The sequence below is a fragment of the Labrys neptuniae genome (genome assembly GCF_040797145.1).
Taxonomy (GTDB): Bacteria; Pseudomonadota; Alphaproteobacteria; order Rhizobiales; family Labraceae; genus Labrys; species Labrys neptuniae.
In genome coordinates this window covers 1-115343 of sequence record NZ_JBFNQD010000008.1, presented here as the reverse complement: position 1 = coordinate 115343, position 115343 = coordinate 1, and the positions used below count along the sequence as shown (strand labels likewise).

At 64.0% G+C, this 115343-nt stretch carries 102 protein-coding genes; 47 read left to right on the top strand and 55 right to left on the bottom strand.

What is annotated here, in order from left to right; genetic code table 11:
• Positions 1–170 precede the first annotated feature (170 nt).
• The 4 genes from ABXS05_RS21930 to ABXS05_RS21915 all read left to right on the top strand — a co-directional run bounded on the left by ABXS05_RS21930 (position 171) and on the right by ABXS05_RS21915 (position 4201).
• Positions 171–941, top strand: a complete 771-nt coding sequence (locus tag ABXS05_RS21930) for a hypothetical protein (RefSeq protein ID WP_367625397.1) — start codon at positions 171–173, stop codon at positions 939–941.
• Positions 942–1085: 144 nt separating this feature from the next.
• Entirely contained in the window at positions 1086–1865 is a 780-nt protein-coding gene (locus ABXS05_RS21925) for a hypothetical protein (protein WP_311944447.1), read from the top strand.
• Between the two features lie 42 nt (positions 1866–1907).
• Complete coding sequence (locus ABXS05_RS21920; protein WP_367625396.1) at positions 1908–2771, top strand: FkbM family methyltransferase; 864 nt, start codon at positions 1908–1910, stop codon at positions 2769–2771.
• A gap of 59 nt (positions 2772–2830) precedes the next feature.
• The gene (locus ABXS05_RS21915) at positions 2831–4201 is read left to right on the top strand and encodes a glutamine synthetase family protein (RefSeq protein ID WP_367625395.1); all 1371 of its coding nucleotides are present in this window, start codon (positions 2831–2833) and stop codon (positions 4199–4201) included.
• Positions 4202–4497: 296 nt separating this feature from the next.
• On the opposite strand, the gene ABXS05_RS21910 is transcribed toward ABXS05_RS21915, so the two are convergent.
• Positions 4498–6333, bottom strand: a complete 1836-nt coding sequence (locus tag ABXS05_RS21910) for a chloride channel protein (RefSeq protein WP_367625394.1) — start codon at positions 6331–6333, stop codon at positions 4498–4500.
• A gap of 120 nt (positions 6334–6453) precedes the next feature.
• Here ABXS05_RS21910 and ABXS05_RS21905 point away from each other — a divergent pair, with 120 nt between their 5' ends.
• Together ABXS05_RS21905 and msrA are read left to right on the top strand one after the other, a co-directional pair.
• Positions 6454–6867, top strand: a complete 414-nt coding sequence (locus ABXS05_RS21905; RefSeq protein WP_367625393.1) for a MarR family winged helix-turn-helix transcriptional regulator — start codon at positions 6454–6456, stop codon at positions 6865–6867.
• Between the two features lie 111 nt (positions 6868–6978).
• A complete protein-coding gene (msrA, locus tag ABXS05_RS21900) occupies positions 6979–7677 on the top strand; it encodes a peptide-methionine (S)-S-oxide reductase MsrA (RefSeq protein WP_367625477.1) in 699 nt (232 codons plus the stop codon).
• Between the two features lie 7 nt (positions 7678–7684).
• On the opposite strand, the gene ABXS05_RS21895 is transcribed toward msrA, so the two are convergent.
• Entirely contained in the window at positions 7685–8143 is a 459-nt protein-coding gene (locus ABXS05_RS21895) for a GNAT family N-acetyltransferase (protein ID WP_367625392.1), read from the bottom strand.
• A 204-nt stretch (positions 8144–8347) separates the two neighbouring features.
• On the opposite strand from ABXS05_RS21895, the gene soxR reads away from it, so the two are divergent.
• On the top strand, positions 8348–8803 hold the full coding sequence (soxR, locus tag ABXS05_RS21890) for a redox-sensitive transcriptional activator SoxR (RefSeq protein WP_311944439.1): 456 nt from the start codon (positions 8348–8350) through the stop codon (positions 8801–8803).
• Positions 8804–9058: 255 nt separating this feature from the next.
• Positions 9059–9505, top strand: a complete 447-nt coding sequence (locus ABXS05_RS21885; RefSeq protein WP_311944437.1) for a DoxX family protein — start codon at positions 9059–9061, stop codon at positions 9503–9505.
• Here ABXS05_RS21885 and ABXS05_RS21880 read toward each other — a convergent pair.
• Entirely contained in the window at positions 9478–10110 is a 633-nt protein-coding gene (locus ABXS05_RS21880) for a TetR/AcrR family transcriptional regulator (RefSeq protein ID WP_367625391.1), read from the bottom strand. The genes ABXS05_RS21885 and ABXS05_RS21880 overlap by 28 nt on opposite strands.
• A gap of 93 nt (positions 10111–10203) precedes the next feature.
• Between ABXS05_RS21880 and ABXS05_RS21875 the strand changes: the two genes are divergently transcribed.
• Both ABXS05_RS21875 and ABXS05_RS21870 read left to right on the top strand, forming a co-directional pair.
• Positions 10204–10869: an O-methyltransferase gene (locus ABXS05_RS21875; protein WP_367625390.1), complete on the top strand. Its 666-nt coding sequence runs from the start codon at positions 10204–10206 to the stop codon at positions 10867–10869.
• 214 nt (positions 10870–11083) lie between these two features.
• Complete coding sequence (locus ABXS05_RS21870) at positions 11084–11533, top strand: group II truncated hemoglobin (protein WP_311944434.1); 450 nt, start codon at positions 11084–11086, stop codon at positions 11531–11533.
• 11 nt (positions 11534–11544) lie between these two features.
• On the opposite strand, the gene ABXS05_RS21865 is transcribed toward ABXS05_RS21870, so the two are convergent.
• From ABXS05_RS21865 to ABXS05_RS21850, 4 genes are all read right to left on the bottom strand, one after another.
• Entirely contained in the window at positions 11545–12207 is a 663-nt protein-coding gene (locus ABXS05_RS21865) for a GNAT family N-acetyltransferase (protein ID WP_367625389.1), read from the bottom strand.
• Between the two features lie 37 nt (positions 12208–12244).
• Positions 12245–12946: a DUF2865 domain-containing protein gene (locus ABXS05_RS21860; protein ID WP_311944431.1), complete on the bottom strand. Its 702-nt coding sequence runs from the start codon at positions 12944–12946 to the stop codon at positions 12245–12247.
• A gap of 99 nt (positions 12947–13045) precedes the next feature.
• On the bottom strand, positions 13046–14848 hold the full coding sequence (locus tag ABXS05_RS21855) for an IlvD/Edd family dehydratase (RefSeq protein ID WP_367625388.1): 1803 nt from the start codon (positions 14846–14848) through the stop codon (positions 13046–13048).
• A 317-nt stretch (positions 14849–15165) separates the two neighbouring features.
• Complete coding sequence (locus ABXS05_RS21850; protein WP_311944427.1) at positions 15166–16275, bottom strand: acyltransferase family protein; 1110 nt, start codon at positions 16273–16275, stop codon at positions 15166–15168.
• A 291-nt stretch (positions 16276–16566) separates the two neighbouring features.
• Here ABXS05_RS21850 and ABXS05_RS21845 point away from each other — a divergent pair, with 291 nt between their 5' ends.
• The 6 genes from ABXS05_RS21845 to ABXS05_RS21820 all read left to right on the top strand — a co-directional run bounded on the left by ABXS05_RS21845 (position 16567) and on the right by ABXS05_RS21820 (position 25423).
• Positions 16567–17769, top strand: coding sequence for a pyridoxal phosphate-dependent aminotransferase (locus ABXS05_RS21845; protein WP_367625387.1), 1203 nt, complete (start codon positions 16567–16569; stop codon positions 17767–17769).
• A 281-nt stretch (positions 17770–18050) separates the two neighbouring features.
• Positions 18051–18962, top strand: coding sequence for a sugar kinase (locus ABXS05_RS21840; RefSeq protein ID WP_367625386.1), 912 nt, complete (start codon positions 18051–18053; stop codon positions 18960–18962).
• A gap of 200 nt (positions 18963–19162) precedes the next feature.
• Complete coding sequence (mprF, locus tag ABXS05_RS21835) at positions 19163–21832, top strand: bifunctional lysylphosphatidylglycerol flippase/synthetase MprF (protein ID WP_367625385.1); 2670 nt, start codon at positions 19163–19165, stop codon at positions 21830–21832.
• Complete coding sequence (locus ABXS05_RS21830; protein WP_311944422.1) at positions 21832–23181, top strand: virulence factor family protein; 1350 nt, start codon at positions 21832–21834, stop codon at positions 23179–23181. Before mprF ends, ABXS05_RS21830 begins: the two co-directional genes overlap by 1 nt.
• 326 nt (positions 23182–23507) lie before the next feature.
• Positions 23508–24224, top strand: a complete 717-nt coding sequence (locus ABXS05_RS21825) for a hypothetical protein (RefSeq protein ID WP_367625384.1) — start codon at positions 23508–23510, stop codon at positions 24222–24224.
• Between the two features lie 56 nt (positions 24225–24280).
• Positions 24281–25423 carry a helix-turn-helix domain-containing protein gene (locus tag ABXS05_RS21820; protein ID WP_367625383.1) on the top strand — a complete coding sequence of 381 codons (1143 nt, stop codon included), beginning with the start codon at positions 24281–24283 and terminating at the stop codon, positions 25421–25423.
• Between the two features lie 191 nt (positions 25424–25614).
• On the opposite strand, the gene ABXS05_RS21815 is transcribed toward ABXS05_RS21820, so the two are convergent.
• Positions 25615–27159, bottom strand: a complete 1545-nt coding sequence (locus tag ABXS05_RS21815; protein ID WP_367625382.1) for an anti-phage dCTP deaminase — start codon at positions 27157–27159, stop codon at positions 25615–25617.
• 199 nt (positions 27160–27358) lie between these two features.
• Here ABXS05_RS21815 and ABXS05_RS21810 point away from each other — a divergent pair, with 199 nt between their 5' ends.
• Positions 27359–27790, top strand: coding sequence for a hypothetical protein (locus ABXS05_RS21810; RefSeq protein ID WP_367625381.1), 432 nt, complete (start codon positions 27359–27361; stop codon positions 27788–27790).
• 181 nt (positions 27791–27971) lie between these two features.
• Positions 27972–29507: a bifunctional metallophosphatase/5'-nucleotidase gene (locus ABXS05_RS21805; RefSeq protein WP_367625380.1), complete on the top strand. Its 1536-nt coding sequence runs from the start codon at positions 27972–27974 to the stop codon at positions 29505–29507.
• A 234-nt stretch (positions 29508–29741) separates the two neighbouring features.
• Here ABXS05_RS21805 and ABXS05_RS21800 read toward each other — a convergent pair whose 3' ends face one another.
• Positions 29742–31064, bottom strand: a complete 1323-nt coding sequence (locus tag ABXS05_RS21800) for an alpha/beta fold hydrolase (protein ID WP_367625379.1) — start codon at positions 31062–31064, stop codon at positions 29742–29744.
• A gap of 156 nt (positions 31065–31220) precedes the next feature.
• The gene (locus ABXS05_RS21795) at positions 31221–32138 is read right to left on the bottom strand and encodes a DMT family transporter (protein WP_367625378.1); all 918 of its coding nucleotides are present in this window, start codon (positions 32136–32138) and stop codon (positions 31221–31223) included.
• 208 nt (positions 32139–32346) lie between these two features.
• Between ABXS05_RS21795 and ABXS05_RS21790 the strand changes: the two genes are divergently transcribed.
• Positions 32347–33213: a LysR substrate-binding domain-containing protein gene (locus ABXS05_RS21790; RefSeq protein WP_149252110.1), complete on the top strand. Its 867-nt coding sequence runs from the start codon at positions 32347–32349 to the stop codon at positions 33211–33213.
• 120 nt (positions 33214–33333) lie between these two features.
• Here the strand turns inward: ABXS05_RS21790 and ABXS05_RS21785 are convergent, their stop codons facing one another.
• From ABXS05_RS21785 to ABXS05_RS21775, 3 genes are all read right to left on the bottom strand, one after another.
• Positions 33334–33666, bottom strand: a complete 333-nt coding sequence (locus ABXS05_RS21785) for a hypothetical protein (RefSeq protein WP_367625377.1) — start codon at positions 33664–33666, stop codon at positions 33334–33336.
• A gap of 310 nt (positions 33667–33976) precedes the next feature.
• Positions 33977–34588 (bottom strand): SDR family NAD(P)-dependent oxidoreductase, encoded by a 612-nt coding sequence (locus ABXS05_RS21780; RefSeq protein ID WP_367625376.1) that lies wholly within the window; start codon positions 34586–34588, stop codon positions 33977–33979.
• A 106-nt stretch (positions 34589–34694) separates the two neighbouring features.
• Positions 34695–35909, bottom strand: coding sequence for a ubiquinone biosynthesis hydroxylase (locus ABXS05_RS21775; protein ID WP_437178687.1), 1215 nt, complete (start codon positions 35907–35909; stop codon positions 34695–34697).
• 165 nt (positions 35910–36074) lie between these two features.
• Here ABXS05_RS21775 and tesB point away from each other — a divergent pair, with 165 nt between their 5' ends.
• A complete protein-coding gene (gene tesB, locus ABXS05_RS21770; RefSeq protein ID WP_367625374.1) occupies positions 36075–36947 on the top strand; it encodes an acyl-CoA thioesterase II in 873 nt (290 codons plus the stop codon).
• Between the two features lie 34 nt (positions 36948–36981).
• On the opposite strand, the gene ABXS05_RS21765 is transcribed toward tesB, so the two are convergent.
• From ABXS05_RS21765 to ABXS05_RS21755, 3 genes are all read right to left on the bottom strand, one after another.
• Positions 36982–37314, bottom strand: coding sequence for a hypothetical protein (locus ABXS05_RS21765; protein WP_311933044.1), 333 nt, complete (start codon positions 37312–37314; stop codon positions 36982–36984).
• Between the two features lie 72 nt (positions 37315–37386).
• Entirely contained in the window at positions 37387–37656 is a 270-nt protein-coding gene (locus tag ABXS05_RS21760) for a DUF167 family protein (protein WP_437178690.1), read from the bottom strand.
• A gap of 56 nt (positions 37657–37712) precedes the next feature.
• The gene (locus tag ABXS05_RS21755; protein WP_068293246.1) at positions 37713–38003 is read right to left on the bottom strand and encodes a YggT family protein; all 291 of its coding nucleotides are present in this window, start codon (positions 38001–38003) and stop codon (positions 37713–37715) included.
• Positions 38004–38225: 222 nt separating this feature from the next.
• Between ABXS05_RS21755 and nthA the strand changes: the two genes are divergently transcribed.
• Positions 38226–38864, top strand: coding sequence for a nitrile hydratase subunit alpha (gene nthA / locus ABXS05_RS21750; RefSeq protein ID WP_367625372.1), 639 nt, complete (start codon positions 38226–38228; stop codon positions 38862–38864).
• Positions 38865–38987: 123 nt separating this feature from the next.
• Positions 38988–39803 (top strand): phosphate/phosphite/phosphonate ABC transporter substrate-binding protein, encoded by an 816-nt coding sequence (locus tag ABXS05_RS21745; protein ID WP_367625371.1) that lies wholly within the window; start codon positions 38988–38990, stop codon positions 39801–39803.
• A 116-nt stretch (positions 39804–39919) separates the two neighbouring features.
• Here the strand turns inward: ABXS05_RS21745 and ABXS05_RS34870 are convergent, their stop codons facing one another.
• Positions 39920–41008, bottom strand: a complete 1089-nt coding sequence (locus tag ABXS05_RS34870; protein ID WP_376717606.1) for a cell wall hydrolase — start codon at positions 41006–41008, stop codon at positions 39920–39922.
• Between the two features lie 184 nt (positions 41009–41192).
• Entirely contained in the window at positions 41193–42176 is a 984-nt protein-coding gene (locus tag ABXS05_RS21735) for a LysR substrate-binding domain-containing protein (protein WP_367625370.1), read from the bottom strand.
• 322 nt (positions 42177–42498) lie between these two features.
• Here ABXS05_RS21735 and gabT point away from each other — a divergent pair, with 322 nt between their 5' ends.
• Positions 42499–43818 (top strand): 4-aminobutyrate--2-oxoglutarate transaminase, encoded by a 1320-nt coding sequence (gabT, locus tag ABXS05_RS21730; RefSeq protein ID WP_311933036.1) that lies wholly within the window; start codon positions 42499–42501, stop codon positions 43816–43818.
• A gap of 10 nt (positions 43819–43828) precedes the next feature.
• Positions 43829–44113, top strand: a complete 285-nt coding sequence (locus ABXS05_RS21725) for a hypothetical protein (protein ID WP_367625369.1) — start codon at positions 43829–43831, stop codon at positions 44111–44113.
• Between the two features lie 49 nt (positions 44114–44162).
• Here ABXS05_RS21725 and ABXS05_RS21720 read toward each other — a convergent pair whose 3' ends face one another.
• Together ABXS05_RS21720 and ABXS05_RS21715 are read right to left on the bottom strand one after the other, a co-directional pair.
• Positions 44163–44675 carry a hypothetical protein gene (locus tag ABXS05_RS21720; RefSeq protein ID WP_367625368.1) on the bottom strand — a complete coding sequence of 171 codons (513 nt, stop codon included), beginning with the start codon at positions 44673–44675 and terminating at the stop codon, positions 44163–44165.
• 153 nt (positions 44676–44828) lie between these two features.
• Entirely contained in the window at positions 44829–45827 is a 999-nt protein-coding gene (locus tag ABXS05_RS21715; RefSeq protein WP_367625367.1) for a Gfo/Idh/MocA family protein, read from the bottom strand.
• A 203-nt stretch (positions 45828–46030) separates the two neighbouring features.
• Between ABXS05_RS21715 and ABXS05_RS21710 the strand changes: the two genes are divergently transcribed.
• Positions 46031–46270, top strand: coding sequence for a BrnA antitoxin family protein (locus ABXS05_RS21710; RefSeq protein WP_367625366.1), 240 nt, complete (start codon positions 46031–46033; stop codon positions 46268–46270).
• Positions 46271–46426: 156 nt separating this feature from the next.
• On the opposite strand, the gene ABXS05_RS21705 is transcribed toward ABXS05_RS21710, so the two are convergent.
• The 5 genes from ABXS05_RS21705 to ABXS05_RS21685 form a co-directional block, all read right to left on the bottom strand.
• Complete coding sequence (locus ABXS05_RS21705; RefSeq protein WP_068293269.1) at positions 46427–46837, bottom strand: carboxymuconolactone decarboxylase family protein; 411 nt, start codon at positions 46835–46837, stop codon at positions 46427–46429.
• Between the two features lie 222 nt (positions 46838–47059).
• Positions 47060–48109 (bottom strand): ABC transporter ATP-binding protein, encoded by a 1050-nt coding sequence (locus ABXS05_RS21700; protein WP_367625365.1) that lies wholly within the window; start codon positions 48107–48109, stop codon positions 47060–47062.
• Between the two features lie 2 nt (positions 48110–48111).
• Positions 48112–49164 (bottom strand): carbohydrate ABC transporter permease, encoded by a 1053-nt coding sequence (locus ABXS05_RS21695; RefSeq protein ID WP_367625364.1) that lies wholly within the window; start codon positions 49162–49164, stop codon positions 48112–48114.
• Positions 49161–50297 carry a carbohydrate ABC transporter permease gene (locus tag ABXS05_RS21690; protein WP_367625363.1) on the bottom strand — a complete coding sequence of 379 codons (1137 nt, stop codon included), beginning with the start codon at positions 50295–50297 and terminating at the stop codon, positions 49161–49163. The genes ABXS05_RS21695 and ABXS05_RS21690 overlap by 4 nt, the downstream gene beginning before the upstream one ends.
• 243 nt (positions 50298–50540) lie before the next feature.
• Positions 50541–52010 (bottom strand): ABC transporter substrate-binding protein, encoded by a 1470-nt coding sequence (locus ABXS05_RS21685; protein ID WP_311933024.1) that lies wholly within the window; start codon positions 52008–52010, stop codon positions 50541–50543.
• 415 nt (positions 52011–52425) lie between these two features.
• On the opposite strand from ABXS05_RS21685, the gene ABXS05_RS21680 reads away from it, so the two are divergent.
• The 5 genes from ABXS05_RS21680 (at position 52426) to ABXS05_RS21660 (ending at position 62691) form a co-directional block, all read left to right on the top strand.
• Entirely contained in the window at positions 52426–54663 is a 2238-nt protein-coding gene (locus ABXS05_RS21680) for a glycosyltransferase family 2 protein (protein WP_367625362.1), read from the top strand.
• A 43-nt stretch (positions 54664–54706) separates the two neighbouring features.
• The gene (locus tag ABXS05_RS21675; protein WP_367625361.1) at positions 54707–56611 is read left to right on the top strand and encodes a glycosyltransferase family 2 protein; all 1905 of its coding nucleotides are present in this window, start codon (positions 54707–54709) and stop codon (positions 56609–56611) included.
• Between the two features lie 271 nt (positions 56612–56882).
• Positions 56883–57623, top strand: coding sequence for a class I SAM-dependent methyltransferase (locus tag ABXS05_RS21670; RefSeq protein WP_367625360.1), 741 nt, complete (start codon positions 56883–56885; stop codon positions 57621–57623).
• 90 nt (positions 57624–57713) lie between these two features.
• Positions 57714–59024, top strand: coding sequence for a KpsE/RkpR family capsule polysaccharide export protein (locus ABXS05_RS21665; RefSeq protein WP_311933016.1), 1311 nt, complete (start codon positions 57714–57716; stop codon positions 59022–59024).
• Positions 59025–59076: 52 nt separating this feature from the next.
• Positions 59077–62691, top strand: coding sequence for a glycosyltransferase (locus tag ABXS05_RS21660; RefSeq protein ID WP_367625359.1), 3615 nt, complete (start codon positions 59077–59079; stop codon positions 62689–62691).
• Between the two features lie 20 nt (positions 62692–62711).
• Here the strand turns inward: ABXS05_RS21660 and ABXS05_RS21655 are convergent, their stop codons facing one another.
• The 17 genes from ABXS05_RS21655 to ABXS05_RS21575 form a co-directional block, all read right to left on the bottom strand.
• Positions 62712–63968: a KpsE/RkpR family capsule polysaccharide export protein gene (locus ABXS05_RS21655; RefSeq protein ID WP_311933012.1), complete on the bottom strand. Its 1257-nt coding sequence runs from the start codon at positions 63966–63968 to the stop codon at positions 62712–62714.
• Between the two features lie 7 nt (positions 63969–63975).
• Positions 63976–64629 carry an ABC transporter ATP-binding protein gene (locus ABXS05_RS21650; RefSeq protein ID WP_311933010.1) on the bottom strand — a complete coding sequence of 218 codons (654 nt, stop codon included), beginning with the start codon at positions 64627–64629 and terminating at the stop codon, positions 63976–63978.
• Positions 64630–64735: 106 nt separating this feature from the next.
• Complete coding sequence (locus tag ABXS05_RS21645; protein ID WP_367625476.1) at positions 64736–67711, bottom strand: glycosyltransferase; 2976 nt, start codon at positions 67709–67711, stop codon at positions 64736–64738.
• A 140-nt stretch (positions 67712–67851) separates the two neighbouring features.
• On the bottom strand, positions 67852–71727 hold the full coding sequence (locus ABXS05_RS21640; protein WP_367625358.1) for a glycosyltransferase: 3876 nt from the start codon (positions 71725–71727) through the stop codon (positions 67852–67854).
• Between the two features lie 547 nt (positions 71728–72274).
• On the bottom strand, positions 72275–72775 hold the full coding sequence (locus ABXS05_RS21635) for a hypothetical protein (RefSeq protein WP_367625357.1): 501 nt from the start codon (positions 72773–72775) through the stop codon (positions 72275–72277).
• Positions 72776–73148: 373 nt separating this feature from the next.
• A complete protein-coding gene (locus ABXS05_RS21630) occupies positions 73149–73739 on the bottom strand; it encodes a helix-turn-helix domain-containing protein (protein WP_311933004.1) in 591 nt (196 codons plus the stop codon).
• A 48-nt stretch (positions 73740–73787) separates the two neighbouring features.
• A complete protein-coding gene (locus ABXS05_RS21625) occupies positions 73788–75620 on the bottom strand; it encodes a Hint domain-containing protein (RefSeq protein ID WP_367625356.1) in 1833 nt (610 codons plus the stop codon).
• A 175-nt stretch (positions 75621–75795) separates the two neighbouring features.
• The gene (locus ABXS05_RS21620) at positions 75796–76830 is read right to left on the bottom strand and encodes a hypothetical protein (protein ID WP_367625355.1); all 1035 of its coding nucleotides are present in this window, start codon (positions 76828–76830) and stop codon (positions 75796–75798) included.
• 43 nt (positions 76831–76873) lie between these two features.
• Positions 76874–77755: a glucose-1-phosphate thymidylyltransferase RfbA gene (rfbA, locus tag ABXS05_RS21615; RefSeq protein ID WP_311932997.1), complete on the bottom strand. Its 882-nt coding sequence runs from the start codon at positions 77753–77755 to the stop codon at positions 76874–76876.
• A gap of 53 nt (positions 77756–77808) precedes the next feature.
• Positions 77809–78744 (bottom strand): dTDP-4-dehydrorhamnose reductase, encoded by a 936-nt coding sequence (gene rfbD / locus ABXS05_RS21610; protein ID WP_367625354.1) that lies wholly within the window; start codon positions 78742–78744, stop codon positions 77809–77811.
• 34 nt (positions 78745–78778) lie between these two features.
• Positions 78779–79831: a dTDP-glucose 4,6-dehydratase gene (gene rfbB / locus ABXS05_RS21605; protein ID WP_311933049.1), complete on the bottom strand. Its 1053-nt coding sequence runs from the start codon at positions 79829–79831 to the stop codon at positions 78779–78781.
• Positions 79831–80412, bottom strand: coding sequence for a dTDP-4-dehydrorhamnose 3,5-epimerase (gene rfbC, locus ABXS05_RS21600; protein WP_311933048.1), 582 nt, complete (start codon positions 80410–80412; stop codon positions 79831–79833). Before rfbC ends, rfbB begins: the two co-directional genes overlap by 1 nt.
• A gap of 842 nt (positions 80413–81254) precedes the next feature.
• A complete protein-coding gene (locus ABXS05_RS21595; RefSeq protein ID WP_367625353.1) occupies positions 81255–82193 on the bottom strand; it encodes a site-specific tyrosine recombinase XerD in 939 nt (312 codons plus the stop codon).
• Positions 82194–82252: 59 nt separating this feature from the next.
• On the bottom strand, positions 82253–82948 hold the full coding sequence (locus tag ABXS05_RS21590; protein WP_367625352.1) for an acid phosphatase: 696 nt from the start codon (positions 82946–82948) through the stop codon (positions 82253–82255).
• Between the two features lie 77 nt (positions 82949–83025).
• Positions 83026–85083 carry an FUSC family protein gene (locus tag ABXS05_RS21585; protein WP_367625351.1) on the bottom strand — a complete coding sequence of 686 codons (2058 nt, stop codon included), beginning with the start codon at positions 85081–85083 and terminating at the stop codon, positions 83026–83028.
• Between the two features lie 136 nt (positions 85084–85219).
• Positions 85220–85891, bottom strand: coding sequence for a methyltransferase family protein (locus ABXS05_RS21580; RefSeq protein ID WP_311932988.1), 672 nt, complete (start codon positions 85889–85891; stop codon positions 85220–85222).
• Positions 85892–86011: 120 nt separating this feature from the next.
• On the bottom strand, positions 86012–86176 hold the full coding sequence (locus tag ABXS05_RS21575) for a histidine kinase (RefSeq protein WP_311932986.1): 165 nt from the start codon (positions 86174–86176) through the stop codon (positions 86012–86014).
• A gap of 133 nt (positions 86177–86309) precedes the next feature.
• On the opposite strand from ABXS05_RS21575, the gene ABXS05_RS21570 reads away from it, so the two are divergent.
• The 3 genes from ABXS05_RS21570 to ABXS05_RS21560 all read left to right on the top strand — a co-directional run bounded on the left by ABXS05_RS21570 (position 86310) and on the right by ABXS05_RS21560 (position 89466).
• Positions 86310–86927 (top strand): shikimate kinase, encoded by a 618-nt coding sequence (locus ABXS05_RS21570; protein WP_311932983.1) that lies wholly within the window; start codon positions 86310–86312, stop codon positions 86925–86927.
• Complete coding sequence (aroB, locus tag ABXS05_RS21565; protein ID WP_311932981.1) at positions 86924–88057, top strand: 3-dehydroquinate synthase; 1134 nt, start codon at positions 86924–86926, stop codon at positions 88055–88057. Before ABXS05_RS21570 ends, aroB begins: the two co-directional genes overlap by 4 nt.
• Positions 88058–88182: 125 nt before the next feature.
• Positions 88183–89466 carry an HlyC/CorC family transporter gene (locus ABXS05_RS21560; RefSeq protein WP_367625350.1) on the top strand — a complete coding sequence of 428 codons (1284 nt, stop codon included), beginning with the start codon at positions 88183–88185 and terminating at the stop codon, positions 89464–89466.
• Between the two features lie 51 nt (positions 89467–89517).
• Here ABXS05_RS21560 and ABXS05_RS21555 read toward each other — a convergent pair whose 3' ends face one another.
• A complete protein-coding gene (locus ABXS05_RS21555; protein WP_367625349.1) occupies positions 89518–90057 on the bottom strand; it encodes a cytochrome b in 540 nt (179 codons plus the stop codon).
• Complete coding sequence (locus ABXS05_RS21550) at positions 90054–91106, bottom strand: catalase family peroxidase (protein WP_367625348.1); 1053 nt, start codon at positions 91104–91106, stop codon at positions 90054–90056. Before ABXS05_RS21550 ends, ABXS05_RS21555 begins: the two co-directional genes overlap by 4 nt.
• A 657-nt stretch (positions 91107–91763) precedes the next feature.
• On the opposite strand from ABXS05_RS21550, the gene ABXS05_RS21545 reads away from it, so the two are divergent.
• The 5 genes from ABXS05_RS21545 to ABXS05_RS21525 all read left to right on the top strand — a co-directional run bounded on the left by ABXS05_RS21545 (position 91764) and on the right by ABXS05_RS21525 (position 98670).
• Positions 91764–92843 (top strand): coiled-coil domain-containing protein, encoded by a 1080-nt coding sequence (locus ABXS05_RS21545; RefSeq protein ID WP_367625347.1) that lies wholly within the window; start codon positions 91764–91766, stop codon positions 92841–92843.
• 178 nt (positions 92844–93021) lie between these two features.
• On the top strand, positions 93022–94182 hold the full coding sequence (locus tag ABXS05_RS21540) for a hypothetical protein (protein ID WP_311932972.1): 1161 nt from the start codon (positions 93022–93024) through the stop codon (positions 94180–94182).
• Between the two features lie 216 nt (positions 94183–94398).
• Positions 94399–96348 carry an AAA family ATPase gene (locus ABXS05_RS21535; RefSeq protein ID WP_367625346.1) on the top strand — a complete coding sequence of 650 codons (1950 nt, stop codon included), beginning with the start codon at positions 94399–94401 and terminating at the stop codon, positions 96346–96348.
• 181 nt (positions 96349–96529) lie between these two features.
• The gene (locus ABXS05_RS21530; protein ID WP_367625345.1) at positions 96530–97864 is read left to right on the top strand and encodes a DUF6638 family protein; all 1335 of its coding nucleotides are present in this window, start codon (positions 96530–96532) and stop codon (positions 97862–97864) included.
• Between the two features lie 119 nt (positions 97865–97983).
• A complete protein-coding gene (locus ABXS05_RS21525) occupies positions 97984–98670 on the top strand; it encodes a DUF1523 family protein (RefSeq protein ID WP_311932969.1) in 687 nt (228 codons plus the stop codon).
• A gap of 41 nt (positions 98671–98711) precedes the next feature.
• Here the strand turns inward: ABXS05_RS21525 and ABXS05_RS21520 are convergent, their stop codons facing one another.
• The 5 genes from ABXS05_RS21520 to ABXS05_RS21500 all read right to left on the bottom strand — a co-directional run bounded on the left by ABXS05_RS21520 (position 98712) and on the right by ABXS05_RS21500 (position 102810).
• Complete coding sequence (locus tag ABXS05_RS21520) at positions 98712–99299, bottom strand: GNAT family N-acetyltransferase (RefSeq protein WP_367625344.1); 588 nt, start codon at positions 99297–99299, stop codon at positions 98712–98714.
• Between the two features lie 189 nt (positions 99300–99488).
• Positions 99489–100265 carry an anti-sigma factor family protein gene (locus ABXS05_RS21515; protein ID WP_367625343.1) on the bottom strand — a complete coding sequence of 259 codons (777 nt, stop codon included), beginning with the start codon at positions 100263–100265 and terminating at the stop codon, positions 99489–99491.
• Positions 100262–100789, bottom strand: coding sequence for an RNA polymerase sigma factor (locus ABXS05_RS21510; RefSeq protein ID WP_311932966.1), 528 nt, complete (start codon positions 100787–100789; stop codon positions 100262–100264). The genes ABXS05_RS21515 and ABXS05_RS21510 overlap by 4 nt, the downstream gene beginning before the upstream one ends.
• A 66-nt stretch (positions 100790–100855) precedes the next feature.
• The gene (locus ABXS05_RS21505; RefSeq protein ID WP_367625342.1) at positions 100856–102310 is read right to left on the bottom strand and encodes a YncE family protein; all 1455 of its coding nucleotides are present in this window, start codon (positions 102308–102310) and stop codon (positions 100856–100858) included.
• Positions 102311–102321: 11 nt separating this feature from the next.
• Positions 102322–102810 carry a DUF305 domain-containing protein gene (locus ABXS05_RS21500; protein ID WP_311932962.1) on the bottom strand — a complete coding sequence of 163 codons (489 nt, stop codon included), beginning with the start codon at positions 102808–102810 and terminating at the stop codon, positions 102322–102324.
• A 188-nt stretch (positions 102811–102998) separates the two neighbouring features.
• Between ABXS05_RS21500 and ABXS05_RS21495 the strand changes: the two genes are divergently transcribed.
• The 5 genes from ABXS05_RS21495 (at position 102999) to ABXS05_RS21475 (ending at position 108186) form a co-directional block, all read left to right on the top strand.
• Positions 102999–103631 carry a DUF2239 family protein gene (locus ABXS05_RS21495; protein WP_367625341.1) on the top strand — a complete coding sequence of 211 codons (633 nt, stop codon included), beginning with the start codon at positions 102999–103001 and terminating at the stop codon, positions 103629–103631.
• Between the two features lie 670 nt (positions 103632–104301).
• Positions 104302–105432, top strand: a complete 1131-nt coding sequence (locus ABXS05_RS21490; protein ID WP_311932958.1) for a type III PLP-dependent enzyme — start codon at positions 104302–104304, stop codon at positions 105430–105432.
• 168 nt (positions 105433–105600) lie between these two features.
• Positions 105601–106167 (top strand): GNAT family N-acetyltransferase, encoded by a 567-nt coding sequence (locus tag ABXS05_RS21485; protein ID WP_311932956.1) that lies wholly within the window; start codon positions 105601–105603, stop codon positions 106165–106167.
• Between the two features lie 134 nt (positions 106168–106301).
• Entirely contained in the window at positions 106302–107738 is a 1437-nt protein-coding gene (locus ABXS05_RS21480; protein ID WP_367625340.1) for a homospermidine synthase, read from the top strand.
• Positions 107739–107844: 106 nt separating this feature from the next.
• Positions 107845–108186 (top strand): endonuclease domain-containing protein, encoded by a 342-nt coding sequence (locus ABXS05_RS21475; RefSeq protein WP_367625339.1) that lies wholly within the window; start codon positions 107845–107847, stop codon positions 108184–108186.
• A 66-nt stretch (positions 108187–108252) separates the two neighbouring features.
• On the opposite strand, the gene ABXS05_RS21470 is transcribed toward ABXS05_RS21475, so the two are convergent.
• The 6 genes from ABXS05_RS21470 to ABXS05_RS21445 all read right to left on the bottom strand — a co-directional run bounded on the left by ABXS05_RS21470 (position 108253) and on the right by ABXS05_RS21445 (position 112061).
• Entirely contained in the window at positions 108253–108882 is a 630-nt protein-coding gene (locus ABXS05_RS21470; RefSeq protein WP_367625338.1) for a DUF1287 domain-containing protein, read from the bottom strand.
• The gene (locus ABXS05_RS21465) at positions 108879–109127 is read right to left on the bottom strand and encodes a nitrile hydratase accessory protein (RefSeq protein ID WP_376717605.1); all 249 of its coding nucleotides are present in this window, start codon (positions 109125–109127) and stop codon (positions 108879–108881) included. Before ABXS05_RS21465 ends, ABXS05_RS21470 begins: the two co-directional genes overlap by 4 nt.
• Positions 109114–109773 (bottom strand): nitrile hydratase subunit beta, encoded by a 660-nt coding sequence (gene nthB / locus ABXS05_RS21460; RefSeq protein WP_367625337.1) that lies wholly within the window; start codon positions 109771–109773, stop codon positions 109114–109116. Before nthB ends, ABXS05_RS21465 begins: the two co-directional genes overlap by 14 nt.
• A gap of 76 nt (positions 109774–109849) precedes the next feature.
• Complete coding sequence (locus ABXS05_RS21455; protein ID WP_367625336.1) at positions 109850–110410, bottom strand: cytochrome b; 561 nt, start codon at positions 110408–110410, stop codon at positions 109850–109852.
• Between the two features lie 14 nt (positions 110411–110424).
• Positions 110425–111030: a YceI family protein gene (locus ABXS05_RS21450; protein ID WP_311932948.1), complete on the bottom strand. Its 606-nt coding sequence runs from the start codon at positions 111028–111030 to the stop codon at positions 110425–110427.
• A 119-nt stretch (positions 111031–111149) separates the two neighbouring features.
• On the bottom strand, positions 111150–112061 hold the full coding sequence (locus ABXS05_RS21445; RefSeq protein WP_367625335.1) for a LysR substrate-binding domain-containing protein: 912 nt from the start codon (positions 112059–112061) through the stop codon (positions 111150–111152).
• A gap of 133 nt (positions 112062–112194) precedes the next feature.
• Between ABXS05_RS21445 and ABXS05_RS21440 the strand changes: the two genes are divergently transcribed.
• From ABXS05_RS21440 to ABXS05_RS21425, 4 genes are all read left to right on the top strand, one after another.
• On the top strand, positions 112195–113034 hold the full coding sequence (locus ABXS05_RS21440; protein WP_367625334.1) for an ABC transporter substrate-binding protein: 840 nt from the start codon (positions 112195–112197) through the stop codon (positions 113032–113034).
• 9 nt (positions 113035–113043) lie between these two features.
• Positions 113044–113721 carry an amino acid ABC transporter permease gene (locus ABXS05_RS21435; RefSeq protein ID WP_367625333.1) on the top strand — a complete coding sequence of 226 codons (678 nt, stop codon included), beginning with the start codon at positions 113044–113046 and terminating at the stop codon, positions 113719–113721.
• A gap of 76 nt (positions 113722–113797) precedes the next feature.
• Positions 113798–114529, top strand: a complete 732-nt coding sequence (locus ABXS05_RS21430) for an MBL fold metallo-hydrolase (protein ID WP_367625332.1) — start codon at positions 113798–113800, stop codon at positions 114527–114529.
• A 97-nt stretch (positions 114530–114626) separates the two neighbouring features.
• On the top strand, positions 114627–115169 hold the full coding sequence (locus tag ABXS05_RS21425; protein WP_367625331.1) for a P-loop NTPase family protein: 543 nt from the start codon (positions 114627–114629) through the stop codon (positions 115167–115169).
• The last annotated feature ends 174 nt before the right edge of the window (positions 115170–115343 follow it).

Sequence of the window (115343 nt, the reverse complement as noted above, 5' to 3'; positions counted from 1 at the left end):
TTGGGTTTGGCGCGATGCCCGAGGTTTCACAGATTTATACCCGTCTGTCACCTTGCAAGTTCCAATCTATCCTCGCCTGTGTAGACTCGATACATGCGATCTCGACAGATCGATAAGCATCATAACACCACCGCCGCGTATTTCGGTGCGACAACGTTACGGAATAAAGAATGGACATTCGTGCCGTTTGCCTTCTCCTCACCCTTACCGCTGGCGGTTTGGGGACGATTTCACCGATTGCAGCCCTGGCGCAGGATCAGCCGGCCGCAAAGCCCGCCCGCAAGAGCAAACCGCTGGCAAGGCAGCCGGCCAAGCCTGCTCCCGCTCCCCGGGCTCCGGTGATATTGCCGGAACCACCCCTGCCCGTCCGGCAGGTCAACCAGCTCGGCCTGACCCAATGCGCGGGCCTCGTCGACCAGATGTCACGCGGTGCCCTCAATGCCAGATATGACGTCCAGTCGGGCTGGAACCGCCAGGCTCCGACGCAGCACGTCTTCCAGAGCGTCGCCGTCATCGATCGCCCGGAGGTGACGCCGGCCAACGGCTTGGCTGCCATCATCGCCACGCCGACGCCGTCGGGCAGCTGCGACGGGGTAACCGTACAGGTCTTCCCGCTCGCCAGCGATTGCGCCACGGCGCAGACCTATATGCGCTCCTCCGGTGCCAGCCCGATCCCGATCCTCAACACCCAGATCATGATCGACCGCGACGGCAAGCGCATCTTCCTGCTGCCGGGCGTGAACAAGACCTGCATCGCCGTCTCCGTCGATTCCAGCTTCGGTCCGGGGCCGGTCGTTCAGGCCCCGGCATCACCCGTGCTCGGACCGGCATCGCCGCCGCCCTCGGCGCCCTCGCCGATCCCCGATTCTATCGTGCCGCATGCCGCCCCGGCCATGCCGCCGAGCTCGGAAATCCTGCCGACGGCCCAGCCGCCGAAATGAACCCGGGAACGCAAGAAGACGTCCAGCGGGCCGGCTGTGCATGACGGAAGGGAATGGCTTGATTCGCCTTTCCAACCTGCTCTAATCGCCGGCGTGGCGATCCCCCGTCCGGCGCCCCGCCAGGCCTCAATCGAAAAGCAGGTCATGCTCGATATTTCAGCCCTCCAGTCGATGAAGGTGTTGTTCGCAACGCCCTGCTATATCTCTGCCGTCAGCATGAATTATGTGGTCAGCATGTATTCGCTGGCCTGCGATGCCACGCAGCTCGGCCTGAAAACCGTGCTGCACATGCATTCGGAAAGCCTGATCACGCGCGGACGCAACATGGTCGTGCTGAAGTTCATGCAGGACGAATCCTATACGCATCTGTTCTGGATCGACTCCGACATTTCCTTCACCACCCAGCAGGTCATCCGCCTGCTGCTCGCCGATCGCGACGTGGCCGGCGGGGTCTATCCGATCAAGTCGCTGGCCTGGCCCGAGCCCCTGCCGGCCGGCCTGACCAAGGACGAGATGGAAATCCGCTTCGCCCGTTATGCCTTCAATCCCGTCGACCACGGCAAGACGCCGATCGGCCAGCATGTCGATGATGAAGGCTTCATCGAGGTCTCGGAGGCGCCCACCGGCTTCATGGTGATCAAGCGCCATGTCTTCCCCAAGCTGATGCAGGCCTATCCCCATCTCAACTACACGCCGGACGGACCGCCGAACAACCCGCTCAAGCCGCTGCACTGGCTGTTCTTTGACTGCATGGTCGATCCCGATTCCGGGCGCTATCTGTCGGAAGACTATGCCTTCTGCCGGCGCTGGCGCGACATCGGCGGCAAGGTCTGGATCGATTCCCAGTCCAAACTGCAGCATCTGGGCCAGTACAATTATGTCGGCGATGTCGAGACCAGCCTGAAGCAGCAAGGGCACTGGTAGGGCCGGCTCGAAGCGGCGGGGAGGCGAATGTCGGAGCAGGCCATGACGACACCCCTGGTCGAGCTCCTCGGCCCGGCGCGCCGCACCCATATCGTCGACATCGGCGCCAATCCCATCGACGGCGACCCGCCCTATAAATCCATGCTGGCGGCGGGCCTCGCCCGGCTTACCGGCTTCGAGCCGCAGGCCGAGGCGCTGGCGAGGCTCGAGGCGGCCAAGGGGCCGAACGAGAGCTATCTGCCCCACGCCATCGGCGATGGCGGCGAGGCCTATCTCAATCTCTGCGCCTATTCGGGCTGGAGCAGCCTGCTCACCCCGCGCCAGGACGCGCTGGAGGTGTTTTCCTATTTCAAGCCCAATGCACAGGTGATCGGTCGCATCCCGGTACGCACCACCCGCCTCGACGACCTGACGGTGCTTCCGGAGATCGACATGCTCAAGATCGACGTACAGGGCGCCGAGCTCGCCGTGTTTCGGAATGCCCGCGAGAAACTGCGCTCGGCCGTGGCCATCCAGACCGAGATCTCCTTCGTCGCGCTCTACGAGAACCAGCCGGGTTTCGGAGAGATCGACATCGAGCTGCGCGCGCAAGGCTTCGTGCCGCATTGCTTCAAGGCGGTGAAGTTCAGCCCGATGGCGCCCTATGCCAGGCCGGAGAGCTGGACGCCGGCCACAAACCAGCTCCTGGAAGCCGACATCGTCTATGTCCGGGACTTCGTCGACCCCGACGCCATGAGCGACGAGCAGCTCAAGCATCTGTGCCTCATCGCCCAATATCTGTATGGCAGCATCGAGCTGTGCGGACGCTGCATCGATCTGCTGCAACGGCGCGGCGCCCTGCAGCCGGATACGCTGGCCAGGTACACCGCCCTGCTGGAGACGGCGCGGCCGTCGACCGCAAGCTGAGGGGGCTTGACGACGCAGCGGCAGGCGCGTTCTGTGGAGCCCCATCGAGACCCCTCCCCATGTCCGCCGACACCAGCGCTTCCCGTCACCCCGAAGTCGCCGCCTATCTTGCCGCCCATCCCGATACCCGTTTCATCGAAGCCTTTACCCCCGATTTGACCGGCTATGGCTTCGGCAAGCGCTTGCCGATCGAGGAGATCGACAGCCTCTATCGCTCCGGCATGGGCTTTTCCGCCGCTCCCTATGTGCTCGATGCCCGGCATGACGGTTACGGCTCCGGCGGCATCGGCTGGGACGATGGCGATCCCGATGCCAAGGGCGTGCCGATCCCGGGCACCCTGAAGCCGATGCCTTGGGCGGCCGTGCCGACGGCGCAGGTCATGCTCGACATCACCTATGCGGTATCGGGCGAACCGCTGTGGACGGATCCGCGCCATTTGCTCAAGACCATCCTGGCCCGCCTCGCCGCCGACGGGCTCCATCCCACCGTCGCCTGCGAATACGAATTCTTCCTCACCGACGGGACGCGCGAGGCCGATGGCCGCATCCGCCCGCCGATCCTCAAGCGCACCGGCCGCCCGCTCGGCCCGCCCACCAATCTCTCTGTGCTGACGCTGGAGGAAGTGGCGCTGTGGTCGGCCCGGGCCGACGACGCGGCGCGCTCACAGAATGTGCCGATGGGCAGCATCATCGCCGAGATGGGCGTCGGCCAGTTCGAGACCAACCTGCATCATACGCCCGACGCCGTGCTCGCCGGCGATCACGCCGTGCTGCTCAAGCGCCTGATCCGCGGCACCGCCCGTGCCGAGGGCTGGGACGCCACCTTCATGGCCAAGCCCTATGAGGACGAGGCCGGGTCGGGCCTGCACGTGCATGTCAGCCTGTGCGATGCCGACGGCCGCAATCTCTTCGCCGATCCGGCAACCGGCGAGCAGCTGATCCGTCACGCTATCGCCGGCATGCAGCGCCTGATGCCGGAATCGCTCGCCTTCTTCGCACCCAACCACAATTCCTTCCGCCGCTTCGGCGGGCTGTTCGCGCCGGTCAACCGCAAATGGGGCGAGGACAACCGCACCGTCGCCCTGCGCATCCCCACCGACAAGGGCGCGGGGCGGCGCATCGAGCATCGCGTCGCCGGAGCCGACGCCAATCCCTATCTGGTGCTGGCCGCCATCCTCGCCGCCGCGCATTACGGCATCACGCGAAAGCTGGAGCCGGATGCGCCCGTGGTCGGCAAGCATGCCGGCTTCACGCGCGATCCCGGCCTGCCGGGCGACGTGTTCGAGGCCGCCCGCCGGCTGGCGCGGGCGAGCCTGTTGAAGGACTATTTCTCCAAGCGCTATCTGGAGACCTACGCCCATCTGGTCCATGGCCAGCACGAGGATTTCCTCTCGGTGCTCAGCCCGCGGGAGTATGACCTGTTCTTCTGAAACCGACCTATCTGGGATGCCCATAGGCGCTGACTTAAGGGGAGAAGCACGACACCAGCCAACCCTTCGCCCCGTTCTTACGGAGCGTCGTCAACTCTCATGAGTTGACGACAGGTAAGGATGAGGGGCGGCGCGGACCTGGAAAAGCCGAGCGCGCATAGCCCCTCACCTCTATCCTCTCCCCGCAAGAACGGGGCGAGGGGGCTCACATGTGGAGCCATACCTTCAACTCCATCATCTCGCCTACCCCTTAAGTTAGCGCATATGGGCAGGGATGCCTGCGATCCCATGAAGGATCAGATCCCGCGCGCGCCCCGGGCCCGCAGCCTTATCATCACGCCGCGATCGTGCTCCTCGGCGCGCCTGTGCGCCCTGACCTGCAGCAGGTCCTTGCGGGCGATCAGGCCGACCAGGCTGCCGCTCTGGCGATCGAGCACCGGCACGCGGCCGATATCGGCGATGGCCATGCGATCGGCGAGCGCGCCGGCCAGTTCGTCGGCAAAGCCGATCTCGAGATCCTGCCCCTCCAATATCTCCTGCAGCGACAGGGACTGGATGTCGTCATCCTCCGAGGCATGCATCGACCAGTCGAGGATATGGGCGCGCGAGACCATGCCGACCACGCGCCGCTCGGCATCGACGACCGGATAGCTCTTATGGCAGGGCTCCCCGCTGGTGAAGAAGGCGACGGCCCGCGCCACCGTCATCGCCGCCGGCAGCGTGTCGACCTCGCGCACCATCAGATCGGCCACCCGGGCAAGATCGAAGGGATCGGTGTGGTATTCGCCCGAGATGTGATGGCCTCGACGAGCGATCTTCTCGGTGAGGATGGAACGCTTCATGGTCAGCACGGTGGTGGCATAGGCCATGCCGCAGGCGGTCAGCAGCGGCAGGAGCACGCCGAGATTGCCGGTGAGCTCCACGGCAAAGAGCGTCGCCGTCAGGGGCGCACGCATGGTGCCGCCCATCATCGCCGCCATGCCGAGCAGGGCCCAGAAGCCGGGATCGGCCTGCGGCAGGACGAGGCCCGCCAGGGTGCCGAGCGCGCCGCCCAGCATCATCAGCGGCGCCAACACGCCACCGGAGGTGCCCGAGCCGAGCGAAATCGACCAGATCAGGGATTTGACCACCAGGAGCAGGATCACCGCCTTCACGGCCATCTCGCCTGAGAGGAGGTGGCGGATATTGTCGTAGCCCACCCCGAGCGCGCTCGGATCGAACAGGCCACCGATGCCGATCGCCAAGCCCCCGAACAGAGGCCACCACATCCAATGCAGCGGCAGGCGGTGGAAGAAATCCTCGCTGGCATAGACCATGGCCGTGAGGATCCCGGAGCCCAGCCCGGCGACGATGCCCATCAACACCCAGCCGAGGAAACCCGGGAAGGTCAGCGCCATCTGCCCGGTGAAGCCGAACAGAGGCGTGGGATCGAGCAGCAGGCCGCGCTCGGCCGCCGCCACCGACGCCGCGACCACCACCGGCAGGAAGCTGCGCGGCTTCCATTCGAACAGCAGGAGCTCGATCGCCAGCAGCACGGCGGCGATCGGGGTGCCGAAGACGGCCGTCATGCCCGCGGCAGCACCGGCGACCAGCAGGGCCTTGCGCTCATTGGCGCTGAGATGGATCATTTGCGCGACGAGCGAGCCGATGGCACCGCCGGTCATGATGATCGGGCCTTCGGCGCCGAAGGGACCGCCCGAACCGATCGAGATCGCCGAGGAGAGCGGCTTCAGCACGGCCACCTTGGGATTGATCCGGCTCTTGCCGATCAGGATCGCCTCCATCGCCTCGGGAATGCCATGGCCGCGGATCTTCTCCGAACCGAAGCGGGCCATAAGGCCGATGATCAGGCAGCCGATCACAGGTACGAACACGGCGGTCCAGCCGAGCGGCGTACCGGAGATCGACAGGTTCTCGAGCGAGAACCGGCCGTAATAGGCGATGTTGGTGCACAGGGTGATCAGGCGTAGCAGCACGAAGGCCGCCCCCACGCCGGCCGTGCCGACGAAAACGGCGATCGCCATCAGCAGGATCACCCGCCGATCGGTTGTGAAATCGCCCAGGCGCGCCGGCAATTCGCGGGTTCCCGCCTCGGCATCCTGCCCGGGCGTGCCCAGAGTCGAAGTCGTCATGTCGCTGATATCCATCTGTCGGGGCTAGCCCCGGCTGAATTTTGTATCGCAATACGATATATTTTGCGCAAGTCAATGGATTTTCGTAGAGATGGCGGCAGACAGGAGAATCGCAGAACCATGGACCCCAAGCGGCAGCAAGATCCTGATTACGCCGCCCTGGCGCGATTCCGGCATGCCTTGCGCAAATTCCTGGTCTTCAGCGAAGCGGCGGCCGGCGCGGCGGGACTGACGGCCCAGCAGCATCAGGTCCTGCTCGCCATCGCGGGCCTGTCGCAGGACGGCGCCCTTTCGATCGGCGAGCTGGCCGAGATCCTGATCCTGCGCCACCACAGCGTGGTCGAGCTGGTCGACCGGCTCAGCAAGCTCGGCCTGGTCGAACGCATGGCCGATCCGGCGGATGGCCGGCGTGTGCTGGTGCGGCTGAGCGAAGCCGGCAGGCAGAAGCTGCAGACCCTGTCGGAAACCCACCTGAAGGAACTGGCGGCCATCGGGCCGGCGCTTTCCGCGCTCCTGCAGGCTTTCCGGGGCTGATCACGTCGCCGGCATTGGCCCCCGGGGCCGGCCTCAAATCGGCGTGAGGCGTAACGAAGCCTCCCCATCCGCTCGTATAATCACAGGCAATCCGACGGATGGAGGACGATGATGAAACGGCGTGGCATTCTGTTCATGGCGGCGGGCCTGGCGGCCAGCCTCGGCACCGGCCTGTGGTTTTCAGCCTCGAGCGCCGAGGAAGCGCCGCGCCTGGTAGCGCCCCCCACCCTCGATAGCCGCCCGAGCGCGGCGTCGGAGACGGCAGTGCTGGCAGGCGGCTGCTTCTGGGGCGTGCAGGGTGTGTTCCAGCACGTGAAGGGCGTCACCTCGGCGGTTTCGGGCTATGCCGGCGGCACGGCCGACACCGCCAGATATGAAACCGTCTCGACCGGATCCACCGGTCATGCCGAGGCGGTGCGCATCCGCTTCGACCCGCGCCTCATCTCCTACGGGCGGATCCTGCAGATCTATTTCTCGGTGGCGCATGATCCCACCCAGCTCAACCGCCAGGGCCCCGACAGCGGCACGCAATATCGCTCGCAGATCTTCACCACCAGCGCGGAGCAGGCCCGGATCGCCGCCGCCTATGTCAGCCAGCTCGACGGCGCCAAAACCTTCGCCCGCCCGATCGCGACGCGCATCGCGCCGTTGCGGGGCTTCTTTTCCGCAGAGGCCTATCATCAGGATTACCTGACCCGCCATCCGACCCAGCCCTATATCGCTATCAACGACCTGCCCAAGGTAGCCGCGCTGCAGCAGCTCTTCCCGACTGTCTATCGCAGTGATCCAGTCCTAGTGGCCGGCCGCTGAGGCCGAACTACGAAGCAGGAACCGTGACGTTGCGGCTGAAATGCACGATGCGGCGATCGGGGCGTTCCTCGATCCGCTCGATCGCATAGCCGCGCCGCTGGTACCAGGCGACGTTCTCGGTGAAACGCTCATTGGTATAGAGCCGCACCAGGCCATGCCCGTCGTGTCGCGCCCGGTCCTCGGCGAAGTCCAGCAGGACCGAGCCGAGGCGCCGGCCCTTGAGCGCGGGCACCACGGCCAGGCTCCAGATCAGCAGGTGATCGGATTTCGGCTCGATGATGAGGGCCGTCTCCAGCGCCTCGGATGGACCAGACACCCAGATCTCCATCGTCTCGAACAGGGCCGCGAAATCGGCGTCATGCGGCGGCAGGGCCATGCCGATGCGCTGCTTCAGGGGAGCATAGGCTGCCTGCTGCAGGGTGGTGACAGCAGGGATCTCGGTTCTGGTGGCGCGGCGGAGAGACATACAGGACTCGTGGCATGAGACGATGATTCGGGAACATTGGCTTGATCGGCTCCGATCGGCAAACCTCCCTGGAACGCGAACATCTCAGCAATGTGCCTTCATGTCGCGACGTCCGCCTCGGGAAGCGCCGCACGCCAGGGAGAGGCTCTATCGCACGCCAACGGATCTCGCTACACCCTCAACTATAATTGAGGTTCTTGAATCATGGCAGAAGTCACCGTCAAGCAGCCCCTCGGCGTGGGCGATGTTGCCAAACGTAGCGGCATCGCCGTCTCTACCATCCATTTCTACGAGACCAAGGGCCTGATCGAGGGTTGGCGCAGCGCCGGCAATCAGCGGCGCTATCATCGCGCCGTGCTGCGCCGCATCGCCATCATCCGCATTGCCCAGCGCGCCGGTATCCCGCTGGCGGTGATTCGCGAGGCGCTGGCGGATCTGCCGCACGACCATGTCCCCAATGCACGTGACTGGCAGCGTTTCACCGATGCCTGGAAAGGCATGCTCGAGGAGAGGATCATTGGCCTCACCCAGTTGCGCGACCAGATCGCCAGTTGCATCGGCTGCGGCTGCCTGTCGTTGGAGGAATGCCCGCTGCGCAATCCCGACGACGAACTCTCCAGGCAAGGATCCGGGCCCAGATGCTTGACATCCAAGCGATAAAGCCGATCGGGAGCGACGAAACGCCGCTCCCGATTCTAGCCGCGCAACGCCTCTTGATCTCAACCATGATTGAGGTTCTATAAATCCTGTCGGCAAGCGACCGCGGTCGCATCAGGAGAGCCGACAGTGCACGACACCATCGATGACAAGACCCAGCCGCCGGGCCGCTGCGAACTGCCCAGCGGTTGCAACAGGCTTCATGCCCCCAGCATCGCATCGGGCAGGATCTGCCTCGCCCGCGGGAAAGCCTGAGCCATGTCGCATGTCATTGCCGCGATCCTCGGCTCGACCGCCTTCCTGGTATTTGCCCGCATCCTGCTGACCTTCGTGTTCTGGTCCAGCGGGCTCGCCAAGCTGATCGACTTCAGCGCCAATGCGGCCATCATGGAGAGCTTCGGCCTCAGGCCGGGCTGGCTGGTCAATGCTGCCACCCTCGTCCTGCAGCTCGGCGCCTCGGCGGCGATCATCCTCAACCGCGGTGCCTGGCTGGCGGCAGGCGCCCTCGCCGTCTTCACCTTGCTCACCATCCCGCTGGTCCATCCCTTCTGGACCAAGACGGGTGAAGAGGCCTTGCGCGACCTCACGGTGGCGCTCGAACACCTCTCCCTCATCGGCGGCCTGGCTCTGGCCGCCATCCTCGCGCGCCGAACGCCGTCGACCGTTCCGGCTTCGGCTCAGCCCGCGCCGAGGCGCTCGAGATAGACGCACAACATGTCAGCCATGGCATCTGAGTAGGCTTCGATCTCGGCTAGCGTTCGAGGGCTTTCCGAAAACTGCTTGCCCACTGCACTCAATGTCGCCGTGATGAGGTCGCCGGCCAGGGTTCGTGTCGTTTCAGCAGCCTTGGGCAGCGCCTCCCGCATGAAGGCCTCGACGACGCCGTCCCCCGCCGCCCTGGCCGCCTCCGCTTCGGGTGCGTCGCGATAGAGCGGCGCGGCATCGTCGAGCGCCACCCGCACCGCAGCCTCGTCGCATTCGGAGCGGATGAAGGCATGGACGACAATACGCAGCCTTTCGAGAGGCGGCTTGGCGCCATCCTGCAGGATGGCGCGCAGCAGCTCGCTCGTCTGCCGCCATTCGTCACTCTGGAGCCGGAAGAGGATCGCCGCCTTGTTGGGGAAATATTGATAGAGCGAGCCGACGCTGACGCCAGCCTTTTCGGCCACCCGCGCAGTGGTGAAGCGCTGCGCGCCTTCCTGGCGCAAAACCTGAATGGCAGCCTCCAATATCGCGGCGACCAGCTCGGTCGAGCGGGTCTGCCGAGGCTGTTTTCGTGAGGAAACGCAAGAGTTTCGACGATCGGTCATCGGGATAGGCGCCAATGCGAATAGTGAATGCGACGAATTAGTCGTATTTCTAGTCCGGCGCAAGAATGCGTTTTCCCCAAACCGGAGCCTACCATGACCACCCTGACCAGCGCCCCGCTTGCGCTCCTGCTGGACCGCCTGTTCGAAGAGGCCGATGCCGCCTCGCCGACAACGATCCCCGCCGTGGCCGAACTCTCCCGCCCGGAACGGGAGCGCCTGATGCGCAGCAAGACCGAATATCTCGACCTCTATGGCCGCCTGAAGGACCTGCCGCTCGCCGTCTCGCGCGAAACCGGCCTGCTGCTCTATATGCTGGCCCGAAGCTGCCGGGCCCGCACGATCATCGAATTCGGAACCTCGTTCGGCATCTCGACCCTGCATCTGGCGGCAGCGCTGCGGGACAATGGCGGCGGGCACCTGATCACCAGCGAGTTCGAGCCCTCCAAGCTGGAACGGGCTCGGCAGAACCTCGCCGCCGGCGGCGTGCTCGATCTCGTCGAGATCCGGGAGGGAGATGCACTGCGCACGCTGGGCACCGACCTGCCCGAGTCGATCGATCTCGTCCTGCTCGACGGCGCCAAGGCCCTCTATCCTGAGATCCTCGATCTGGTGGAGAGCCGGCTCAAGCCCGGCGCCCTCATCGTCGCCGACAATGCCGACTACAGCCCCGACTATCTCGCCCGCGTACGTTCGCCGGCCCGGGGCTATCTGTCGACCCCCTTCGGCGAGGACGTCGAGCTCTCGATGCGGATCGGCTAAGCTCGCGGGCCATACGGCAAGGCATCGGAATGCCCCAAGGGGCTGGGGGCGAACCTCCGGCCCCTCCAGCGCTTCCTGTCGCAAGCGGCAGCACATCGGGCCGCCCACCGCCCCGCCCGGTCGGGCCAGCCGCGACGTGATGGCAGATTGCCGAGCCGGCAAATTGCAAGCACGATACCGATACAACCGGTGCAGCGCTCGACAGGTCGAAACGATGCAACAGCAGCTTCCCTCCGTTTACCAGCAATTGGGCGGCGAAGACGGTATCTCTCGCCTTGTCGATTTGTTCTACGACATCGTCGAGCAGGATCCGGCGGCGGCGGCCCTCCATGTGCTGCATCTCGACGGCCATGGCGTCGCCCATTCCCGGGTCGAGCAGACCCGCTTCCTGATGGGCTTCTTCGGCGGGCCGCGCCTCTATGTCGAATTCCACGGACATTCGGACGTCCGCGCCATCCATGCCCATGTGCCGATTACCGCGGAGACCCGCGACATCTGGATCCGCAGCATGGACAAGGCCTTCGACCAGGCCGGTTTGCCGCCTGAGGTCAAGAACAGGGCCATGAAGGCGCTGACCACCGCCGCCCGCCTGGTGCACGACGTCAATCCGCTGCGCAATCGCAGCGACGGAACTGCCGATCGAGCGGGTTCAAACCCGTCCTAGAGCGAGCCTTTTCAATCGAAGCTCAGCTTGCTCTTCTGCCGGCCGTCCGCCTCGAAATTGGCGGGGTCGAGCCAAGCTTCATAGCCCGCCTTCAGGCGCGGCCATTCGCCGTCGATGATCGAGAACCAGGCGGTGTCGCGGTTCTGGCCCTTGGCCACCATGTGCTGGCGGAAGACACCCTCGAAGGTAAAGCCGAACCGGGTCGCAGCCCGCTTGGACGGCTCGTTGAGATTGTGGCACTTCCATTCGAAACGCCGATAGCCGAGCGTCTCGAAAGCGTAGCGGGCAAAGAGATAGAGCGCCTCCGTCGCCACCCTGGTGCGGGCGATCGCCGGGCCCCAGAGAATGCTGCCGATCTCGATGACGCCATGCACGGGGTCGATCCGCATCAGGGCCTGGCGGCCTTCGGCCTTGCCGCTCGCCTTGTCGATCACCGCGAAGAACATCGGATCGGCGGTCGAGGACGCCTTGTCGAGCCAGGCCGAGAAGTCGGCGGCACTCCCCGGCACGCCCTCGAACAGATAGCGGAAACGCCCATCGGCCCCGGGCTCCTGGGCCGAATGCAGTAGATCGGCGCCATGGCGTGCCGGATCGAGCGGCTCCAGGTGGGCATAGCGTCCATCGAGCACGACGCGCTCCGGCCGCGGTACGCCGTTCCAGGTCGAGAGATCCATCGAATGTCCTTCGCGCAGATGCGATCAGATGATCACATTATTGCGGCGTGGCGATGCGTTGTTCAAGCGAAAGCACCTGCTGGCGCACCACGCCGGACAGGGCCTTGGAGGAGGCGACTGAGGTGAAATCCGTATCGGGATGCGGCACATTGCCGGCACCGCGGAACACCTTCAGGCCATCCGGCATCACCACGATGTCGCCATTGCGCAAGGTGGGATCGACCGAGATCGGGATCTGCGGCAGGCCGCGTGCATTGGACTGGCAGGTACAGGCCGGATTCTCGCTGTCGCGGAAGGCATAGGCGGTGGGCAGGGCGGTGTAGAGGGCGCCGGCCTTGTCGACGGCCGACTCGATCGCCGGCTTGGTGTTGCCATTGCTGCCATCGTTGGAGCCGCTGGCTTTGTACAGCACCATCTGGCCGCCGGAGCAGGAGGCTTCGCACATCGAGGTCTGCATGTCCTCGTCGCGCTGGGAGCGGATGAAGCCGGTGGCGAAATAATAGCCGTCGCAGGTGCGCACGCAGTAGCCGCGCGCCTTGGGCGTGCTCACCACCGGGGCCGGAGCCGGGCGCGAACGCTGCTGCTGCGGCTGCTGTTGCGGCACGGGTGCCGGCGCCGGCCGCGATTCCTGGCGCGGCCTGAACAGGAAGTCGAACAGGCCGGCCTGAGCGCTGCCACCCACGGCGACCGTCAGGAGCAATCCGGCGGCGAGAGGAAAAGCAAAGCGTTTCAAAGTCATGGCGCGGGTCCCGGCAGAGCGTGAAGGGCCGGCAATGGCCGGCCCCGCCTTCTATGCAAGCATCCCGTCAAAATCATGTCGGTGACATCTTGTCACCAACTAGTGATTGTCGCGGGGCACCCCATAGGTCTGAGCGACCTTCTGATACTTGACCGCGGGCTTGAGCACCATACCGTCGCCGAGCTGGTCCACCATGGCGCGCTGGATTTCCTGCCAGGGCGTCTGGCTCGGCGCATAGTGGAAGCCGCCGGCCGCGGCGAGATCGGCCCGGCGCTTGGCCAGTTCCTCGTCGGAGATCAGGATGTTGGCCTCGCCCTTGTTGAGGTCGATGCGCACCGTGTCGCCCGTCCGCAGGATGGCGAGGCCGCCGCCCGCTGCCGCTTCCGGCGAAGCGTTGAGGATGGAAGGCGAGCCCGAGGTGCCCGACTGGCGCCCGTCGCCGATGCAGGGCAGCGAAGTGATACCGCGCTTGATCAGGGCGGCCGGCGGCTGCATGTTCACCACTTCCGCCGCGCCGGGATAGCCGATCGGCCCGGTGCCGCGGATGAACAGCATGCAGTGCTCGTCGATGCCGAGCGAAGGATCCTCGATGCGATGGTGGTAGTCCTCGGGGCCCTCGAACACGATGGCCCGGCCCTCGAAGGCACCGGGGTTCTTGGGATCTGCGAGATAGCGATCGTGGAACTCCTTCGAGATCACGCTGGTCTTCATGATCGCCGAATCGAACAGATTGCCCGAGAGCACGATGAAGCCGGCATCCTGCACCAAAGCGGTGTCGAAGCTGCGGATCACGTCGGGCAGCTCGATCTTGGCGTCCTTGCAGTTCTCGCCGATCGACTTGCCGTTCACGGTGAGCGCATTCTCGTGGATGAGCTTGTGCTTCATCAGTTCGTTGACCACCGCCGGCACGCCACCGGCATGCTGGTAGTCCTCGCCGAGATATTTGCCGGCCGGCTGCAGGTTCACCAGCAGCGGCACCTTGTGGCCGATGGTCTGCCAGTCGCGGATGTCGAGCTCGACCCCGATATGGCGGGCGATGGCGTTGATGTGGATCGGCGCATTGGTGGAACCGCCAATGGCCGAATTGACCACGATGACGTTTTCGAAGGCCTCGCGCGTCATGATGTCGGAGGGCTTGAGGTCCTCATGCACCATGTCGACGATGCGCTTGCCGGTCTCGTAGGAAATCTGCTGGCGTTCGCGATAGGGCGCGGGAATGGCGGCCGACCCCGGCAGCTGCATGCCGAGCGCCTCTGCCAGCGAGTTCATGGTGGTGGCGGTGCCCATGGTGTTGCAATAGCCGGTCGAGGGGGCCGACGAAGCCACCATCTCCATGAAGTTCTCGTAGTCGATCTCGCCGGTGGCGAGCATCTCGCGCGCCTTCCAGACGACCGTGCCCGAACCGGTGCGCTCGCCATGCCACCAGCCGTTGAGCATCGGGCCGACCGACAGGGCAATGGCCGGAATGTTCACGGTGGCCGCCGCCATCAGGCAGGCAGGCGTGGTCTTGTCGCAGCCGATGGTCAGCACCACGCCGTCGATCGGATAGCCATAGAGCAGCTCGACCAGGCCGAGATAGGCGAGGTTGCGGTCGAGCGCCGCGCCGGGGCGCTTGCCGGTCTCCTGGATCGGATGCACCGGAAATTCGAAGGCGATGCCGCCCGCCTCGCGGATGCCTTCGCGCACGCGCTGGGCCAGCACGAGATGGTGTCGGTTGCAGGGGGAAAGATCCGAGCCGGTCTGGGCGATGCCGATGATCGGCTTGCCCGACTGCAATTCCTTGCGGGTCAGGCCGAAATTGAGCTGACGTTCGATATAGAGCGCGGTCATGCCCGGATTGTCCGGGTTGTCGTACCAGGCCTGCGACCGCAATCTTTTCGTCTTGTTCTTGGTGTCAGCCATGGCAAGCCTCCCTGTCTTCGTGCCCCGCCTGCGTCGTCGGCAGGTGGCAGTCTTCCTGCAACCAGACGACTTAACACTTTTGTCAGACTATTCGCAACGCCTAAGCGACGAATAGCGGGACGATGCCTTGGGCGGCGTTTCAGGGCGAGATCGGAGGACGAGGCGCTTCGCGATCCGGCGGCATCGTCGCGAATCGCAAAGATGCGCAGCCATCCTCGATAAGCTTTTGTTTTTACGCATTTTCTCAATCGAAAAGTCCAGCGGCTTTTCGGGAAAATGCGCCAAGGATGGTCGTGAAGGATGGTCGTTGGCGGGGCTCACGCGCCGGCGGATGATGCCGGCCGGTAGGTCCAGCGGCGCACGCCCTCCGCCAGGGCCCGCCGCAGCGGTTCGTCATAGAGCTTGAGCAGGACGAAACTCGCCACGCAGACGATGACGATCACGGCCGGCCCTTCGATGCCGGCGTTCTGCTCGCCGAAACGCAGGCGATAGAGGCCGTTGATCCAGCAGAACAGCGGATAGTGCAGGCAATAGACCGGATAGGACAGGTCGCCGCTGAGGGAAGACCAGGTGGCAATCCGTCCCTGCAGGGCCGTGCGCGCGCCGGCCAGGATCAGCAGGGGCGCCAGCAGCGCGATCCAGACGAGCTGCATCCAGAGCGGCACCTCGAAGGGAAGATAGAACAGCACTGCCATCCCCGCCGCCAGCGTCCAGAACAGGCGCGGGCCTCCCAGCCAGCCCGGCAGGCGGTCGAGCAGATGGAAAACGGCGACGCCGGCGAAGAAGGAAGCTCCCACCCGCGGAAATCCGCGCCAGAGCGTATCTGTGGTATCTCCGCCCAGGCCGGTGAAGGGCAGGATCGCCAGGCAGCCGAGGAAGAGCGCGATCGCGAGCGGGAGTTGGCTCACCCGCCGGGTCGCCCACCAGAACGCATTGACGACCAGTTCCAGGAACAGCGAATATTGCGGGCCGTTCAGCGGGAAGACCTGGGGCCCGCCGATGGCGCCGGGCGCATCGAGATAGGGCAGGTTGACCAGGCCGAGCAGCAGAGCCAGCGTCAGAGCGGCAAAGGGCACCTCGCCCTCCAGGTGCCCGGAACGCAGCCCGACATAGAGCGCGCTGACCACCAGCCCCAACACGATCAGCGGCATAAGCCGGATCAGCCTGGCGCGCATGAAGCCGGAAAACGACAGGGACTGCCGGCGCTTGCAATAGGCCAGGCTCAGCACGAAACCGCTCAGGCAGAAGAACAGGTCCACCGCAAGGCTGGCATTGGAAGCCAGGCCCGGGATGCCGAACCAGTGGCCGAGATGGAAGATCAGCACGGACAGGGCGGCAAAGCCACGCAAGCCGTCCAGGGATGCCAAATGCTGCGGCGAGCGGCCAGCCTCCTGCTCCCCAGAGCAAAGCGCTTGAGGCTTCGTCACGGCCATCGCCAGTAACCTTCAGTCGTCGATCTTGTTCAAGATCAACCTGAGCCAGATCGCGCCTGTTTCGTCAATTCAGCCACATGGTAGCGTCTGCCTACGCCGACTAGACTTCGGAAGGAGGCAATCATGCCTGGCCTGCTCGCCTCTCCGGCTTTCGGATGAAGTCGAAATCCTCCTTGACACGCGCCCTACTGCGATTTGCAAAGACAGGAGGATGCGCCCGCATTAAATCTTGCCTTGCTCGCGATTCCCGCCACAGCCCTCGCACCGCCAGGACATGCCATCCCGATGACCTCCCCCAGCGCGCCACATCTCGTTCCGGCCTTCTCGCGCATCGGCGAGGAGAATGCCTTCGCCGTGCTCGCCAGAGCGACCGACCTTGCACGCGAGGGGCGCGACATCATCAATCTGGGCATCGGCCAGCCCGATTTCCCCACGCCCGACCATATCGTCGAAGCCGGCATCAAGGCGCTGCGCGACGGCCATCACGGCTATACGCCGGCCACCGGCATCCTGCCCCTGCGCGAAGCGGTGGCCGAGGACGTCGAGCGCCGCACCGGCGTTGCCGTCTCGCCCGACGAGGTCATCGTGGTGCCCGGCGGCAAGGTCACCATGTTCATGGCCATCCTGATGTTCGGGGAGCCCGGCGCGGAGATCCTCTATCCCGATCCCGGCTTTCCGATCTACCGCTCGATGATCGAGTTCACCGGCGCCACGCCGGTACCGGTGCCGATCCGCGAGGAGAACGGCTTTGCCTTCTCCGCCGCCGAGACGCTGGCGCTGATCACGCCGAAGACCCGCCTTCTCATCCTCAACTCGCCGGCCAACCCCACGGGCGGCGTCACGCCCAAGGCCGAGATCGACGCGCTGGTGCAGGGGCTGGAAGCGCACCCGCATGTCGCCATCCTCTCCGACGAGATCTACAGCCAGATGAGCTATGACGGGCTCCAGCATGTCTCGCTGCTGTCCTATCCCTCCATCCGCGACCGCCTGATCCTGCTCGACGGCTGGTCCAAGACCTATGCCATGACCGGCTGGCGCATGGGCTTCTCGCTCTGGCCGAAAGCCTGGGGCGATGCCGCCCGCAAGCTGGCGGTCAATTCCTATTCCTGCGTCAATGCCAGCGCGCAATGGGCCGGGCTTGCCGCCCTCACCGGCCCGCAGGACGCGGTGCATGCCATGGTCGCCGAGTTCGACCGGCGCCGGAAGATCGTGGTCGACGGCCTCAACCAATTGCCCGGCGTCAGCTCCGTGGTGCCGAAGGGCGCCTTCTATGCCTTCCCCAACATCCGGGCGACCGGCTGGAAGGCCAAGCCGCTTGCCTCCGCCCTCCTCGAAAAGGCCGGCGTCGCCACCATCGGCGGCCCCGATTTCGGCGTCTATGGCGAAGGCTATGTCCGCCTGTCCTACGCCAATTCCGCCGAGAACATCCGGCGGGCACTGGTGCGCATGGGCGAATTCCTCAGCGCCAATCCGGGAACGCAGGCGTAGGAGATGGACGTCGTGATCCGCGTTGGACAAGGTGGGACGAAGCAAGCCGAGGCGCAACGCCGATGTCCCCCTCGCCCCGCGAGCGGGGAGAGGTCCGCACTTGTTTTGCAAGTGCGAGGGGTGAGGGGCACCTCAATACTCACCCAACCCCTTGCGCCGCCCCTCATCCTCACCTTCTCCCCGTAAGAACGGGGCGAAGGAGCGGCCAGCGTCGCGCCACCATCATGCTGGCATAGTGCCCCACGCTTCCACTTCGATCTGAATTCGCAAGGAACAACGACATGACCGATCTCGTCTCCATCGGCGAATGCATGGTGGAATTGTCGCGCCGCGGGGACGGCATGTCGCTGGGCTATGGCGGCGACACCTTCAACACCGCCGTCTATGCGGCCCGCCTCGGGCTCGACGTCGCCTATGCCACGGCGCTGGGGGACGACCCCTATTCCCAGGCGATCGCGGACCTTGCCGCCGGCGAGAAGGTCGGCATGGCCGGCGTGCCGCGCCTCGCCGGCCGGGTGCCCGGCCTCTATGTCATCGAGACCGATGCCAAGGGCGAGCGGCGCTTCTATTACTGGCGCGACAGCGCGCCGGCCCGCAGCCTGTTCGAGCTCGCCGAGGCCGAGGCGCTGATCGCCCGCATCGAGAGCGCGGGAATCGTCTATTTCTCGGGGATCACGCTGTCGCTCTATGCGCCGGCGGGCCTGGAGCGCTTCGCTGAGGTGCTGGCCCAGGCCAAGGCCACCGGCGCCGCGATCGCCTTCGACGGCAATTACCGCCCGCGCGGCTGGGGCGGCGATCCCGCCCGCGCCCGCCAGGTCTTCGGCCGCTTCCTGCCGCTGGTCGACATCATCATGCCGACCTTCGACGACGAGCAGGCCCTGTGGGGCGATGCCACGCCGCAGGACACCATCGCCCGCCTGGCCGGCCACGGCATCGGCGAGATCGCGGTGAAGGACGGCACCAACGGCGCCTTCCTGCGCCGGGGCGGCGTCGATGGCCATGTGCCGGTGCCCGAGGCCGTCTCGCCCGTCGACACCACCGCCGCCGGCGACAGCTTCAACGCCGGCTACCTTGCCGCCCGCCGGCGCGATCGCAGCAATGCGGAAGCCGCCCTGCAGGGTCACCGCCTTGCCGCGCGCGTGATCACCCATCGCGGCGCCATCATCCCTTCCGAGGCGATGGCGGGATTGTGACTCACAATTCACGCGGCTGCCGTTGGAATGCCATGTTCTGTCAGCATGAACGGCCCGTCTCCTGATCCTGGACTGAACAATTCAGGAGTGGATACCGGGCACGGTGGCCACTTCGAACCCGTTCTACTGCTGACAGGAGGCTCTGATCGTATAGAAACGATTCAGCAGCTGGGATAGTCGCATTGAAACGGGAACAGGGCATGGCTGAAGTGGTGGGCTCGCTCGACCGCGCCGTGGCGCGCGACGACGGTCCCAAGGTCCCGGCGGCCGCCATCCCGACGGCCGAGCGCCCGAAAACCGGGCTGCTCCGGCGCATCGACTGGAGCAAGGCCGGCCTCCTGGTCGGTCTCGCCATCTTCACCATCGCCGCCGCCGCGCTCTACCAGATCTTTTCCGGCATCACCTGGTCCGAGGTGAACAATGCGCTGTCGCGCATCGCCTGGGGCCAGGTGGCGCTCGCCTTCCTCGCCACCGCCCTCTCCTACAGCGCCCTGATCGGCTACGACCTGCTCGCCTTGCGCCATGTCGGGGCGCGGCAGGTGCCGCTGCCGATCATCGCCTTCACCTCCTTCATCAGCCACGCCTTCACCTACACGCTCGGCTTCGGCGTGCTCACCGGCGGCGCCGTGCGCTGGCGCATCTACCAGTCGCACGGCGTGAAGCCGAGCCTGATCCTGGCCGTGGGCGCCCTGACCACCCTCACCTTCTGGCTCGGCATCGCCACGGTCGCGGCGATCTGCCTGTTGTTCCAGCCCTCCGTGCTGGCTCCGCTGGACGGGCTCGCCCCCGGCCTCAACCTCGCCATCGGCCTTGCCGTGCTCGGCGGGGTCGCGATCTGGGTGATCGTCTCGGCCCTGCGCCCGCGCACGATCAGGGTCGGCGAGCACGCCATGCCCCTGCCCGGCCCGGGGGCGACGCTCGGGGCCATCCTGGTCGGCCTGCTCGACACGGTGGCGGCCGCCGGCGCGCTCTGGTTGATCATGCCGGCGGGCCCCGATGCCGGCTTCATGAGCTTCCTGGCGGTGTTCGCCGTCGCCACGGTGCTCGGCGTCATCAGCCATGTGCCGGGCGGCGTCGGCGTGTTCGAGACCACCCTGATCCTGGCCCAGCCGCAGATCCCGGCGGCGGACATGCTGGTCTCGCTGATCCTGTTCCGCCTGGTCTACTACGTCATTCCCTTCGCCATCGCCTGCCTGATGTTCGGCGGCTACGAGATCCGCCAGCGCCGGCAATCGGTGGGCCGGATCGCCAGGACCATCCACGAGATCGCCCGGCCGATCATCCCGCGAGCCGCCAGCATCGCGGTGTTCATCGGCGGCGTCATCCTGTTGTTCTCCAGCGCCACGCCCGAGGAACATTACCGCATCGCCATCCTGCGCGGCGTGATCCCGCTGCCCTTCGTCGAGGTCTCGCAGCTGGCCGGCAGCATTTCGGGCCTGGTCCTGCTGGTGATCTCCTACGGCCTGGTCCGGCGCATGGCCAACGCCCAGCGCATCGCGGTGCTGCTGCTGGTCGCCGGCGCCGTCTTCGCGCTATTCAAGGGCCTCGACATCGAGGAGGCCATCATCTGCTCGATCGTCGCCGGCCTGCTCGTGCTCTACAAGGACGAGTTCTACCGCCAGGCCGACCTGTTCTCGGTCAGGCCCTCCTTCGAGTGGATCCTGGCCTGCGTCGTCGCCATCGGCGCCACGATCTGGCTCGGCTTCTTCGCCTATGCCAATGTCGACTACCAGCACAAGCTGTGGTGGGATTTCGCCTATAATGCGGACGCCCCGCGCTTCCTGCGCGCCACGCTGGCCATGGCCGTGGTCGCCATCGGCATCGCCGCCTATATCCTGATGCATCCCAGCCGCGCCGCCTTCGATCCGGCCACGCCCGAGGAACTCGAAACGCTGGTGCCGCTGATCAGCGATTCCACCCGCTCGGATGCGCATCTCGCCCTGCTCGGCGACAAGCGCTTCCTGCTCTCGGCCAGCGGCAAGGGCTTTACCATGTATGGCGTGCAGGGGCGCAGCTGGATCGCCATGGGCGACCCGGTGGCGCCCGAGGACGAGGTCGACGCCATGGTCTGGCGCTTCAAGGAGCTGGTGGACCGCAATGGCGGCACGCCGGTGTTCTACCAGGTCACCACCGGCCACCTGCCCGCCTATCTCGACGCCGGCTTTTCGCTCGCCAAGCTCGGCGAGGAGGCCTGGGTCGACCTGAACAAGTTCACGCTGGAAGGCAGCGAGGGCCGGCGCCTGCGCCAGGCCCGCGCCAAGGCCGAGCGCTCCGGCGCCTCCTTCGAGATCGTGCCGGCGACCGAGGTCGAGGCCATCCTCCCCGAGCTGCAGGCCGTCTCGGACGCCTGGCTCGACGAGAAGGGCAACAAGGAGAAGGGCTTTTCGCTCGGCTTCTGGTCGCCCGACTATATCCGCCGCTACGACCAGGCCGTCATCCGCCAGGACGGCCGCATCGTCGCCTTCGCCAATATCTGGCGCGGCGCCGACCGCCAAGAATATACGGTCGACCTGATGCGCTATCTGCCGCAGGGCCCGGCCGGCATGATGGACCTCCTCTTCATCGGCCTGCTGGCCCAGGCCAAGAGCGAGGGCTTCGCCTGGTTCAATCTCGGCATGGCGCCGCTCTCCGGCCTGCCGCGCCACCGTCTCGCCTCGCTGTGGAGCCGCGTCGGCTCCTTCGTCTACAAGCGCGGCGACCGCTTCTACAATTTCGAGGGCCTCAGGGCCTACAAGGACAAGTTCAAGCCGGATTGGCGCCCGAAATATCTTGCCTTTCCGGGTGGCCTGGCCCTACCGCAGATTCTCATGGATGTTACCGGCTTGATCGCTTCGAGCCCGAGACGCGCTTTGCCCGAGGAGGCCAGTTGATGCGCCGCATCGCCTTGTTCTGTTTCGCCCTGCTGGCCTCGACGGCATCGGCCCTGGCGGCCCCGCGCGAAGTGAAGGTGCAGGAGGAGATCCTCGGCACCGTCACCGTGCTCGCCCCCGAGGAGGAGCCCACCAAATTCGTCGCTTTGCTCTCCGACAAGGACGGGCTCACGCCGGCCTACCGGGCCGTGGCCGACAAGCTGGTCGACCAGGGCGCCGCCGTGATGCTGATCGACAGCCAGGCCTTCATCGACGGCCTCGCCAAGGGCGACGAGGAGGATTGCCACTACGCCTTCGGCGACATCGAGGATTCGGCCCGCGAGGCGCAGCGCCAACTGGGCATGCAGACCTGGCGCTGGCCGGTGGTGATGGGGCTGGGCACGCTGGGCGGTACCTTCGCCTATATCAATCTTGCCCAGGCGCCCGAGAACACCGCCGCCGGCGCCGTCTCCACCGGCTTTTCCGACGAGATGGCCTCGAAGCTCCGCATGTGCGAGGGCGCGCCCGTCTCCAAGGCGGCCGACGGCAAATGGCAGTACAAGCCCCTCGCCAAGGTGCCCGGACGCTGGACCTATGTCGGCGCCGCCGCCCCTGACGCGACCACCCAGGCCTTCGTCGCCGGCACCAAGGATGCCCAGTCCGTCGTCGCCGATGGCGGGCCGGACGCCCTCGTCGATGCCGCGGTGAAGGCCGCCGTCGAGATGGGCGCGCCGCCCAACCAGGAGCTCGGCGACCTGCCCCTGGTGGAACTGCCGGCCTCGGGCCCGCCCACCGGCCTCGCCATCTTCATCTCCGGCGACGGCGGCTGGCGCGACATCGACAAGACCATCGGCGAGATCCTGCAGAAGGAAGGCGTCGCCGTGGTGGGCGTCGACTCGCTGCGCTATTTCTGGAGCACCAAGGAGCCTGATGTCATCGCCGGCGACCTCACCCGCATCATCGGCTACTACACCAAGCTGTGGGGCGCCAAGCGCGTCGCCGTGATCGGCTATTCCCTGGGCGCCGACGTGATCCCCTTCGTCTGGCAGAAGCTGCCGCCGCCCATGCAGAAGAAGATCAACCTCCTCGCCATGCTGGGCCTGGAGCCGACCGCCGATTTCGAGATCTCCGTCTCCGGTTGGCTCGGCGTCGCCTCCTCCTCGGACGTCGACCTCAAGCCCTATCTGCCCGGCCTGCCCTTCGAGAAGACCATGTGCTTCTACGGCAAGGAGGAAGTGGTGGAGAACGGCACGGCCTGCGTCTTCCCCGAAATGAGCAAGGCCACGCTGGTGGAGAGGCCGGGCGGGCACCATTTCGACGGGAATTACGAGCCGGTGGCGCGGGCGATCTTGGAGCGGTTGAAGAAGTAGGGGGGTGGGGGGTGGGGTGGCGCGGGGAGCGGGGCCTGGAATCCGCCCATTAGCGGGAGGCTTTCGGCAAGGAGCAAGCCGCTTTCGAGCCTGCCGAACGGTGGCGCACCAACTACACGCTTGAACGTAGGTGCTCACCTGAAATTAAGCGCCGATAGATTTGCGCGACAGCATAGGCTCCAAGTCGATTATGGTCATTGAGACGCCACACCACCGTAGTGGGGAAAAGAGCGACGGTGAGCGCTACGACGATTGCAAAGTGCAAAATTTCGTGACACAAATCCACCAGAATGCAAATTCTGGTTTTACTGTTCACGGAGATACCGATGGTAGATGACGAACAGCAGGCATACATCTTGGAGGGTATCCGGCGTGACGTACCCCGTGCGCTGTTTGTTGACGTTCAGCAGCAATTCCCGATTGCAGCCCAGCAGGCCGAGGAATCCATCTTGGCGTCGAAGGAAAAAACGACCAGCGGGGTCTTGTTGTCCCGCAAGCGGCAGTCAAAAGCTGTGGGTCTGGTCAGGCATCAGTTCCTGGACCAAATGTTTGAGGACGCCATTATACGAAACGGCGGCGAGTTCATCAGCCGGGTGCCGGTCGAGTTCGGAAAGGGCAAAATACGGGAACTTCCCGTCTATCTGACGACCGCCCGCTTCAACGGTACGTTAGTAGGCTTTGCGTCGCACCGGGACGCATATGACGCTCCCGTGAAGAATGCCACGCGGTCGGCGCTTTGCAGCCAGAATAAGGGCCTGGATGACGATCTGTTTCGTTCGAGAGAGAGCTTCACGGATCGTGAACGCTTTGTTCTCATAATGGTTCAAAGAGATCCCTTCGCCATTGGAAAGCTCGCCTCGATCTCAGTGGGCGTGGCAAATACCAAGGTCGAGCAATTCATCGTGCTGGAGAAGATCGAAGAGTTTCTCGCAGGCTACGGAGCATCGCGGAAGAAACCGAAGCACGGCGTCAAGCTGCGGCGGGTCACCAAGAGCTTCAAGGACACGATTGCTGGGACGGATTCCGACCAGACTGAGGGCTGAGTATATTGCGTAGCGGTGTGCAAGGATTTGATGGGCGAAAGCTCACAGAGGCAAGGTTGGCGCGAGGAATTACCTCTCGCAAGGCCCTCGCCGACATGCTTGCGCGCGCACCCAGCACGGTCATTCGCTGGGAGGACGGAGAAACGGCTCCAGAGGGTCCGGCGCTGGAAGAATTGTCAAAAGCACTGGCAGTCCCCGTCGACTTCTTTCTATCGCCGCGCATTGATGGTGGGACGACCTTCTTCCGCTCCCTTGTCAGCGCACTGAAGGCTCACCGTTTGATCCAGCTAACCCGACTGTCCTGGCTGGAGGACATCACCGCCGTTGCCGCTCATTACGCATTCCTTCCCGAAGTCGATTTGCCGGACTTTCTAAACGGGGTGAGCTATCGGAGCCTGCGGAACGAGGATCTTGAAACGGTTGCTCAGGCAGCGAGAGACCATTGGGGCATCGGCCTACGGCCGATTCCCAACATCGTGACGCTACTAGAGCAAGTTGGCGTGGTGGTGGCCAGCGAGACGATGGAGACCTCGCAGTTGGACGGCCTGAGTAGATGGGGCTCCGACGGTCGCCCATATGTCATGCTCGCCACTGACAAGCAGTCCTTCGCGCGACGACAGTTCGATGCAGCGCACGAACTGGGTCATCTACTGCTGCATCGTGCGGTGTCGCAAGACGAGCTAAGCGAGAACTTCAAGCTTATTGAGGACCAGGCTCATCGGTTCGCCTCGGCCTTGCTACTGCCTGCTAGCCAGTTCTCGGCAGAGGTCACCAACGCCACGATATGGGAGCTGGAACGTTTGAAGGTACGGTGGCGGGTGTCCATCAAAGCGCAGATCATGCGGCTCCAACGTCTCGACATCATCGACGGGGAAAAGGCTACGCGCCTGTATAAGAGCTACAGCGCCAAGGGCTATTCCGGATCTGAGCCATACGACGACGTTTGGCCGCTTCAGGAGCCGACACTGCTCGCCGATGTATTCCGGGCCGTAGTAGAGGATGGCGGGTTATCGAAGGAAGAGCTGCGGAGGGATCTACCTCTATTTGCACACGATGTTGAAAGCCTGACGGGTCTTCCGTCCGGATGGCTGTTGCAGGAGCCAGCTCGCGTCGTGAAGTTGAAGCCGGCGCCATCACCTCATGGAGATGGGACATCCGGCAAGCTCGGTGAGATCATACCACTGCCGCGGCGGAAGTAAGCCATGAAACAGAGAACGGCTTTTAACCTACAAGCGGAGCCTACTTGTGACTGATCGCCTTTGTAAGGCCCTTTTTCCGCAGAGACTCGACAACTTTCTCGTATGTTAACGATCTTGGTGTCTTTTTCGGCGCAGGGGCAACGGTCACACACTTGCCCGAGATGGGGAGGAGCATTTCCATCTGTATGCCACTAGGCTTCTTGGCCATCAGATATCTCCTTCAATAGGCGCACAAGCTCCATTTCCTCCCGGGCGACTAACGAGTCCACGGGCGGTGCTGCAAACGGCATAGCCGTCTTTCGCGATCGTTGAACAAAGCCACCTTCTCGTTTTCTAACAGGATTCGGTTTAAAAATCCTAGAGAAGCTGCGCGGCGCAGCTCCTTGGTATTGCAAGAACACGACCTTCTTGCCTTCATCATTCTCATTCGTCGATATGGCATCATTGTGCAGGTTGAGCGCTAGACTCTTCGGATAAGGCTCGATGTAGATGACCTTGCGGATACCCGCTGCGACTATGTGCCTAGCGCAATTGTGACACGGAAACGTCGTCGTGAAGAGTGTCGCACCACGCACCTGCCCTAGGCCGTCTCGTGCAGCGGATACAATGGCTGCCATTTCCGCATGGACCGCGCGAGAAAATTCGATAAGCCCCTTTACACGCGATTTTCGAACCTTCTTGAGAAACTCTTTCACGTCGTCTTCCGAGCTCTCCTTGAATGTCTCCCGCGCAAATTTGGCAATCTGATCGAAGATTGCATCCTTTTCGGCATCGTTGTGACAGATTCTATTTTTCCAGTTGTAACAGCGATGGTCCAATGCCGGCAGGAGATTGGAGGAATAAAGCCCGCCATCAAACTTCGGGACATCATTCGCACCTTGTCCAACGAGATCGCCATGCTGGTTCTGGATAACCGCACCTACTTGACGAGACAGACAGGCAGATTGCATCGCGACGCTCGCCGCTGAAAACATAGCGGTTTCGTCCGTATTGGGAGTGCTAACCCCTACTTCAAATATCCGGTCGAGAAAGGCCTCAAGCGCTGCTTGAAGCTGCACCTTGTTCGGCGCGTCATTGCGGATGAACATGTCGGCTAAGCTCATTGTATCTTTGACCGACTGGCCGTGTCCCGTCCCCTCGTCGTAATCTTGATCGCTGATAAGCTGAATGTAGGCGCTATTTGGCGTAGCCGCCTTCAGTCGTGATATGCGCACTTCTTCAGGCGCGAAAACTCCGACCAGCCAGAAAAGGTCGCCGTAAACTGTCCGAAGCCGGTCAACCTCGCCTGGGTTCTTCAGAGAGTCGATAATGGTGCAGTAACGCCGAACCTTTGCCGTATCTTCCTCGTCTCGGCCCGAATGAATATGCTCGATGCAAAAGTTTGCAAGCACATCCTCCCCAAAGCGTCGGCGGAGCGCCGACCCTGCTTGCTGAAGTTTATGTATCCGCTCGGGGTCATCCGCCGGTACAACCTTGTGCTCAACGAGTCCGACCTTCTCATTGATGATGTTGCTGACCTTGACGGTATCAACCGAGTATCCAAACTCGCCTTCAAGTAATTCAGCTAGCGCGGTAGCGGTTGTGGAGACACCTGATCCCACTGCGCCTACCAGCGCTACGACGAGCTCTGACGTACGCCGTTCTTCATTTGTAGCCGGGATTTCGATGGTCGATGTAGCATTGTCGTTCTTTGCCATCCGTGACGGCCTGGCAATTTTAATCGTCTGTATCGCCATTTATTATTCCTCCCACTCGCAAGAAACATCAAGCAATGGTAGCGAATCGTCAATTGTCGGAATCGCATCAGTAGAACGGCGGCTTCCAGCTCGCCGCGATGATCCAGGTTACGGCGACAGTGCATTCAACTAAGGAAAATAAATATAAATAATTTTTAATTTACTATTATTTATCTCAAATTAAGTATATTGAGGAACCATGAAATTCGAGAAAGTTCATACGATCGGTGACATTTATGATGGCATTCGATCCGGCACAGCCGATCTGGACGGTGTCCCACACCACTTCGAGTCAGTGTTTAATGATGACATAGTCGAGTATACGCACGACTTTCGACTCTGCCCTGTGACGGCCGAGTTCATGGAACGAGAACTTCGGGCCTGGGCAATTTATAGGGATTGGGAGGCTAGATATCACCTAGGCATCGAACCTGTTGAGACGCACCCCGGTCATGGCGGCATTGTCCCGGAATACGATGCATTAAGCGAATGGCTGAAGGCGCAGATTAAGGCGCTGGTACCCCTGCCTTCATTCTACACGGCAACGTTCAGAGTGCTTCCTGGGCAGGAGGCGCTGCCAAGTGGCATTCTGCGTACACTTGAGGTCTCGTGGGAGCGTAAATCCACGTAAGTTTGGTACGATCTTCCGCGCCATTTTTTTGAATGCCCATTTCATGGCGTCGAACCAACGCCTGCAACCAGTGCTTCACGGCCTCACCATAGCCGGCTGCCCCCAATCTCTCCCTCCCGACTTGCCCCCGTCACATCCCTGTGGAACTTTCCCCCTTCCACCGCCTTTCGGGATGCCCGCCATGCCTCGTCTCAATCGCCGCCAGACGCTGGGCCTCGGCCTTGCCGCCGGCTTTTCCGTCACCATGCTGTCGGGCGCGACCGAGACCGCCGAGGCGGCGCCTGCCGGCACCACCTTCTCGCTGCTGCTCGTCAACGACATCTACAAGGCCGGCGACACCAAGGGCCGCGGCGGCTTTGCCAAGCTCGCGGCCGTGGTCAAGGCCGAGCGCGCCCGCGGCGTGCCGATGCTGTTCTGCCATGCGGGGGATTGCTTCTCGCCCTCGCTGATGTCGGGCTTCGACCAGGGCGAGCACATTGTCGCCCTCACCAACATGATCCGGCCCGACATCTTCGTGCCCGGCAATCACGAGTTCGACTTCGGCACCGAGGTCTATTTCAAGCGCATGGGGGAAGCGAACTTTCCCTTCTACGCCGCCAATATGCGCCGGGCCGATGGCAGCCCGGTCCCCGGCATGAAGGACAATTCGATCCACGAGCTCGGCGGCATCCAGGTCGGCGTCACCAGCCTGGCCCTGGCGGCGACGCCCCAGATGTCGCAGAGCGGCGACCTCATTTTCGCGCCCGAGCTGGAGACGCTGAAGCGCGAGGTGGAGATCCTGCGCAGGCAGGGCGCCGAATTCATCGTCTGCGTCGCCCATACCGATCGCGCCATGGACAATGAGATCGTGCGCTCGCGGCTGGTCGACGTGCTGCTGTCAGGCCACGACCATGACCTCGCCATCAGCTATGACGGCCGCACGGTGATGGTGGAATCCAACGAGGAGGGCAATTTCGTCACCGCCATCGATTTCGTGGCGACGGCGAGCGGCGAGGGCAAGAGCCGCAAGATCGCCTGGCTGCCGAGCTTTCGCGTGCATGACAGCCTGTCGGTCGAGGCGGACCCCGAGGTGCAGGCCGCCGTCGACAAGCTCGAGGCCGAGCTCTCGCGCGAGCTCGATGTGGTGATCGCCACCACCGCCGTCGAGCTCGACAGCCGCACCGCCAGCGTGCGCTCCCAGGAAACCGCCATGGGCGATCTCATCGCCGATGCCATCCGCGCCCGCACCGGCGCCGATTGCGCCATCATCAATGGCGGCGGCATCCGCGCCAACAAGCTCTATCCGGCCGGGGCCCGGCTGACCCGGCGCGACATCCTCTCCGAACTCCCCTTCGGCAACACCAGCGTGCTGGTCGAGCTCAAGGGCGCCGATATCAAGGCCGCGCTCGAAAACGGCGTCTCGCAGCTGGAGAATTATGCCGGCCGCTTCCCGCAGGTCTCGGGCCTGGCCATCGTGGTGGACGCCAAGGCGCCGGTGGGCACGCGCATCGCCTCGGTCAGCGTCAACGGCGAGGCGCTCGATCCGCAGAAGCGCTACAAGGTCGCCTCCAACAATTTCATGCTGGCGGGCGGCGACGGCTATGACGCCATCGGCCGCGGGCGGGTGCTGATCGGGGCGACCGACGGCAAGCTGCTCGCCAATGAGGTGATGGTCTATCTGCGCGAGAAGGGCACCCTCACCACCGGCGTCGGCGGGCGGATCAGGGTGGAAAGCTGAGGTGGGGGCGAGATGAGGCATTTGGAGATAAAGCTCGACATATGAGCCCCCTCGCCCCGTTTACGGGGAGAGGATAGAGGTGAGGGGCTCCGCCGAGCGTGCCATTTATGAGGTCGCGCAGCCCCTCATCCTTACCTTCTCCCCGTAAACGGGGCGAAGGGGTGGCGGGTGTCGAGCCTTCCATCCCTTGATCAGCGCCCGTGGACGAGGACATCCGCGCGCTACACCCCGCTCTCAATGCCCGTGATTAGCGCCGATGCCGGCCCTCGCCTGGCGCGGCACCGGATCGGCGGAGAGCAGGGGCGCGACGATGATGTCGGCCAGCCTTTCGGCATCGCCGCTGAAACCGTGGCCGCCGGCCTCGCGCAGGATGGCGAAATCCGGCCGGGCCTTGGCCAGGGCCGGGCAGGCCAAGGCGGCCATGCGGTCCTCCTGGCCGTAGATGCACTGGACATTGGGCGCATCGATGCGCGCCGCCTCGGGCAGGAGCGCGATCTCGTTGGGATAGTCGTCGTCGCTCAGTTCCACCCGCATGTCGGTCGCCGGCGCGATCGATAAGAGAGAGACCACCGCGACGATGCTCTTGATACGCTTGGGCAGGCGGTTATAGACCAGCGGCAGCGCGTCGCCCCCGAAGGAATAGCCGACCAGGGCCACCCGATCGACGGGCCAGGCGGCGCGGTAATGCTTGATGATGCGCTTGAGATCGGTGGCGACCTCGCCCGGATCGCGCTTGGCCCAGAAATAGCGCCTGGAATCGATGGTGACCACGCCGACCCCGCGCCGGGTCAGCGCCGTGGCGAGGTCGACGTTGAGCTGGCCCATGCCGCCATCCCCCGTCAGCACCACCGCGAGCCGATGCGCCGGCTCGGCGGGCTCGGAGACATAGAGCGGCAGGTCGGAGAGATCCCCCGGGCCATGCGGGCCGGCATCCTTGCCGAGGGCCTCGGCCGCCTCCTCGGCGGCGCTCTCGTCGCCATCCTCGATTTCCCGCAGGGCCATGAAACTGGCGGTGGTCGCCGCCGAGACGTCGGCGCTGGCCAGCGCCGCCTTGTCGATGGCGCAGGCCGAGATCGTATCGGGCCTCATCGTGGTGGTGTGGACGGCAATCACCCCGGCGATGCGATGGCTGTCGGCCTGCAGGGCCAGGGACCGCGCGGCATCGCGGCCGAGGCCGGCCCCGGCCAGCACGGGCGTGACATAGGGCGCGATCGCCTGCTCGCGCTCGATGCGCAGCGTGGTGTCCTCGATATGGCCGGCGAGTTCGGGGCAGGTCATGCGGCGGCGGCCGCCGGCGGTGCGCCGCGCGGTCGGCCAGTTGAGGCCGATCACCAGGTCGCCGCGCTGGCGGAATTCGCTGGCGAGGGTGTCCTCGTCGCGGCCGAAGCCGTCGGCGTCGGACAGCAGCACGATGACATTGGCCGGCTTGTCGGCGGGCCGGTAGAGTTTGACATCGTCGAAGATGGGGTCCTCGACGTCCTGCGGGGCGGCGGCCTGCGCGGCGGCCGGCAGTTGCGCGAGGATCATCAGGGCGGACAGGGCTAGGAACAAACGCATGCATCACCTAACAGCATGCAACGGCCCACCGCTTCGCATGCCTCAGGCCGCACCGTCGCTCATGGACCGGATTGCAATCCATGAGCGTCGACGCGACCTAAGGTAAGGTATGCCCGGCTCGATGTGCTGTCGAGTCCGCGATTGGGCGTAGGCCCATCACTTCATGTTGATGCGCGTCATCATCACGGCGGCCAGGATCAGCACGCCGCCGACGAGCTGGTCGAGGCTCAGGGCTTCGCCGAAGACGAAATAGGCGATGATGGCCGACAGCACCGGATGCGAGAGCAGGATGATCGCCACCACGCCGGCGGGCAGCCGGCCGATGCCGACCGCGCTCAGCCCCTGGCCGAGCACCTGGCAGATCAGGCCGAGGCCGATGACCACGGCCCAGCCCTGCGGCGACTGCGGCAGGAAGGTGCCGCCCTCGACCAGCACGATGGCGATGAGGCCGATGGACGCGACCACGGTGGAAACCAGCGAGGCATCGGCGGCCAGGCGCGTGTTGCGCGCCACCCTGAGGGCGACGAGATAGAAGGCATAGGCGAGCGCCGCGCCGAGGGCCAGCAGATCGCCCCTGCCCATGGTCAGGCCGGTGCGATGGGCGCCGCTGGTGATGGCGACGCCGACCAGGGCGATGGCGAGAGCCCCCAGCACCGCCGGCCGGATGCGGTCGCGCAGCAGCACGAAGCCGGCGACCACAGAGGCCACCGGCGCTAGGTTCGAGATGAAGCTGGCATTGGCCACCGAGGTCAGCGGCAAGGCGGCATGGTAGAAGGCGAGATCGGCGGCAAAGGCCACGCCGGCAAGGCTGGCCGCGACCAGGCCCGGCCGGGTCACCAGGGATGCCATGCTGCCACGCCCGGCCCGCCGCCTCTCGGCCTCGGCCCAGACGAACAGCACCGGCAGCGAGAACACCAGCCGCCAGAAGGCGGCAGCGGCCGGCGCGACATCGGCGAAGCGGATCAGGATGGGCGACCAGGCGATCGCCAGGACGGAGGCGATCATGGCGCCCAGGCCGACGGAATCGAGGGCGGGCAGGCTGGCCGGACGCGGGGCGGAAGCGATGTCGCTCATGGCAGGCTCGGGGGCTGGTACTCGTACTTGGACTCGTCGACGGACAAACGGATCGAACTGGCTCGACCTTTGTCATTGCCGGACATGACAAAGGCGGTGTTTCAATTGTTTCCGGATCGTCACTTGCTGCCAGGATAAGCCGCGCTTCACATAAGCGAAAACGAATGTATCTTATGGCAGGATTTCATTTCCTTATGGATCTATCCCGATGCGGCATTTCGATACGGACAGCCTGGAAACGCTGGTCACCATCATCGACCGTGGCGGCTTCACCGCGGCGGGCGACGCCCTCGGCAAGACGCAGGCGGCCGTCAGCGTCATCGTCTCGCGCATGGAAGCGCGTATCGGCAAGCGCCTGCTGGAGCGCTCGCGCAAGGGCGTCACGCCGACCTTCGCCGGCGAGATCCTGATCGGCTATGCCCGCCGCATCCTCAGCCTGGAGGACGAGGCGCTCGCCGCCATCGGCGGCGACGAGGCCGCCGGCCGGGTGCGCCTGGCCGTGCCCGACGACTTCGTCGACATGATGGTGTCGCCGCTGATCGGCGCCTTCTCCCGCCGCTTCCCGCGCGTGCAGCTGGAAATGCGCTGCGACCTCTCCTTCCGCCTCGAGCCCATGCTGGAGCGCGGCGAGGTGGATCTGGCCATCATCACCCAGGATCCCGCCCGCCCGCTCGGCGAAGTGCTGCGCCGCGAGCCGCGCGCCTGGTGCGCGGCACGCGACCACCGGCCCGAACTGATCGATCCCCTGCCGCTCGCGATGTTTCCCGAAGGCTGCCGCTGCCGGCCGGACGCGCTCGCCGCCCTCGACGCCATGGGCAAGCCCTGGCGCATCGCCTACACGTCCAGCCACATGCCGGGCATCCATTCGGCCGTGAATGCCGGCATGGCCATCACCATTCTCGGCATTTCCTCCATTCCCAAGGAATGGCGCCGCCTGGGCGAGGAGGAAGGCTTTCCGGAGCTGCCGCATCTCGACATCGCCCTGGTCGTGCCCGCCAATGCCAGCGTCGCCACCAAGCGCTTCGCCACCTTCCTGCGCGAAACCGTGCTGCAGCAGGAGGCGCTGGCGGCCTAGGCAGGCCCCTCTTGATCGAGCCACGGGCCCGATCAAGAGGAATCTGCAAGATAGCAAACACTTGCAGAATTTCCCCGCGAGACCCATCCGTGGGTTTCGCGGGGAAATTCTGCATAAGCGTCAGTCTGCCAGGACGCGATCGTCGCGGCAGACATTCACATTCGTGAAGGTGGCCTCATAGCCGTCGCTGAACCGGACCTTGATGTCGAAGAAGCAGTTGGACCCGCTCATGTTCAGCACCTTCGAGCTCTGCGGCGCGACGGGAGACGCCAGGTCGGCAGGCTGCCAGGGATCACTTTCGCCAGCATTGGCAAAGAAGACTTCCTGGATGGAACGGCCCGAATTACGATTGACCACCGTCACCGTCCCATCTGCAAAAGCCGATGTAGAGAGCGTCAGGCCTATCAACACAACTGATCCAAAAGCATAAATCTTCGTATTTATATTTTTCATTTCTTTTACCGCAGCATTGATAGGCGATTTTAATATAAAATCCGATCCGTCATTATCGAATAGGCATTCAGATTAAGTTCGACATGACAATGAATCGAAGTTTTCTGCCCCCATTCATTCCCGCTACGGTTACTCCTGCCCCAGAATCATTGTCAAGGCGTCCTGATGCACTGAAGCAAAGATGTGTTTAGGCGGGAACACACCCGGCTCCAATTCTTCGTTTCGCTACGTTTTCGTGCGTCCCGGCGACGCCATCGGCCTGCCGGTCGGGCGGTCATAATGGGCCCGCTGTGGCAGAGCCCTTGCCGCCTCAAATCCCCAGCACGGCGCCGTCGATCGCAACGGCGCGGGCAGACAGCAGAAAAGCGACACTATCGGCGAGGGCTGTGCTGTCCCTGCCGATCAGATTGATACGGCCGGCCGCCTTGCCGCTGAAATGGTGAATGATGGCTCCCAGCCCTCCGCGGCATGCCGCCCCCGGCCAGTCATCCCCCGATTTCGGCGCCACGAGAACGATACTGCCCGGTGCGGCCAGCACCGGCAACGCCGCCTGGAGGGCCTCGACCGCATGGCCGAGATTGAGCGCCAGCCCCGCCTGCCAGGCCTCCCGTTCCTGCCCCTCGCGCTCCTGCCCCGCAGCCATGGTCGCGTTGCAGACCAGACCGTCGAGGCGCCCGAAGATCTCGATCACGGCAGCGATGAAGGCGGCCGCCTCGCCCGGCACGGAAAGGTCGCAGGCATAGGCCAGGCAGCGCCCGCCATGGCCTTCGATCACGGCATGGGCCTCGGCCAGTTCCTGCGCCGACCGCGCCGCGATCGCCACCGCCGCGCCCTCCGCCGCCAGGCGCTCGGCGATGGCCCGCCCGACACCCCGCGAAGCACCCGTCAGCGCGATGACCTTGCCGGCGAATTCCAGATCCATGCGGGCCTCATTCACGCTCGAAGCGCGACAGTGTCAGAGTGGCGTGTGGAGCGCGGACATCTTGTCCGCTCTTGCAAGGGCGGACAAGATGTCCGCGCTCCATCCCTCACCGCATCAGGCGCGGCACCGTGCCGGTCAGGCCGGTGGCTTCCCGGATGAACAGCCGCTTGGCCGCCGGAAAGCGCTCGACCAGGCCGAGGCCGACATCGCGCACCAGGCGGATGGCGTCGTGGTCGTTGGAGAACAGGCGGTTGAGGCCATCGGTGGCGAGGCCCATCGAGACGGTGTCGAAGCGCCGCCAGCGCTGATAGCGCTCCAGCACGTCCGGGCTGCCGATATCCAGCCCGAGAGCCGCCGCATCCACCACGCATTCGGCCAGAGCGGCCGCATCGCGGATGCCCATATTGAGGCCCTGTCCGGCGATGGGATGGATGATGTGGGCGGCATCGCCGACCAGCGCCAGCCGGTCAGCGATGAAACTGCGGGCGATGCGCATCGACAGCGGGAAGGCGGCGCGTGGCCCGATCACCTTGAGCTCGCCGAGCTTGAGGCCGAAGCGGCGCTCCAATTCGGCATGGAAGCCGGCATCGTCGAGGCCGAGGATGCGGGTCGCCTCCTCGGTCTTCTCGGTCCAGACCAGGGAGGAGCGCCGGCCGGTCAGCGGCAGGATGGCGAAGGGGCCGGCGGGGAGGAAATGCTCTTCCGCCCGCCCTTCATGGTCGAGCTCATGCTCGACGGTGGTGACGATGCCGGATTGGCCATAGTCCCAGCCATGCATGGCGATGCCGGCCTGCTCGCGCAGGCGCGAGCGCCCGCCATCGGCCGCCGCCAGCAATTGCGTGGCGATGTCGTCGCCCGAGGGCAGTTCGGCGGTGATGCCGTCCTCGGTCAGCTTGTAGCGGCTGACGGAAGCCCCCTGCCCGCGCAATTCGATGCCAAGGGCCCCGGCCCGCGCCACCAGGGCATCGAGCAGCAGCCGGTTCTCCACCATATGGCCGAAGGGCTCGCCCGGCTCGACATCGCCGGCGAAGGACAGGAAGCTCGGCCGGATCGGATCGTCGAGCTTGGAATCGGTGATCACCATGTCGAGGATCGGCTGGGCCTCATCGGCCACCGCCTCCCAGACGCCGAGCTTTTCCAGGAAGCGCCGGGCACCCGTGGCAATCGAGGAGGAACGCGGATCGCGCGAGGGGCCCTTGCCGAGCATGGGATCGACGATGACGACCGAAAAGCCCGCACCGAGTTCGGTCTTCAGCGCCAAGGCGAGACCGAGGCCGGCAAACCCGCCTCCGGCGATGACAAGATCGGCTTTGCTGGCCATGTCCGAACCCCGCGCTTGACTTTCCAAAGCGTTTTGCGATTTGACGGAATCACCTCGAATCGCAAAGACGCATCCAACCAAAGAGCTAGAGCAAAGGGCGTTTCTACCAAAACACGCTTTGCTCTAGGAAGGATCGCTGCTCTGCCTTCCATCAAGGAAAGCCTCATGTCCGATCCCTTTGCGAATCTCATCTCGATACTCGATCTCGAACAGCTCGAACACAATCTTTACCGCGGCACGAGCCCGCAGGGCGGCTGGCAGCGCGTTTTTGGCGGCCTGGTGATCAGCCAGGCCCTGGTGGCGGCAACCCGTACCGTCGAGCCCGACCGCCATGTCCATTCGCTGCATGGCTATTTCCTGAGGCCTGGCGATCCAGCCGTGCCGATCATCTACCAGGTCGACCGGCTGCGCGACGGCAAGAGCTTCACCACCCGCCGTGCCATCGCCATCCAGCATGGCCAGCCGATCTTCTCGCTTTCCTGTTCCTACCATCGCCCCGAGGAGGGCTGGCACCACCAGGCCACCATGCCCGACGTGCCCACCCCGGACCAATTGCCCTCGCTTGCCGAGCTCAAGGACCAGTTCCTCGGCCATCTGCCCAAGGTCGTCCGCGACTATTGGGAGCGCGAGCGCCCGATCGAGCTCAGGCCGGTGGACATGAAGCGCTACACCGCCCGCACGCCCCGCGAACCCCGGCAATATATCTGGATCCGCGCTGCCCGCAGGCTGCCCGACGACCGGGCCCTGCACGAGGCCGTGCTGGCCTATACCACCGACATGACCCTGCTCGACACCACGCTCGTCGCTCATGGCAAGAGCGTGTTCGATCCCGACGTGCAGCCGGCGTCGATCGATCATGCCATGTGGTTCCATGCCCCGTTCAAGATGGACGAGTGGCTGCTCTACGCCCAGGAGAGCCCCTTCACCGGCGGAGCCCGCGGCTTTGCCCGCGGCGAGATCTGGCAGGAGGGCCGCCTGATCGCTTCGGTGGCCCAGGAAGGCCTGATCCGCAAGCGCTGGGACAAGCCGCCGGCCTGAGGTGTCGCGCCGGGAAGCGCTTGGGCGCGTGTCGCTATTTCGCCGTGAAGAAGGTCAGGAGCACCTTGCCCTTCTCGCCGATCAGACAGACGAAGCGGTCGGGCCGGCCCGTCTCCTTGGCCCGCTTGATATAGGCCTCGCCGAGCACGACGGCCTTGACCGGTACGTCTCCGACCTTGGTATCCGCCGCCGAGACCGCAATGCTCTCCTGATCGATGACGAGATCGGCGACGTCAGGCGATTTCTGCTGGAGCGCCAGCAGGCCGCTTGCCTTGCAGGCCGCGACTTCGGGGGCCTCGGCCGCCCGGGCGTCAAGCGCCAGCATCATCCCGCCTGCGGCCAGAAGTGAACGCAAAATCATCGCCATATGGCCAGTTCCCCACTCTTGCTCCAGCAAAATTGCCCTGGTTAACGCAAGGTGAGGACGTTTGTTCCGCGGCTACCGGCCCATCACGGCGAGAATGGATCGTTCCAGTACGGCCCCCTCGCCCTCCACCAGCACCATCTTGATCCGGCTGGTCGCCCCCTGCCTGATCGATACACGGCTCGCGGATACCCCCAGGGCCTTGGCCACCAGCTTCACCAGGGCCTGGTTGGCCTCGCCGTCGGCAGGCACGGCGCGTACCTTCGCCGTCAGCACGGCACGGCCATCCGCCAGGGTCTCCACGCTGCCGAGCGCATCCCTGCCGCCGCGCGGCGTCAGGCGCATCGCGACGAGCAGCCCGTCCGGCGTGATTCGCCAGGGGGCGCCAGGATCTGAAGCGCTCAAGGCACGTAGGGATAGATGTAGTAGGCGATGATCCGTTCGATGAAGATCGCGATCAAGATCGCCACGAAGGGCGAGAAGTCGATGCTGCCGAAATCGGGCAGGCGGCGCCGGATCGGCGCGAACACCGGTTCCGTCAGGCGATAGAGGGCATCGCCGATCGCCGCCACCGTGGGATTGCGCCGGCTGACCACGTTGAATGCCACCAGGTATGAAAACACCACGGAAGCCAGCACGATATAGATATAGAGCTGCAGCAGGATGAGGATGATGTCGAGGATCGCGCGCATCGGGTCTCCAAGCCTTCCGGGCCATTCACACCTGCCCTGATCTAGCGACCGGGACGGTGCACCGCAAGTGTGGGGGATCCAGAAGAGGCGGACGAGACGTCCGCGGCCCAGCCGCGGCGTCACCCCCGCAAGCCTGACCGGGTTCGCGTCGGGAGCGCAACCGGCTGGGACCGCGGACATCGCGCCATTGCCTCTCACCGCGATCTCTGCGACACATTCGCCATGAGCACGCATGATCACGACCACGACCATGACGACGACCATCATCATGGCGCGCCGCCCTCCCCCATGGCCGAGCGGGTGAAGAAGCTCGAAACCGTGCTGGTCGAGAAGGGCTATGTCGACCCGGCGGCCCTCGACGTCTTCATCGATACCTATGAGAACAAGGTCGGCCCCCGCAACGGCGCCCATGTCGTCGCCCATGCCTGGCGGGACGAGGAATTCCGAGCCTGGCTGCTGGAGGACGCCACTGCGGCGATCGCCTCGCTCGGCTATTCGGGCCGGCAGGGCGAACATATGAAGGTGGTCGAGAACAAGCCGGGCGTTCACAACCTCATCGTCTGCACCCTGTGCTCCTGCTATCCCTGGTCCGTGCTCGGCCTGCCGCCGGTCTGGTACAAATCCGCGCCCTATCGCTCGCGCGCCGTGATCGATCCGCGCGGGGTGCTCGCCGAGTTCGGCGTCACCCTGCCGCCCGATACCGAAATCCAGGTCTGGGACTCGACCGCGGAGTTGCGCTATCTTGTGCTGCCCCAGCGGCCCGACGGCACCAAGGGCTGGAGCGAAATGGCGCTGGCGCAGCTCGTCACCCGCGATGCCATGATCGGCACCGGCCTCGCCATCCAGCCGGGCGGGCTGTGAGAGCCGTCAACACGCACCTTGTCATCCCCGACCGAGCCACTCGCCAGCATAGCGAGAGAGCGCGAGGGGAAGGGGCCTCGCCGGGGATGACAATCCATCCGTTTTCGAAAGATCTCAAAGCCCATGACCCGCTTCATCGCCAATGCCCGCATGTATTCCGTCACGCCGGAAGTCGAGGAGCATTGGAAGGTCCTGCTCGGCCATGTCATGGCGAGCGCCGGCGTGGCCTTCGACTATGAGCCCTATCCGGCCCCGCAGCCCCTGGAAGTGCTGTGGGAGCGCGACGACCTCGGCTGCGTCTTCATGTGCGGCTATCCGATCGCCTTCCAGCTCTCGGAGGTGATCCCGATCGCGGCGCCCATTCCGGCCGCCGCATGGGCGGGCGGCAAGCCGCTCTACCGCTCCGACCTGATCGTGAAGGCCGACAGTCCCTTCCAGCGCCTCGAGGATACGTTCGGCCATCGCATCGGCTGGACCGTCGAGCATTCCCACTCCGGCTTCAACGCATTGCGCCATCACCTGCTGCCGCATCGCTCCCCCGATCGCCCGGCACTCTACCGGGAGGTCGTCGGCAATCTCGTCACCGCGCGCGGCATTCTCGACAAGGTGCTGGCCGGCGAGATCGATGTCGGCCCGCTGGACGGCTATTGGCATGAACTGATCCGCGCCTATCGCCCCGACCTCACCGAGGGCATCCGCGTGATCGGCTCGACCGGCCTGGCGCCGATCCCCTCCTTCGTGGCGGCTCCCGGCCTGCCCGCAGAGACGATCGTGCGGCTCAAGGCCGCCTTCGCCGCCGCCCATCACCAGCCCTGGTTCGCCCCACTCGGCGCAGCGCTTCGGCTCAACGGCTTCGCGCCGGTGGAGCAGGCCGATTTCGACAGGACGCTGGCCTGGGACCGCGAAGCCCGCGAACAGGGCTACACCACCATCGCCTGAGCGCTGGCCCCCTTCACCCGAATCCAGGCAAAGAAAAAGGGCGGAGAGACCCCCTCATCCGCCCTTCGAATGCCCTCCCTTAAATCCGGAAGGGCGTCATCTCTGATGCAAGCCGATCAGTACAGTGGTTCCGGCTCCAGGCTCGAACGCCTCTTGTTGGTCCTGGGCTGGGGTGCCGGCTCAGGCATGCCGCCCATATCCGCCTGTACGGTCTCGGGCTGGATACGGACCGTGGGTACGGTGCGCGACTGGGCGACCATGGGCCGCCGCGGCTTGGCCACAGGCGCCGATGCCTCGACACCGGACGGTCCCTGCTGGAAGTTGAACTGCGGCTGCGCGTTGCCACGGGCCGGCGGCAAAGCGATGTGGGAACCATCCTGCTGGGCTGCGCCCAGATGCACCTTGCCGACGGAACCGCGCGGACGCACCGGCGGCAATGCCTCCGGCACCATGCCGGCATCCGGATCATTCTGGGCAACCTGCACGTCAGGCACGGCGCGGCGCTTGGCCGGGCTCAAACGGGGACGGGTCGGAGGCAGGATGTCGATGACCGGATCGGCCTGCGGAGCGGCATCCTGATAGGCCACGGTCGGTAGAGGCCGGGTGGCAGGCCGCGAATATCTGCGCGGCTGCGGCGAGGGCATCGGCTCGGCAGCGGCCACCGTCGTCGGCAGCGGCGGCATCTCGGCCTGGGCCACCATCACCGGCGGAGCGGAAGGCGCATCGCCACCGCGGCGGCGCTTCTCGTAGAAGGCATTGCCGCCGGCAACGGCCACATAATGCATGTTGTTGTAGGGATAGGTGTAGCCGGCCGTATGGAAGAAATGCACGTTCTTCGACATGCCGGGATAGCGCTTGCCGCTGATCACCGCATCGGCGATGCGGAAGGCGCGCTCGCGGCCGGAATCGTTCATCTTCTTGGTCAGCACGCCCGGGGCGAACTGCACACGCTGGCCAACCGTGCCGCAGATCGAGCGCGGATATTTGCCGGACTCGACGCGGTTCATCACCACCGTGCCGACGGCGAGCATGCCGTCGTCGCTGGATCGGTTGGATTCGAAATACATGGCACGTGCCAGACACTCACGCTCATTCGTGGTGCTGGCCACACGCGAGGTCGAAAAGAGGGCGCAGCCGCCAAGAGCCGAGGTGACCGCCGCAATCGCGAGGAAACGCAGGGCAGATGTGAGGGTTCGTGTCTTCATGCGCTCGTTGTGCGTTGAGAAAGTTAACGACCGGTAATCATTTTTGTGGCGGAATTGCAACGAGCCTGCAAAACTTCTCCATACGGGTGTCTTTTTAACGGGATGGTTACCCGAATCTTGCCAGCCGTGCCCGATTTGCAACACTTTTGGGGGGGGGGGCGGAAGCGCCCTTTGGTTAACGGGCTCAAGCAGTGGGGGTCCGCTCGCCGATTTCCTGGCGCAGCCATTTGAGCAGGGTCGATATGGTGCGATGGCGCCAGCGCGCTTCGGGCGCGATCAGCCAATAGCTGCCCAGCGAGACGTCGGTGTCGAGGAGTTCGACCAGCCGTCCCGCTGCGATGTCCCCGTCCGCCTGCAGGCTGGTCGACAGCGCCACACCCTGGCCCGCCAGGGCGGCGTCATGGGTCGACGAGGCCGACCACAGCCACGGCCCCTTCAGCGTGGCGGCCCGGTAGCCAGCGAGACGGAAGAAGCGATGCCATTGGCTGGCATTGTCTTCATGAATGAGCTTCTGGCCGGCAAGATCGGCGAGGCTCGCAATCGGCGCCTGCGTCGCCAGCCAGGCCGGGCTGGCGACGGGAAAGATGCGCACGCGCTGGAGCAGCGCAGCCGTCACAGGCGATGCCGGCGCCTCCTCGGCGAAGATGATGGCGGCATCCGCTTCATGCCGGGCGAAATCGGGCTGGTCCGAAGTCGCGCGTACCACGATGATCGTATCCCGCAGCACGGCCTGCAGGGCATCGAGCCGCGGCGTGAGCCAGCGGGCCGCCAGGCCCGGCGCACACCACAGCCGCAACTGGCCGCGCAGGCGCTGGGCCGGCCGCAGCTCCATGGTGACTTCGGCGAGTTGACCGAAAGCCGCAGTCGTCACTTCGAACAGCCGGGCACCGGCCTTGGTCAGCCTGACGCCACGCGCCCCGGAGGTGACAAGCTGAAGATCGAACCAGGCTTCCAGGTGGCGCACATGCCGGGACACCACGGTATGGCTGACACCGAGCGCTTCGCCGGCCTTGCGCATGGATGAAAAGCGCCCGACCGCCTCGAAGGCCCGGAGCATGGACAAAGGCGGCAGCCGGCCGCCGAAGGCCGACCCGGCGCCATCGCCGGCATCCGCCTCCTTGGTGCCGGATGCAGCTTCGCTCGAAGGCCTGTTGCCTGGACCCGTCACCGCGCCACGCCCTTTCGATGCCCGATCCTGCCCCGCAGCCCCGACTGCGGCCATGCGCCGGGTGACTGGTGCCTCAAGGTTTCAGTGGTTACAAATCCGCACCACCGCGGCAGGCATAAAGCACCTGCCGCCTTGCGGCAAGACGTGGCAGGATTCGCCTCAAGCGCCTGATCAGCCGCAATCCAAGAGCGTCGTCACGGAAAGGCTCCGAACCGATCGGACAACAGCCCGTCGATGGTCCCGCACGGAGATTGACGAGCCGATCGCACAGCGCCATAGCATGCGCCCACAGCGCATTGATCAAGCAATCGGAGTTCGATCCATGAATGCACCCGCCACCAAGGCGCATGGCGCCAACCGCACCCAGACGGAGGACCTTCTGGAAAGGCGCGCCAGCGTCTTCACGCGCGGCATGAGCGCGGGCCAGCCGGTCTTCGCCGCCAAGGCCAAGAACTCCGAGATCTGGGATGTGGAAGGCCGCCGCTTCATCGATTTCGGCGGCGGCATCGCCGTGCTCAACACCGGCCACCGCCACCCGACCGTGATGAAGCGGGTGCAGGAGCAGCTCGAGCGCTACACCCATACCTGCCTGATGGTCACGCCCTATGAGCCGGCCGTGCAGGTCGCAGAAAAGCTCATCGAGATCGCACCGATCTCCGGCCCCAAGAAGGTGATGCTGGTCACCACCGGCGCCGAGGCGGTCGAGAACGCCATCAAGATCGCGCGCGCCCATACCGGCCGCTCCGACGTCGTGGTGTTCAACGGCGCCTTCCATGGCCGCACTTTGCTGGCGATGGCGATGACCGGCAAGGTCGTGCCCTACAAGACCAAGTTCGGCCCCTTCCCCGGCGGCGTCTGGCGCGTGCCCTATCCGATCGAGCACAAGGGCATTTCGGTCGAGGACACCTTCGAATCGCTGAAGTGGCTGTTCAAGACGGATGTCGATCCCAAGAACGTCGCCGCCATCGTGATCGAGCCGGTGCAGGGTGAAGGCGGCTTCTACATCGCCTCGCCGGAATTCCTCAAGCGCCTGCGCGCTTTGTGCGACGAGCACGGCATCCTCCTGGTCGCCGACGAGATCCAGACCGGCTTCGGCCGTACCGGCAAGTGGTTCGCGATGGAGCATTCCGGCGTCGAGCCCGACCTGATCACCACTGCCAAGAGCCTGGCCGGCGGTTTCCCGTTGGCCGGCATCGTCGGCAAGGCCGATATCATGGATGCACCGGAGCCCGGCGGCCTCGGCGGCACCTATGCCGGCAACCCGGTGGCCTGCGCCGCCGCGCTTGGCGTGTTCGAAGCCTTCGAGGCCGAGGACCTGCTGGACAAGTCGGCCAAGCAGGGCGAGCTCATCCTCAAGCGCCTGAAGGCGATCAAGCGCAAGAAGACCGGGCGCCCGATCGGCGATATCAGAGGCCTGGGCGGCATGACGGCTTTCGAGCTCGTCACCAGCCATGGCGGCAACGAGCCCGATCCCGCGGCGGCCAAGGCTCTCGCCGCCGAATGCCTCGAGCGCGGCCTGATGATCCTCACCTGCGGCGTCTATGGCGAAACGGTGCGCCTGCTCGCCCCGCTCACCATCCAGCCCAAGGTGCTCAAGGAAGGCCTCGACATCCTCGAAGCCGCTTTGCTCGGCACCAAGTAAGCCTGTCGCGATGGGCCGTTTCCGGCTCCTCGCCGTCACCATCCTGCTGGCGCTCCTCAGCGCCGGCGGGACTGCTCTTGCCGAAGTCCGCTTCGGCAGGAACGTCTTCATCGGCGGCCATGATTTCTCCAACCGCCGCTACGGATCGGTGCATATCGAGACGACGACGCGGCGCCCGCCCTGGTATGGCTGCCGCTGGTACCGGCCCGGCTCGCGCTATCAGGGCCGCCCGATCCGCACGCGCACGCAGATCTGCAATCTCAAGCAGATTCCCTATTCAAAAAGGCGGCGGTAGCGTGGTGGGCCGGTCTTCAGACCGGCTCTTGAGAGAGGCCCACGCCTGCTCAGCAACTCTGACGATAGATATTCTCCCTGCCATTTGTTGGCGGCGACTCATCCATCAGAATATCCATGCACTCATCGGCTTCGCCAGCGGGTGAAAACTGCAACTTTCGCTGCAATCGCAGGAACGTCCCAAGATATTTCCAATCCTTCGAGGGCGTATCGTCCTTCATCGTTAATGGATCGGCGGAAATCCTGAACGTGCCACCAAAGTCCATAACGGCAATGGCCTTTGAATCAACGCGGTATAGATTCGCTCTCAAATCCGGACCCCAATCCCACATGAGCTTTTGATCCAACGCGTTTCCGTCATTGTCGACGACCGCGATAGATCGATCTTCACCATGTTGGATAACTGTCACAGTAATACCAAGATCTATTATTGTTCTACTAACTTCTTGATATTTTAAAGAAAATACATCGGGCACATAAAATCCAATTAAGATACCCAATGTCAGCAAAAACACGCTGCACCAAAACCGACATTTGTGACCTGTATTTTCTCTTTTCTTCATAACAAGCAATTGAACGTCTTGTCATGAAGACATGTCGGCTCTCGCGACACAATTCCATGCAAAATTCGTGGATTATCAAAAGAAGGCCACCGACCGTCCCGGACCGACGCAGTCCCAGTGCCGGTCTGAAGACCGGCACACCAGGAAGCCCCCTCACACCGCCTCCCACGCGCCGCTCTTTTCCGAGCGGAACAATGCATCGATGATCTTCATGTTCTGCACGGCGTCGGCCGGACCGTAGGGCAGCGTGATCTCGCCGCGGATGGCGGCAGAGAAGGCATCGACCTCCTCGGCATATTGGTCGACCGGGGCGATGGTCTGTGCGACCGCCGAGGCGTCGCCGAGCCTGGAGCCGTCGTCGGTATAGACGGTCACGGCCTCGGCCTGCGGTGCGTTGAAGGGGATGGTGATCTCGAAGCGCTTCCTGGTGCCGACGATGTCGACCCGCTGCAGCGGGGTGAGCTGCGTCGACACCGTGAACTCGGCGCGACGCCCCTCGCCGAAATCGAGGATGGCCGAGGCGAGGCGGTCGACGCCCGTCGCCGGATCGCGATCGACCAGGGCGACCACCCGCCTTGGCTCGGCCTCGAAGATGAAGCGGCCCGCGACGATCGGATAGCAGCCGATATCGAGGATGCCGCCGCCGCCGATGTCGAGCTGGTTGCGGACATTGGCGGGATCGACATTGTAATAGGAGAAGAAGGCCTGCACGGCCCTGACCTCGCCGAGTTCGCCCGAGCGCGCGGCCTCCCTCGCCCGCAGCCATTGCGGATGGAAGCGCACCATGAAGGCTTCCATCACCAGCCGGTCGCGCGGCAGCACCAGGAGCTGCGCCGCATCCTGGGCCGTCAGGCCGATCGGCTTCTCGCACAGCACATGCTTGCCCGCCGCCACGGCCTGCAGGGTGAGAGGCACATGGAGGTGGTTGGGCAGCGGATTGTAGATGGCATCGATATCGGGATCGGCCAGCAGGGCTTCATAGGACCCATAGGCCTTGGGAATACCGAGCTCCTTGGCGACGGCCTCGGCACGGGCCAGGTCGCGCGAAGCGATGGCGACCGCTTCCGCGCCCTTCGCCCGCTGGATGCCTGGAATGACCTTGCCCGTGCCGATCTTTGCCGTTGAAAGGATGCCCCAGCGCGTCTTGGCCATCGCGATTCGCTCCCGAGAATAAGTCCGACATATGGATTCGACTCATTCTTGGCATGGCCAGGGACGGGAGGAAAGACCTGCCGTTGCAGGTGGCGCCGCCCCATCGGTGCCAGCTATGGACTCGACCTGCGAATTGGCGGCAGATAGACAGATCCGATCCTTCGGCAACAGAAATAGTTTCAGCCCAAGAAATAGTTTTAGCCATGAGCAACAACCGAACACGCCGCCCGGGCGATCCTTGGAAGAATGCCGAGGCCGTCTTCAAGCCCGCAGCACCCAAGGCACCGGCGGCGGCCGCGCCACGACCGGCCCTGCCCAATGCCAAGGAACTGGTTTCGCTGCGGATCGACCGCGACGTGCTGGAGCACTTCCAGGCTGATGGACCCGGGTGGCAGGACCGCATCAATGCGATCCTGCGGGAGGCTTCCGGCGTGGATCACTAGAGCAAAACGCGTTTTCACGAAAACGCTTTTTTACTCTAACTCTTTGGTTCGACGCGTCTTTGCGATTCCAGGTGACTCGGTCAAATCGCAAAACGCTTTAGCCCGGTCTTCGGCCGGACGAGCTGAATGCTGAGAACGACGGCTGAAAACGCGATCTCAGCCCGTCACCAGAAACTCGGGATCGGCCGGAATCTGCATGGCCGTGACCAGATGATTGGTCTTGCCGGCCAGGCCGATGATGGCGAGCAGTTCGCCATATTGCGCGTCATCCATCCCCTTGGCCCGCGCGGCCGCCGTATGGGAATGTACGCAATATTGGCAGGAATTGGCGGTGGAGACCGCGATATAGATCAGCTCGCGCGTGAGGGGATCGAGCGCGCCCTCGCCCACCATCACCGCCTTGACCTCTTCCCAGGTGCGTTTCAGCAGCACCGGATCATTGGCGAGGCCGCGCCAGAAATTATTGACGAAATCGGATTTGCGCGTCGCCCTGATGTCGTCGAACACCGCCTTCGCGGCCGGGTTGGCAGCGACCTCGTCGTCGCTGAGAAGTCTTACGGTGGCCATCTTGTACTCCTGTGTAGGTTGTGCGCGTAGCGTAACTATACAAACCCTAGCGCGACATTTGTCATTGCCGGGCTTGACCCGGCAACCCAGTCTCTTTTCAGCACAGTGAGCCCTCGGCACCTGGATGCCCGGGTCAAGCCCGGGCATGACAAAAGGTAGCGTTTCAATCGCGATATCAGATAGTTACACTCGCGCGCTCCAACCGCTCCAATCATCCACGACCTACCCCAGCCTCTCCCCGCTCTCGCCATCGAAGAGGTGGAGGGCCCTGTCGTCGAAGCCGATGCCGACCTTTTCGCCGATCTCGCGCTGGAACTCCTTGTCGACCTTCACCGTCACGCTGGCCGCCCCGCAGCGGCAGGTGACCAGCGAATGATCGCCGATCAGCTCGATGGCGAAGACCTCGCCGGCGAACTTGCCGAGATCCGGCTCGGTCACCCGGCAATCCTCGGGCCGGATGCCGGCAACCGCACGCGCCGCCGCGGTGGTGTTGGTGGTGCTGAAACCGCCGGCCTCGGAGGAAAAGCGTCCTTCCTTCAGCTCTCCCTCCAGGAAGTTCATCGGCGGCGAGCCGATGAAGCCGGCAACGAAGAGGTTGGCGGGCCGGTTGTAGATGTTGGCCGGCGTATCCAGTTGCTGCAGCACGCCCTTGTCGAGCAGCGCCACGCGATGGGCCAGCGTCATCGCCTCCACCTGGTCATGGGTGACATAGATGGTGGTGATGCCGAGCTCGTGCTGCATGTGCTTGAGTTCAGCGCGCATATGGCCACGCAGCTTGGCATCGAGATTGGACAGGGGCTCGTCCATCAGGAAGGCGGCGGGCCGGCGGATGATGGCCCTTGCGAGCGCCACGCGCTGGCGCTGGCCGCCGGAGAGCTGGCGCGGCAGGCGGTCGAGCAGATGGTCGAGCTGCACCTGGCGCGCCACATCCTTCACCGCCGCCTCGATCTCGGCCTTGGGGCGTTTGCGCACCGTCAGGGGATAGGCGATGTTGGCGAACACCGTCTTGTGCGGATAGAGCGCATAGGACTGGAACACCATGGCGATGTCGCGATATTTCGGCAGGACATGGGTGACGTCGCGCTCGCCGATCCGCACCGAGCCGGAGGTCACCGTCTCCAGCCCCGCAATCATGCGCAGGGCCGTGGTCTTGCCGGAACCGGAGGCGCCCAGCAGCACCAGGAACTCGCCATCCCTGACTTCGAGGTCGAGCCCCTTGACCACGTCGACGGCGCCGAAGGATTTGTGGACGTTGTTGAGCGTGACTTGCATCTTCAACCCTTGACGGCGCCGACCATCAGGCCTCGCGCGATATGCTTCTGCAGGAATGCGGCGATCACGATGACGGGCACGATCATGATGACGATCAGCACCGACATGTACCACCATTGCGGGCCGCGCGTGGTGTTCTGGGCCGAGACCAGCACCGGCATGGTCTGCGCATTGGCGTTGGAGAGGAACAGGGCCAGGAGATATTCGTTCCAGGCCAGGATCAGCACCAGCATGAAGGTGGCAGCCAGCCCCGAGCGCACCAGCGGCAAGGCGATGGTGAAGAACACGCGCAGCTTGGAAGCGCCGTCGATCTCGGCGCTCTCTTCCAGGTCCAGCGGAATGCCGGCGAAGAAATCGCGCGTCAGCCAGACCACGATCGGCAGGTTGACGGCGGTATAGGTCGAGATCAGCGCGATCTGGGTGTCGAGCAGCTTGAGGTTCTGGAACATCACATAGATCGGCAGCACGGCCACGATCGGCGGCATGATGCGGTTGGAGATCATCCAGAACTCGATGTCGTTGTTGCCGAGCGCCGCCTTGAAGCGCCGGCCGATGGTGCCGAGGATCATGAAGAACAGCACCAGGGCCGCCACCACCGCTGCCGGCCAGGGCACGGCAAACACGGAGACGGCGACGATGACGCCGGCGGCCAGGACGATGAAGGCGATGATCGCCGCGAGCTTGACCTGGAAGCGGATGCGCACCAGGGCATAGGCGGCGAGCGAGCCGATGATCAGGGCCAGGACGGTACTCACCAGCGCCACGATGATCGAGTTCACATAGGGCCAGAGCGTGTTGTTCTGGAACAGCATGAAGTTCCAGGCGTCCAGCGTCGGCTGGAAGTCGACGAAGGGCAGGTAATAGGGGCCGGCATCGACCTGGATCTGCACCTTGAGCGAGGTGACCAGCACCCAATAGAGCGGGAAGAGCACCACGAAGGTCCAGCCCATGAGCGCGGCATAGGTCAGCGCCTTCGGGATCGGGGCCAGTTCCTCCAGGCTGCGGCGCTCGAACAGGCGGCGCAGCAAGGGACGATCATCAGGAGTTGCACTCATCCCTGATACCTCCGGCTGGGTCGCACCACGAAATTGAAGAAGGAGACGCAGGTGATCGTCGACACGAACAGGAGCAGGTAGCCGACCGCCGCCGAGCCGCCGAAATCCTGGGTCCGCCAGGCGATGAAGGAATGCAGGGTCAGCGATTCCGTCGCCAGGCCCGGGCCGCCGGCGGTGAGCACGTTCGGCATGTCGATGATCTTGAAGGCTTCGATCAGGCGGATCAGCACCACCGTGGCCGCCACCGGCGCGATTGCCGGCCAGGTGATGTCCTTGAAGATCTGCCAGGGGCCGGCGCCATCGAGATGGGCCGCCTCGAGCTGGTCGCGCGGCTGGTTCTCGATCGCCGCCAAGAGCACGATGAACATGAAGGGCGTCCACTGCCAGGTATCGCCGACCAGCACCATCAGCCGCGCCGACCAGGCTTCCGTGGCCCAGGACCATTGGCTGACACCGAAGAGCTGGCTGAGCGGGGCGAAGGGTCCCTTCTGCATGTCGGCCAGCATGCGGAAGATGTAGGCGACGCCCACCGGCGTCACCATCACCGGAATGAAGAAGATCACGCGGAACCAGCTGCGGGCCCGGATCGGCTGGGCGCAGAGCAGCGCCAGGCCGAGACCGATCAGGAACTGGACTGAGACCCCCACCACGACATAGAGCAGCGTGTTCAGGAGCGTGCCGGGAATGCCGCCGGCCACCGTGGTGGCGAGCACGACATAGACGATGCCGGCGACCAGGCCGGCGGTGATCAGCCGCCCGAGGAAACCGAAGAGCGTGAAGCCGTCGCGGGCAAAACGCACCAGCCACAGCGCGAGCAAAGCGAGAGCCGCAGCAAAGAGCAGCCATTCCAGAAGGCCGAAGACCTTGAGCGTACCGAGGAAGTGATATTGCTGGGCCCCGAGGAACAGGCGCAGATAATTGTAGAAGCCGATGAAGGTGAGCGTGAAGCTGCCGCCGGCGAGCTTGAAGCGCGACAGCGACAGATAGGCCGAGGCGACCAGCGGAAAGATGGCGAAAGCCAAGAGGATGAGCACCGCCGGCAGCACCATGATGCGGCCGGAATGGCGATCGACCCATTGAGAGAGACGCTCCCGCCGGTCGGTTTCATCGGGGATGGAGAGGTTGACGGCCATATTTTTCTCAACGCGTCGTTTTGAGATTCAACCGGTTTTGAGATGGCGCCGCTCTTTACCCTCCCCTGGAGGGATCGGCCATTCCTCTTGAATGGCCTGGGGTCGACGCGCAGCGTCGGGGTGGGGTGACTTTTTCGCGGCAAAGGGCGTTCTGCAGCCTCGCTCGTCTTGCCAGAACGAAGCGCCTCTTCACGCCACCCCGGACTTCGTTCGCCCCTCCCCCTCCAGGAGGAAGGTAGCCCCCTATTTCGCGCCCAGCGTGTTCTTGTAGAACTTCAGCTGGTCCTCGGTGCCGATCTGGTCGTTGAGGTCCTTCCAGCCATCGGCGACCGCCTTGACGGTGGCTTCCTCGTCGATCTCGCCGGCCAGGAAGCGGGCGATCGCCTCATCCAGCACCACCTGCTGATATTTCTGGTTCTGCGGGATGCGCAGGTCCAGGATCATGTTCGGGCTGTTGAGGCTGTCCTTGATGGCACCGAGATAGGAGGCCGCCGCCTTCTCGCTCATGCCGGCCTTCTTCCAGCCGTCGTTGTAGCTGAGCTGGGAGGTGCGATAGGCGTTGAAGCCGGTCTTGCCGATGGTGACGTCGACATTCGACTGGGCCGGCGCGCTCATATAGGAGAAGAAGGCATAGGCCGCATCCTTGACCTTGTCCTTGGCCTTGACGTTGATGCCGCCGCTCCAGCCGCCGAAGGCGGCATAGGGCGCATGGTTCACACCGTCGATGGCATTCGGGCAGGTCTCCTTGGAGCAGGCTTCGAGCTTGCCGGTGTCCCAGTTCAGCACCTGCTTGGCCCCCGGCATGATGGTGGCGCCCGTCTTGTCGATCACCTTGGAGGTCGCGGGATCGATGGCGAGCACGCCGACATCACCCCAGTCGAGGTTGAGGGCGCATTTGCCGGAAGTGAACAGCGGGCGGGTGTCCGACACGTCCATGTTCAATTCGTCCGGCGGGCCATACTTGCCGGATTCCTTGAGGAAGGTCAGCGCCTTGCGGAAAGCCTCGTTATCGACGAGCGGCGTCATGTCCTTGGTGTTGAAGAAGGTGCCCTGTGACGTGCCCTTCGACTGGGTCATCGAGCCAACCACGTCGGTGACGAACCAATAGCTCTGGGCGTTGCGCTTCTTGGCGATGCAGGAGCCATAGACCTTCTGGCCGTCGACCTCCATGCCGTTCAGCTTCTTGGCCGCTTCCAGATATTCGTCCCAGGTCGTCGGCGGTTTCAGCCCTGCCTTGTCGAAGATATCGGTGCGGTAATAGAGCATGTGAAAATCGCCATCGAACGGCACCAGATAAGTCTTGCCGCCATAGCTCGACGAAAAGTCGCGGAAGAAAGGGGCGATATCGTCCCAGGCGATCGCCTTGTCCTTGGCGACCCGGCCGCCGATGTCCTCGAGATAGCCACCGGCGACATAGTCCACCATCCATTGCGGCGCGAACACGGCCGCATCCACGGAATTGGTGCCGCTCGCCCAATCGGTCAGCACCTTCTGGTAGAGATCGGAGAAGGGCACCGCGATCACGTTGATCTTGGCGCCCGTCAGCTTTTCAAATTCCGGCGCGCGCCGCTGCAGCGGCTCCTGGATGGCGCCCGTCTGCGTCATGATGTTGACGGTGACGCCATCGAATTCGCCCGCCTTGGCCGGCAGCGCCGCTCCCGCGAGCGCCGCAGCCATCAACGCGGCGCCAACAACTCCGCCTTTCGAAGCCATTCATCCCTCCCAAATGTCGTTTTTGTGTTTTTATGCCGATGTCAGGCGCTGCATTCACGCCAGTACATCCCTGCAGCCGGACATCGCGAGCCGATTATGGCACCGGCGCTGAGAAAACGTCAAATGTCGGATCATTGACTGGAAGATCGCTTTTATTCCAGAATCAGCTATAGGATCGGCGATGAGTTCTTGAACGCTATACCGTCGATGAAAGCATTGTTTACCTGCCCGTCAAGTTCACCTCTCCGGCTCCTTGCCGCAAGGGACAGTACAGTTTATCTTTCAATATTCTCGCGTTATTTCCTCTACTGTAATCTCCCGGTTTAGTCGCGGATGACCGCAAGAGCCTAAAGACCAACGACGACATGTCTCCCCGGTTCATGATGAATGACTGGCCATGTGAGGAAGCGGCATCGTGTTTGCGCCCTTGATGAAAGGCCATAAGGGGCTGGTTCGCGTCGGAGCGTCGCAATGGAGCGTATGCGAGGTCGATCCTCACTTCGTCTTCAAGCTCGGCCCCTGGCCCGCCAGATATGTCGCCATCGAAGTCATTTCGAACGGCCCAGAGCTCGAACCACACCTTTACATCGATACCGGCTATGGTTTTCGGCCCGAACAGGTACTGCCGCTGCCAGCGGCGCGTCACGGCGTCTATGCCTTCCGGACCAGCGGCATCAAAGGCTTCCGTCGCGTGCGCTTCGACCCCTGCGAGGACTATCCGGGGGCGAACGGGGAGCAGGGCAGCTTCACCCTGAACATCCGCACGGCCCGCTCCCTGGCCTCGCTCCGCCGGCAGCTCGGCACCGCCGCCGACCACTTGCATCTGCTCGAGCTCGACGAATTGGCCAAGGCGCCGCCACCTCCGCGCCAGCTCCCGCCGGAGGAGCATTTCCGGGCCGTCCTGCATCTTGCCGAGGCCGGTCTTCGGCAGATGGAGCCATCCGAGGAAAGACCGCCGGCACCGCTGCTGTCCTTCGTGGTTCCGCTTCGCGATACGCCGACCGCCTTTCTCGATACCCTCCTGAACTCGCTGCGCGGCCAGCGCGCCGGCAACTGGGAACTGCTCCTGTGTGACGATGCATCCAGCAACAGGGCTACCCTCGCCTGGCTCGAACGCCTGGAGGGACAGCCTCGGATCCGCATCCTGCGCAATCCGCGCAATCAGGGCATTGCCGACACCACCAATCTTGGCCTCGCCGCGGCGCAGGGGGAATGGGTCGGCCTCATCGACCATGACGACGCCCTCGCGCCGCTGGCCCTCGACTATCTCAACGAGACCATCCGCCGCCATCCCGACGCACAGTTCATCTATACCGATGAAACCATCACCGACGCCAAACTGAAACCGACGGGCTATTTCTTCAAGCCCGCCTATGACCCCGTGCTGTTGTCGGGGGTCAACTACATCAATCACCTCTCGCTCTATCGGCGCCAGCGTCTGCAGGCGCTGGGCGGCCTGAGCGCCGGCTTCGACGGTTCGCAGGATTATGAACTCCTGCTGCGCTATCTCTCGGGACTGCCGGCCGAGACCATCGTCCACCTGCCCTACCCCGCTTATCTGTGGCGGCGGCACCGGACGTCCTTTTCCAACGCCAACCTGGCCACGGCGGTCGGCCACGCCCGCCGGGCCCTAGCCGCGCATTATGCCAGCGACGGCATCGCCGCGCCGGTTGGTCCGGCACTGGTACCCGATCTTCACCGTGTCGAACTTGCGCCCGATCGCCACCAGTGGCCCTCCGTCAGTATCGTCATTCCCAATCGCGACAGTCCCGCTTTGATCGGCCGCCTGCTGGCCGACCTCTATGAACGCACCGACTATGCCGATTTCGAGATCATCATCGTCGACAATGGCAGCACGAACGCACAGACGCTGTCTCTCTACGAGACCATGGGCGGCCAGCACGACAACTTCCGGACGGTGATGACAACCGAGCCCTTCAATTTCTCGCGCCAGGTCAACCGGGGCATGCGGGAAGCAAGGGGGCAGGCGATCCTGCTGCTCAACAACGACATCGAGATCGCCGCCGCCGGCTGGCTCAAGGAAATGGTGAGCTGCCTCGACTATCCGCAAACCGGCATCGTCGGTGCCCGCCTGCTCTATCCCACCGGCAGGCTGCAGCATGCGGGTGTCATCGTCGGGCTCGGCGGTCTGGCCGGCCATTGGTACGCCAACGCAGCGCAGGACTCGTCGGGACCGATGAACCGTCTCAAGGTACGCCAGACGCTCAGTGCCGTCACCGGCGCCTGCATGCTGATCTCGCGCCAATGCTACGCCCAGGTCGGCGAGTTCGACGAGACGGCTTTTGCCATCGCCTATAACGATGTCGATTATTGCCTGCGTGCAGCCGCCGCCGGCATGCGGACCGTGTGGACGCCCTTCGCCACCCTCACCCATCATGAATCCGCCTCACGGGGCAGTGACGAGACCAAGGCGAACAAGGAACGCTTCCAACGCGAAAAGGAGGCCTTACGCCAAAAATATCATACGTATGCCTTCGAGGATCCAGCTTACAGCCCCTGGTACTCCAGGCATTTGGCCACCCCCCGAGAAATTCTGCCGCCAACCCTGCCATCGCCGCGCTCCTGGACGACAATCCCGACTGGTTCCGGCGAAACCGACATGTCCCTCCTGTTCAAGGCCGACCAAGCATGACCGTCATCACCGGGCACCAATCCCGCAAGGCACGGCCGCCGGCATGAAGCTTACGCCGCTCGTCGATGTCGTCCTGCGGGACGGCCGGACCATCTCGCAAAGTGGCCTGCCCTGGCTCAGGATCGAAGCGCCGGCGCGGCTGTGGGCCGGGCGTTGGGTCCGCCTCGTCTTCGAGGCCAGCCTGCTCGACCCCCTGACCCGGCCGATCCTGCGCATCGTCCGCCCAGGCGGCGAGGAGGATGTGATGCTGCCCGCTCCGTCCTTTGGTCGCGGAAGCTGGATCGGCTTCCTGCCGTCCGATACGACCGAGCTGCACCTGTCGCCGGTCGATTGGGCCGGCCCGTTCGCGTTCCGGCTGGTGAGCCTTGGCCGCGTCGGCCCATTCCGGCGGTTGGCGAGAGGCGCACGGCGCCACCCCAAGGCGGTCATGAGCGCGCTGTGGGCCGGCATGCGCGGCAATCGGCAGGTGGAGCAAACCCGGCTCAGGCGCGCGCTGGGCGCGACGCCCCTCACCATGTACGAGGCCTGGCGCCTCGAGCGCAGCCGCGCCATCGAGTGGACGGGACTCGACATGCCAGCGCCGGCTGCCCTCGGCATAGGTTTCAATCTCGTCATCATCGGGGATCCATCGAAGCATGCGGCGGCGTGGCACGACTTCCTCGCCTCCCAACCACTCAAGGGCATCGCCCTGTCATGGGCTTCCCCCCAAACCTCCCTTGCTCCCCTCCTGAACGGGATCGCGGAGGATGATCTGGTGATCGGCCTGCGGGCAGACGACCGGCTGACCGCTTTCGCCCTGGCCGCCGTTGCCCAGCGAGCCGTCGAAGACCCGGCAGCCCTCTATTATGGTGACGAGGAATGTGACGGCACGCCCCGCTTCAAGCCGGACTGGAGCCCCGTCCTCGCCCGCCATGCGGCGTTGCTCGGGCGGGCCTGGTTCGCTCGTGCCAATTGGCTGCGTCAGGCCATGCCCTCCGGCGCCACGGTCGAGGACCTGCTGTTTCGTCCGCCCGTCGACGCCCTCGTCCGGGCCGTGCATATTCGCCGCATTCTGCTCGCCACCTCGCATGCCAGCCCGGCCGTTCCTCTTCCTCCGCTCAGCCCGGCCGTCATGCTCGCCGGGGGACAGTCGCCGATGTCGACGATCATCATTCCGACCCGGGATCGGGCCGACCTGTTGTCGGCCTGCATCGGCAGCCTGCTCGACCGCACCCCGCAGGACCGTTTCGAGGTCGTCATCATCGACAATGGCAGCAGGGATCCGGATACCCTGGCCTATCTGGAGAACGTGACGAAGGACCCTCGCTTTTCCATCCTGCGCAGCCCCGGATCCTTCAATTTCGCAGCCATCTGCAACGAGGCAGCAGGGCGGGCCCGCGGTGACACGCTGGTCTTCCTGAACAACGACACCGAGATCCTGTCCGACGATTGGCTGTCCCGGCTGACGGGCTGGGCCCGGCAACCGGACATCGGGGCCGTCGGCGCGAAACTTCTCTACAAGGACGATACGCTGCAACATGGCGGCGTGGTGCTCGGCATGGGCGGGCGGGCCGCCCATTTCGAGCGGCGCCTGCCACGCACCGATACCGGCTTCTTCGGACGGCTCTCCCTGCCGCATGAATTGTCGGCGGTCACGGCCGCCTGCCTGGCGGTCTCGCGCGAGAAGTTTCACGACATCGGCGGCTTCGACCAGCACAATCTTCCGATCGACCTGAACGACATCGATCTGTGCCTGCGCCTCAACGAGCGCGGCTGGCGAACCTTGCTGGATCCGTGCGTGGTGCTGCACCATCACGAGTCCGCCTCGCGCAGCAACAAGATGCCGTCCGAGGTGCTGTACAGAAAAGAGATAGGATATTTCCGTTCGAAATGGCTCCACCTACTTAGGAACGACCCCTACTTCCATCCCGCGCTCTCGCTGGAGTGGTATAGGGCGGCCCTCGGTTGAGTGCAGTTTTTTGAGATTTTGTCTCGAGGTAGATTATTTGGACATAAATTTCGGGCTACATATTGCGGCGCAGCGATTTTAAGGTCTCATCCATGCTGAATTGCGCTATGAAGAGATGGGGGCTGGGCCATCATAGTGGCATATCGAGAAACACTGCCGACTGGAAAAGTAAATGCTATCGAGATGGCTTGGCAAGCTGCGGCGCCAATCGGTTCCCGCATTCCTATCCGAGCAGAAATCGCTAAAAGTATTTGATCGCTATGTAGTTTCGATGCCCAGCCATCAGAACGCCGTCGATGTCATCCCGGGTTGGAACAGTGGCTTTCCGCCGGAACTGGGTATTAGCGCCGGGCCGCTGGCGACCTATCTGGACCCGCGGATCGCCTGGATGATGAATCAGCACGGCCCGCTCGAGGGCAAGGTCGTCCTGGAGTTGGGACCGCTGGAGGCCGGCCATACCGTCATGCTCGAACGCGCCGGCGCCATGGTCGATGCCGTCGAGGCCAATCAGTCAGCTTTTCTGCGCTGTTTGATCACCAAGGAGATCTTCGGCCTGTCGCGGTCGCGCATCTGGCTCGGCGATTTCGTCAAATGGCTGGAGAACACCGAGAAAACCTACGATCTCATCGTCGCGTCCGGCGTTCTCTACCATGCCGACGATCCGCTGCATCTGATCGAACTGATCGCCGCGCGAACCGACGCGGTCTATTTCTGGACCCATTTCGTGGACGATGAACTCATGCCGCCATCGGATCCGAGACGAGCCGTCTTCGCCCGCCAGCCGCAGGTCCAGGATTTTCACGGCATCGCCGTGCGAACCTATCCGCGAACCTATCGCGGTGCCGCCAAACATGCCGAATTCTGCGGCGGTCCCATGGATCGGCATCGCTGGCTCAACCGCGACGATTTGCTGGCCGCCCTGCGGGCGGTCGGCTTTGCCCACATCACCTTGGAGGACGAGGATCCCGACCATCGCTACGGGCCGGCGATGTCGATCTATGCGCGGAAATAGAACGGTCGATCCCGAGATCCTCGAGCAGGCCAGCGCCCGCGGCAGGCTCGATCGGACAGGAATAACGGTGCGGATGAGCGCAATCTGGATATGAGAACGGATCTGAAGCAGCAAAAGGACGGCGAAGCCAAGGAGCTTCTGCCGCCCCCTGGCCCGGAGGAACGGCCCAGGCGGACCGGGCTTGCCTTGCGCCAGTTCGCCAATGCCACCAAGGTGTTCCGCGGGCGGAGCACAGACGTCACCGTCGTCGACGATACCCGTTCGCCCGAAGCCGTTCCCGACCTCGGTTCGCGCCAGTCCAGGCCTTATCTGTGGAGTTTCGTCCTGCTGGTGCTCATCCCGAGCATCGCCGCGTTCGTCTATTTCTTCGTCATCGCATCGGATCAGTTCCAGTCCGAAGCCCGTTTTACCGTGCGGGCCATGGAGCCGGAAATGTCGGACAAGGGCGGCGAATCGGAAACCGCGGCCACCCCGACGAGCGGCTCGATGATACCGGTAGCAACCGCCCAGAACGCGCATATCGTTGCCAACTACATCCGCAGCCGTGCCATCATCGATGACATCGGCGCGCAACTGAACATCCGCGAGATCTTCCAGCGTCCGGAAGTGGACCGCATCGCCCGCCTGTCCAATAAAGCTTCGATCGACGAACTCACCGACTATTGGCAGCGCAAGGTGGATGCCTATGTCGACCCCGTCTCCAACATCGTCACGGTGGATGTCACCGCCTTTCGCGCCGAGGATGCCCTGCGGCTGAACCAGGCCGTGCTGGCCGAAAGCGAGAAGTTGATCAATCGCATGTCGGAGCGGGCGCGGCGGGACGCGACCCAGGCCGCCGAGGCCGAAACGCGCCAGGTCTTCAAGCAGTTGCAGGACAGCCTCAAAGCGCTGCAGGACTTTCGCAACAAGGACGCGCTGATCGATCCGAGCCAACAGGGTACCCAGATCGCGACCTTGCTGATGCCCCTGATGACGGAACGGCTGAAGCTGAAGAATGACGAGGCGGTGATGGCGGCCGAGCTTCAGCCCGACGCCCCCAGCCTGCGCGTCCTGCGCAATCGCATCGCCTCCCTGGATGAGCAGATCGCGGCGTTGCGCGGACAATTGACCGGCAGCGACTCCCAGACCCTGGCCACCTCGCTTGCCAAATATGAAGAGCTCGACGTCGATCGCCTGCTCAACGAACGCAAATACGCCCGGGCACAGGCGGCGCTGGATCGCGCCGAGATCAGGGCACAGAGACAGGCCGTCTATCTGAGCATGTTCGTGCCGCCAAGCCTGCCCGAATTCGCCAAATATCCCTACCGCCTCGTCTATCCCCTGATGTTCTTCCTGTCCCTGCTGATCATCTGGGCGATCGGCGCCCTCACCTATGCGTCCGTGGAAGACCATCGGCTGTGAGCAGCGGCGACCAGCACTCCGGTTCGGCCATGCGGGTGGGAGGCCACGGTCGGTGAAACGGCTCAGGTCCCTGCTGAAATCGTTTCGTGAACGCCCGGCGATCGCAGCCGATTTCGACCCTGTCTTCTACGCCGCCCATCATCCCGATCTGCAGGGCCTGCCCAGTGCCGAGCGCCTGTGGGCCCATTATGTCGAGCATGGCCGGCGCGAAGGGCGTCCACGCAATCTCGGCGAGGCAATCGCGGAGTGGGAGCGGCGCTTTGGTCCGCTACCACCCGCCTTCGACGTCACGGCCTATCGCCTCCTCAATGAGGACCTTGCCCTCGCTTACGTGCACGACCACCAGTTCATCCGCCATTTTCTCGAGCATGGCAGGCAGGAAGGCCGCCCCTTCCTCCTCGACATGCCGACCGGCGGAACGAACGCCGTTCCCGGCGCCTGGCCAGCTCTGTTCCGCACGCCCGAATTCACGGCGATGGCCCAGGGTTGGCTGCCCTCGAGCGCCCTGTCGCGCGCCGAGGCGCTACGCATCTTCGTGGAGAGTGGCATCGAGCGCCTCGCTCCGATCAGCTTTAAGCACGGCTTCGACCCGCAGTTCTATCGCCAGACCTACGGCCAGGCCGAGGCAGCCGATGCGGCTGAGCTCTACCGGACCTGGCTCGCTGAAGGCGTTTCAGCCGGCCGCGCGCCCAACGAAACCGCATTCCTGGAGCCCTATCTCGGGGGGCGCTGCTATCCCGCGGATTTCGCCTGGCAGGCCTATCGGGCGGGGCTGCCGCCGGCTGAAAGCGCCGGGATAGCCAATCGTGCCGGGGCCTTGGCGCACCTGTTCGAACGAGGCTTCGAGACGAATGGGGACCTCGGCGACATCGCCGGTTTCGATCTCCTGGCGGCAATCGGAGACTTTCAGCTCAGGCGTGGCCGTCTCGCCCTGGCGGCCCGAGCCTATGACCAGGCCGAGGCACGCGATGCGGCCGGGTTCGACGGCTCGCTGCTCTATCGGCGCGGCAAGGCCCGACAGGCTCGATCCGCCGGCGAAGCCCTGTCCGATTTCCGCCTGGCAATCGCGCGAGACGACCATCCCTGGGATGCCGTGCAGGTAGCGATCGCCTTGTTGATCGGCGAAAACGCCTTCGAGCAGGCCCTGCACATCCTGCGCGAACAACAGGAACGCTGGAACGAGCGTGCCGACTTCCTCGCCTGCGTCCATCGCACCCTTCAGGCCTGGTTCGATCATGCGAAGGCCGGCGCGCTCGAGCTCTACGCCCTCGGGAGGCGCAAGGAAGCCGACAGCGTGATCGAGGCCGCCCTCGCCGGCATTGAGGCGGCACTCGTCGCGCTCGACCGCCTGCCGCCCGCACTGCCGCTCCCAGCCGAGGGCACCGTCATCATCCTGGCCAACCAGCAGTTGCGCCAATGCCGGCACTATCGGGTGGAGCAGAAACTGCGCCAGTTCGAACAGGCCGGCCTGCAGGCCGAGGCCTTTGACGAGACACAGGCCGAGGCGTTCATTGCCGCTCTTGCCGGCGCCAAGGCCGCACTGTTCTATCGGGTGACCGCAACGCCTGCCGTGCAACGAGCCATTCTGCATGCCCGCGCCCTCGGCTTGCCGACCTATTACGAAATCGATGATCTCCTGTTCGACGGCCGCTATTTCCCACCGGACCTGTCGACCTATGAGGGGCAGATCACGCCGCACGAGCACCTTCACCTCCAGCTCGGTGTGCCGCTCCATCGCTTCGCCATGAGGCTGTGCGACACGGCGATCGCCTCCACCTCCGCGCTCGCCGGGCACATGCAGCCGCTGGTTCGCCTGGGCAGGTCGCTGGTGCTGCCCAACGGGCTCGACGCGCGCAACGACGCCTTCCTCGCCCGCAGGCGCCAATTGCAGCCGTCCGACAAGCCGGTGACCTTGTTCTACGGATCAGGCACCAAGGCGCATAATCTCGATTTCACCCGGGAGCTTGCTCCCATTCTTCTCGACCTCCTGCGCGACTATCCGCAGTTGCGCCTGGTCGTCGCCGGTCATCTGCGGCTCGGGCCGGAATTCGCTGTTCATGCCGACCGGATCACCCGGGTCGGCTTCGTCGAGGATATCGACGAATATTGGAGTGTGCTGCAGGCCTGCGACATCAATCTCGCCGTGCTTTCGCCTGGAGAGAGCGCCGACTGCAAGAGCGAAATCAAATGGCTGGAGGCCGCCGCCTGCGCCATGCCATCCGTGGTCAGTGCCACCGCCACCTATCGCGAGGTGCTGTCGCACGGCGTCGACGGCTTTCTGGCCGAAAACGGGCAGGAATGGCGCGATTGCCTGAAGGCTCTGATCGACTCCCCCGAACTGCGGCTGGACATCGGGAACCGGGCCCGCGAGAAAGCCCGGCAGCGCTACGCACTCGACAGGGGCGCCGCCATTCTGGCCGAGACCTTCGCCCCCGCAGGACGCGCAAGCACCTCCCCGTCATCATCATCGCCTCTCAAGGTACTGGTCTGCAATGTCTTCTTCGCACCGCAAAGCCATGGCGGCGCTACCCGCGTGGTGGAGGACAATGTCGATCACCTCATCGATCATTGCCCGGATATCGAGGTCAGTATCTTCGCCAGCGACGAGGGACGCCTGCCCTATGAGAGCCTGAGCTGTGACAGCTACAGAGGCCGTCCGGTCTTCCGGGTTTCCGTCCCACCGGCCCCTCTGCGGGACTGGCAGCCCTTCAACCCGAACCACGGCAGGCAATTCCGTCGAGTGCTCGATCTCGTCCAGCCGGACATCGTGCATTTCCATTGCATCCAGCGCCTCAGCGCTTCCATCGTCGAAGCCGCGGAGCAGGCCGGGATCCCCTATCTCATCACGCTCCATGACGGCTGGTGGCTCAGCGATTCCCAGTTCTTCATCGATCGCGATGGTATCCTGCGGCTGCCGGGTGAGAACCCGTTCGACACCTGCGCCGTCGAGGGGGTCAGCCTGCCGCAGTCGGTCGCGCGTCGCCAGGCACTGGCCGCGCTCCTGGGTAAGGCCGCGGCAGTGCTCGCCGTGTCGCAGTCCTTTGCCGCCCTCCATCGCGATGCCGGCATCGTCACAGCGGAGGCGCTGGAAAATGGCGTGCCCGCGCTGGAGCTCCATCCGCGCCGCCGCAGAACGGACGGCCGTCTCGCCCTTGGGCATCTGGGTGGCCGCTCGATCCAGAAAGGCGCCACCCTTGTCGAGGCCGCTCTCCGCAAAGGCCGTTTCGAGCGCCTGGCCCTGACCATGATCGATCACACCCTCGCACCGGATGAACGCCTGCCCACCTGTTGGGGCGCCACGCCGGTTCTCCTGCGCGGCCCCTGCCCTCCGTCAAAGGTGGCGGCGCTCTATGCCGAGCTCGACACGGTGCTGGCGCCTTCGGTCTGGCCGGAGAGCTTCGGCCTGGTCGCCCGCGAAGCGGCCTCGCTGGGCCTGCGCGTGGTGGCCTCCGACAGGGGAGCGATCGGCGAATGCATCCGCCTGCCCGAGCAAGGCGTGGTCATCGATGTCTCCAGCGATGCGGCGCTCACCGAGATCCTGGGGGCGATGAACGCCAATCCCGAGGCATGGCGGGCCGGATCCCCTCCAGCACAAGGCCTCCTGCGCAGGGCTGCAGACCAGGGCCGCGAACTGGCGGATCTCTATCGTGCCATTGCGCTGCGCTGAACGCAGCGCAATGGCCCGTCTCAAGCCAGCCGGCGACGAATGACCCCGACCAGGCCGATACAGATGAACCAAGCCAGGATCGAGCCCAGCAGGACCACGCCGATACTGAGCCAGCGGCGCGGATAACGCGGTTCCTCGGCCTCGGCCGGCATTTCCACGGTATGCAGATAGAGCATTTTACGTTCGCTGTAGATGCGCGCCATGTTCAGACTGATCGAGGCCTGGGCATAGCGTTTTTCCGCGATCTTCTGCTCGAGATCGAGATTGGCGAAGAGGCTGAGCTTCTGGGACAGGGCGCCCTTGTCGCCCTGCTGCTGCATCGTGGTGATGCGGTTCTGCACGCCCTTCACCTGCTCCTTGAGCGAGGCGATCCGCTGGGCCGCCAAGCGCATCTGGGGCGCATCGGCGGCAACATAGGCCGAGCGGGTCGCATATTCCGACTGCATCGTCAGCAACTGGCCCTCGAGCTGGGTCAGGAGCGTGCCCAGATTCTTGCTCTCTTCCTTGATGTCGAAGATCCCTTCGGCGTTACGGGCCTTCTCATAGGCGACGCGCGTGGTCTTGAGAGCCTCCCCGGCCAGCTGCAGATCCCGCTCCGACGCCGAGACGGTGTCCTTGAACATGCGCTCGTTGAGCTGGTTGATCATTGCCTCGCATTGCTGGATCACTGCGGTCGCGATCGTCTTCGCATCCGCGGCGCTGAACGCCCGCACGCGGAGCGTGACGATACCGGACGGCATGGACACCGCAGCCGAGGAGCGCCGTGTCCAATAATTCGTGAATTTCTCGATCGGCAACGCCGCATTGAAGCGGGAGAAACGGTCGATCTTGTCCGAGCTGTAATATTTACGCAGATCGATGGAGTCTTGCAGCTTGGCCACCAGGGCCTGGCTTTCGGCATAGGACACCACGATCATCGTATCCTGCACGATCGCGATCGGCGGCAGGCCGGTAGCCGAGCCGAGATCGTCCATCTTGGGCAGGGCACCGCTGGAGACCGTGAATTTGGCGATCGATTCATACTGGTCGGAAGCGATGAAGCCGAAATAGGCTATCGACGCGATATTGGGCAGAACCACGACGAGAACGAGCAGAACCAGGCGGATAATGCGCTCGCGCGCCCGCCGGCGCAGGCCCTGTGCCCCATAGAAGGCCTGTTTCGACCGGCTGGAGAAACGGGCACGACGCGAGGCATCGGACAGTGCCTTCGAGACGGACCGCACGCGTTCGATCGACCTGCTTTGCCGATCGTCGATTTCAGTCTGGATATCGTTCATCGATCCGTCAGCGGTTCAAACGGTTGTACATGGCAATGGCGTCGGGCACGTTCGGGTACATGGTCAGCCGGCCATCCGCCAGGACGCCGCCTCGGTCGCAAAAGGTCGAGATCGTCCCCATCGAATGAGAGACCACGATGAGGCCGGCATTCTTGCGCCGCTCGTCGAAGGCCTGGCGGCAGCGCAGCTGGAACTTGGCATCGCCGACGGCGATGATCTCGTCGATGAGATAGACGTCGAACTCGATCGCCATCGACAGGGCGAAGGCAAGTCGGGCCGCCATGCCGGAAGAATAGGTCTTGATGGGCACGTCGAGATAGTCGCCGAGTTCGGAGAAATCCTCCACGAAGCGGGCTGCCTTGGCAATGTCGGCGCCATAGGCCCTGGCGACGAAATGCACGTTCTCGCGGCCCGACATGGCGGGATGAAAGCCGCCTCCAAATCCGATCGGCCAGGATATGCGGACGGAGCGGCGGATCTTGCCGCCATTGGGCATCTCCGTCCCCGCAATCAGCCGCAGCAGAGTGGATTTCCCCGCCCCGTTCACGCCCATGAGGCCGTAGGCGTAGGATGTATCGAAGATCATCGAGACACGGTCGAGGATCATCTTTCGATGTTTCTCGACCTTGTAGTACTTCGTCACATTGCTGAGTTGAATCATGTCGACCGAAGAACTGCCATCCAGGATTGACGCCCCGTCCCTCGCGGACGGTGACACCATATCAGCTTCACGCCCAATTCACTATTCAAATGGCCGGGCATCGGCATCACTGCGACCGATGGAGGGCAGGCAGGACCTGCGACAGGGCTTCCCTATACCTGTCCTCATTGTGCTCTGATTGGAGCCTGTCGCAGCAGCCTTGCCGGAGACGATGCCACAACTCTTCGGAACGGTAGAGCCGGACGATCGCAGCGGCGAACCCCTCCGTGTCATCGACTGATACGGACAACACTTCCCGCTCGTTGCTCCAGCCAAGCTGCCCGAGAAGCAGGTCGGTGATCACGGCGGGCACACCGAACGAGGCCGCTTCATAGACCTTGTAGGGCGTCCCGGCAGCAAAGCGCGTCGGCGCGATGGCAATGCGACAGCTATCGTAGATCGGAGCGAGATCGGCCACGGGCCCGTGCCAGGTGACCCGGCTATGCGACAGGAAACGGTCGAGGGCCAGGCCGGGGGCGACATGCCCGACCAGGTTGAGCCGGGTTTCCCAGCCGAGTTCCGCCTCGACGCGCGGCAGGATTTCCTCGATGAACCAGTTCAATGAATCGTAGTTGGGCGTGTTCTCGGCATAGAGGCTGCCGACGAAGAGGAGGCCGGCCCGATCCTGGAAGCTGCGAGGGGTCGGGGTGACGGGCCGGTAGGTTCCCACCACCCTGGCATGGGGGAAGCCGAATTTGTGCAGCACGGCGGCTTCGGACGGGCTGACGGTGACGATCTCCTGGCAGAAATGGCCGTGCTCGAATTCCCGCGCCATGGCCTCGCCGAGATCGAAGGGCCTGTTTTCACGCTTTGCCTGCAGTTCCTCCCGCAGCGAGAAGACCGCTTCCGTATCAAGGACGACGCTCGTCTTGTTCGGATTGAGATTGAGATCTTCAAGATATCTATAAAGAAAATTCAGATTGTGAGCGCGGCAAATCCAGATACAATCAAAATAATTCTTTCGATCATTAATGAATTTATTGAAGTCATGATGATTGAGATCGTGAATGATCTCGACGCTATCAGGAAAATCCGCATAGATTTCGGCAATCGGCGCTGCAGTCCCGTGGACCGGAAAGACCGTCACCTGATAGCCCATCCCCGCCATCACGCGGATGAGGTCGTTGCTGCGGACCGCACCGGCTCCCAGGCTGCGCAGCGGAATATAGTCCTCGACATAGAGGATCTTCGGCTGGGTCTTGCCGGCAAAACGCGCCTCCAGCAGGGCTTCCGGCGTGTTCGGAAAACGATGCTTCAATGCCTGCAAATGTTTGGCATGGAAAGCCTTCTGGTTCTTGTGCATCAGCCCGAAAGCGGCGCCCGAGTCACGCGAGCTGCCATATTCGTAATGGTAGACCACCACATTGGGATCGTAGACGACGCGGTAGCCTTCCTTCCACACCTGCAGGCAGAGGTCGGCGTCTTCGTAGTAGGCCGGGGCGAATTGCGGATCGAAGCCGCCGATCTGTGCAATCAGATCGGCGCGCGCCATCAGGAAGACCCCGGAGACGAAATCGACGTCGCGGACGAAATTCGCTTCCGGGCTGAGCGGCGCCCAGTCCCGCATATAGCCGTTGGTCTTGCCGTCCCGCCAGATGATGCAGCCGGCCTCCTGCAGCTTTTCATTGGTGCGGATCACCTTCGCGCCGACCACGCCGATCTGCGCATCGGCCTCCAGCCGCGCCAGGGCGGCGGCGATCGCCCCGGTGGAAAGCCTCACATCATTGTTCAGGAACAGGATGGCGGGGGCATTCGCATGCAGAAGCGCGCTGTTGCAGGCATGAATGAAGCCGATATTGGTCTCGAAGCGCAGATGGACCATGCCCCTGACATAGCGCTGGATCTGCTTGACCTCGTCCGTCGAACCCGAGTCGACCAGGATGAGCTGGATCCCGCCGGCGTAGTTGTCCCGTAGTGACGCCAGGGTCATCAAGGTCATGGCCAGGTGGTTGTGCACCACCACGATGACGCAGACATCGGCGCGGCCTTCGACGGTGAAGTCGATCGGCCGGCGCGCATGCTGGGGAGCCATGTTCTCGGCATGGCTGAGAAACAGGGCGCGGGCCTGCTTCTCCGGCACGTCGATCGGGGCGCCGGTCGGCGCGAAGGGCAGCCCCTTCAGGAGACCGACGGTGAGGAGATGGGCGAAGGGATCGGCGACTTTGGCCAGTTCTGCATTGACCACCACGCTGGAGCGGCGGGCCCAATAATATTGCAGATTGATATAGTTGGTCGGGTTGCGCAGCTCATGTTGGCCATAGCGCAGGAAATGCAGATAGGCATTGCGGAACCACTTGCCCCGGCCGATGACCTTCTCGATGTCGCTATAGCGTTCGATATAGAAACGCTCGCGGAAATATTCGAGCGGATCGAAAGACGATGGATCCGGGTTCGACAGATAGTGATGCAGAGCGCCTTTGAACTGCTGCTCCGCAACGGCCTGCTCGACCTCGGGATAGTGCAGACAATACCAGGCGGCATCGAAATAGGGCGAGGTGGGGACATCCCCCCTGCCCTCGTCGATCCAGGCCAGATAATGCTGGAATGCGCCCATGCCGCTCGGGACGGGCTGGCCGACAATGTCGGCCATGTGCCGGCGATAGATTTGCGGCGAGAACAGCAGATGGGCCTGCCGCCCTTCCTGGGCACCCCTTTTCAGATAGTGGTCGTAGAGATTGGCAAAGCCCCCCTTGATCAGGGCGGCATCGGTCAAATCCGCGTAGAGCTGGCGATAGAACCCCGGTTCGAACAGCCAGTGTGCGGAGCGCTCGTTGCGCCCGCTCTGGCAATAATGCTCGAAACCGCAGGTGATCCGCCCCTCGGCGATCGCCTGGGCCACCTGCTCATGCTCGGAAACGTAGAAAGCCTCGTCGAAATAACGATTGGGCGAGTGCCCGAGCTTCATGCCCTGGGTGAGATAGAACTCCAGGGGATCCGCCTCTTCGGCGGCAATGGGATAGGTTCGCCGATACCAGTCCGGGTCGAACCGGCCCCATAACGGCCCGCCTCCGCCGGCCGAACCCGTGAGCGTGTCCAGAACCACCCCTTCCAACGCCTTCCACTCCCCCAATATCCGGCAGCGCCTGAGCAACGCCTCTCGGAAAAACGAGCTTCTTCTACAACTCTTTGTTTCTGCTTGTCTTTGTGGCTTCGAGCGACGTCATCGGGCGCAAAGATCAAGCTTCATCTGGTGCCACTTCCCTTGGTGCTGCCGAAATCGGCAAAGAAGGTCTTGCGCTTGCCCTTCAGCCAGTCGCGATCCTCCTGGCTGGCATCCTCGTCTTCGACGAAGTCGCCGGTCATGAAATAGGGCCAGGGCTCCTGTTCGGGCGCGCGCTTGAGAATGTCGCGGTAGATCGCGATCAGGTCGCGCGCCTGGTCCGCGGCGGTGCGGGGCTTGACGGCCAGGGCCGGCGGCGAAGCGAGATAGCGCTCGGGGGAAGCGTTGATCTCTTCGAGCGTACTCAACAAAGGTTCGATCGTGGCGACGTCGAGCACCCAGCCATTGACGCCATGCTCGATGCCCTCTCCGATCGCCCCGCGGTCGGAGGCGATCACCCACAGGCCGGCGGACGTGGCTTCGCGCGAGACCAAGCCGAAGCTCTCGGGCCAGACCGAGGGCACCAGCAGGACGTCCTGCTGCGCGTAGAGCGTGTGCATGTCTTCCTGCTTGGTCTTGCCGACGAAGCGGACCAGCGTCTCGCCCCAACGCGTTTCCAGGACCGGCCCGCCGAAGCGCTGATGATCGACGATCGTCAGTTCGAGATTGGCAAAGCGCCCCTGCTTGAAGGCGGCCTGCACGAGGTGGAAGCCCTTGTGGTGGGTTTCGCCACTGACCTGGACCAGGCGTACCTTGCCATTGGGGGAGCGGGTCTTCCTGACGCGTTCCATCGCCGGCACGCCATTGGGCACCGAACGCGCTGCGGGGTAGCCGGCGCGATGCATGATCTGGGTGAACGCATCCGAGACCCCCAGGATGGCGGCGGAGCGTTCGAGCAGGATGCGCAGGCGACGGCGGCGTTCGAGCGAACGCCCGATCGATTTGCCGAAGGGAGGCCTGGAGGGCAGAGCCTCCTCCGGCTCGACCGGCGCGCCGGTGATATCGGTCAGGAAGTTGTAATCGGAGACCCACCAGCCGTCATGGACGGTGTTGATATAGGGCACGCCTGCCCGGATGCAGGCGGTCATCAGCGAGGCACTCCCCCGCTGCGGGGAATGGATATGCACCAGATCGGGCCGCCAGAATTCCAGCACGCGGGCGAAGAGCTGGCCATAGCGCTCGTTGAAGGGCCGCCACTCCTGGATGTCCTCGATCGGGGAATTGGCCCGGAAGACCGGGATGCCCTTATAGTTCTCGACCCGCAGCTGGTAGGGCCTGCGGTTGTCATTGTCCGACGTCATCACCGCAAAATCACATTCGGTGGCGAAGTTCGAGCCGATGAAGCTGTCGATATTGTCCCTGATGACGCGGGTCGAGCCACCGATGGTCTGCGGCGGAAAGAAGATGTTGAAGAACAGGATGCGCTTCTTGCGCCGGGAAAGCTGCAGCCGGGTGTCGCTGCGATTGAAGGCGGGCGCCAGCAGCTCCTTGAACCGTTCGGCATTGCGCTCGAGGCTGTGGAAGCTCACGGCCTTGGCGCGCGCCGCCTCGGCCATGGCCTGACGGCGCTCGGGCGAGCGGATCAGGGTCTCGAGCGCGGTTTCCCACTCCTCGGGCGTACGCGCGAGAAAGGCGTCGACACCGTCTTCGAGCACTTCCTCATAGCGATGGGTGGCGCTGACCACCGAAGGCACGTTGAAGGCGGCGGCCTCCAGCCACTTGATCTCGCTCTTGCCGTTGGTGGTCGGCGCCGGCACGAGCACGGCCATGTTGACGTCGGCTTCGGCCAGCAAGGACCAATAGGACTGCACGTCCTTGGTCCATTCGAGCTGGGTGATACGCTCGCGCACCGCATCGAAACGTTCATCAAGCGACAGATAGCCCACCACCATCAGGCGCACATTCGGGTGGCGCTCCATCAGGTTCAGCAACGGCCCGCCGACGAGATCGAGGAAATCGCTGTTATGCGCCTTGGTGCCCGAGCCGTAGAACAGCACGACGTCATCGTTGCGCCGCACGCGCGGAATGCGCTGCTGGAAATGGTCGGCGTCATGGCTGTCGATGCCGTTGGGCAGGACGAAGCAGCGGCCGGTGCGCACCAGCTTTTCCATGTAGCCGGCGAGCAGGGTCGTGGAGGCGATGCCATAGTCGCACATCGCAAGCGCCGCCCGGAACAGGGGCACCCCCATCTGCAGCGAATGATAGAAGCTCTTGCTGACCGAGGCGCCATAGGTCTCGATCGGCTCGGGATAATGGGTGCCGTCGAAGATCAGGTCATCGATGTCGTAATAGCTGGGGATGCCGAGCGCCCGGCAGATCGAGATCGCCCGGATGTTCGACGGCAGGGCCGGCAGGCGATAGAAGATGGCGGCGCTGGCCCCCGGCATGGCCGTGATGAAGTCATCCACCTCCGCCTGGGTGTAGACTTCCAGCTTGAGGCCGGCCACCTTGGCGATCTCGATCTTCTGGGTCACGCGATATTGCGTGCATTGCCGCAAATCGACATTGGCCAGCATCACCACGCGCTGATCGGGCGTTGCCGGCAGCGGCGGGCCGGGCGGATCGAAGGTGTTCCACCAGCTTGCGATGTCGGCGACCACCTTGGTCATGACATCGTCCGCTTCCTGGCGGCGCTCCTTGGCATAGAGTTCCTCGGCCGCCATCCAGGCTTCCCGGAACGCGGCATCGATGGTCTGGCGCAGCGCCTCGCGCCAACGGATGTCGCCGCCGGAAGCCGTCCTGGTCTGGAGAAGCACCTCCACGGCCTGCTCGGGCTCGCGCAGCTTCAAGGCAGCCTCGATCGCCTTGACGGCGGTCTGGACCTGGATCGAGCCGGCGTCGATGGCCTGGCGATAAAGGGGTAGCGCCTCCTCCCACTTTTCCCGCGCGGCCAGGCAATCGGCCCAGCGCTCCCGTTCCACCGGTCCAAGCGGGCCCTTGCGGTCGAGGAAGGCATAGAGGCTGGCCGCACGGTCGGGATTGCGCGCCTTCAAGGCGCCTGCCAGGGCCAGCAGGAAGTCCTGGCCGCCGCTCGGCCCGAGCGGAATCTCATGCGCCGGGATCGCGTCGTTGACGGTGAGATGATAGAGCAGGTCCCAGCGATGCTTGGGCGTCACGCCGGGCCGGCTGCCATAGGCCCGCCAGTCGAACCCGGCCGGATATTCGAGCAAGGCAAGGCCGTGCAGCTTGAGATGTTCGGCGGCATTGCCGGGCACCTTGGCTTTCAGACCGGTAAACAACCAATATTGATAGAGTTCGGCCGACGTCTTGCCGGCCTGCGCCGGATTGGCATCGGCAAAATAGACCGGATCGAAGGCGTGCACGAAGGAGATCGGCGCCAGGCGCTCGAATCCTTCGCGGATCATCGCCTGCAGGGCCTCCTGCTTGTTGGCGGCCTCCCCGACCCAGCGCGAGTTGAGAAGGTTGAACTCCTCCAGGTTGAGGAAGCGCAGCCAATACCCGTCCTGCAGCCCCTCGCTCTGCGCGAGCTGGTCCAGCGTTGCGACCGCGCCGGCCGGTTTGCCGATGGATTGATAATGCTCCAGCAGGGCGTCGTTCGGTATCTGGATGCCCTTGAAATAGAGGGCACGGTAGAGATCGGCATCGAACTGGTAGGGAACGCGCCCTTCCTTGCGGCCATGCAGCAGGAAGTGCCTGGCGGCCGCATAGGACGAACCGAGGGAGGAGAGGTCGGAATAGCGCTCGATATATTCCTTCCAGTCGAACAGCTCCGGCAATTTGCCATGCTCGGCTTCGAGCTCGGCAATGTAGTGGCCGATACCCTTCTCGCTATAGAGACGACCTTCCGCCGCCCCATGGCTGGCATAGTGCTTTTCGGCCCTGGCCTGCGAGAAGGATTGCAGATCGGTGTGGGCGCTGACGTAGACCTGCCAGTCGAAATCACTCGGTAGATTGAGGTCCGGATTGGCCTGATGCCCCGACGACGCGAAAGAAGGCATCTTCTTGATCGGCGCCAATTTTGTCCAGAAACGAGAGCTCTTGCCCATACTACACCGGTATTCAAACACGCTTTTGGTTCCGATCGCGGCGGCCGGTCAGTACCGGTCCTGCATCCGCGTCTCGGGCGGTAGAGACACCCCACCAAACGGGGAGGCTTAGCCAAATGGCAAAACAATCATCCTTGGGCTTCAAGCTCCTGATCAAGACCTACATCGATACGTCGAACACATTACTATCTGTTGACGATCGACGTCGCCATGACAATTACATCTTGGTCCAGCACGACATGTGGTTTGTGGATATAGTGCCACGGGAAATCGCAGGGGCGAAAAAAGACTGCAGGCGATTCGGCTCCTGCCCGTTGTCCTCTTCCGGCTGGTGATCTTCATCGGTTCGGCAGCAAATATCACGCAATTTCACGAGCCGGATCGCGCGATAAAAACTGCAGAGGGGAAACACCGTCCGTCATGAATACAGCAATGAATGCATCATTGCGGCGATTCCACCTTGTCTTTCGAAAACTTTTGCCAGCCACGCACGCTCCCGCTACGCCACCGCGTTTCGGCCGGCCGAACCATCGGCTGCACTGCCGCCCTCGCTCGGATCGACCCGGTAGGCCGACAGTTTTGTGTGAAGGTGGATCTCGATCAGGACCGGGGCGGAGCCGTCATAATCCAGCAGGTCGGCAGGCAGATCGGCATCCCCGTTCGACCAGCGCCACATGACCTGCCCCTCGCGTTCGCAGGCATAAAATCCGTGTTCCAGCCTGGGATGGTCGAGCGCGACCTCGCGAAGGCCATGCTCGCCGCGCAGGCAGATGCGCCCGACAGCCACGCCGAGCACACGCTCATCGTCCTCCACAGCTTCGACCTGGCCGGATCGCGAGACGAGGCGCGCCTGCCTGAAGTCCGGCGGCACGACAAAGGTATGAATGGCGCCTTCGATCGAGACCGGCCGACATTCGCGTTGATCGAACCAGAGGCGCAGGGCAGGATCCCCCACCATCCTGGGATCCGCCGTTTCGGCCGGAGGCAAGGAATCCAACATGTCCCTACCCTTCATGGCCCGGAGGTGACAGGAGACAGGCCTGAGGGCCGGGGCGAATGCAACGGCTTCGCAAAACTGACCGACACCAGGCAATCCCTTCCGAGGTTAGGAGCCAACCCGTCGCTCGCAGGCGGCGGCGGCGCGGCGGCGTTAATACCTATTTTGATTCTATATAATTCTACTTTTGGCTAATCCAGCCCATTTCTGGAATGGCAATGCGATGCCCGGGGACGCTCTGGCCGGTCGGCATGGCAAGGCTGCAGCATTCTCCGCCGAAGCCGGCAGGTTTTCGGCTGGGAAACCGTTCAAAAAAAGAGGAGTCCTGCACCGGGAACGAGACGAGGAGCTTGCATCTCACCCAGGCGCGGACGCCTCATCCATCATCGGATTCGCGCTGATTCGTCTGGCGTTCCAGCCATTTCTGCGCGCTCAGCTTCCGGCTCGGGCTGAGCATGCGATAGAGCGCGATGAGATCGGCCTCGTCGGGCGACAGGGTGGTCTCGATACGCTCTTCGGCGAGCCCGTTCAGCAAAGTGTCTTCCCCGACACCCAACGCCTGGCACAAAGCCGTCAGATGCTTGTTGACGCTGCCCTCTCGCCCGGTTTCCCAGAAGGCGACCGCCGCACGCGAAACCTCGACCGCATCGGCAAGCTGCTGCTGGGTCATGCCGGCGGCCTGCCGCAATGCCCGGATCCGTTTTCCAAGTTCGGCGCTGGGTGAAACCTTCTGTCCCGCCTCGGCATCCTGATCGGTCAATTCAGCGCCGTTCTCGGCAATCCAGCGCCGGAACGCACTGCGGGAGGCCTCCTGCGGCGCATCATCGGCCGATTGCGACGCCAGGCGATAGAGCACCTTGCCCTTGAAGACGTCGACGACGATTCGCTGGGAATCCTCGCGACCGGAAGACATCCAAACCTGGCCAGGCTGCAGGATCGTGGCGTAGCGCATGCCCCTGAAAAGCATGTCAGCCAGCCCTGTTCAAGGGCTGGCTGATTCTTGTCGTCGATATTGTCAGCCGTTCAGCGCGGCATCCACGGCGGCGTCAGCCTCGACCACATAGGGACCGGCAGCCACGATCTGCAGGCCCAGCATGGCGATCGCGTTGGGGGCGCGCTCGCCGAGCGGCAGCACGGCATCGCCATCCGTCCAGCGGCGAGACCCTTCCGGCACCGACCAGCCGCGCAGAGTGCGGGTGGTCAGATGGGTGTCGATCTCGCGGCGGACATTGCCGTCCTGCAGCGTGACGGCGCCGACGAGCACGCCGAGGAAACGGCGGTCATCGACATAGGGCCCGATCGTATCGGCCGGACGGCTGGCGCGCGAGACGATGCGCACCGACCGCACATTCGAGGGGATCATGAACAGGGCCATGCCATCGGCTTCGCGGGCCTGGCGGATGACCCGGCCGCTCTCGGTGACCAAGTGCAGATCGGCTTCGCGGGTCAGTTCGACCGGCTGCGACTGCACCGGATCGTTGCGCAGGGCCGCCCGGGCCTCGATGGCGCGGAAGATCGGCTCCACGAAGGCGCGCTCGACGCAAAGCGGCGCCGCGGCATCGACTGACCAGTCCTTGGCCTTGCCGGGGAACGGCACCACGCCGTGCTGGGCAACGAAGTTCTTGCGGTTGCCCGTGTCGAGATAGCTCTCGGAGAGCATGCCGTTGGCATGGATGATGCCATGCTGGGCCAGCTCGACATGGTAATAGGTGTAGGTCTGGAAGGAGCGGTCATAGAAGATGCTCCGGCCATTGACCAGCATGCGGATCGGCACCAGCTTGCCTTCGAAAAAGAAGCTATGCTCGGCCGTGACCAGCAGATCCTGATAGGGCACGCCTTCGGCGATCGCATCCTTGAGGATGCGGACGGGATAGCCGCCCATATCCATGGGATACACCGGGTTGCTCAAGACATGGCCCGAGCCGATCCAGGTCACCGGGCGCAGTTCGTCCTTGCCGTCGATGGAAACGAAAACCTCGTCGCCGACCTGGATATTCTCGATCGCAACTTCGCCAGTGGCCGTGCGGATGAGCGAGCCAGCGAGGAAGCAGACAACGGCCAAGTCGGTGATAGTCAGGCTCGTGCCGTCACCACTAATGGTCAGTGGACCTGGATCGCCAGGGGTGTAGGTGCCGGTGTTGAGCGTCTGGCCTGCGATATTGGCTTGCGCGATGATGTTGCCGTTGGCATCACGAACCACAATGCTCTGTCCGCTACCACTATTCGAAATCTGATAGGTAGCTGCCGCAGCCGAAGTATTCTGGAACTCCAGATGGTTCAGACCATTGTTCGTCGCGAAACCATTGATAGTCGTGCTGGACAGATCGATCAGCGTGCCGCCGCCGTTGACGGTAAAGGTACCGCCGCCGGGACCATAATTGATAGTCGAACTCGTCAGCACATTGGCAAGGTTATTGCCATTGCTGAAGCTGCCACCATCCGTCAGATTGACCGTCGTGCCGCTCAACGCATTGGCGACGATACCGTTGGACATGGTAGCGCTGCCGCCGTCGACATTCAGCACCAGACCGCTCAGGGCATTGGCACCCGAATTGATCGTGGCCGTACCGCCGACATAGATCGTGTTGGGCGTCAAGGTCGCCAGGCTGACGACGATGTTAACCTGCCCCGTTACGCCGGGGACCACCGCGTAAGTACCGCCAAGAAGCGCATTAACAATGCTGGTCGTGCCGCCGTTGGTCGTAACAATATTACCAGTCGGTACATTGCTGACGGTAACAGGGCTGCTCGCACCGCCTGAAATGTCGATGTCACTCTGCCCGAGAATATTCGGATCGCCGACGGTATAGCTTACACCGCCTGAATTTGGACCGTAGGTTGTAGGCATTCATTCCTCCTGCATCCGTCGGAATTCCGGCCTGTCCCCCACGGCCACCCGTACTTCCGATTAGGTATCGCGTACGCCTTTTGAAATAGCACGAAAAGTTTGTTTTGCGCAAACATAAACTCGCGACTGCCAACATGTCGACAGGCGATGCGCAAACCGCATTTCTTCGACCCTGTCAGCCGCCGCCTGCGACCGCCGCCTTGACCTGGCCGTAGATGTCGAGATCGGCCTCGAGCAGCACCTCGGTCTCGGGCAGCCTGCGCAACCGTTCCGCCAGGGCCTGGACCGGCGGCAACAGGGGCGCGATCTGCACCGCACCCTGCGGCATGCGCATGATCTGTTCGAGGTCCTCGGCGAAGACATGCGGCCGTTCGCGAATGCCGACGACCCCGGCGCTGGCAAGATTGGCGAGTGCCGTCGCCACGGCGCCGCGCGGCAACAGCGCGTCGAAGCCCTCGGCGGCAAGCTGGCGCGCAAGCGGATTGGACAGGATTGAAATCACCGGCCCCGGCATCTCGGCGAAGGCCTTCACCAATCCCTCCTCGTCCGTCTCGAGGTCTGCGACGAAATCGATGGCGGGCTTGAAGGCGGAGAGATCGCGCTGGCCCAGCAGGGCATCGCCATATTTGGGTACCAGCTTGAGGGCCATCAGCCGCTCGGCCAGTTCGTAATAGGGGTCGTGCAGCAGGGTCACCCAGGTGAAGCGCTCATGAATCAGCGCGTCATATTGCCTGAGCGTGAGCCGCCCGCTGACATAGAGCGAGGTGGTGTTCAACAAATGGAAGATCTGGGTCGCCGTCTCGCTTCCCAGCCGCTCGATGCCGCGGTGGAAATAGTTGAAATGCTGCTTGAGCGCCGCATCGAGCCCCCAGAGCGGAAACAGATGGGTCTCCAGCCGGAACAGACGGTTGGGCAGGCCGGGAGCGTCCAGATTGCGGCGATAGATCAGGATGCCGCTTTCCTCGTCCACCACTTCGACATAGCGCATGGCGCCGAGGCCGGGTACATTGGCATCGTTGAGCAGGAAGCCGCACAGGCCGTTGAGGTGGCGCCCCGCCGTGACCAGGGCCGGGCGCGGCTCGCTGCAGCGGATGCGGGCCGCCACCTGGCCGTCGACGAGGACATGCAGGATCGGCGTCTTCTCGAAATCGTCCGGGACGACATAGCCGGTGATCTCGCCGCCCTCGTCCGATTCGATGTTGAACAGCATGTCCTCGCCCGATTTCCAAGCTGGTTTTTCGGCCGCACGGGCCTCACCACAGGAGCGACTCTTCCTCCAGCACCCGCAGGAGATATTTGCCGTAGCTGCTGTTCTCGACCTTCTTGGCGAGGTGGCGCAGTTGATCGGCATCGATCCAGCCGCTGGAAAAGGCGATCTCCTCCGGGCAGGCGAGGCGCACGCCCTGCCGGTGCTCGAGCACGCGCACGAACTCGGCGGCCTGCAGCAGGCTGTCGGGCGTGCCGGTATCGAGCCAGGCATAGCCCCGCCGCATGCGCTCCACATGCAGGCTGCCCCGCTCCATATAGATGCGGTTGACGTCGGTGATCTCATACTCGCCGCGCGCCGAGGGCTTGATGGTCCGGGCGATGTCGACCACCTCGGCATCGTAGAAATACAGACCCGTCACCGCCCAGTTGGATTTGGGCTGCCTGGGCTTCTCCTCGATCGAGGTCGCCACCGCCTTCTCGTCGAAGCCGACCACGCCATAGCGCTCGGGATCGGTGACGTGATAGGCGAACACGGTGGCCCCCTCGCGGCGGGAGACGGCCGAGCGCATCAGCCCGGGCAGGCCGGCACCATAAAACAGATTGTCGCCCAGGATGAGCGCCGAAGGCTCGCCCGCCACGAAGTCGGCCCCGATCACGAAGGCCTGGGCCAGGCCGTCCGGGCGCGGCTGCTCGGCATAGCTCAGCTTCAGGCCCCATTGCGAACCATCGCCGAGCATCTTGCGGAACAGCGGCAGGTCATGCGGGGTGGAAATCAGCAGGATTTCGCGAATACCCGCCTGCATGAAGGTGCTGAGCGGGTAATAGATCATCGGCTTGTCGTAGATCGGCAGCAACTGCTTGGAGGTGATGCTGGTCATCGGATAGAGCCGGGTGCCACTGCCGCCGGCCAGTATGATACCGCGCATTCTCAATAACTTCCTTGATCAAAAACACCACGGGCGGCCGATTGCGAAGGCCGTTAGGACGAAGCAAGAGGAGAAACGGGCGAGGGTGAGCCCGCGCCGGCACGCCCCGCCTGCAGGCGCGATACGCAGTCGGCGACCGAGGCGCGCCAATCTGGCAAGGCGATGCCGTAACGCTGCTGCAGCCTGGCCGTGTCCAGCCTTGAATCGGCAGGACGGCGGGCCGGCGTGGGATAGTCCTTGGTCTCGATGTGCCTGACGCGGGCCGAGGGGCCACCCGACGATGCCGATGCCGCAAACACCGCCTCGGCGAGATCGGCCCAGCTCGCCTCACCGCTACCGGCGACATGAAACACGCCGAACAAGGGTGAGGCCGCCGCCTTCTCCTCGACGACCTTCCGGGCGATCCGCAACAGCGTCTCGGCAAGATCGAGGGCATAGGTCGGGCAGCCGAACTGGTCGGAGACGACGCCGACCTCGTCGCGCTCGCCGGCGAGCCGCAGCATGGTCTTCACGAAATTCTGGCCATGGGGCGAGTAGACCCACGAGGTGCGGCAGATCACGTGGCGCGGATTGGCGGCGGCGACGCGCAGCTCGCCTTCATGCTTGGACGCACCATAGACGCCGAGTGGGCAGACCCGATCCTCCTCGCGATAGGGATGGCCTGCGGCGCCGTCGAAGACATAGTCGGTCGAGACATGCACGATCGGCACGCCGAGCCGTTGCGCGGCCTCCGCGACGAGCCCTGCGCCGACGGCGTTGACCGCATGGGCCTTCTCCGGTTCGCTCTCGGCCCGGTCGACCGCCGTATAGGCGGCGGCATTGATGACCGCATCCGCCCCGGATGCGAGGAGCGCCTCAGGAATGCTCGCCGGCTCGGCCAGATCGAGGCCGGGCCGGCCGAGACAGACGATATCCACGCCAGAGGACGCGCCAACGGCCTGCAGGGAGCGAGCCAGTTGCCCTTCCCTGCCCGTCACCACAATACGCATCGCGAAACCTCCTGGATCCGGACTGCCGGCAGGCTCAGGCGCTGACGAGCCCCAGCCGTTCGCCGGCATAGACCCCCGAGCGGATCGGGCGCCACCACCAATCATTGTCGAGATACCACTGCACCGTATGCCGGATGCCGGATTCAAAGGTCTCGAGGGCGCGCCAGCCCAGATCCGCCTCGAGTTTGCCGGCATCGATGGCATAGCGCTGGTCATGGCCGGGGCGGTCCGGCACGAAGGCGATCAAATCCCGCCGCGGACGCGAACCGGCGACGAGCCCGTCCAGGACGTCGCAAATGGTCTCGACCACGCTCAGATTGCTGCGCTCGCTGCGCCCACCGACATTATAGGTCTCTCCCGGCCGGCCCGTCCGCACGATCGTCCACAGGGCACGGGCGTGGTCCTCGACGAAAAGCCAGTCACGCACATTGCTGCCATCGCCATAGACCGGCAATGTGCGTCCCTCCAATGCGTTGAGGATGACGAGCGGGATGAGCTTTTCGGGAAAATGATACGGGCCGTAATTGTTCGAGCAGTTGGAGATCAGCACCGGCAGGCCATAGGTGCGCATCCAGGCTCGGGCAAGGTGGTCGGACGCCGCCTTGCTGGCCGAATAAGGCGAGCTCGGATCATAGCGCGTGGTCTCGGTGAAGAGGCCGTCGCTGCCGAGCGAACCATAGACCTCGTCCGTGGAGACATGCAGGAAACGGAACGCGTCGCGCTCCCGGCCCGAAAGCGTACGCCAATAGGCGCGCGACGCTTCCAGCAGGGTGTAGGTCCCCACGATATTGGTCTGGATGAAGTCATCGGCTCCGGCGATCGAGCGGTCGACATGGCTTTCGGCGGCCAGATGCATCACCGCGTTCGGGCGAAAAGATGCCATGACGGCATCCAGCTTCAGCCTGTCGGTGATGTCGCCGCGCATGAAGCGATAATTTCGTGAGCCAGCTATCGAGCGCAGAGAATGAGGATTGCCCGCATAGGTGAGCTTGTCGAAGTTGAGCACCTCGACGTCCCCCTCCCCCACCAGCAGGCGCACCACGGCCGAACCGATGAAGCCTGCACCGCCTGTCACCAGAACACGCATCATGCGACACCTTCCTGTTCGGAGTTGTAATGAAATTGAGCCGGCAAGTCTTTCAGGAGCGGCAACCCCTGGTCCTTGGCCGAAAGCACGGGGCCCTGTGGCAGCACGGGCCATTCGATGCCGATCGCAGGATCATTCCACAGAATGCCGCCATCGTCGTCGGGGCTGTAGTAATTGGTGACCTTGTAGGCAACCAGCGTGTCCGGCTCCAACGTGCAATAGCCATGGGCGAAGCCGACAGGCACCCACAGCTGGTCGCCATCGACCCCGTCCAGGCGGGCCGAGACATATCTGCCGAAGGTCGGCGAGCCCTGGCGGATATCGACCGCCACGTCGAGTATCGCACCGCGGATGACACGAATCAGCTTGCCCTGCGCCATCGGCGAACGCTGAAAATGCAAGCCTCGCAGCGTACCCGCGGCGCCGGACAAGGCCTCGTTGTCCTGAACGAATTCTACTTCGGCAACCTGCTGGCAAAACCCGCGCGCACTGAACACTTCCGAGAAGTAGCCGCGGGCATCACCAAAACGTCGAGGGCGAACTCGCACGACTTCAGGGATGGCCAGGCGCTCGACAATCATCATACTAGCACTCACCAGAACTTTAAATGATGTATTTGATGCAAGACATTCATGTCAAGTCTATATTTTAAGCCAAAATGAACAATATAGTATAAAAAACGATTTACATTAATCTACGTCATGAATCAAACGACAAGAATTCAAATCAAGTAAAACTGTCATTAAATTTTAGTATATAACACATAAAATAGAAGTTTTTGGGAGGTAAAATACTGCTTTCAAATACAAAATATACAGACATAAAATACAATTACACCGCAAAAATCCCGAAAGTTTGCGGACAACTCACTCGCTTCACTACATAAGTCGTACAAGTAAGTTCATTTACGCCAGGGAATAATACTCCAAATAGGGGTTCATTTCAAAATATCGGATGAAGTCTGAAAATAAATTTAATCTAAATTATAATAATATTTAAGCGGATATGACAACATCAATCGAATTAGCTCTTCTATGACAACAGATCATATAATTTAAATTTGTCACTATGCTCGAAATTTCATAATAAAATTTCACCATTTGCTTAAGTTTATTGATTTATCCGGGTGTTTTGGGTGCGCTCATTTCACTTGAAAGGTTTACCTGATCGCAATCAGATGCGCCACCACCCGCTCAAAACAATTGAAGTAGTATCGGTTGTGCATTCCGGCTGGCAGCCCCCGAGTACTTTCCGGACACAGACGCAAGAACAATGGCATGCGAAACAACGGCATACGACGAGTGGGCTGCCCCGATACTACCGCCTGGCTCGAAAGATCAGGGGCAGGGCGGGAAACCAGGCAGCAAGGCCGGCCGCGCGGATGGCGGTGCCATGGTGACGCGCAATGCCCCCGGCCGCAGTCTCAATCCGCAAGGGGATGCAGATCGCGTACCATCGACTTCACGCGCTCGTCCAGCACATGCGTGTAGATCTGCGTCGTCGCAATGTCGGCATGGCCGAGCATCATCTGCACGGAACGCAGATCCGCGCCGTTCTGCAGGAGATGACTGGCAAAGGCATGACGCAGCACGTGCGGGCTGATGCGGTCGGCACGAATACCGACGCTCGCCGCCAGCATCTTCAGTTCCCGCGCGAAATGCTGGCGCGTGAGATGGCCGCTCTCGCCGAAGGACGGGAACAGCCAGGGCGAGGCCCCGTCCCTGCCCGTCTGCGCGAGCAGGCCGAGATAGGCCTGCATGGCTCGCTGGGCCGCTTCGGTGAGCGGCACCAGCCTTTCCTTGGCGCCTTTGCCGACCACATTCAGCATGGCGAGCCCGGGCCGCGCCGCGGTGCGCTTGAGACTGACGAGTTCCGAGACACGCAGCCCCGAGGCATAAAGCGTCTCGAGCAAGGCGCTCATCCGCGCCGCCCTCAGGCGCTCCGACAATGGACGGGCAGCATCCTCGATCCCCTCGGCCGCCGCCGCCAGCATGCGATCGACCTCGGCCACATCCAGCACCTTGGGAAGGGCACGCCCACGCTTCGGCCCGTCGAGCACACCGGTCGGGTCATCGGTGCGGAAGCCTTCGGCATAGAGGAATTTGTGCAACTGCCGGATCGCCGACAGATGGCGCGCTAGGGTGGTCGCCTTGAAGCCGAGATCACTGAGGGCGGCAAGATGCGCCCGCGCCTCATCGGCGCCCGCCGTGGCGATCGCTGCGCCCCGCCCCTTCAGAAAATCACTATAGTCGGTGAGATCGCGCCGATAGGCCTGCAGCGTGTTGTCGGCGCCGCCGCGCTCGGCGGACACCATGTCGAGAAAGGCATTGATCAGGCGAGCGTCGCTGGCGGGCTTGGACATGGCACCAGCCTAAGCCCACCGAGGTTAACAGCCGGAAAACCGCGCCGTATGGCACCCGCTCAATAGCCGAGCGCCGCGCGCAGCTCCGTCTTGGCCGGAGCGAACTCTGCCTTGAAATCATCCTGGCGCAAGATGGTTGCGGCGATCACCGAACCGGAGATGCGGCCCATCTCGATGTCGGAAGGATAGTGGATGCCGGCGACCAGACGGCTATGGCCATAGTCCCAGGCCCGCGCCATGATCTCGGCGCGCTTCTCCGGCACCATGTCGGCGAGGACGATCCCCATCAAGGTGCCCAGCGTGGTATGGCCGGAGGGATAGGCGCCCGAGTTCGACAGCTTCACCACCGGCTTGACGATATCGCTCACCATATGCGGGCGCGGCCGGTCGAGGATCTTCTTGGCAGGATCGACGACGGCCGCCTCCGTCTCGACCACACGGTCGAAGAAAGCCGAGAATTTGGGTAGCTTGTCCTTGTCGAATTTGGGACCGAACAGCTCGCCGGCGAAGCGCCAGACCGTCTCCTCGTCGTCGGCCTTGGCATGGGCGACCATCTCCGGCGTACGCTCGACCTGAAGGGTGAGGATCTCGGCTAGTTCGGCCTTGGTCTTGTCGGAGTCCTTGGCCGGCGGCGGCGGCAGGATGGTGACGAGATCGATGATCTTCGCATCGGTGAAGGGCTTGGCATCCTCGGCCTTCGCGGGGGCGAAGGCAGCAAGAGCCAGCAAGGCGGCAGCGGCGAGAATCGTGCGCATGGGGCGCTCCTGTGGGTGGGGGCGCCGTCCGATTGGCAGTGGTCGATGACAACGCCGTGACGTTGCCGGGCCGCAGCTCAGAAATAAAGCGGATGATCCTCCAGGGCCAAGGCGATCACCCTGAGCGAAGCAGCCGCCTGCAGATGCGCGTTGGGACTGGTTTCCTTGACGATCTCGGCCGCCAACCCCCTCAGGGATACGATCATGTCGCGCAACAGCTTGGCATGCGGAATGCGGATGGCGAGGAGACCGGCGACACGCACCAGCATCTCCGAGACGGCGGCGGCATGGTCGGGCTCGATCAGGCCTTCGCGCAGGAAGCGGCGCAGGCGCAGAATCTCCAGCCCCATGGTCACCGCGGCCAGGCTCCCGTCCAGCACATATTGGCCCTTGCTGCCCACGCGCTCCAGCGGTGCCATCAGCTGGTTGATGCGATCATAGGCCAGGCTCTCGAAAGCCGAAGGCTTGGGCAGGCGCTCATGCAGGCAAAGCCGGGTAAGATCGGCCCGGAAAGCCTCGACCACGCGCTCGACCACACTTTGCGGCCGGCGGGGCAGCACCACGGCGAACACGGCAAGGCTGAGCAACCCGCCGCCAAGCACCGCGATCGCCGCATTCATGAACAACCAGGGCTCGGCCACCATGGGCTGGCGCGGGTTGAGAAAGAGCAGGAAGTTGATGGCGAAGGCCGTGGCGATCGGCGTGAAGCGCGGATTGGCCATGCCCAGAGCCGCCGGCAGCAGCACCAGCCCGATCAGCGCCAGCAGCCAGGGGAGCCCCGGCAGGTGGGGCAGCATGAGCTGGCCGACCAGGAAGGCGAACGGCACCGAATAGGCCGTGCCCTTGAGGAAGTCCCAGGCCGACCGCAGCGGATTGGGCATGGTGGCGAACAGGCTCGACATCACCGCCACCATCACCGCCGCGCCGGCGAGGTCGGCCCAGCGCGTGGCGATCCAATAGGCGGTGACGATGGTGGTGGCGATCGCCGCCCTGATGGCATTGACGGCCGCCACCTCATAGTCGCGATCGATGGTGAGGGCCGGCAGCTTCCATTGGCCGGGTGGGTCGGGCGCCCGCAGCCGCAGGGCGGCCAGTCCCTCCAGCACCTGGCGGATGGCGGTAAGGAACTCGATCAGCAAAGTGATGCGAGCCGCCGCCGCGGCGCGGTCCTCGTGCGGCTGCAGCGGTGCGCCGCGCATCGCCTCGGACTCACGGCAGAATTCCTCGATCTGCCTCAGCCAGGGGCGGACATCCTGGGTGAGCCAGTCGCCCTGGGCGATGCCGTCCAGCATGGTCCTGATGCGGTTGAGCAGCGGGCGCCAGCTCGAATCGGGCGCGCTGGCATGGGCAAGCAGCGTGTGCACGGCCGAGATGGCCGAGAGCATGTGGCCGATCGTGTGCCGGGCCATGCGCCCATGCGTGACCAGGCTGGGCGCTTCCAGGCGGGCATAGGCGCGCATGCCCGCCAGCGCCTCGATATCGACGATCAGGCGCTGGTAGCGCGTGTCGAGCTCGGCCTTCGCCGTGCCGCCGATCGCACCGGCCCCATAGCGGGCAATGTCCCTGAGGCTGGCGCCGGCCCGTTCCACCAGTACGTCGCGCGCGAGTTGCGGCAGCAGGAAGCGGCTGGCCAGGCCAGCGCAGACGATGCCGAGCATGATTTCGATGCAGCGCGCCACCGCCAGTTCGTTGACGAGATGAGGATTGTCGAAAGCCGGCAGGCCGATGATGGCGGCCGTATAGCCGGCCAGCACCGCCCCATAGGCTTCGGGGTTGCGCAGGGTCGAGGCCACGAAGGTGCACAGGCCGATCCAGGCGGCCAGCAGCCCCAGGAAGAACAGATGCTCGCTGCCCGTGAGCTTGACCATCGCCACCGAGGCAAGGGCGCCGATCAGCGTGCCGGCCAGCCGGAACAGCCCCTTGGCGAGCACCATGCCGGCGACGGGCTGGCTGACGATATAGACGGTCATCATCGCCCATTGCGGCTGTTCAAGCCCGAGCGCATAGGCGATCGCCAGGGCAACGAGCCCGACTGCGGTGGTGCGGAATGCGAAGACCCAGTCGGCCCGCGGCGGCATGGCCAGATGCGGCAGGCTGAACGATGGACGGGCAGGCAGGAAATTCGAGCGAGGCATCACACCGGCCATACAGGGTTTGTCGCTGATTTGGTACCCGATCATGGCGCGCGATGATGAAGAGCATGCTGCCGCCGTGAGGCGCAAGCTGCTGTCATGAGAATAGGAAACGATCGTTTCCGAACCTGTTCCGGCCTCACCAGATCCCGGGCAGCATGCGATAGCGCACGCTCCGGGCGTAATCGGCATAGCCTGGCAGGCCTGTCATCAGGGTGCGTTCCTCGATGCGCGAGCGGAGCGCGAACGCCAGGAAGAACACCGGCATCATCGCAAGCCCCCACCAGGAGCCGATCAACAGCGGCGTGCCGATGAAATAGAGCATGACGCCGGCATACATGGGATGGCGGACAAAGGCATAGGGGCCTGTCGAGACCACATGATGGTGACGCTCGGCCTGCACCTTGACCACCGGCGCGGCGAAGGAGTTTTCGCGAAACACCCACATGACGAAGAGCGTGGAAGCCAGATAGAGCACGAGCCCGACGGCCTCGAGCGGGAGGGGCATGGTGGGAGCCCGCAGGCGCCGTTCGAGCCCGATCACCACGAACCAGACCACGGCGACCACGAGGAAGACCAGCATGAACCATTTGTCCGCGCTGGGTTGCTCGGGAGCTTTCAGCCTCATGCGTTCGGCCAGCAGGTCCGGATCGGTCCAGGCAAGCCACAAGCCGGCGGCGAGGCCGACGGCCAGGGAAACAACCAGGTAAAACCAGGCCGCGGTCCAAGCCAGAGTGCCCGCGGAGAGGAACAGCACCAGGCCCATGATGCCGACGAACACCAGATTTTGCAGGACCAGTTTGACGATCATTGCCATTGTCCCCATGCGGCAACGGCATCATCCCGCAGGTATTGGGCGAAAATGCAGTTCTCGGAACCCCGAACGGGAAACAGGGCCGCTCCCGCCCCGAACCGCCAGCATGCGAGCAGGCTAGGGCTTGGCCGGCTCCTTCGGCGGCTCCAGGTTCCTGAGCGGAATGTCCTGGCTCATCGGCCGCGTCGCCGGCTTCACGAATGTGCCCAGGGCATAGACGAGGCCGAACCCGGCCAGGCCCAGCAGCAGGAGAATGACAAGGAAACGGAAGAGGCTGGGCATGAGGATCCTGAAACGCAACGGTGCCAGGATAGTGCGCGATTGAGGGCAGCACCATGGCGTTGTGCCCTCCGCTTACCCGTGAGGCTCTTGCATCGAGGCCCCTCTCCGGTTCATTAGAACGATGGACTTGTTGATGCAGGACGATATGAGCGGCTTTGCGACACCCCCTGTCCCGGCCGAGCGCGAGAAGAAAATGGCGGAAGCCCTCGCGGGGCGGTCGGTCGTGCTGGTGGGCATGATGGGTGCGGGCAAGAGCGCCGTCGGCCGGCGCCTGGCGGGCCGGCTCGGCCTCGAATTCCGCGACGCCGATACCGAGATCGAGGAAGCCGCCCAGAAGACCATTTCGGAAATCTTCGCCTCGGATGGGGAAGCCTTCTTCCGCGACAAGGAACGCCGCGTCATCGCAAGGCTGCTTGCCTGCGACAAGCCGATCGTGCTGGCGACCGGGGGCGGCGCCTATATGAACGAGGAGACCCGCACCCTCATCGCCCGCTGCGGTATCTCGATCTGGCTGAAGGCGGAACTCGACGTGCTGATGCGCCGCGTTCGCCGCAAGCCGACCCGCCCGCTCCTGCAGACACCCGATCCGGAAGGCACGCTGCGCAAGCTGATCGAAGTCCGCTATCCCATCTATGCCGGCGCCGATGTCACCGTGCTGTCGCGCGACGTCGCCCAGGAGACAGTGCTCGAGGACGTCGTCACCGCCCTCGAACATCATTTATCGACAGAAAGATCGGACAAACCGGCATGAGCCAGCCCATCGTCGTTCCCGTCGCGCTGGGCGCGCGCTCCTACGAGATCGCCATCGGCCCGGGCCTCCTCGCCGAGGCTGGCCAACGCATTTCCGCCCTCGCCCCCAAGGCGCGCCTCGCCATCGTCACCGACGCCAATGTCGCGGCCCTGCACCTGGCGACATTGACGGCGAGCCTGGATGCGGCCGGGCTCGAGCACCAGACCATCACGGTTGCGCCCGGCGAGGCATCCAAGAGCTTCGCCACCTTCGCCGAGGTCTGCGAAGGCCTGATCGCCACCCGCGTCGAGCGTGGCGATCTCGTCGTCGCCTTTGGCGGCGGCGTGATCGGGGACCTGGCCGGCTTTGCGGCCGCCGCCGTCCGGCGCGGCATGCGCTTCGTGCAGATCCCCACCAGCCTGCTGGCGCAGGTCGATTCCTCGGTCGGCGGCAAGACCGGCATCAATTCCCGCCACGGCAAGAACCTGGTCGGCGCCTTCCATCAGCCCAGCCTGGTGCTGGCCGATACGCAGGTGCTCGACACCCTCTCCAGACGCGAATTCCGCGCCGGCTATGCCGAGGTCGCCAAATATGGCCTGATCAACGACGCCCCCTTCTTCCACTGGCTGGAAAACAACTGGCAGGACGTGATGGCCGGCGGGCCGGCGCGCGTCGAGGCCATCGCCACCTCCTGCCGCTCCAAGGCCGGCATCGTCGCCCGCGACGAAACGGAGACCGGCGAGCGGGCCCTGCTCAATCTCGGCCACACCTTCGGCCATGCGCTGGAAGCGGTCACCGGCTACAATTCCGCCCGCCTGGTGCATGGCGAAGGCGTTTCGATCGGCATGGTTCTGGCCCATGAATTCTCGGCCCGGCTCGGCCTGTGCTCGCAGGAAACGCCCTCGCGCGTCGCCGCCCATCTTGCCACAGCCGGCCTGCCCACCCGCATCGACCAAGTGCCGGGCGGCGCCGGCACGGCGGGCGAGTTGATGAACGCGATCCTGCAGGACAAGAAGGTCAAGCGAGGCAAGCTCACCTTCATTCTCACCCACGGCATCGGCGAAAGCTTCATCGCCAACGACGTCGACCCCAGTGCCGTGACGGGCTTCCTGGAAGAGAAGCTCGCCGGCGCCGGCAAGCTGGGAGCGTGATGATGTCTGAACCGTCATTGCGAGCGCAGCGAAGCAATCCGGATTTGGCCTGCCATGAAGATCCGGATTGCTTCGCTGCGCCCGCCATGACGATCTCTTTCCTTGGGCCGAGCCGGAAGTAACCCATGCATCCCGAGGCCTGGTACTCGCTCTTCATCGTCTTCCTGCTCCTGCTGGCGGGCTTTTTCTTCGCGGGCTCGGAAACCGCGCTCACCGCCGCCTCGCGGGCCAGGCTGCTGTCGCTGGAGAAGAATGGCAGCCAGCGCGCCAAGATCGTCAACAAGCTGCTCGACATCCGCGAGGCGATGATCGGCTCGCTCCTGGTCGGCACTTCCATCGTCAACACCGCCGCGGCGGCGCTGACCACCGGCATCCTGCTCGACATTTTCGGCGATGTCGGCATCTTCTACGCCACCATCGTCATCTCGGTCCTGACCATCATCTTCGTCGAGATCCTGCCCAAGACCATCGCCATCAACTATCCCGAGAGCTTCTCCCTGGCGGTCGGTTGGCCGGTCCGGCTGGTGGTGCTGATCTTCTCGCCGGTGACGGGCCTGCTCGGCTGGCTGGTGCGCGCCATCCTGCGCCTCGTCGGCCTGGAAGTCGGCAAGCACCCCTCCTTGCTCTCGGCCGCCGACGAATTGCGCGGCACCGTCGACCTCCTGCACAAGGAAGGCTCGGTGGAGAAGACCGACCGCGACATGTTCGGCGGCCTGCTCGATTTGCAGGAGCTCACCGTCGACGACGTCATGGTCCACCGCACCAAGATGTTCTCCGTCGACCTCGAAGAGGGGCCGGCCCAGATCGTGCAGAGCGTGCTCGCCGCACCCTATACCCGCATCCCGGTATGGAAGGAGAGCCCCGAGAACATCATCGGCGTGCTGCATGCCAAGGACCTCCTGCGTGCCCTCGACGCCGCCGGCAACGATCCCCTCAAGCTCGACATCGAGGAGATTGCCCTGCCGGCCTGGTTTGTGCCCGACACCACCTCGCTGGTCGACCAGCTGCGCTCCTTCCGCCGCCGCAAGCAGCATTTTGCCTTCGTGGTCGACGAATATGGCTCGGTGCTCGGCATCGTCACGCTCGAGGACATCATCGAGGAAATCGTCGGCGACATCTCCGACGAGCATGATCTGGTGGTGACGGGCGTGCGCCCACAGGCGGACGGCGCCGTCAATGTCGACGGCTCGGTGCCGATCCGCGACCTCAACCGCGCCATGGACTGGACCCTGCCGGACGAAGAGGCCACCACCATTGCCGGCCTCGTCATCCACGAGGCCCGCACCATCCCCGAGGCCGGCCAGACCTTCACCTTCCACGGCTACCGCTTCCAGGTGCTGAGGAAGCAGAAGAACCGCATCGCCTCGCTCAGGATCACGCCGATCGTGCCGGAGGCGCCGGACGCGTGAGAGTGGCCCCCGAGAGGCATCCGCCTCGTCACTGAGCCTGATCCATACGCCTTACTCGGTCCCAACCGTCATTTGCTTGAAGACCTCATCCCGCCTTACCAGCAGGTGGAAGAGAGCTGCCGCGATGTGAACCAGGACCAGCGCAAAGAAGGCCATTGCCAGATAGAAATGAGCATCCCAGAGCAGGGCATGCATTTCGCGGCTGGCCGGCAGGATCGCAGGCAGGCGCAAGCCGCCCGCCAGGACGATCGGGTAACCCGCCGCGGACATCATCGCCCATCCGATCAGCGGCATCCCGATCATCAGCAGATAGAAGGCCAGATGCGACAGATAGGCTGCCAGCTTCACGGGCGCCGGCAGATCATAGGGCAAGGCAGGCGCACCTTTTCTCAACCGGACCGCCAGCCTGAGGAGCGCCAGCACCAGGATGGCGACGCCGAGGCTCTTGTGAATTGAAATCAGGGAGAGATAGTCCGGCCCGATCGTCCGCACCATCGCCACGCCGATGAACAGCATGGCGAGAATGCAGATCGCCATCACCCAGTGCAACAGTCGCTGCAGGAGCGAGAAGGAGCCGCTGGCCGCTGTCATTGCTGTGCTCCCTGCTGGGTGGGATAGCTGCCGGCTTCGGCCGTTCGCCGGTCGAACGAGACGGCGTAGGCCGCCGAACGGGCGGCCGGGAATGGATCGTCCGAGGTGCGGATGCCGTCGGGAAGCACGGTCGGATCGAAGTTGATGTCCCGGCACGGCCCATGATCCTCGGCGAGGATCTGCGTGGCGGATAGCGTTCCCACCTCCACCGTCTTTCGATCATCAGGCCAGGCCTTGCTCGGATCCGCGGTGGGATCGCCCGGATTGGCCAGGGTGACGACCATCTTCCATTGCACGGGTCCCGCCTTCACCCGTTCCGCGATTTCCTGCTCGAGGAAATCGGCGTTGCGCTTGGCCAGATCGTCCGGCGCAAGGGCACTGGCGGCGACCGTGGGAACCAATGACCAGCGCACCGCCTGCTCCGCGCCCGCTGCATTCGTGAAGATGAAGCTGTTCAGGCTGTTGAAACGGTCCTCGGCATAGCTTGCCGTCCATGGCGTAGCCTTGGCCCAGCCGCCGAACGCCGCGATTTCGGGATGGGCACCGGCAAAACGCTTCATCGCCTCCGGATCCTTGCTCGCCGAGGCGATGAGGAGCTCGTAGAATGCCTGCGGCGTGGAAACCGGGAAGAAGGGCGGGTCTATCATGGCGCTGCGCCATTGCTGGCCGTCGGCTCCGGTGATCTGGATGCCAAGTCCCCTCACCCGAACCGTGGCATCGTTGGCCTTCGGGTCCGGCGTGCCGAGATTGAGGCGCCCGACGACCGCATAGCTGCCGGCCGCCAGCATGCTGGCCTTCGACAGGCTGGCACCTGACCCATTCGCCTCGAACTGCCCCGTGAAACAGATGCCCTTGGCATGATTGCGCCGGTGGCCGAGCGCCGGCCCGGTGGCGGGCGCCAGGGCATCGACGAGTTTCTGCGAGGTGAGGGCCTGGGGTGAAAGCCACCCGGCAGTGTAGGCAAAAGCAGCGCCTCCACCTGCGACGACCACCCCAATAATCGCAAAAGATAACCAGGTAGAATAGGAGGACGCCGGACTTGATGACATCACAACTCCTTAAGCCGAATTCCGACACGATAAAAAGAAAAGATAATTTCTTCCTCAACTGCCGAAGAATTTCTTATTCTTCATCCGAGGATGGAGGCAAGTCAAGCAGACATGGCGACCAATACTCGTCGCATCCCGCGCCACAGGCGACGGCGGCACATTCATGATGGCGTACGCTTGGCGCCCCTCTTTCGACATCGAGTTGACTTGATAGCATTCCTCCACGCCGGAAACACGCAGTGAGGTCATCCGTGCGTCTGAAATTCGCGTGAACGATCAAGCTCACGGATATGCGCGGCGGGATCCCGAAGGCTATCGATCTGTTTCCGAGATCCGATATGCCGAGGCCTCACATTTCTCCTTTCCCGGCCGCGCATGGCCACATCAAGCGGGTCCGCCTCCCTCTTCCCCTCCCCTTTGTGCCCTACGTCACACGCCAGTTGCCGACACCAGAGTGCGCCCTTTAAACTTGGCTCGATTTCCCCTATTTGGTTGCTCAACAGTCAAAGCATCTTCCGAATTGGCGCAATCGCCAAGAATTGCAAAGACGCTCCAAGCCAATCCGTTGGATTGGCTTGGCAACAACGAACCCGGAGCAGACAAGCGTTCGGCATGAACGCCGCACGCTCCGGGGTGGCCAACCCAGGGGAGAGCCGCATGGCCGAGTTCGACGCCGCGATCAAGTCCGCCGAAGCTGAAATCAAGGCGGCCCAGGCCAAGATTTCCGAGGTCAGCTCGAAGATCGAGCTCGCCCATTCCAAGATGGAGAAGGGCGAGGACATCTCCATCGATATCCAGAACGCGACGCTCGACGACGTTCACGCCCATTCCAACGCGATGAACGCCAACATCGCCGAGCTGATCATGGGCCTGGACGATGTCACCGCCGGCTTCTCCAAGGAATTCGACGCCATGCGCGAGAAGTCCGGCTGGGAGAGCTTCGTGGGCATCTTCTCCTCCGCCAAATCGGACTCCATGCGCGAGGAGCGCCTGCGCGCCGCCTCCATCGACGACAAGCTGCAGGACCTGATCTCCAAGTCCGACATCATCGTCAATCTGCTGCAGAGCCAGCTCGGCGTGCTCAACGACCACAAGACCCGGGTCGAGAAGAATCTGTCCGGCACCCTGTCCGATCGCGAGAGCACCGTGGCGGACCTGGAGAAGATCCGCGCCCAGGTCCTGGCCATGGATCCGAAGATCATCGATCTCGAAAACAAGATCTCGATGGAGCAGGATGCCGCCGCCCGCACGCGGCTGGAGACCGAGCTTGCCCAGACCAATGCGGCCTACAACAATCTCGTGCAGGAAGAGCAGGTCAAGCTCGCGCAGTCGCAGACGCTGGAGCGCTATATCGAGCAGGGCAAGAGCTGGGTCGACAGCCTGCAGAACCAGGCCGCCACCCAGATGGTGCTGATCAACAAGCTGCAGACCGACACCAAGCAGCGCGTGGTTCTCTATGATGCGCTCACCAAGTCGCTCAAGACGGCCCAGCAGCAGGACGTCGCCCACCGCATCAACGAGATCGGCGTCAAGACCGACCAGGAAGCCCAGGCCGCCATGGCCGCCATCGGCTCGGCCACCAACCAGCGCATGGCCGAGATGATGGAAAAGCACGAGGACCACATGGTCTTCGCCCGCAAGATCCTGGAAGAAAAGGCCAAATCCGACGAGCGCTTCGCCCGCCGCTTCGCCAAGATCGTCGAGAAGCACGACAAGAACCTCTATGGCGGGGCGTGAGGCGCGCCTACCCTCCCCTGGAGGGGGAGGTCGATGCAAAGCATCGGGGTGGGGTGGCAACACCGCCCGACCTCGGGATGCGCCGTAACGTGTCAGCCCTTCCGGCAAAATCACCCCACCCCGGCCCTGCGGGCCGACCCTCCCCCTCCAGGGGAGGGTAGAGAGTCCGAGGCCGCCCTTGACCCCTCCCGGTAACGATCACGTCACCCTGCCGGACCCTCAGGCGATGCGGCGCTATTTCGGCAAATTCTCCCGCATCATCCGCCATCTGCGCGAGATCGCCGGCCAGACCGGCCAGGGAAACCAGGCGAGCCTGGCCGATGACGCCAAATATGGCGGCGGCGAGTTCGCCAACATCCAGCTCGACCTGATCGAGAATTATCTCCAGCGCCTCGCCAAGACCTTCACCGCCCTCAGCCTCAAGCACCTGATGTCGGGCCGGGTCTCCTCGCTGCCGCTCACTTTGGCGATCGACCGCTCGGAAAGCGGCTTTCCGGTGTTCCAGGAGATCATGACGATGGCGAACGACCTGGCACAGGTCGACCGCCACCTCGCCAACCAGCCCGACCAGGCCCGGCTGAAGGAGGAGATGATCGCGGCCATCCTCTCCGAACGCGCAAGGCCGACCAACCTGCAATATGCGATGAGCCAGCGTATCTATTACGAGACGCTGAAATCGCGTGGCCTGTTCTTCGCCCAGAACCACCCTCAATTCGTGCTGCTGTCCGACCCCAAAGCGCAGCGCCGGCGCTACCTGCTGCATTGGGCCGTCTATGACAGTGCCCTCAGCCTGCCGGTGATCTATCTCCTGGTGGTCGAGGATACCGGCCATGTCATCCTCAACGAGGACCAGATGCGCTGGCCGCAGGTGCAGTCCCACCTGATGGCGCAGTCGCTCTCCAGTCTCAAGCTCCTCACCATTGCCCGCGGCTTCGACGTCGATTTCGACAATCTGCACCCCAAGCTCCTGAGGCGCATCCATGTCGGGCCGATGTATTCGCATGCCTTCACCGAGCAGACCGGCCCCTTGCGGGAAATCCTCGCCGAGGTCTCGCGCACCGAGGAGAGCGACTGGGCCCTGGCCTGGACCATCGAGACGCTGGTCTCGGCCCGCAGCGAAAGGGTGCCTGCGGGCCTGCTGTCCACGGTGGAGCGCGAGATCTTCGACCTCGACCAGTACCAGCCCGCTGCCGCCGAGGCCGGCGTCACCCGGCTCGAGCGCTCTCTCGTCCTGCCGGTGCTGCCCTATCAGGTTCTCGTCGACCGCGATCCCCCCGGCTTCCGGGACGTGCGCAAATATGTGGTGGGCGAGGACGGGTCGCTGCTGACGGGGCTGTGATGGGAGTGCGCAGAATAAAGCGCGACCGGCCTTCTCCGCGAAGCGGGGAAGGTGGCCCGACAAAGTCGGGTCGGATGGGGTGTGGGCCGCTAGCTGCGCCCTGTCCGGATCGAGTACCGTTAGCGGGCCGCACCCCATCCGTCGTTGCTTCGCAACGCCACCTTCCCCACTACGTGGAGAAGGCATTCCGCGCCCCATCCTGACCACGAGGACCCCATGACCGCTTCCCTCAACCTGATGGAAATCCGCGAGGCGGCGATCCGCGCGCAGTATCCCCAGGCCCTGGCCCTGATGGAGGGCTTCGACCATGCCCCGCGCATCGCCAAGGCACGGCCCGCATCGACGGGCACCGCGCCGGCCGAACGCTCCCCCGGCATCCCGACCGCGACCGGCCGGCTGTTCCGCGCCACCACGCCGGGCCTGACCGCGCGTTCCAGCGCGGCGCAGGACGGCGTCCACCTGATCGCACGCATCAGCCAGGCCGACCCCGGCGAAGCCTTGATGAGCCCGGCCCAGGCCAGTGTGCTGCAGGCTTTGCGCCGGGCGCTGGCCACCGCCATGGCCGTCGGTGAGCTCTATGAGGAGCGCACTGCCCTCGGACAGCTCAAGCGCGACAATCGCGAGGGCCGCCTCGACCCTGCCCGGCGTACCGAATTCGCCGAACTGCTCGCGGCGGCCTCGCTGATCGGCCTGCACGTCACCGCCAACATGCTTTCCTTCCTGCTCGCCGCCCAGGCGAGCGAGGGCCAGGCGGAAGTCGGCGAGCTGGAAGAGATTCTCACCGACAATCCCGCCCTCGCCCTGCAGGGCGCCTTGTGGGAGCTCGACGGCATACTGAGCCGCATGGATGGCAGCCTCAAGCTGGTGCCGACCCTGACGGCCTGGTGCGAGCGGCTGATGGAGGCGGTCGCCATGCGCGCCGGCACCGCACCGCGCCTGGAGGCCTTCACCAGCGCCGCCTACCGTGTCGAGGCCGACGACTTCCAGGTCAACGGTTTCACGCCCGCCACCCACAAGCGCTCCACCACGCTGACCATGGCCTTCAAGAAGCCGACGGAGGTGGTGGGCAACCACATCGCCAAATACCAGTCGATGAAGCTGGCCAAGATGCTGATGGCCTATGATTTCGACAAGCGGCTCAACCCCTTCGCCGAACTCGGCGGCTTCATCTTCACCTTCATGGGCGACGGCAAGCCCGGCACCGGCAAGACCACGCTGATCCAGATGATGGCGGGCCTGCTCAACGATTATTGCGCCAATGCCGGCTATCCCTTCCGCTATGCCAACCTCTCCACCGAGAGCATCGATTCCTACCAGGGCAAGTCGGCCCAGAACGCCAAGGCCTTCATCCGCGAGATCATCGACCCGGCCGTGATCGGCTTCGGCACCATCGACGACATCGACCAGCTCGCCGGCAAGCGCGGCGACCGGCAATCCTCCTCGGGCCAGCTCGAGATCACCGCCGTGCTGATGGAAAGCTTCGCCGGCGCCAACACCGTGGTGCGCGGCAACTGCACCTTCGGCATGTTCTCCAACTTCCCGGAGAATGTCGACGACGCCCTGCGTCAACGCGCCGGCGCCCGCTTCCTGGTCGACGGCCCGCAGAGCAAGGAGGACTATATCGACCTCCTCTCCCTGCTGCTCGGCAAGCGCCACCAGATTCCGCTCGGAGAGCACGATCTCTTCGCCGCCCAGGAGATCAAGAAGGCGGTCGCCGCTTCCTATGACGCGCATTCGCGCCCGCAGGAGGAAGCCCTGAAAAAGGTGTTCGACAGCGTGCAGGGCAAGATCGGGGCGCTCGACACCGTCGCCAGGCTCGGCGCCTATCTCAAGGCGATCCAGGAGGCCGATGAGCGTTTCACCGGCCGTGCCATCAAGAACATCACCGATGCCATCAAGGTCAGGGCAATGGATTTCGAGCTGCCGGACGAATGGATGGAAAAGCCCGAGCTGTTCCTGACCAAGGACTATGCCACCAAGCTTGCGATGATCTCCGAGCTAGCCAGGCCCATCACGGTCGAGATGGTGATCCAGGAGATCAACCGCTACGCCGACAGTGAATTCCGCTATGCCGACAAGTCGGACGAGGCCGCCATCGACAATGCGGTGCGTGACATGGGCCGCATGGAGGAAGCCAAGAAACGCTATCTGGAGCAGCGCACATGATAGTGATCGTCGGCGTTGGACGTTCTGTCATCCCCGGCAAGGCCGAAGGCCTTGGTATCCTCACAAGCTTGCTTGTGAGTGGGATCCAGGGGCCAGAGAGTAGTGCACATAGCCCCTGGATCCCCTTCCCGCCGCCTGTGGCGGCGCCGGGAATGACAGATAACTTCCGGGAAGCGCCATCATGCTAGAGCGTCTGATCGAAGCGGGGCTGATGTTCGGGAACCTCATCGAGGTCTCCTCCCCCACCATGGTGGCACGCTACAATGCGGCGCTGGAAAAGCTGATCGGCAAGCGCACCACCCTCACCGAGTTCCACATCGACCTCTCCGGCTTCTCGCCGGAGGTCGGCGACGAACTCGACGACATCCGCTACCTCAATCCCGAGGGCTGCAACCGGATGTTCATCCTGCTCAGCCTCGACCAGCTCAAGGCGCCGCTGCTGAACGCGCAGTTCTCGACCATGCGCTCGGTGCTGCGCAACTTCATCCAGGACAATGCCAGGGAGTTGATGGCCCTCAGCGTGCGCGAGGCCGTGATGGGCGAGCTCGTGCATTCGATGTGGCGCATCAAGAGCCCGGCGGACCTCTTGGAGCTGCGCTCCGTCACCGTCGAGGCCAATACGCCGACCGACCGGCTGGGCGAGGCCGAGCAGCTGTCGCGCCTGGTCGAGGATTTCCGCGCCAAGGACGATCTGTGGCAGGACGACGCCTATATCGACACCATGATCAAGCTTGCCGGCCGGGTTGGCGACATCACCCGCAATCCGGTGCGTTTTCGCAAGACCGACTACAGCCAGGGCAATTTCTACACCAATTATTTCGACGGGCTCTATCTGTTCCGGGACTTGTCATACCCCGCCATGCTCTATCGCGGCGTGGCGCCCGGCTTTCCCAAGATCGGGGCCGTGGAGACCAAGAATCTCGAAAGCGCCGTGGATGTCTGGCACTTCCTGCAGCTCAACGGCCTGATCACCTCGGTCTTCGAGGCGGCCGACCTGAATGCCAAGGCGCTGCTGCGCCAGCGGCTCGACTTCATGCTGGCCAATGTCCTTGCCGGCAAGGCCGACGCGCCGGCGGAACTGGCCCGCCTCAACCGGCAGGATCTGCGCCGCTTCGCCATGCGCCACGCCGATGACCTTCCGCCGGAATTCGAGGTGGTCGAGGCGGCCCTGCGCGCCGCCGAGCAGGGTCTCGAGCCCCGCCTGCCCGGACCGACGGAACCGGGCTGCTTCTATCTCTATCGGGCCGCCCAATTGCCGGACCGCGACCTCGTCAACCAGCTCCTGAGCGAGTTCACGCCCCTCGACATCCGCCAGCTCTTCCTGTGCAACAAGCCGGCCTTCTACAAGGCCTATCAGGGCTGGACCGCGCGCAAGCAGGACTATGTGGTTGAATTCCTGTCCCGGGACGAAGCACTCAGGAACGACGATGCCTGGGAGGATCTGTTCGGCGACGGCACGCCGGAGGAAGAGCCGGCACCACAGGCCGGACCCTGGGGAGCAATCCCGAAAGGGTGATTCCGGGCGCGCAGGCATCTTGCCCGCCTCTTGGAAACACCCCACCTGTCGGATAGGAAGAAGCGGGCATCACGACATGCTGGCATGTCGTTGGGACGCCCGCGCACCCCGGAGAGTTCATGCTGCGCCTGTTCAAATGGTTCCTGATCGTCCTGGCGCTGGTGGTCGGCTATTGCTGGCTCGACCAGGTGCTGCCGCGCTATGACGTGGTGCGCATCGTCGGCACCGACACCAAGCGCCTCGACAGTTCCGGCTTCTTCGACAGCGAGGCGCCCAATGTGCAGGCGACCAACACGCGCGACGTGCGCTTCATCAACACCGTCTATCCCGGCGGCGCACTGCGCGTATATCGCAACGAGGATACCGACTGGGGCTTTCCCTGGTACTACAAGTTCGACTCCGGCAACCTGATGGCGGCCGCCCAGTCCTTCCAGTCCAGCTCGGAAACTCCGAAATGGGTGGTGATCAAGAGCTATGGCTGGCGCGTCACCTATCTGACCATGTTCCCCAACGCGCTCTCGATCCGGGCCGCGACGGGCCCCGATGAATATGTCATCCCCTGGATGCGGATCTTCGTGTTCGGCGGCCTAGCGATCGGACTGATCTGGCTCTATTTCCGGCTGCGACGTTTCAAGCGCGAGCGGATCGATCCGATGCTGACCCGCATCGAGAACCATGTCAGCGCGGCGGCCGATGCCGTCGATGATCATGCCGTCGCGGTTTCGAGCAGGGCCACCGGCTTCATGGCCCGGATCCGGCGCTGGCTGGACAGCTGGAAGCCGAAGAACCAGCGGCGCTACAAATAGGATCAAGCCGGGAAGATATCTGACCTGGAGACTTGAAGGGCTCAGGCCGCCGCTCTGGCGATGCCCTCGCCTACGATCGTCAGGGTCAGCGGCCCCGGCAGCATCTCGCCGATCGCCTCGAAGGCAGGATGTTCCAACGTCACCGCCGGATCGAGCTCGATCACGCCCATGGTCTCGCCCTGGGCGAAGCTGAGCTTGGCGTTGAAGCGGCGGGCCAGCGCCTTCATGCTGGCATTGTCGGCATGGGTGGAGACCTCGAGGCGGGTATAGCCGAGGCCGAGCGCGTGCAGCAGCAGGCGCGCGAACAGCCGCCCGCCAATGCCCTGATGCTGGCGGTGACGTTCGACACTGAAGGCGATCTGGGCCGTCGGCTCCTCCAATTCGGGCAGTTCATGCAATTCAGCCGCGCCGAGAACCTGGCCGTCCTCGACATAGCCGATGACGGTTGCACCACCGCGAAAGCTGCGCTCGGCATAGTCGGCGACGAAACTGGCGCTGATGCCGCCGTTGAAACGATCATGCCGGCTTTCCCGGTCCAGCCGCAGCAGGTGATCGCGAAACTTCGGCAGATCGGACGGTCTCAACTGCCGGATAATGCCCCTGGGGGCCATGGTGGTGATCTGGTTCATCTCGCAGTCCTCGTGGCTTACCCCCGAGTCGTCACCTCCCTATGTCCGAAATATTGTGCACCGCAGCATAAATTGCAAGCGATCTCCGTCGCACTGCACACAAGGCTGCCATGCGGGAAGTGATGCCTGCCGCTTGGCCTTTCGGCCATGCTGACCTGCCGCGCCCCCGGGCGGGGTTGGGCGCAACGCCTATATGTCTCCCGAAACCTGCCTGCGGATATCGTCGGCCAGGGGATGCAGCGCCTCGGCCGGCATCGTTCCGACGAGGCTGTAGCCCATGCCGCGGCTTGCCCAGCTCCAGCCGTCGACCTTGCCTTCGGAATGGGCGGCCATCGCCTTGTCCTGGTCCACGGCCATCGGCCTTGTCAGCATCACGAGGCGGCCGCCACGGTCGTCGTCATACATCAGCATGAGCGCCGGGCCGTGGGGCGTGGACACCACCCGCCCGCCCATCAGCCGGTAACCTGCCTTCGACAGGTCGGGCAAGGCAGGCTTGCGCCCCATCCGTTCGGCCGCCCAATCGGCCAGTTCCGTGGCCTTGTCGGCGCGGATTTCCACCGGCCTGACGTTGTCGGAAGCATAGGCGCTGAAATTCGCCGACGCCTCGCGGGCCAGGGCGCCCACGCCCTCCTGGGGTATGGACGTCATCTCGCGCAACAGCCATCCCCCGGATCCGCCGACGGCAAGAAGCAGAACGGCCGCCGCCGCAGCCCACAATCCGGAAATGCGTGGCCGCCGCTGCCGATCGATCATATGGGCCAGGTTGAGCCTGGTCGGAATGGGTTCTTCCGCGATCGCGGCGAAGGCGGATCGCAAGCCGGAGCGATCATCGGCATAGGATCCGAAGCGGGCCGCAATCTCGGGATGTGCCTCGAGATAGGAGGCGATCTCCGCGCGGCGGGCCTCGTCCAGAGCGCCATCGATATAGGCGTGGAGATCATCCTCGGAAATCGGCTTGTCGATCATTTCACGCTCCGCAGATGGCCGCCGCGCCTGGTGGCAGATCGATCAGAGTTTTCAAGAAGCTGCCGCAGGCGCTCGCGGGCACGCGACAGCCTCGACATCACGGTTCCGATCGGGATCGCCAATATCTCGGAAACCTGGGCATAGGAAAGATCTTCGACACCGACCAGGAGGAGCAGGCTGCGCTGGTCATCCGGAAGCTGCGCCAGTGCCGAGACGAGTTCGGCCTGGACCAAGGCGTCTTCCTGGGCCGGCCGGCGGGCAAGGACGCCCTCTTCGACAGCCTCGAACGGCAGATGGTCGCCGCGCCGCGCCTTCTGCCGCATACGGTTGACGGCGAGATTGTGCAGGATGGCAAAAGCCCAGGTGCGCGGATCCTTGCCGCGCCGCTGCTGCCAATGGGCGACCACCCGTTCCAGGCAATCCTGGACCAGGTCATCGGCAGCGACGGTGTCCCGCAGCAAGGCGCGGGCATACCGTCGCAGAGCGGGGATCATCGGCTCGACGAGCCGTTGCAGATCACTCATGGCCTTGACACTGCTTCCGGTCGACGGCGCGCCCACCGGCATGGCCGAGGCGAGCGCGCCCGCTACTCATTGAACCTGCACCTGGACCACGTCACCGGCTTTTCCTTCGGTGGAGGTTGCAACCACCAGAAAACGCCTTTCATCCTCATGCCTGGCTTCGACGATCTGGCGTATCGGTCCGACGGCGTTGACGATGGCGGAACCAGCCGGGTTCGTGGTGAAGGTCGAGAGCGGCTGCAGCGCCCCACCCCCATCCGCCCGGCTCGACAGCGCAAGGACATAGGGCTTCTTCGGTTCGAGGCCACTGACCGCCGCCTGGAGAATCTGGGTCAGGCCCTGATCGAACAAGGATACGCTGGTCGCAGCGGTCTTGCTACCGGCACCTCTGGGCGCGAGCTTGAGATGGGCGGCCTCGCCGGCGGCGCCGAGCGGCATCAGGTTCTGCAGGCCATCGCCCTCGGGCACGGCATTGGGGACATAGGCCACGGCCTGGGGCGCCTGTCCGATCGGAATGGTGGCGATCACCTGGTTGGTCAAGGTGTCGATGACGGCAAACTGGTCGGCATTCTCGAGCCCGACATAGACCCGGCTGCCATCGCCCGAGGGCCAGATGCCGTGCGGCAGATTGCCGACCGGAATGGTCGCGACCTCCTTGAAATCATCGGTGCGGAACACCTTCACCTCGTTCGACCCGCCGACGGTGACATAGGCGAAGCTGCCTTTCTTGTTGACCACGAGGTTGACGTGATTGGTGATCGGGCCGGTATCCAGCGTCTTGACGAGATCGAAGGGAGGTTCGGCCTTGAAGACCTGCGTCTTGCCGATGTCCTTGAGGGTGAACCACACCTGCTTGCCATCGGCCGAAGCGGCGATGTTCGGGCAGAAGGGGCTCGCCTGCTTGACGCTTCCGACGATCTTGTGGTCGGCGAGGGAAATGACCACGGTCTGCGGATTGAACGAGGAGCAGACATAGCCATATTTGCCGTCCGGCGAGAAGATCTGCATGCCAGGGCCACCCGGAACCTTGATCCGGAGCTTTTCCTCGAAGCTGCCGGCATCGATGACGGAGACATAGTCCTCGCCCCGCACCGTCACCCAGACTTCGCGCCCATCAGGCGTGAAGAAGGCTTCATGCGGGGAACGCCCGACATAGGTGGTGTGCTTGACCGCATTGGTCGCCGTGTCGATGAAGGTCACGGAATTGGAGCCGATCGAAACCACGGCCAGTGTCTTGTGGTCGGGCGAGAACCCCATGCCATGGACCAGCACCTGGCCCTTGTAGAGCGGGCTGAGATTGCCCGGCTGGGGATCACCGAGCCGGATGACGCCCAGCAGCCTGTTGTCGACGGGATCGCTCACCGAGACGGTGTTCGAGAACTGCTCGGCCGCATAAAGGCGATCCTTGTGGCTGATCGGGATATCCGCCGCCGATGCAGGGCCGGGTATCTGTCCCGCGGAAGCGGCGGCCGGTGCCAGCATGGTGCCTGCAAGAAGGCCGAGAGCGAAGAGAATGCGATGCATGCATGAGTCCTTCATTTGTCCGTTCCCGTCATCGACATGGCGGGAGGCGGGGAACTGGCGTCGGCGGGTGGATTGAGGGAGAGGTCAACGGCGGGGCTGGCCTGCGTGGGCGCCGCAGCCGGAGCCGGCGGCGGGTCCCCGAGCGCCAGCCGCATGGCGGCGATTTCCTGCTGCTGCTCGACGATGATTTCCTGGGCGATGCGCCTGAGCTGCTCGTTGCGGCCATAACGCAGATAGGTCTGCGCCATGTCGATCGCCCCCTGGTGATGGGGGATCATCATCTCGGTGAAGTCGCGATCGACATTGCCGGTCGGCTTGACCGCCATCGCGCTCATCATCTTCGACATGGCCGCATCGTTTTCCTGGAGGAACGGCGTTTCGGCGGAGGCCGGCATGGCCTCGTGTCCGTGATGCGCCGTGTCGTCGGCGACAGCCGGCACGGAGCCGGCTGCCAGGATCCAGGCCAGCCCGACGAGGGCGGCCCTGCGCTGAACGATCATGTTTGCTGTCCCGTGATGTTTCGAACCCCTTCGGATGGGTGGACAACCGGAGGCGGCGTTTATTCCACCGCTTGCAGACATTTTTCTCTGCAGTCTCGTTTCCAGTGGCTGAGATCCATATTCACCCGGATAATATTGACATGAATTCCACCCGGGCCTATTTTGCGCGTCCAACAGGATCAGGGATCATGACCCATCTTGCCCTCATCGCCTTTGCCGGGCGCAGATGTCTGGCCGAGGGCGATGCCATTACCGTTGCGCTGGCCATCCGCCAGGCCCAGGATGCGGGCGAGGCTTCGCCCGTGCAGGTGTTCGAGGATACCACCGGCCGGCCTGTCGATCTCGACCTGCGCGGCAGCGCGGAGGACATCCGCAATCGCTATGCCCTGATCGAGCCGCCGCCGCGCGGGCCGGGGCGTCCGAAGCTCGGCGTCGTCGCCCGTGAGATCACCCTGCTGCCGCGTCATTGGGATTGGCTGGCCTCGCAGCCGGGTGGGGCCTCCGTGGCCCTGCGCCGCCTGGTGGACGAAGCGCGCCATGCCTCCGAGGCGACAGACCGGCTGCGCGAGGCGCGCGAGGCCGCCTATCGCTTCATGAGCGCCATGGCCGGCAACGAGCCGCATTACGAGGAAGCGATTCGCGCCCTGTTCGCCGGCGATGACGAAAAATTCGCTGCCATGATCGCCGACTGGCCTGACGACGTCAGCAGGCATGCACACAAGCTGGCCGAAGCCGCCTTCACGACCAACACCGCCACAGCGCAGGGCAGCGGCAACGGGCATGTCCGTTACCCGTCCGCAAATGGCGGTCTTCGCGCCTGAAACCGGCCCATGGCCCCGCTTCAGCACCCCTGGCTGGCGCGTGAGCGGGTGCCCCGGCATAACTCCTTTGCCGGCCACGTGAATTTTCAGTTTTTGCAGCGCAGAAAAATTTCGGCCCGGGCGAAAATTTTTCTTGCATATGACGTCCATTCTTCCTATTTCCCGGCTTGCCCAATTTCGCACGTGCCTGTGGCCGCGTGTCGGTCGGTGGACATCCAGACAAGAGGCTGGACGGTCGCCAGGGATGGACTAGGGATCGCGGCAGTGGTCCCTTGAGGTGATCAGGCATGACGTGCCGAAATCATCGAATCCCGAACAACGATCGGCAGCCGGAGGCGACCGGTGAACCCCGTACTCCGCGGGGGACGCAGCTTGAAGCAACGACGAAGCGGGCTTTTTTGGTCTCGGCTGGTTTCCATATCCAGCGACTGAAGAGGCTTGTTTCTCTTTGCCAGGCGTGCGGACCGGGTATCCCGATCCAATCCAAGGCAGTTTCGAACCATGCAGCGGCTTGATCCGTTGCGTGGCGATTTGCATCCCGTCGCGGCGAGGCATCCGGCCTTTCCGGCGGTGGGCGGCGCGTCAGCATCGAACGTCCGCGGCTCCACCCCGCGGCGGCGGTGACGTCGCACCGATCCGTGACACCCTTTGGATTTTGGGGAGACCCGCCATGACCGACCGCATCCTCGACTACCTCCGACGTACCCCCGCCGACGGCCCCCGGCTCGTCGTCGATCTCGACGTGGTGGAGCGGAATTATTCGGCATTCGCGCATGCGCTCCCCGATACCCGCGTCTTCTACGCCGTCAAGGCCAACCCGGCCCCCGAGATCCTCAACCTGCTGGCCGGCCTCGGCTCCAGCTTCGACTGCGCTTCCGTGGTCGAGATCGAGCAGGTGCTCGCCACCGGCGCCGGTGCCGATCGCGTCTCCTTCGGCAACACCATCAAGAAGGAGCGTGACATCGCCCGCGCCTTCGAGCTCGGCGTGCGCCTGTTCGCCGTCGACTGCGTGGCCGAGGTCGAGAAGATCGCCCGCGTCGCTCCCGGTTCGCGCGTGTTCTGCCGCATCCTGTGCGACGGCGCCGGCGCCGAATGGCCGCTGTCGAAGAAGTTCGGCTGCGCGCCTTCCATGGCGCCCGACGTGCTCGAGCAGGCGCAGGCCCTCGGCCTCACCGCCTATGGCGTGTCGTTCCATGTCGGCTCGCAGCAGGGCAATGTGCAGGCCTGGGACAGCGCCCTGGCCACGGCTGCCGGCATCTTCCGCGAGATGGCCGAGCGTGGCATCACGCTGTCGATGGTGAACATGGGTGGCGGCTTCCCGGCCAAGTATCTGCGCGCCATGCCCGGCGTGCCGGCCTATGGCGAGGCGATCTTCAACGCGCTGCGCACCCATTTCGGCAACCAGTTGCCCGAGACCATCATCGAGCCGGGCCGCGGCATGGTCGGCGATGCCGGCATGATCGAGGCCGAGGTGGTGCTGGTGTCCAAGAAGGCCGAAACGGACGAGATCCGCTGGGTCTATCTCGACATCGGCAAGTTCCATGGCCTCGCCGAGACCATGGACGAGGCCATCCGCTACCCGATCCGCACCGAGCGGGACGGCGATGCCAAGGCGCCCTGCGTCCTGGCCGGACCGACCTGCGACAGCGTCGACGTGCTCTACGAGAAGACCCCCTATGATCTTCCCGTGAGCCTGTCGATCGGCGACAAGGTGCTGATCGAGGCCTGCGGTGCCTACACCACCACCTATTCCACCATCGGCTTCAACGGCTTCCCGCCGCTGGCCTCCGTGGTGATTTGATCGGAGCGCGGACATCCTGTCCGCTCTTCTCTCAAGCCTCCCGTTTCCAAGAGCGGACATCGCGACATGCAGGCATGTCGCTGTGATGTCCGCGCTCCATTCATCGTCCCGTACGGCCGTTTCATCGGTGCGAGGGCTGTCGCTCTCCTTTTGCCAGGAGCCACGGCCATGATCCGTATTGTCCAAGAATCCTCGTCCCATCTCGAAGCGCGCGAGACCCTGCTCGACGCCTGCTTCGGTCCGTCCCGTTTCGCCAAGACCAGCGAGCGCCTGCGCGAAGGCCGCCTGCCGGCCAAGGGCCTGGCCTTCTCCGCCGTCGATGATGGCAGCCTGATCGGCACGCTGCGCCTGTGGAACGTCTCCGCCGGCCCCGGCCGGGCGGCCCTGCTGCTGGGCCCGCTTGCGGTCGATGCCCGCTATCGCAGCGAAGGCCTCGGCGCGCGCCTGATGTGGCACGGCATCGGCTATGCCCAGGACTATGGCCACAAGGCCATCCTCTTGGTGGGTGACGCGCCCTATTACAGCCGCTTCGGCTTTTCGACCGACCTCACCGAGCGCCTCTGGCTGCCCGGCCCGGTGGAGCGCAACCGCTTCCTCGGCCTGGAGCTGGTGCCCGACGGGCTGGTGGGGGCGGCCGGCCTTGTGAACGCCACCGGCGACCTCGAAACCGCGCCCGACTTCGCGGCGCTCGTCGCCCAGGCGGCCAACGACACCGGCCTGCGTTTCGCGGCCTAAGCCGATGAAAAGAGCCGGCTGGAAGCCGGCGGTCCCAGGGATCGTGTCATCCCTGCTTCACATTCACGCGACAAAACTTGCACCCGCGGGTCCCAGCGCCTAAACGCTGGGGCTTGCACATTTTGGAGGATTGAATGGCTCAATGGCCTGTCTACGGTAAGATTTCCGGCCCCGTCGTGATCATTGGTTTCGGTTCGATCGGTCGCGGCGTGCTGCCGCTGATCGAGCGTCATTTCGAATATGACAAGGAGCGCATGGTCATCATCGACCCGCATCCGCTCGATGCCGACCGCAAGATCATCGAGGAGCACGGCATTCGTTTCGTGCAGGAGGCCGTTACCAAGGACAACTACAAGAGCCTGCTGCAGCCTTTGCTCACCGCCGGCGGCGGCCAGGGCTTCTGCGTCAATCTCTCGGTCGACACCGGTTCGGTCGACCTGATGGAATTCGCCCGCAGCCTCGGCGCGCTCTATATCGATACGGTGGTCGAGCCTTGGCTCGGCTTCTATTTCGACAAGAACGCCGGCCCGGAAGCGCGCACCAACTACGCCCTGCGCGAGAGCATGCTGGCTGCCAAGCGCCGCACGCCCGGCGGCCCGACGGCGGTTTCCTGCTGCGGCGCCAACCCCGGCATGGTCTCCTGGTTCGTCAAGCAGGCCCTGCTCGACGTCGCCGAGGCGACCGGCCATGGTTCGGCCGATCCCAAGACCCGCGAGGAATGGGCGGCGCTCGCCCGCAAGGTCGGTGTCAAGGGCATCCACATCGCCGAGCGCGACACCCAGCGCGCCAAGCATCCCAAGCCCCGCGGCGTGTTCGTCAACACCTGGTCGGTGGAAGGCTTCATCTCCGAAGGCCTGCAGCCGGCCGAGCTGGGCTGGGGCACGCACGAGACCTGGATGCCCGAGACCGGCCGCACCCACAAGGAGGGCTGTGGCGCGGCGATCTACCTGCTGCAGCCCGGCGCCAACACCCGCGTGATGAGCTGGTGCCCGACGCCGGGCCCGCAATATGGCTTCCTCGTCACCCATAACGAGGCGATCTCGATCGCCGACTATCTGACGGTGCGCGAGAATGGCGAGGCGGTCTACCGCCCGACCTGCCACTACGCCTATCACCCGGCCAATGATGCCGTACTCTCGCTGCACGAGATGTTCGGCGCCGCCGGCAAGGCGCAGGACAAGTTCGTCATCCTCGACGAGAAGGAAATCGAGGACGGTGCCGACGAGCTCGGCGTGCTGCTCTACGGCCACGGCAAGAATGCCTACTGGTACGGCTCCCAGCTCACGGTCGAGGAGACCCGCAAGCTCGCGCCCTACCAGAACGCCACCGGCATGCAGGTCACCTCGGCCGTGCTGGCCGGCATGGTCTGGGCCCTGGAGAATCCGGAAGCCGGCATCGTCGAAGCCGATGAAATGGACTTCCGCCGCTGCCTGGAAGTGCAGAAGCCCTATCTCGGCCCGGTCAAGGGCTACTACACCGACTGGACCCCGCTCGACGGCCGCCCGGGCTTCTTCCCGGAGGACATCGACACCTCCGATCCCTGGCAGTTCCGCAACATCCTGGTGCGGTGAACGAAAAACCTTCTCCCCTTGAGGGAGAAGGTGCCCGAAGGGCGGATGAGGGGTGGACGAAACCCCTCCCAGCACTAAACTGCTCAGGCCTCTGGATGCCGAAACCATGAAGCCTGAGCAACGCGACTTCGCCCGCAAAATGCGCGGCGATCCGACAGACGCCGAAGCTGCCCTTTGGCGTCTGTTACGCGGACGAGGGCTCGCTCATCTGAAGTTCCGCCGCCAGGTGCCGATCGGCCGCTATGTCGTCGACTTCGCCTGCTTTCGGTATCGCCTCATTGTCGAGGCTGATGGCTCCCAGCACGCCGAAAGCACACACGACCAGGTGCGTGACAGCTGGCTGGCAGCTCAAGGCTATACCATCGTCCGGTTCTGGAATGCCGACATCCTGCAATCTCCCACGGTGATCCAGGATACCATTTTGGCTCGGGCCGGGCTGCCTTGGTGAGAGGGGCCTCGTCCACCCCTCATCCGGCGCTTCGCGCCACCTTCTCCCACAAGGGGAGAAGGCATTTTACGCCGGCGCGAAGCGAAAATGGCCGGTCTGCGGGAAGGCGAACAGCGTGTCCTCTTCCCGCGCGCCCTGCCCGATATTGTGGATCGCCAGCCGGCGCCCCGGCGTCGGCGCCGCGACCTGCGAAGAGACGATCAGGATATGCGGCAGATTGCCCGGCAGCATCTGGGTGACCAGGTCGCCCGGCAAATAGTCCGCCGGATCGGCGGTCACCGGCAGCACTGTGCCCTTGCGCTTGAAGAAGGCGATCAGGTTGGGCACGCGGCGGTGGTCGATGTTGGGATCGGGCGCCCGCATGCCCCAGTTCCTCGGGTAGGCGGCGAAACCGGCCTTCATGTCCTCGTGCACGAGGCGCTGGAGATCGAGGGCGAAGGCCTTGCGATAGGCGCGCACCACCACGTCGGTGCACACGCCCCGCTCGGGCGCCACGTCGCCGCCGGGATAGGCGATGCGCCTATAGGCGGGATCATAGAGGGTGGTGACGCCGATCTGGCTGCGCGCCGCATCCACCAGGGCCTTGCGCCAGTCTTCCCCAGCACCGGATGGCTGCGCCTTCGCCGCACCGCCGGCACCGGCAGCCAGGGCTAGGAAACCAAGCTGCAGGATCCCTCGGCGCGTTATTCCATTCATGTCAGGCCCTTGCTTCCCACCAGTTTTTCCAGCGCCGACAGCCAGTGCTCGTAATAATGCGAGCCGTCGTCGGCGGGCGCAGCGGCAATCTCGCGGCCCAGCGCCTCAGCCCATTCCGGCCAGGTGAACACGCCTTTTTCATGGAGGGAAACGGCGAGCGCGAAGGCGCGGGCCTCCCAGGGTTCGCGGAACACGGGCTCGCCGCGATCGCGCGGAATGGAAGGAATGGCGTCAAGCGGGGTCAAGGTAGCTCTCCCACAGATCGAGCATCACTGTCAGCGTCGGGTCGGCCTGCGGGCCCCAGAGTTCGGTGCCGGCGAAGCGCACCGTGTAGAGCCATTCGGGGTTCTCGCCTTCGCCATGGGCGTTGCTGTCGGGCAGCACGAATGCGCCATGAGCTTCGACGACGGTGCCGAGATGCCCGCGCGCATAGCGCGGCAGCCTGGTATGGGTGATCTTGTGCTCGTTGCGCGCCCGCACCTCCTCGCCGGCGGCAAACCGCGCGGGCCGGCTCGCCGGTCGGTCGCAGCGCGTGCCGGCGGCGAGCGCAGCCGGCACCTCGGCGGCCCTGATCACGCGCTTCAGGGGTTTGCCCGGCTCGATCGCCCGCCCCTCGGCAAGCTCGGCCTCGCTGACCAGCGCTTTCGCCAGCATCAGCTTGATCAGGGCCTTGATCCAGATCTCGTAATAGGAGGAGGACAGATAATCCGCCGGCGGCAGGCTCTCGCGCGCATAGCGCCCGGCATCGAGCGGCCAGGAACCGGTCGCGCCCATCGCCAGCGTCACCGCCATCGCCCGCTTCTCCCAGGCGGCATGGAAGAAAGGCTCGTCCTTTTCCGGCGCGATCGGCCCGAAGCCCATCATGCCGCCAAGGTCCTGCGCACCGTTCATTGATAACTCCGAGCAAGGCAAGAACAGGGGCTTGTCTTACGCGGAGTCGGCCCTGCTTTGCAAAAGTAATGAAGCCTCAGCCCCGCCCCGGCAGCATGCTCTGCAGCACGCCGTCGCGATCCCACAGCCAGTGCTTGAGGGCCGCCGCCACATGCAGGAGGACAAGGGCGATCAGCACGAAAGCGAAGCGATGGTGCAGCGCCTTCATCTGCTCGGAAAGCTCGAAATCGGGCGCAACGAGATTGGGAACATGCCCTCCCCCCGGCAGCTGGATCGGCAGCGGTAGCGGCGAGGCTGAGATCATCACATAGCCGGTGACGAGCATGGCGAAGATCAGCCCGTAGAGGGCGACATGCACCGCCTTGCTCAGCACCCGCTCATGACGCGGCATGCTCTCCGGCAAGACCGGCGCCCGGGCCAGAAGGCGCCAGGCGGCGCGCAGCGCCATCAACAGGAAGACGAGGGCGCCAAGGCTCTTATGCAGCTGATAGAGATCGAAGCGCTGGCCCTGGTCCTCCACCCATTCCACCATGGCAAGGCCGAGCCCCAGCATGAACAGGATGAGGGCAGCGCAGGACCAGTGCAACAATTGCCCGGTGGCGCTCCAGCGATGGCGGAGGGAAGGCCTCGCCTTCATCACCACGCCTCCCGTCACTGAGCCTGCGCCTCGGTGGTGACGATCAGGTCGACATCGTTGCTGATCGCCGGAAAACCCGCACTCATGTTGAAGGCGAGCCGCTTGATCACGCCCGTCGCCCGGAAGCCGATCTGCGAGCTTGCCTTGTCGGCCGGCTTGTCCAGGGCGACATCGATGGTGAGCGGGCGGGTGATCCCGCGGATGGTGAGGTCGCCTGTGACCCGGGCATGGCTGCCATCGACCTTCTCGACCCTGGTGGAGGTGAAGGTGATGGTCGGATACTGCGCCACATTGAAGAAGGCATCGGTGCGCAGGTAATCGTTGAAGGAGGGCGAGCCGACATCGACCGATTTTGCCGCAACCTTGAAGCTGACGCGGCTGGCGGCCGGATTGTCGAAATTGATCGAGATCCTGCCGTCGAAATCGTGGAAACGCCCCTTGGTACGCGGCCAGCCGATGCCGTCGACGACGAAGCCGACGGACGTCCTGGCCGGATTGATGCGCCAGTTGCGCGCCTGGGCGGAATCGGCCTGGCTAGCGCCGAGCAAGCAGGCGATCAGGGGTATGGCTCCCAGGGAGAGCCTCTTCAGTCTTGCTGTGGTCATACTTGCGGTGGTCATGGCTCAGTTCCGTCTCGATCCGTCGCGAAGAAGGGTTCGTCTGGAAAACACACCGTGCTGGATTTTATTCGTATCCTGGACGATGGGCTGATCACAACGGGGTGAACGAGTACTTGCTGCTAGCCCAGGCCGATCCGCGGCACCGGCGTGCGCGAGGCCTGATCGATCAACCAGTCGACCAAAGCGCCGATCTCGGGCTTGGCGAGGGTCTCCTCGCTGCAGATGCAATGATAATTCTTGGCCGCCGGCACGCGCTGCGTCAGCGGCTGGACCAGCCGGCCTTCGTCGAGATCGCGGGCCGAGATCACGTCGTCGACCAGGGCGACGCCATGGCCGTCCCGGGCCGCCTGGAGAATGAGGGCGAAGTCGCCGAAATAGATGTCGGCCGCGCCCGGATATTTCACCCGGGCCTGCGCCAGCCAGCGGCGCCACTCCGATCCATCGTCCTCGTGCAGCAGCCGGTGATGCAGCACGTCGGCGGGGTGGCGGATGGCATGCGGCCCACGCAGCAATTGCGGGCTGCAGACCGGCATCAGATAGACGCCGTGCAGCATGCGCCACCAGAAGCCCGGCCAGGGCGGGTTGCCATAGACGATGGCGACATCGCTCCTGCGCCAGTCGATGGCATGGAATTCGACGCCGGTGGCAACATTCAGCCTGAGGTGGCGGTGGTCGGCCATGAAGGCGAACAGACGGGGCGCGAGCCAGGTCGTCCCCAGCACGGGCGGAATGCAGAGATTCACCACGACCTCGGCCCGGCGGTCGATCCGCTGCGCCGAAAGATTGCGCACACCCTCGCCGATCTCGGCCATGGCGACCCCGACGGATTGCTGCAGTGTCAGGCCGGCCTCCGTCAACACGAGCCGGCGCCCCACCTTCGCGAAGAGATCCATGCCGAGATGGAGTTGCAGCGAGCGTAACTGCTGGCTCACGGCACCCGGCGTGACATGCAACTCGGCGGCAGCGGCCCCGACATGACCGAGCCGGGCCACGACCTCGAAGACCTTGAAAGCATGAAGTGGCGGAAGCATGCGCCCCTAATTGTTTAGTTTCAATCACGCTAAAACTAGCAGAACATTTAGCTTGTTTCCATGCATCGCGTGCCGGACAGTCGGGTGATCCAGAGCAGAACAGCCGAAACCACGGCACGAAGGGAACGCATCCATGCGCTCGACGAAGACCCATTTTGCATGCACCGCTTTCTGCGGGTTTGCTGCCCTCCTCAGCGTTTCCACGGAGGCAACCTGGGCGGCGGATGTGCCCTCCTTCGCTAGGAACGGCACCTTCAAGGTCTGTACCTCCGGCGAGTTCCCGCCGATGGAATTCTACGACAAGCCCGGCGACAAGGCCCTTGTCGGTTTCGAGATCGACGTCGCTGAGGCGCTGGCCCAGCAATGGGGCGCCAAGACCGACTATGTCGTCGGCGACTTCAAGGGCCTCCTGCCCTCGCTCGATTCCCAGCGTTGCGATGCCGTCATGAGCGGCATCACGCTCAGGCCCGAGCGGCTGCAGAAATATGACGGCATCGGTTATTTCACGACCTCCACCGTGATGGTGACGGCCGCCGGCGACAGCGGGACCAAGGTGCCCGAGGATTTCAGCGGCAAGACCGTCGCCGTCGAGGCGGGCACCACCTTCGAACCGACGCTTGCCGCCCTCAATGCCACCTTCGCCAAGGCCGGCCGGCCCGAGGCCGTGCTGCAGCCCTATCCTTCAGCCTCGGCCGTCATCCAGCAGATCCTCGTCGGCCGGGCCGCCGGCACCATCACGCTGGACACCACGGCAGCCTATCGCATGGCCCAGACGCCCGGCCGGTTGCAGGTGCCCTACACCTATCCGAACAAGGAATATTACGCGATCTACCTGCGCAAGGATGCCGGCGACCGCAAGGCCGTCCGGGCCGGCCTCGAAGCCTTGAAGGCCGAAGGCCGCATGCAGGACATGCTAAAGAAGTGGAACCTGTCGCCCGAGGCCGTCGAAGTCGATGGCGCTGCGGCTCGATGAAGCGGCGCAATGTTCGACTTCCAGCTTTTCCTCGACGCCGTCTTCGGCTGGCCCCTGGCCGAAGGCGCCCTTTTGACCGTCGCCCTGTCGCTTGCCGTGATGGCCGTTTCGATGGTGACGGCCATGGGCACGGCCTCCCTGGCCACCTCGCCGCGACGCCTGCTGCGCTGGAGCGTCGTCGGCTATGTCTGGCTGCTGCGCGGTACGCCGGCTTTGCTGGTGCTGCTGTTCATCTGGAACGGGCTGCCCCAGCTCTCTCCGCTATTTCGGGCGGGCTGGTTCTCGCCCTTCCTGGCCGCCTTCATCGCACTCACCCTGATCCAGGTCGCCTATCTCACCGAGATCCTGCGCAGCGCCTTCGCGGCGGTGGGTCCGGGGCAGCGCGAAGCCGGGGCGGCGCTCGGCCTGCATCGCGGCCAGATCTTCGTCCTGATCACGCTGCCCCAGGCCATGCGCATCGCCCTGCCCGCCCTGATGAGCGAGTTCATCACGCTCCTGAAGACGACCTCGCTCGCCACGGTGATCTCGCTCAAGGAACTGATGACCGTCACCCAATATGCGATCGCCACCAGCTTCCGCTTCATGGAGTGGTATGGCGCGGCGCTGGTCTACTATCTCGTCATGGTCTCGATCCTGACCGCCATCCAGATGCGGACCGAGGCACTCTTCGCAAGAGGCCGGCGCTGATGGCCCTGCCTTCCGCTGCCATCGCACTGCCCCGTGCGAAGACATCGCGCCCGCATCCTGGAGGAACGGCATAACCGTGGCCCTTTCCAACACCTGGTTTGCCAAGGAACACCTCGCGCCCGACCTGACCCGACTGTGGGAGCCTTTCGTCCATTCCTTCTTCCAGGCCAACATCTTCCATCTCAGGGGCCGCGACGCCGACCTGGTGCTCGACTTCGGCATGGGCCTGGCCTCATTGCGAGACGCCCTCGATCTTACCCCAGGCAAGCCCGTCCTGGCGGTGGCGAGCCACGGCCATGTCGATCATGTCGGCTCCTTTCATGAATTCGAGCGGCGTTTCGGTCACGCCGCCGAACAGGCTGCCTTCGCCGAGATGCGCGACGGCGAGACGCTTGCTGCGTTGTTCCGGGACATCGACGAAGCCGTCACGCAGCTGCCGACTCCGGCTTGGCGGGCCGCCGATTTCAGCCTCACTCCCGCTCCCCTGACGACGCTCCTGACAGAAGGCGACAGCCTCGATCTCGGCAATGCCCGGCTGCACGTGCTGCATCTGCCCGGCCATTCCCCCGGATCGATCGGGCTGCTGGACGAGCACGACGGCCTGTTCTTCAGTGGCGATGCGATCTATCGCGGCGGCCTCGTCGACGACGTGCCAGGCGCCGACAGGACAGTCTATCGCCAGACGATGGAGCGCCTCGCCCAACTTGACGTCGCCGTGGCCCATGGCGGTCACGGCGCCAGCATGGACCGTGCCACCATGCAGGCGATCGCCCGGGGCTATTTGCGGGACGGCGATGCAGAGAGGTGATTGAGTCGGCGGCAAGCGGCATTGATCGATCCGCCATTGACAACGCCACCTGCCTGGCGCATTGGGCTCGCCCCCAATTTTCATGATCGGTGCCACCATGCTGCCCACGACCGTGAAAGATTTGGCCTGCCTCGGCGAGCGCATCGTCGTCCTCGGCCCTTCCAATGCCGGCAAGTCGACGCTCGCCGTCGCCCTCTCCAGAAAGCTTGGCGTGCCCGCCGTGCATCTCGACCAGTTCAGCCATCGGCCCCATACCGATTGGCAGCCCCGGCCGGAGGCCGAGTTCAAGGCCCTGCACGATGCTGCCATCATGGGAGAGCGCTGGGTGATGGAGGGCAATTATTCGCGCCTGATGCCGCAGCGCTTCGCCCGGGCCACGGGCGCGATCCTAATCACCTCCCATCACTGGCTGCGCTTCTATCGCTATCTCAAGCGCACGCTGGTGAATCGCTCCAGCCGGGCCGGCCACCTGGAAGGCACCCAGGACAGCCTCAAATGGGAGATGATCCACTGGATCCTGGTCAAGACTCGTGACAGCAGCGGCAAGTATGCAGCAATCATCGGCAAATCCGGCCTGCCCGCGGTCGAATGCCATACAGCGAAGGCGCTCAACGAGCTCTATCGAGCCTGGAATCTGTAGGGGCCACCCTTCCTGGCAACTGTAGTTGAGCGAGTGTCATGCCTTGAAGGTGACCTGATCTCGCACGATGGCATTGAGAGTGACGAGAATCTTTCGGGCCAAGGCGATGAGAGCCAGTTTTGGTGGCTTTCCGGCTTGTCGCAATGCGCGGTAAGTCTCAGCGAAGAGGGATTT

Excerpts from the sequence above, each read along its gene's own strand:
- ABXS05_RS21930 (WP_367625397.1), top strand. The coding sequence starts at position 171 with ATGGACATTCGTGCCGTTTGCCTTCTCCTCACCCTTACCGCTGGCGGT.
- ABXS05_RS21925 (WP_311944447.1), top strand. The coding sequence starts at position 1,086 with ATGCTCGATATTTCAGCCCTCCAGTCGATGAAGGTGTTGTTCGCAACG.
- ABXS05_RS21920 (WP_367625396.1), top strand. The coding sequence starts at position 1,908 with ATGACGACACCCCTGGTCGAGCTCCTCGGCCCGGCGCGCCGCACCCAT.
- ABXS05_RS21915 (WP_367625395.1), top strand. The coding sequence starts at position 2,831 with ATGTCCGCCGACACCAGCGCTTCCCGTCACCCCGAAGTCGCCGCCTAT.
- ABXS05_RS21910 (WP_367625394.1), bottom strand. The coding sequence starts at position 6,333 with ATGACGACTTCGACTCTGGGCACGCCCGGGCAGGATGCCGAGGCGGGA.
- ABXS05_RS21905 (WP_367625393.1), top strand. The coding sequence starts at position 6,454 with ATGGACCCCAAGCGGCAGCAAGATCCTGATTACGCCGCCCTGGCGCGA.
- msrA (WP_367625477.1), top strand. The coding sequence starts at position 6,979 with ATGAAACGGCGTGGCATTCTGTTCATGGCGGCGGGCCTGGCGGCCAGC.
- ABXS05_RS21895 (WP_367625392.1), bottom strand. The coding sequence starts at position 8,143 with ATGTCTCTCCGCCGCGCCACCAGAACCGAGATCCCTGCTGTCACCACC.
- soxR (WP_311944439.1), top strand. The coding sequence starts at position 8,348 with ATGGCAGAAGTCACCGTCAAGCAGCCCCTCGGCGTGGGCGATGTTGCC.
- ABXS05_RS21885 (WP_311944437.1), top strand. The coding sequence starts at position 9,059 with ATGTCGCATGTCATTGCCGCGATCCTCGGCTCGACCGCCTTCCTGGTA.
- ABXS05_RS21880 (WP_367625391.1), bottom strand. The coding sequence starts at position 10,110 with ATGACCGATCGTCGAAACTCTTGCGTTTCCTCACGAAAACAGCCTCGG.
- ABXS05_RS21875 (WP_367625390.1), top strand. The coding sequence starts at position 10,204 with ATGACCACCCTGACCAGCGCCCCGCTTGCGCTCCTGCTGGACCGCCTG.
- ABXS05_RS21870 (WP_311944434.1), top strand. The coding sequence starts at position 11,084 with ATGCAACAGCAGCTTCCCTCCGTTTACCAGCAATTGGGCGGCGAAGAC.
- ABXS05_RS21865 (WP_367625389.1), bottom strand. The coding sequence starts at position 12,207 with ATGGATCTCTCGACCTGGAACGGCGTACCGCGGCCGGAGCGCGTCGTG.
- ABXS05_RS21860 (WP_311944431.1), bottom strand. The coding sequence starts at position 12,946 with ATGACTTTGAAACGCTTTGCTTTTCCTCTCGCCGCCGGATTGCTCCTG.
- ABXS05_RS21855 (WP_367625388.1), bottom strand. The coding sequence starts at position 14,848 with ATGGCTGACACCAAGAACAAGACGAAAAGATTGCGGTCGCAGGCCTGG.
- ABXS05_RS21845 (WP_367625387.1), top strand. The coding sequence starts at position 16,567 with ATGACCTCCCCCAGCGCGCCACATCTCGTTCCGGCCTTCTCGCGCATC.
- ABXS05_RS21840 (WP_367625386.1), top strand. The coding sequence starts at position 18,051 with ATGACCGATCTCGTCTCCATCGGCGAATGCATGGTGGAATTGTCGCGC.
- mprF (WP_367625385.1), top strand. The coding sequence starts at position 19,163 with ATGGCTGAAGTGGTGGGCTCGCTCGACCGCGCCGTGGCGCGCGACGAC.
- ABXS05_RS21830 (WP_311944422.1), top strand. The coding sequence starts at position 21,832 with ATGCGCCGCATCGCCTTGTTCTGTTTCGCCCTGCTGGCCTCGACGGCA.
- ABXS05_RS21825 (WP_367625384.1), top strand. The coding sequence starts at position 23,508 with ATGGTAGATGACGAACAGCAGGCATACATCTTGGAGGGTATCCGGCGT.
- ABXS05_RS21815 (WP_367625382.1), bottom strand. The coding sequence starts at position 27,159 with ATGGCGATACAGACGATTAAAATTGCCAGGCCGTCACGGATGGCAAAG.
- ABXS05_RS21810 (WP_367625381.1), top strand. The coding sequence starts at position 27,359 with ATGAAATTCGAGAAAGTTCATACGATCGGTGACATTTATGATGGCATT.
- ABXS05_RS21805 (WP_367625380.1), top strand. The coding sequence starts at position 27,972 with ATGCCTCGTCTCAATCGCCGCCAGACGCTGGGCCTCGGCCTTGCCGCC.
- ABXS05_RS21800 (WP_367625379.1), bottom strand. The coding sequence starts at position 31,064 with ATGCGTTTGTTCCTAGCCCTGTCCGCCCTGATGATCCTCGCGCAACTG.
- ABXS05_RS21795 (WP_367625378.1), bottom strand. The coding sequence starts at position 32,138 with ATGAGCGACATCGCTTCCGCCCCGCGTCCGGCCAGCCTGCCCGCCCTC.
- ABXS05_RS21790 (WP_149252110.1), top strand. The coding sequence starts at position 32,347 with ATGCGGCATTTCGATACGGACAGCCTGGAAACGCTGGTCACCATCATC.
- ABXS05_RS21785 (WP_367625377.1), bottom strand. The coding sequence starts at position 33,666 with ATGAAAAATATAAATACGAAGATTTATGCTTTTGGATCAGTTGTGTTG.
- ABXS05_RS21780 (WP_367625376.1), bottom strand. The coding sequence starts at position 34,588 with ATGGATCTGGAATTCGCCGGCAAGGTCATCGCGCTGACGGGTGCTTCG.
- ABXS05_RS21775 (WP_437178687.1), bottom strand. The coding sequence starts at position 35,909 with ATGGCCAGCAAAGCCGATCTTGTCATCGCCGGAGGCGGGTTTGCCGGC.
- tesB (WP_367625374.1), top strand. The coding sequence starts at position 36,075 with ATGTCCGATCCCTTTGCGAATCTCATCTCGATACTCGATCTCGAACAG.
- ABXS05_RS21765 (WP_311933044.1), bottom strand. The coding sequence starts at position 37,314 with ATGGCGATGATTTTGCGTTCACTTCTGGCCGCAGGCGGGATGATGCTG.
- ABXS05_RS21760 (WP_437178690.1), bottom strand. The coding sequence starts at position 37,656 with ATGCGCCTGACGCCGCGCGGCGGCAGGGATGCGCTCGGCAGCGTGGAG.
- ABXS05_RS21755 (WP_068293246.1), bottom strand. The coding sequence starts at position 38,003 with ATGCGCGCGATCCTCGACATCATCCTCATCCTGCTGCAGCTCTATATC.
- nthA (WP_367625372.1), top strand. The coding sequence starts at position 38,226 with ATGAGCACGCATGATCACGACCACGACCATGACGACGACCATCATCAT.
- ABXS05_RS21745 (WP_367625371.1), top strand. The coding sequence starts at position 38,988 with ATGACCCGCTTCATCGCCAATGCCCGCATGTATTCCGTCACGCCGGAA.
- ABXS05_RS34870 (WP_376717606.1), bottom strand. The coding sequence starts at position 41,008 with ATGAAGACACGAACCCTCACATCTGCCCTGCGTTTCCTCGCGATTGCG.
- gabT (WP_311933036.1), top strand. The coding sequence starts at position 42,499 with ATGAATGCACCCGCCACCAAGGCGCATGGCGCCAACCGCACCCAGACG.
- ABXS05_RS21725 (WP_367625369.1), top strand. The coding sequence starts at position 43,829 with ATGGGCCGTTTCCGGCTCCTCGCCGTCACCATCCTGCTGGCGCTCCTC.
- ABXS05_RS21720 (WP_367625368.1), bottom strand. The coding sequence starts at position 44,675 with ATGAAGAAAAGAGAAAATACAGGTCACAAATGTCGGTTTTGGTGCAGC.
- ABXS05_RS21715 (WP_367625367.1), bottom strand. The coding sequence starts at position 45,827 with ATGGCCAAGACGCGCTGGGGCATCCTTTCAACGGCAAAGATCGGCACG.
- ABXS05_RS21710 (WP_367625366.1), top strand. The coding sequence starts at position 46,031 with ATGAGCAACAACCGAACACGCCGCCCGGGCGATCCTTGGAAGAATGCC.
- ABXS05_RS21705 (WP_068293269.1), bottom strand. The coding sequence starts at position 46,837 with ATGGCCACCGTAAGACTTCTCAGCGACGACGAGGTCGCTGCCAACCCG.
- ABXS05_RS21700 (WP_367625365.1), bottom strand. The coding sequence starts at position 48,109 with ATGCAAGTCACGCTCAACAACGTCCACAAATCCTTCGGCGCCGTCGAC.
- ABXS05_RS21695 (WP_367625364.1), bottom strand. The coding sequence starts at position 49,164 with ATGAGTGCAACTCCTGATGATCGTCCCTTGCTGCGCCGCCTGTTCGAG.
- ABXS05_RS21690 (WP_367625363.1), bottom strand. The coding sequence starts at position 50,297 with ATGGCCGTCAACCTCTCCATCCCCGATGAAACCGACCGGCGGGAGCGT.
- ABXS05_RS21685 (WP_311933024.1), bottom strand. The coding sequence starts at position 52,010 with ATGGCTTCGAAAGGCGGAGTTGTTGGCGCCGCGTTGATGGCTGCGGCG.
- ABXS05_RS21675 (WP_367625361.1), top strand. The coding sequence starts at position 54,707 with ATGAAGCTTACGCCGCTCGTCGATGTCGTCCTGCGGGACGGCCGGACC.
- ABXS05_RS21670 (WP_367625360.1), top strand. The coding sequence starts at position 56,883 with ATGCCCAGCCATCAGAACGCCGTCGATGTCATCCCGGGTTGGAACAGT.
- ABXS05_RS21665 (WP_311933016.1), top strand. The coding sequence starts at position 57,714 with ATGAGAACGGATCTGAAGCAGCAAAAGGACGGCGAAGCCAAGGAGCTT.
- ABXS05_RS21655 (WP_311933012.1), bottom strand. The coding sequence starts at position 63,968 with ATGAACGATATCCAGACTGAAATCGACGATCGGCAAAGCAGGTCGATC.
- ABXS05_RS21650 (WP_311933010.1), bottom strand. The coding sequence starts at position 64,629 with ATGATTCAACTCAGCAATGTGACGAAGTACTACAAGGTCGAGAAACAT.
- ABXS05_RS21640 (WP_367625358.1), bottom strand. The coding sequence starts at position 71,727 with ATGCCTTCTTTCGCGTCGTCGGGGCATCAGGCCAATCCGGACCTCAAT.
- ABXS05_RS21635 (WP_367625357.1), bottom strand. The coding sequence starts at position 72,775 with ATGTTGGATTCCTTGCCTCCGGCCGAAACGGCGGATCCCAGGATGGTG.
- ABXS05_RS21630 (WP_311933004.1), bottom strand. The coding sequence starts at position 73,739 with ATGCTTTTCAGGGGCATGCGCTACGCCACGATCCTGCAGCCTGGCCAG.
- ABXS05_RS21625 (WP_367625356.1), bottom strand. The coding sequence starts at position 75,620 with ATGCCTACAACCTACGGTCCAAATTCAGGCGGTGTAAGCTATACCGTC.
- ABXS05_RS21620 (WP_367625355.1), bottom strand. The coding sequence starts at position 76,830 with ATGCTGTTCAACATCGAATCGGACGAGGGCGGCGAGATCACCGGCTAT.
- rfbA (WP_311932997.1), bottom strand. The coding sequence starts at position 77,755 with ATGCGCGGTATCATACTGGCCGGCGGCAGTGGCACCCGGCTCTATCCG.
- rfbD (WP_367625354.1), bottom strand. The coding sequence starts at position 78,744 with ATGCGTATTGTGGTGACGGGCAGGGAAGGGCAACTGGCTCGCTCCCTG.
- rfbB (WP_311933049.1), bottom strand. The coding sequence starts at position 79,831 with ATGCGTGTTCTGGTGACAGGCGGTGCAGGCTTCATCGGTTCGGCCGTG.
- rfbC (WP_311933048.1), bottom strand. The coding sequence starts at position 80,412 with ATGATTGTCGAGCGCCTGGCCATCCCTGAAGTCGTGCGAGTTCGCCCT.
- ABXS05_RS21595 (WP_367625353.1), bottom strand. The coding sequence starts at position 82,193 with ATGTCCAAGCCCGCCAGCGACGCTCGCCTGATCAATGCCTTTCTCGAC.
- ABXS05_RS21590 (WP_367625352.1), bottom strand. The coding sequence starts at position 82,948 with ATGCGCACGATTCTCGCCGCTGCCGCCTTGCTGGCTCTTGCTGCCTTC.
- ABXS05_RS21585 (WP_367625351.1), bottom strand. The coding sequence starts at position 85,083 with ATGCCTCGCTCGAATTTCCTGCCTGCCCGTCCATCGTTCAGCCTGCCG.
- ABXS05_RS21580 (WP_311932988.1), bottom strand. The coding sequence starts at position 85,891 with ATGATCGTCAAACTGGTCCTGCAAAATCTGGTGTTCGTCGGCATCATG.
- ABXS05_RS21575 (WP_311932986.1), bottom strand. The coding sequence starts at position 86,176 with ATGCCCAGCCTCTTCCGTTTCCTTGTCATTCTCCTGCTGCTGGGCCTG.
- ABXS05_RS21570 (WP_311932983.1), top strand. The coding sequence starts at position 86,310 with ATGCAGGACGATATGAGCGGCTTTGCGACACCCCCTGTCCCGGCCGAG.
- aroB (WP_311932981.1), top strand. The coding sequence starts at position 86,924 with ATGAGCCAGCCCATCGTCGTTCCCGTCGCGCTGGGCGCGCGCTCCTAC.
- ABXS05_RS21560 (WP_367625350.1), top strand. The coding sequence starts at position 88,183 with ATGCATCCCGAGGCCTGGTACTCGCTCTTCATCGTCTTCCTGCTCCTG.
- ABXS05_RS21555 (WP_367625349.1), bottom strand. The coding sequence starts at position 90,057 with ATGACAGCGGCCAGCGGCTCCTTCTCGCTCCTGCAGCGACTGTTGCAC.
- ABXS05_RS21550 (WP_367625348.1), bottom strand. The coding sequence starts at position 91,106 with ATGTCATCAAGTCCGGCGTCCTCCTATTCTACCTGGTTATCTTTTGCG.
- ABXS05_RS21545 (WP_367625347.1), top strand. The coding sequence starts at position 91,764 with ATGGCCGAGTTCGACGCCGCGATCAAGTCCGCCGAAGCTGAAATCAAG.
- ABXS05_RS21535 (WP_367625346.1), top strand. The coding sequence starts at position 94,399 with ATGACCGCTTCCCTCAACCTGATGGAAATCCGCGAGGCGGCGATCCGC.
- ABXS05_RS21530 (WP_367625345.1), top strand. The coding sequence starts at position 96,530 with ATGCTAGAGCGTCTGATCGAAGCGGGGCTGATGTTCGGGAACCTCATC.
- ABXS05_RS21525 (WP_311932969.1), top strand. The coding sequence starts at position 97,984 with ATGCTGCGCCTGTTCAAATGGTTCCTGATCGTCCTGGCGCTGGTGGTC.
- ABXS05_RS21520 (WP_367625344.1), bottom strand. The coding sequence starts at position 99,299 with ATGAACCAGATCACCACCATGGCCCCCAGGGGCATTATCCGGCAGTTG.
- ABXS05_RS21515 (WP_367625343.1), bottom strand. The coding sequence starts at position 100,265 with ATGATCGACAAGCCGATTTCCGAGGATGATCTCCACGCCTATATCGAT.
- ABXS05_RS21510 (WP_311932966.1), bottom strand. The coding sequence starts at position 100,789 with ATGAGTGATCTGCAACGGCTCGTCGAGCCGATGATCCCCGCTCTGCGA.
- ABXS05_RS21505 (WP_367625342.1), bottom strand. The coding sequence starts at position 102,310 with ATGCATCGCATTCTCTTCGCTCTCGGCCTTCTTGCAGGCACCATGCTG.
- ABXS05_RS21500 (WP_311932962.1), bottom strand. The coding sequence starts at position 102,810 with ATGATCGTTCAGCGCAGGGCCGCCCTCGTCGGGCTGGCCTGGATCCTG.
- ABXS05_RS21495 (WP_367625341.1), top strand. The coding sequence starts at position 102,999 with ATGACCCATCTTGCCCTCATCGCCTTTGCCGGGCGCAGATGTCTGGCC.
- ABXS05_RS21490 (WP_311932958.1), top strand. The coding sequence starts at position 104,302 with ATGACCGACCGCATCCTCGACTACCTCCGACGTACCCCCGCCGACGGC.
- ABXS05_RS21485 (WP_311932956.1), top strand. The coding sequence starts at position 105,601 with ATGATCCGTATTGTCCAAGAATCCTCGTCCCATCTCGAAGCGCGCGAG.
- ABXS05_RS21480 (WP_367625340.1), top strand. The coding sequence starts at position 106,302 with ATGGCTCAATGGCCTGTCTACGGTAAGATTTCCGGCCCCGTCGTGATC.
- ABXS05_RS21475 (WP_367625339.1), top strand. The coding sequence starts at position 107,845 with ATGAAGCCTGAGCAACGCGACTTCGCCCGCAAAATGCGCGGCGATCCG.
- ABXS05_RS21470 (WP_367625338.1), bottom strand. The coding sequence starts at position 108,882 with ATGAATGGAATAACGCGCCGAGGGATCCTGCAGCTTGGTTTCCTAGCC.
- nthB (WP_367625337.1), bottom strand. The coding sequence starts at position 109,773 with ATGAACGGTGCGCAGGACCTTGGCGGCATGATGGGCTTCGGGCCGATC.
- ABXS05_RS21455 (WP_367625336.1), bottom strand. The coding sequence starts at position 110,410 with ATGAAGGCGAGGCCTTCCCTCCGCCATCGCTGGAGCGCCACCGGGCAA.
- ABXS05_RS21450 (WP_311932948.1), bottom strand. The coding sequence starts at position 111,030 with ATGACCACCGCAAGTATGACCACAGCAAGACTGAAGAGGCTCTCCCTG.
- ABXS05_RS21445 (WP_367625335.1), bottom strand. The coding sequence starts at position 112,061 with ATGCTTCCGCCACTTCATGCTTTCAAGGTCTTCGAGGTCGTGGCCCGG.
- ABXS05_RS21440 (WP_367625334.1), top strand. The coding sequence starts at position 112,195 with ATGCGCTCGACGAAGACCCATTTTGCATGCACCGCTTTCTGCGGGTTT.
- ABXS05_RS21435 (WP_367625333.1), top strand. The coding sequence starts at position 113,044 with ATGTTCGACTTCCAGCTTTTCCTCGACGCCGTCTTCGGCTGGCCCCTG.
- ABXS05_RS21425 (WP_367625331.1), top strand. The coding sequence starts at position 114,627 with ATGCTGCCCACGACCGTGAAAGATTTGGCCTGCCTCGGCGAGCGCATC.